Annotated in this window: 82 protein-coding genes and 1 other RNA gene; 22 read left to right on the top strand and 61 right to left on the bottom strand. The window is 53.3% G+C overall.

All coding sequences use genetic code 11. The features are described from left to right. Together OEW58_04780 and OEW58_04775 are read left to right on the top strand one after the other, a co-directional pair. Positions 1-1,279 (top strand): NAD-dependent succinate-semialdehyde dehydrogenase (locus tag OEW58_04780; GenBank protein ID MDH5300658.1); only part of this gene is annotated, 1,279 nt, incomplete at its 5' end. Continuing rightward, complete coding sequence (locus OEW58_04775; GenBank protein ID MDH5300657.1) at positions 1,267-1,836, top strand: molecular chaperone DnaJ; 570 nt, start codon at positions 1,267-1,269, stop codon at positions 1,834-1,836. The genes OEW58_04780 and OEW58_04775, both read left to right, overlap by 13 nt. Here OEW58_04775 and OEW58_04770 read toward each other — a convergent pair. The 7 genes from OEW58_04770 to OEW58_04740 form a co-directional block, all read right to left on the bottom strand. Further along, positions 1,833-3,011 carry an FAD-dependent oxidoreductase gene (locus OEW58_04770; GenBank protein MDH5300656.1) on the bottom strand — a complete coding sequence of 393 codons (1,179 nt, stop codon included), beginning with the start codon at positions 3,009-3,011 and terminating at the stop codon, positions 1,833-1,835. The two genes, OEW58_04775 and OEW58_04770, sit on opposite strands and share 4 nt — an antisense overlap. Position 3,012: 1 nt before the next feature. Continuing rightward, a complete protein-coding gene (locus tag OEW58_04765) occupies positions 3,013-3,744 on the bottom strand; it encodes a glycerophosphodiester phosphodiesterase family protein (protein ID MDH5300655.1) in 732 nt (243 codons plus the stop codon). 21 nt (positions 3,745-3,765) lie between these two features. Next, positions 3,766-4,575, bottom strand: a complete 810-nt coding sequence (locus OEW58_04760; GenBank protein ID MDH5300654.1) for a response regulator — start codon at positions 4,573-4,575, stop codon at positions 3,766-3,768. A gap of 24 nt (positions 4,576-4,599) precedes the next feature. After that, positions 4,600-6,573, bottom strand: a complete 1,974-nt coding sequence (locus tag OEW58_04755; protein ID MDH5300653.1) for a bifunctional aldolase/short-chain dehydrogenase — start codon at positions 6,571-6,573, stop codon at positions 4,600-4,602. A 160-nt stretch (positions 6,574-6,733) separates the two neighbouring features. After that, positions 6,734-7,099 (bottom strand): DUF3135 domain-containing protein, encoded by a 366-nt coding sequence (locus tag OEW58_04750; protein ID MDH5300652.1) that lies wholly within the window; start codon positions 7,097-7,099, stop codon positions 6,734-6,736. Between the two features lie 263 nt (positions 7,100-7,362). Beyond that, positions 7,363-8,517: an HD domain-containing protein gene (locus tag OEW58_04745; protein ID MDH5300651.1), complete on the bottom strand. Its 1,155-nt coding sequence runs from the start codon at positions 8,515-8,517 to the stop codon at positions 7,363-7,365. 157 nt (positions 8,518-8,674) lie between these two features. Continuing rightward, positions 8,675-9,163, bottom strand: coding sequence for a TlpA family protein disulfide reductase (locus tag OEW58_04740; protein ID MDH5300650.1), 489 nt, complete (start codon positions 9,161-9,163; stop codon positions 8,675-8,677). 84 nt (positions 9,164-9,247) lie between these two features. Between OEW58_04740 and OEW58_04735 the strand changes: the two genes are divergently transcribed. Next, positions 9,248-10,753: a fumarate hydratase gene (locus OEW58_04735; GenBank protein ID MDH5300649.1), complete on the top strand. Its 1,506-nt coding sequence runs from the start codon at positions 9,248-9,250 to the stop codon at positions 10,751-10,753. A gap of 11 nt (positions 10,754-10,764) precedes the next feature. Then, positions 10,765-11,355 carry an NAD(P)H:quinone oxidoreductase gene (gene wrbA / locus OEW58_04730; protein MDH5300648.1) on the top strand — a complete coding sequence of 197 codons (591 nt, stop codon included), beginning with the start codon at positions 10,765-10,767 and terminating at the stop codon, positions 11,353-11,355. Here the strand turns inward: wrbA and hda are convergent. Genes hda through OEW58_04710 form a run of 4 tightly spaced genes read right to left on the bottom strand, consistent with a single transcriptional unit; the run spans position 11,352 to position 14,805 of the window. Beyond that, the gene (hda, locus tag OEW58_04725; protein ID MDH5300647.1) at positions 11,352-12,080 is read right to left on the bottom strand and encodes a DnaA regulatory inactivator Hda; all 729 of its coding nucleotides are present in this window, start codon (positions 12,078-12,080) and stop codon (positions 11,352-11,354) included. The genes wrbA and hda overlap by 4 nt on opposite strands. 15 nt (positions 12,081-12,095) lie before the next feature. Beyond that, positions 12,096-13,154, bottom strand: coding sequence for an AI-2E family transporter (locus OEW58_04720; protein ID MDH5300646.1), 1,059 nt, complete (start codon positions 13,152-13,154; stop codon positions 12,096-12,098). Further along, positions 13,151-13,714: a CDP-diacylglycerol--glycerol-3-phosphate 3-phosphatidyltransferase gene (gene pgsA / locus OEW58_04715; GenBank protein MDH5300645.1), complete on the bottom strand. Its 564-nt coding sequence runs from the start codon at positions 13,712-13,714 to the stop codon at positions 13,151-13,153. Before pgsA ends, OEW58_04720 begins: the two co-directional genes overlap by 4 nt. After that, positions 13,711-14,805, bottom strand: coding sequence for a DUF2066 domain-containing protein (locus tag OEW58_04710; protein MDH5300644.1), 1,095 nt, complete (start codon positions 14,803-14,805; stop codon positions 13,711-13,713). The genes pgsA and OEW58_04710 overlap by 4 nt, the downstream gene beginning before the upstream one ends. A 154-nt stretch (positions 14,806-14,959) precedes the next feature. Here OEW58_04710 and purM point away from each other — a divergent pair, with 154 nt between their 5' ends. Next, entirely contained in the window at positions 14,960-15,997 is a 1,038-nt protein-coding gene (gene purM / locus OEW58_04705; GenBank protein MDH5300643.1) for a phosphoribosylformylglycinamidine cyclo-ligase, read from the top strand. A gap of 37 nt (positions 15,998-16,034) precedes the next feature. Beyond that, entirely contained in the window at positions 16,035-16,682 is a 648-nt protein-coding gene (purN, locus tag OEW58_04700) for a phosphoribosylglycinamide formyltransferase (protein MDH5300642.1), read from the top strand. Here the strand turns inward: purN and OEW58_04695 are convergent. Both OEW58_04695 and rep read right to left on the bottom strand, forming a co-directional pair. Further along, a complete protein-coding gene (locus OEW58_04695) occupies positions 16,679-16,981 on the bottom strand; it encodes a hypothetical protein (GenBank protein ID MDH5300641.1) in 303 nt (100 codons plus the stop codon). The genes purN and OEW58_04695 overlap by 4 nt on opposite strands. 4 nt (positions 16,982-16,985) lie before the next feature. Further along, positions 16,986-19,010 (bottom strand): DNA helicase Rep, encoded by a 2,025-nt coding sequence (gene rep, locus OEW58_04690; GenBank protein ID MDH5300640.1) that lies wholly within the window; start codon positions 19,008-19,010, stop codon positions 16,986-16,988. 262 nt (positions 19,011-19,272) lie between these two features. Between rep and OEW58_04685 the strand changes: the two genes are divergently transcribed. Then, on the top strand, positions 19,273-21,519 hold the full coding sequence (locus tag OEW58_04685) for an EAL domain-containing protein (protein ID MDH5300639.1): 2,247 nt from the start codon (positions 19,273-19,275) through the stop codon (positions 21,517-21,519). 3 nt (positions 21,520-21,522) lie between these two features. Here the strand turns inward: OEW58_04685 and OEW58_04680 are convergent, their stop codons facing one another. Then, positions 21,523-22,179 carry a CBS domain-containing protein gene (locus tag OEW58_04680; protein MDH5300638.1) on the bottom strand — a complete coding sequence of 219 codons (657 nt, stop codon included), beginning with the start codon at positions 22,177-22,179 and terminating at the stop codon, positions 21,523-21,525. Positions 22,180-22,245: 66 nt separating this feature from the next. Continuing rightward, positions 22,246-23,127 (bottom strand): SDR family oxidoreductase, encoded by an 882-nt coding sequence (locus OEW58_04675; protein ID MDH5300637.1) that lies wholly within the window; start codon positions 23,125-23,127, stop codon positions 22,246-22,248. 68 nt (positions 23,128-23,195) lie between these two features. Here OEW58_04675 and OEW58_04670 point away from each other — a divergent pair, with 68 nt between their 5' ends. Next, the gene (locus OEW58_04670; protein MDH5300636.1) at positions 23,196-24,206 is read left to right on the top strand and encodes a CDP-6-deoxy-delta-3,4-glucoseen reductase; all 1,011 of its coding nucleotides are present in this window, start codon (positions 23,196-23,198) and stop codon (positions 24,204-24,206) included. Positions 24,207-24,405: 199 nt separating this feature from the next. Continuing rightward, entirely contained in the window at positions 24,406-25,725 is a 1,320-nt protein-coding gene (locus OEW58_04665) for an FAD-dependent oxidoreductase (GenBank protein ID MDH5300635.1), read from the top strand. 76 nt (positions 25,726-25,801) lie between these two features. Here OEW58_04665 and OEW58_04660 read toward each other — a convergent pair whose 3' ends face one another. From OEW58_04660 to hemC, 4 genes are read right to left on the bottom strand one after another with little or no spacing between them, the layout of a single operon-like run. After that, positions 25,802-27,013, bottom strand: coding sequence for a hypothetical protein (locus OEW58_04660; GenBank protein ID MDH5300634.1), 1,212 nt, complete (start codon positions 27,011-27,013; stop codon positions 25,802-25,804). A 3-nt stretch (positions 27,014-27,016) separates the two neighbouring features. Next, positions 27,017-28,258: a uroporphyrinogen-III C-methyltransferase gene (locus OEW58_04655; GenBank protein MDH5300633.1), complete on the bottom strand. Its 1,242-nt coding sequence runs from the start codon at positions 28,256-28,258 to the stop codon at positions 27,017-27,019. Positions 28,259-28,291: 33 nt separating this feature from the next. After that, on the bottom strand, positions 28,292-29,080 hold the full coding sequence (locus OEW58_04650) for a uroporphyrinogen-III synthase (protein MDH5300632.1): 789 nt from the start codon (positions 29,078-29,080) through the stop codon (positions 28,292-28,294). Then, positions 29,070-29,996: a hydroxymethylbilane synthase gene (gene hemC, locus OEW58_04645; protein ID MDH5300631.1), complete on the bottom strand. Its 927-nt coding sequence runs from the start codon at positions 29,994-29,996 to the stop codon at positions 29,070-29,072. Before hemC ends, OEW58_04650 begins: the two co-directional genes overlap by 11 nt. A gap of 160 nt (positions 29,997-30,156) precedes the next feature. Between hemC and argH the strand changes: the two genes are divergently transcribed. After that, a complete protein-coding gene (argH, locus tag OEW58_04640; GenBank protein MDH5300630.1) occupies positions 30,157-31,554 on the top strand; it encodes an argininosuccinate lyase in 1,398 nt (465 codons plus the stop codon). Between the two features lie 19 nt (positions 31,555-31,573). Here the strand turns inward: argH and OEW58_04635 are convergent, their stop codons facing one another. Further along, positions 31,574-32,416 (bottom strand): sensor domain-containing diguanylate cyclase, encoded by an 843-nt coding sequence (locus OEW58_04635; GenBank protein MDH5300629.1) that lies wholly within the window; start codon positions 32,414-32,416, stop codon positions 31,574-31,576. Between the two features lie 236 nt (positions 32,417-32,652). On the opposite strand from OEW58_04635, the gene OEW58_04630 reads away from it, so the two are divergent. From OEW58_04630 to lysA, 3 genes are all read left to right on the top strand, one after another. Continuing rightward, positions 32,653-35,469 carry a class I adenylate cyclase gene (locus OEW58_04630; protein ID MDH5300628.1) on the top strand — a complete coding sequence of 939 codons (2,817 nt, stop codon included), beginning with the start codon at positions 32,653-32,655 and terminating at the stop codon, positions 35,467-35,469. 69 nt (positions 35,470-35,538) lie between these two features. After that, positions 35,539-35,667, top strand: a complete 129-nt coding sequence (locus OEW58_04625; protein ID MDH5300627.1) for a lipoprotein — start codon at positions 35,539-35,541, stop codon at positions 35,665-35,667. A 6-nt stretch (positions 35,668-35,673) separates the two neighbouring features. Next, entirely contained in the window at positions 35,674-36,921 is a 1,248-nt protein-coding gene (gene lysA, locus OEW58_04620; protein MDH5300626.1) for a diaminopimelate decarboxylase, read from the top strand. A gap of 34 nt (positions 36,922-36,955) precedes the next feature. Here lysA and OEW58_04615 read toward each other — a convergent pair whose 3' ends face one another. The 8 genes from OEW58_04615 to OEW58_04580 all read right to left on the bottom strand — a co-directional run bounded on the left by OEW58_04615 (position 36,956) and on the right by OEW58_04580 (position 40,732). Then, positions 36,956-37,831 (bottom strand): fructosamine kinase family protein, encoded by an 876-nt coding sequence (locus OEW58_04615; GenBank protein ID MDH5300625.1) that lies wholly within the window; start codon positions 37,829-37,831, stop codon positions 36,956-36,958. Beyond that, the gene (locus OEW58_04610; GenBank protein MDH5300624.1) at positions 37,828-38,166 is read right to left on the bottom strand and encodes a hypothetical protein; all 339 of its coding nucleotides are present in this window, start codon (positions 38,164-38,166) and stop codon (positions 37,828-37,830) included. The genes OEW58_04615 and OEW58_04610 overlap by 4 nt, the downstream gene beginning before the upstream one ends. A gap of 9 nt (positions 38,167-38,175) precedes the next feature. Then, positions 38,176-38,892, bottom strand: coding sequence for a glutathione S-transferase N-terminal domain-containing protein (locus tag OEW58_04605; GenBank protein MDH5300623.1), 717 nt, complete (start codon positions 38,890-38,892; stop codon positions 38,176-38,178). Beyond that, positions 38,865-39,323 carry an EVE domain-containing protein gene (locus OEW58_04600; protein ID MDH5300622.1) on the bottom strand — a complete coding sequence of 153 codons (459 nt, stop codon included), beginning with the start codon at positions 39,321-39,323 and terminating at the stop codon, positions 38,865-38,867. Before OEW58_04600 ends, OEW58_04605 begins: the two co-directional genes overlap by 28 nt. Before the next feature lie 5 nt (positions 39,324-39,328). Continuing rightward, positions 39,329-39,922 carry a 5-formyltetrahydrofolate cyclo-ligase gene (locus OEW58_04595; GenBank protein ID MDH5300621.1) on the bottom strand — a complete coding sequence of 198 codons (594 nt, stop codon included), beginning with the start codon at positions 39,920-39,922 and terminating at the stop codon, positions 39,329-39,331. A 14-nt stretch (positions 39,923-39,936) separates the two neighbouring features. After that, a non-coding RNA gene (ssrS, locus tag OEW58_04590) (6S RNA) lies at positions 39,937-40,115 on the bottom strand. 69 nt (positions 40,116-40,184) lie between these two features. After that, the gene (locus OEW58_04585) at positions 40,185-40,502 is read right to left on the bottom strand and encodes a cell division protein ZapA (protein ID MDH5300620.1); all 318 of its coding nucleotides are present in this window, start codon (positions 40,500-40,502) and stop codon (positions 40,185-40,187) included. Beyond that, positions 40,499-40,732, bottom strand: coding sequence for a TIGR02449 family protein (locus OEW58_04580; GenBank protein ID MDH5300619.1), 234 nt, complete (start codon positions 40,730-40,732; stop codon positions 40,499-40,501). Before OEW58_04580 ends, OEW58_04585 begins: the two co-directional genes overlap by 4 nt. Before the next feature lie 97 nt (positions 40,733-40,829). Between OEW58_04580 and OEW58_04575 the strand changes: the two genes are divergently transcribed. Genes OEW58_04575 through OEW58_04555 form a run of 5 tightly spaced genes read left to right on the top strand, consistent with a single transcriptional unit; the run spans position 40,830 to position 45,453 of the window. After that, complete coding sequence (locus OEW58_04575) at positions 40,830-41,114, top strand: hypothetical protein (GenBank protein ID MDH5300618.1); 285 nt, start codon at positions 40,830-40,832, stop codon at positions 41,112-41,114. A 2-nt stretch (positions 41,115-41,116) separates the two neighbouring features. After that, positions 41,117-41,689: a UPF0149 family protein gene (locus tag OEW58_04570; GenBank protein ID MDH5300617.1), complete on the top strand. Its 573-nt coding sequence runs from the start codon at positions 41,117-41,119 to the stop codon at positions 41,687-41,689. Continuing rightward, positions 41,689-43,002 carry a Xaa-Pro aminopeptidase gene (gene pepP / locus OEW58_04565; protein ID MDH5300616.1) on the top strand — a complete coding sequence of 438 codons (1,314 nt, stop codon included), beginning with the start codon at positions 41,689-41,691 and terminating at the stop codon, positions 43,000-43,002. Before OEW58_04570 ends, pepP begins: the two co-directional genes overlap by 1 nt. A 1-nt stretch (position 43,003) precedes the next feature. Next, positions 43,004-44,224 (top strand): 2-octaprenyl-6-methoxyphenyl hydroxylase, encoded by a 1,221-nt coding sequence (gene ubiH / locus OEW58_04560; GenBank protein MDH5300615.1) that lies wholly within the window; start codon positions 43,004-43,006, stop codon positions 44,222-44,224. After that, complete coding sequence (locus tag OEW58_04555) at positions 44,221-45,453, top strand: UbiH/UbiF/VisC/COQ6 family ubiquinone biosynthesis hydroxylase (protein MDH5300614.1); 1,233 nt, start codon at positions 44,221-44,223, stop codon at positions 45,451-45,453. The genes ubiH and OEW58_04555 overlap by 4 nt, the downstream gene beginning before the upstream one ends. A gap of 67 nt (positions 45,454-45,520) precedes the next feature. On the opposite strand, the gene OEW58_04550 is transcribed toward OEW58_04555, so the two are convergent. The 5 genes from OEW58_04550 to OEW58_04530 all read right to left on the bottom strand — a co-directional run bounded on the left by OEW58_04550 (position 45,521) and on the right by OEW58_04530 (position 52,234). After that, positions 45,521-46,357, bottom strand: coding sequence for a helix-turn-helix transcriptional regulator (locus OEW58_04550; protein MDH5300613.1), 837 nt, complete (start codon positions 46,355-46,357; stop codon positions 45,521-45,523). 831 nt (positions 46,358-47,188) lie between these two features. Beyond that, complete coding sequence (locus OEW58_04545) at positions 47,189-48,103, bottom strand: PhzF family phenazine biosynthesis protein (GenBank protein MDH5300612.1); 915 nt, start codon at positions 48,101-48,103, stop codon at positions 47,189-47,191. A gap of 66 nt (positions 48,104-48,169) precedes the next feature. Then, positions 48,170-49,705 (bottom strand): GGDEF domain-containing protein, encoded by a 1,536-nt coding sequence (locus OEW58_04540; GenBank protein MDH5300611.1) that lies wholly within the window; start codon positions 49,703-49,705, stop codon positions 48,170-48,172. A 57-nt stretch (positions 49,706-49,762) separates the two neighbouring features. After that, positions 49,763-50,578 (bottom strand): endonuclease/exonuclease/phosphatase family protein, encoded by an 816-nt coding sequence (locus OEW58_04535; protein ID MDH5300610.1) that lies wholly within the window; start codon positions 50,576-50,578, stop codon positions 49,763-49,765. Positions 50,579-50,602: 24 nt separating this feature from the next. Then, positions 50,603-52,234: an acetolactate synthase large subunit gene (locus OEW58_04530; GenBank protein ID MDH5300609.1), complete on the bottom strand. Its 1,632-nt coding sequence runs from the start codon at positions 52,232-52,234 to the stop codon at positions 50,603-50,605. Positions 52,235-52,368: 134 nt separating this feature from the next. On the opposite strand from OEW58_04530, the gene OEW58_04525 reads away from it, so the two are divergent. Continuing rightward, complete coding sequence (locus tag OEW58_04525; protein ID MDH5300608.1) at positions 52,369-53,166, top strand: undecaprenyl-diphosphate phosphatase; 798 nt, start codon at positions 52,369-52,371, stop codon at positions 53,164-53,166. Positions 53,167-53,346: 180 nt separating this feature from the next. Next, entirely contained in the window at positions 53,347-53,988 is a 642-nt protein-coding gene (locus tag OEW58_04520) for a hypothetical protein (GenBank protein ID MDH5300607.1), read from the top strand. Positions 53,989-54,010: 22 nt separating this feature from the next. On the opposite strand, the gene cheB is transcribed toward OEW58_04520, so the two are convergent. The 7 genes from cheB to OEW58_04485 all read right to left on the bottom strand — a co-directional run bounded on the left by cheB (position 54,011) and on the right by OEW58_04485 (position 62,566). Next, the gene (gene cheB / locus OEW58_04515) at positions 54,011-55,045 is read right to left on the bottom strand and encodes a chemotaxis-specific protein-glutamate methyltransferase CheB (GenBank protein ID MDH5300606.1); all 1,035 of its coding nucleotides are present in this window, start codon (positions 55,043-55,045) and stop codon (positions 54,011-54,013) included. Further along, complete coding sequence (locus OEW58_04510; GenBank protein MDH5300605.1) at positions 55,045-57,267, bottom strand: response regulator; 2,223 nt, start codon at positions 57,265-57,267, stop codon at positions 55,045-55,047. Before OEW58_04510 ends, cheB begins: the two co-directional genes overlap by 1 nt. 15 nt (positions 57,268-57,282) lie before the next feature. Then, positions 57,283-58,812 carry a globin-coupled sensor protein gene (locus tag OEW58_04505; protein MDH5300604.1) on the bottom strand — a complete coding sequence of 510 codons (1,530 nt, stop codon included), beginning with the start codon at positions 58,810-58,812 and terminating at the stop codon, positions 57,283-57,285. Positions 58,813-58,816: 4 nt separating this feature from the next. Then, on the bottom strand, positions 58,817-59,398 hold the full coding sequence (locus OEW58_04500; protein ID MDH5300603.1) for a chemotaxis protein CheW: 582 nt from the start codon (positions 59,396-59,398) through the stop codon (positions 58,817-58,819). Beyond that, a complete protein-coding gene (locus tag OEW58_04495; protein MDH5300602.1) occupies positions 59,358-60,770 on the bottom strand; it encodes a hypothetical protein in 1,413 nt (470 codons plus the stop codon). The genes OEW58_04500 and OEW58_04495 overlap by 41 nt, the downstream gene beginning before the upstream one ends. A 1-nt stretch (position 60,771) precedes the next feature. Continuing rightward, positions 60,772-61,239 carry a chemotaxis protein CheW gene (locus tag OEW58_04490; protein ID MDH5300601.1) on the bottom strand — a complete coding sequence of 156 codons (468 nt, stop codon included), beginning with the start codon at positions 61,237-61,239 and terminating at the stop codon, positions 60,772-60,774. Positions 61,240-61,312: 73 nt separating this feature from the next. Next, positions 61,313-62,566 carry a multifunctional CCA addition/repair protein gene (locus OEW58_04485; protein ID MDH5300600.1) on the bottom strand — a complete coding sequence of 418 codons (1,254 nt, stop codon included), beginning with the start codon at positions 62,564-62,566 and terminating at the stop codon, positions 61,313-61,315. Positions 62,567-62,635: 69 nt separating this feature from the next. On the opposite strand from OEW58_04485, the gene OEW58_04480 reads away from it, so the two are divergent. Continuing rightward, the gene (locus OEW58_04480) at positions 62,636-63,712 is read left to right on the top strand and encodes an aminopeptidase (protein MDH5300599.1); all 1,077 of its coding nucleotides are present in this window, start codon (positions 62,636-62,638) and stop codon (positions 63,710-63,712) included. On the opposite strand, the gene OEW58_04475 is transcribed toward OEW58_04480, so the two are convergent. From OEW58_04475 to OEW58_04430, 10 genes are all read right to left on the bottom strand, one after another. Beyond that, entirely contained in the window at positions 63,705-64,109 is a 405-nt protein-coding gene (locus OEW58_04475; protein ID MDH5300598.1) for a ClpXP protease specificity-enhancing factor, read from the bottom strand. The two genes, OEW58_04480 and OEW58_04475, sit on opposite strands and share 8 nt — an antisense overlap. Then, a complete protein-coding gene (locus OEW58_04470) occupies positions 64,109-64,735 on the bottom strand; it encodes a glutathione S-transferase N-terminal domain-containing protein (protein MDH5300597.1) in 627 nt (208 codons plus the stop codon). The genes OEW58_04475 and OEW58_04470 overlap by 1 nt, the downstream gene beginning before the upstream one ends. Before the next feature lie 153 nt (positions 64,736-64,888). Continuing rightward, positions 64,889-65,923 (bottom strand): hypothetical protein, encoded by a 1,035-nt coding sequence (locus tag OEW58_04465; GenBank protein ID MDH5300596.1) that lies wholly within the window; start codon positions 65,921-65,923, stop codon positions 64,889-64,891. Between the two features lie 26 nt (positions 65,924-65,949). Continuing rightward, the gene (locus tag OEW58_04460; protein ID MDH5300595.1) at positions 65,950-66,489 is read right to left on the bottom strand and encodes a cytochrome c; all 540 of its coding nucleotides are present in this window, start codon (positions 66,487-66,489) and stop codon (positions 65,950-65,952) included. Beyond that, positions 66,486-67,013: a DUF3341 domain-containing protein gene (locus OEW58_04455; GenBank protein ID MDH5300594.1), complete on the bottom strand. Its 528-nt coding sequence runs from the start codon at positions 67,011-67,013 to the stop codon at positions 66,486-66,488. The genes OEW58_04460 and OEW58_04455 overlap by 4 nt, the downstream gene beginning before the upstream one ends. Beyond that, positions 67,014-68,441, bottom strand: a complete 1,428-nt coding sequence (gene nrfD, locus OEW58_04450; GenBank protein MDH5300593.1) for a polysulfide reductase NrfD — start codon at positions 68,439-68,441, stop codon at positions 67,014-67,016. A 40-nt stretch (positions 68,442-68,481) separates the two neighbouring features. After that, positions 68,482-69,330, bottom strand: a complete 849-nt coding sequence (locus OEW58_04445) for a 4Fe-4S dicluster domain-containing protein (protein MDH5300592.1) — start codon at positions 69,328-69,330, stop codon at positions 68,482-68,484. A 2-nt stretch (positions 69,331-69,332) separates the two neighbouring features. Continuing rightward, a complete protein-coding gene (locus OEW58_04440; GenBank protein MDH5300591.1) occupies positions 69,333-71,534 on the bottom strand; it encodes a molybdopterin-dependent oxidoreductase in 2,202 nt (733 codons plus the stop codon). A 38-nt stretch (positions 71,535-71,572) separates the two neighbouring features. Beyond that, positions 71,573-72,223 carry a cytochrome c family protein gene (locus tag OEW58_04435; GenBank protein ID MDH5300590.1) on the bottom strand — a complete coding sequence of 217 codons (651 nt, stop codon included), beginning with the start codon at positions 72,221-72,223 and terminating at the stop codon, positions 71,573-71,575. Between the two features lie 439 nt (positions 72,224-72,662). Further along, the gene (locus tag OEW58_04430; protein MDH5300589.1) at positions 72,663-73,424 is read right to left on the bottom strand and encodes a Nif3-like dinuclear metal center hexameric protein; all 762 of its coding nucleotides are present in this window, start codon (positions 73,422-73,424) and stop codon (positions 72,663-72,665) included. A 62-nt stretch (positions 73,425-73,486) separates the two neighbouring features. Between OEW58_04430 and OEW58_04425 the strand changes: the two genes are divergently transcribed. After that, a complete protein-coding gene (locus OEW58_04425) occupies positions 73,487-74,686 on the top strand; it encodes a Do family serine endopeptidase (GenBank protein MDH5300588.1) in 1,200 nt (399 codons plus the stop codon). Here the strand turns inward: OEW58_04425 and tatC are convergent, their stop codons facing one another. From tatC to OEW58_04370, 11 genes are all read right to left on the bottom strand, one after another. Then, on the bottom strand, positions 74,687-75,472 hold the full coding sequence (gene tatC / locus OEW58_04420) for a twin-arginine translocase subunit TatC (GenBank protein ID MDH5300587.1): 786 nt from the start codon (positions 75,470-75,472) through the stop codon (positions 74,687-74,689). A 32-nt stretch (positions 75,473-75,504) separates the two neighbouring features. Next, positions 75,505-76,029: a Sec-independent protein translocase protein TatB gene (gene tatB / locus OEW58_04415; GenBank protein ID MDH5300586.1), complete on the bottom strand. Its 525-nt coding sequence runs from the start codon at positions 76,027-76,029 to the stop codon at positions 75,505-75,507. A 25-nt stretch (positions 76,030-76,054) separates the two neighbouring features. After that, on the bottom strand, positions 76,055-76,339 hold the full coding sequence (tatA, locus tag OEW58_04410; protein MDH5300585.1) for a Sec-independent protein translocase subunit TatA: 285 nt from the start codon (positions 76,337-76,339) through the stop codon (positions 76,055-76,057). Positions 76,340-76,408: 69 nt separating this feature from the next. Next, complete coding sequence (locus OEW58_04405; protein MDH5300584.1) at positions 76,409-76,729, bottom strand: phosphoribosyl-ATP diphosphatase; 321 nt, start codon at positions 76,727-76,729, stop codon at positions 76,409-76,411. Next, a complete protein-coding gene (gene hisI / locus OEW58_04400; GenBank protein MDH5300583.1) occupies positions 76,726-77,112 on the bottom strand; it encodes a phosphoribosyl-AMP cyclohydrolase in 387 nt (128 codons plus the stop codon). Before hisI ends, OEW58_04405 begins: the two co-directional genes overlap by 4 nt. Then, entirely contained in the window at positions 77,109-77,882 is a 774-nt protein-coding gene (gene hisF, locus OEW58_04395; GenBank protein ID MDH5300582.1) for an imidazole glycerol phosphate synthase subunit HisF, read from the bottom strand. Before hisF ends, hisI begins: the two co-directional genes overlap by 4 nt. A gap of 5 nt (positions 77,883-77,887) precedes the next feature. Continuing rightward, entirely contained in the window at positions 77,888-78,619 is a 732-nt protein-coding gene (gene hisA, locus OEW58_04390) for a 1-(5-phosphoribosyl)-5-[(5-phosphoribosylamino)methylideneamino]imidazole-4-carboxamide isomerase (GenBank protein ID MDH5300581.1), read from the bottom strand. A 17-nt stretch (positions 78,620-78,636) separates the two neighbouring features. Then, positions 78,637-79,275 (bottom strand): imidazole glycerol phosphate synthase subunit HisH, encoded by a 639-nt coding sequence (gene hisH / locus OEW58_04385; GenBank protein ID MDH5300580.1) that lies wholly within the window; start codon positions 79,273-79,275, stop codon positions 78,637-78,639. Between the two features lie 5 nt (positions 79,276-79,280). Next, positions 79,281-79,874, bottom strand: a complete 594-nt coding sequence (hisB, locus tag OEW58_04380) for an imidazoleglycerol-phosphate dehydratase HisB (GenBank protein MDH5300579.1) — start codon at positions 79,872-79,874, stop codon at positions 79,281-79,283. Between the two features lie 14 nt (positions 79,875-79,888). After that, a complete protein-coding gene (hisC, locus tag OEW58_04375) occupies positions 79,889-80,980 on the bottom strand; it encodes a histidinol-phosphate transaminase (protein ID MDH5300578.1) in 1,092 nt (363 codons plus the stop codon). A gap of 10 nt (positions 80,981-80,990) precedes the next feature. Continuing rightward, positions 80,991-81,163 (bottom strand): histidinol dehydrogenase (locus OEW58_04370; GenBank protein MDH5300577.1); only part of this gene is annotated, 173 nt, incomplete at its 5' end.

Raw genomic sequence — 81,163 nt, 5'->3', positions numbered from 1 at the left:
TGAGGATGTAGCAAAAGTCCCTCCGGTTTGGGCTGGCAGCCATTTTGCCCTAAGGCGGCGATTAATGCATCAGGCCGCCAGGGTTTTTCGTCAAAAAAATGACGATTTAGCCAGACTCATGACGCGCGAAATGGGAAAACTGTATAAGGAAGCCCTGGCTGAGGTGGAAAAATGCGCTTTGGGCTGCGAATACTACGCAGATCACGCCGAAGCCTTCCTCGCCGACCAGCTCATCGAATCCGATGCCAGCCGCAGTCTGGTCTGCTACCAGCCGCTGGGCACCATTCTGGCGATCATGCCGTGGAATTTCCCGCTGTGGCAGGTTGTCCGTTTTGCCGCACCGGCACTGATGGCCGGTAACACCGCCCTGCTCAAACACGCATCCAACGTCCCCGGCTGCGCGCTGGCGCTGGAGCAGATCTTTGCCGAAGCGGGTTTCCCAACCAATGCGTTTCGCAGCCTGATCATCCCCTCCAGCATGGTCAAGGCGGTGATTGAACATCCCAAAGTCCACGCCGTCGCCCTCACCGGCAGCACGCCGGCAGGCAAACAGGTCGCCGCCACCGCCGCCGCCTGCATCAAAAAGTCAGTTCTGGAACTGGGCGGCTCGGACGCATTCATCGTGCTGGAAGACGCGGATCTGGACCTGACCGTGCAGCAGGGCGTGGCCAGCCGCTACATGAACGCCGGCCAAAGCTGCATTGCCGCCAAGCGCTTCATCGTGGTCGATGCCATTGCCGATGCCTTCCTGTCGCGCTTCAAAACCGCCGTCGAGACACTGCGCCCCGGCGACCCCATGGATTCGGCCACCACCCTGGCCCCCCTGGCGCGGGTGGATTTGCGCGACGAATTGCACGACCAGGTACAGGCCAGCCTGGCCGCCGGCGCCGTCGCGCTGACCGGCTGTCAGCCCGTGCCCGGACCGGGCGCGTTTTATCAGGCGTCCATTCTGGATCGCGTTGAAAAAGGCAATCCCGCCTACAGCGAGGAGTTGTTTGGCCCGGTCGCCATCGTCATCCGCGCCCGCGATGAACAACACGCCATCCAGATCGCCAACGACACCGAATTTGGCCTGGGCGGCAGCGTCTGGACCCGCGATGTCGCCCGTGGCGAGCGGCTGGCCCGGCAACTGGAATGTGGCTGCGCGTTCGTCAACGGTATGGTCAAAAGTGATCCGCGCCTGCCGTTTGGTGGCATCAAGACCTCCGGCTATGGCCGCGAGCTGGCGATGCAGGGCATCCACGAATTCGTCAACATCAAGACGGTATGGATACGCTAGCCGCGCAAGCGGCATTGCTGGATTTGTTGCTACAGCATCCGCAGGGGTTGAGCGAATACCAGTTGCTCAAGCAGTTGCCGGAGGATGTCGCTAATCCCCCTACTGATTTCACTGATTCGTTGTCGCTGTTCCAGAGTCATTTTCTCCTGTTTCACCTGTTGTACCGATTGCGTGAGCAATTGCTTGGCGAGCAGCGCGGCGATCTTCAGATCAGTGTATTCAACATCCAGTGGCGGCCCTACAGCCCGCATCCTGCCGGTTTACAGCATGATGATCCGCTGCGTGACTACTATCTGGATTTGCGCCACCTGCACAACACGGATGAAAGGGACGTAGACGAGATGCTTAACCAGTTCTGGCTGCGCTTTGCCGCCGCCAACGACAAAACACTCGCACTGCAGTTATTCAGTTTGAAAGAACCCGTAGAGTTTCAGCAGATCAAATTCCGCTATCGCCAACTGGTCAGCCTGCATCACCCCGATCGGGGCGGTGACAAGGAAAAATTGCAGCAAATCAATGATGCCATGACCACGCTCAAGCGGTATTACCAGCGCTAGTCGGCGGGCACCAGACGCAGCCGTCGGGTATCACCCCGTGCGGCACGTTTTGGCAGGGCAGGTTGCAGGCGACGCATCACCTGCTCGGCCGTGGCGCGATACGCCGTCAGCTTGCCACCGTAAATGGACGCCCAACGCGGCGACACATCCTGATCCACGCTGATGATGGTTTCGCGCGGACGCGAGAATGCCGCGCCCGATGCCGCCGGCAGCACCCGCAGGCCAGCAAATGATTCGGCAACATCGCGCACGCTTAAATCACGATATGCCGGAAAGTAATGCTGCAGTACCGTGAACAAATAAGACTTTTCTTCGGCCATAGGCATAACCGCCGCCGGATCGCCCTGATAAATGCGCTCGGTGGTTCCCACCAGGGTGCGCTGATACCAAGGCATGACAAACACCGCCCGACCATCTTGCGGAGCTTCGACGTAATAAATACCGGATTTGAGCGGAGCATCCAGAATGATGTGCGTCCCCTGCACCAGATCAACATCGCAGGCACGATGCAACAAACCGGCTTTTTCATCCACCCGACGCGCCCAGGGGCCGGCAGCATTAACCACCGCCCTGGCATGGATTTCCCGCGACTTGCCGGCGTAATCGACCTGCAGGTTCCAGCCGGTAGAATGCGGCTCGGCACTCATAAACTTGGCCGGAATCCACAGTTCTGCGCCCATGGTTTGCGCCGATTGCATCACCGCCTGGGTCAGCAGATTGTCGTCGGTCTGTGCATCCCAGTATTGAAGCACCGTCTGCAAACCGGCAGCATCCAATCCGTCCAGCGTATCCCACTGGGAACGCGGCACGGTGCGAAACAGTGCCGAACTGCGCAGCCCGGTCAACATGGCGTACAGACTCAATCCTGCACGCAGTTTCCAGGGACGGCGGCGGGTTTGTGGGTAAACCGGAATAAAAAATGGCCGCAACGTTACCAGGTCTGGCGCGTTGGTCAGCAGTAATTCGCGTTCGTACAGGCATTCCCGTACCAGGCGGATTTGTCCGCTTTCCAGATAGCGCAATCCACCGTGAATCAATTTGCTGGAACGGCTGGACGTGCCCGAAGCCAATGCGTGCTGCTCAATCACCAGTACGGAATGTCCGGCAGCAGCAGCGGCTTGCGCCGCGCCCACGCCGTGAATCCCACCGCCAATCACCACCACATCGTAATCCACGTTACGCTCCGTTAAATGCGTCGTCGACCAGCAGTTGCGCCAGTTCCATGCCTTCGATGTAAATCACGCCACGCGCCAGCCATTGCCGTGCCAGCGCCGGATCAATAATTTCGTACAAAAACCACTGCCACGGCCCGGACCACAGCGGCAGTTCAATTTTTTTGTAATTGCAAATCAGGATGTGCGGCTGCAGTGCCTCAGCCAGCTTGCGCTGCTCTGGCGTCCAGCGGCCAATCACCCAGCCGATGCGGCAAGGCGTCTGTTCACGAACGAGGTACAACACCTGATCATCGAACGAAATGATGCTGCACTGCGCCAACACCGGCTGCAGCACAGCCACCACCTGATCGAGCATGTACTGCCGGCCAAAGCGATTGAGACTTTCTTCTTTGAGTTCAACGAAGGCATGTACCTGCGGATGCGCCTGTAAAATCTCGGTCAGGCGCTGCAAGGGCGGCAATGGTTCAGCGGCGAAGGCATTTCCCAGGCGCTCGACTTCACCCACGGTTTGAATCTGCAATGCCGACCAGGGTGTATCCAGCACCGAGCAATTGACGCCACCGGTACGCTGCAACGTGTCGTCATGGACGATCACCGGCACGCCATCGGCACTCAGTTGCACGTCCAATTCAACAAAACGAACACCGGCGGCAATGGCCTTTTCCAGACTAAGACTGGTGTTTTCCGGGTAGCGGCTGCTATAGCCACGGTGAGCAACAATATGCGCGGTCATGCGTTGTCTTCGTAAAAAGGGTTAGGACTGGCCTGTCACCAGCACGCGACGCAACAATTCCACCAAAAAACGGGGTTCAAAGGGTTTGTCACAAATAGCGGAGACGCCCACCTGTTCCACCTGCGCCAAACGGGCCTCGTCCTGCATGCTGGTTACCATCAGTATCGGCACGTTGGTCTGACTACTTTGCTGCCGCACGTAACAAACAAACTCTTTGCCATCCATTTCGGGCATGTTGTAGTCGGTCAAAATTAAATCGAACACATGCTGCTGCATAACCGCCATGCCTTCACGGCCATTTTCCGCTTCGACGATCTGATCCACGCCAATATTTTGCAGAATGCGACGGATGTGTCGGCGCGAGGTGAGGCTGTCATCGACAATCAGGACGCGTACACCGTCCAGATCAACATCAAAGTCCAGCATCATGCTGCCAAGATCCAGCATGTCGACTGCGCTGACCAAGGCCGAACGCAGGTTTTCCATGGTAAAAGGTTTGGGCAGAATCCCCACCACACCGGCCTGGCGAATGGGTTCGAGCAAGCGCACACTGGTTTCGCTGGAAACCAGCATGAACGGCACGTCCGCCAATCGCGGCTGCCCACGCATTTTGGTCACCAGATCAGCGCCCGTCATGTCACTCAAATGCATTGCACTAACCACCAGATCCGGCGGCGTCCCCATCATGGTGGTCAGTGCCTCCTCGCCGCTGGTGACAGCGTCGACATTACGCACCCCGATCTCAATCAGATAGTTTCTGATTACCCGCTGTTGCGTCGTCGATGGTTCCACGAGCAACACCAGCAGATCGCTAACGGATATCGACTCCATACTCCTATCTCTCCGCTCCGGGGCTTAGATAACGCGGTCATTCCCCCCATCAATGGGAAGCTGTGCTGCGGTGGTCTTGGCAAACAGCGGACCGCACATCTCGGCAGCCAATTCGGCCACATCGCGGCTGCTGATGGTTGTTTTCAACACATTCTTGGTCTTGTATTCATCGACACTTAAACCATAGTGTTTAGCCCGTGCAGCTAAAATATCTTCACTCCAGATGCCGGTATCGAACACTGCATCGGGATGCAGCATGTTAAGGCGAATGCCATCGCCGCCCCATTCCAGCGCGGTTACCCGCATCAATTGTGTCAACGCCGCCTTGGAGGCAGAGTACGCTGCCGCACCGGGACCGGGGGCAGGTACGTTCTTCGAGCCAATCACAACAACACGACCACGGTTGGGTGACAACTTGAGCAGCGGATAGCATTCACGCAGGAAAGTGACATTGGCATCCAGATTCACTGCCATCACTTTGTGCCACAATGCCAGATCCATTTTGTCCACACGACAACCGCCAGGGAACAAACCGGCATTCAGCACCAGCATGTCGATACCGCCAAAGCGACGCACGCCCAATTCGATAGCGTTTTTCACCTGATCTTCGTCGGAAACATCGCACACCACGCCGTAATAGTCTGCACGCTTGAACAAATCAGCCACGCCTGCACTGACATCCAGCGCAATCACCGCCGCGCCACGCGCCAGCATGGCCTCTACCGCTGCCTTGCCTATGCCCGATGCTGCACCGGTCACCAGCGCCACTTCACCGGTAAACATGGGCGCTTTGCCGCCACCTTTGAGCTTGGCCTGTTCCAGATCCCAGTATTCCATGTCGAAAATATCCTGGTCCGATAACGCCCGGTAACCGCCGAGTTTTTCTGCGCGCAGGATAATGTCCACGGTGTGCGAATAAATGTCTTTGATGATGGCCGCATCCTTGGCACTTCTTGCTGCGGCCAACATGCCCAATTCCTTGTCGAGAATCACCCGCGGCGCTTTATCCAAAATGGTTTTCTTGTCACGGGCACGTGGCGCATGGGTATCAAAATATTGCTGGTAGCGTTGCGCATAACCGGCAATATCGCGACCCAGCAATGGTTTTTGTTTGGTCCGAATAACGTGATCAGGTGTCGCCGGACCTTGCTGGGAAATGCTGGCGACTTGCGGATGATGCGCAAACGCATCGCAATTGGCGCGACGAGCGACGGACAAAATCATCGGCGCACCGACAACCTTTGACAATTGCTGGCGCATGCTGGCCAACACTTCGCGTTGTGGCTCAACAGAAACCACCGGCGGCTCGTGCTGCAAATCCCAGGCATTTTGTTTTTGCAGATAGGCTTCCGCCATACCCACCAGTTCGATCATGCGTTCGTAGGATTCACGCGCGGTGTCTGCAAACGAAAAAATACCGTGATTGAGCAGCACCATTCCCTTGGTCTGCGGACCAGCCTCTTTGGCAAAACGTTTGGCACAATCACGCGCCAGATCAAAGCCGGGCATGATGTAGGGAATGATCACCACACTGTCACCGTAAATCTGGCGAATGCGCGCTTCGCCATCCTTGGTGTTGGTGATGGTCACGATCGCATCGGCGTGGGTGTGATCAACGAATTTGTACGGCAAGGTCGCGTGCAAAATGGCTTCAACCGAGGGAGTGGGTGCACCGGGGTTAGTCATGTTGGCCTTGAGCTGTGTCACCATGTCCGGGTCACTCAGGCTGGGCAATTCAGCCAGTCGAATCAGATGCTGCAGTTTGACCGGCGCAAAACCAGGACGATCGATGGTTTCCAGATCCCAGCCACTGCCTTTGACGTAGAGAATTTCTTCATCTTCACCAAAAATATTTTTCTCAGTGATTTTGACCGAGGTATTTCCACCACCATGAAGCACCAGCGTATGATCTCGCCCTAACAAACGGGAGGTATAAACCCGCAAGCCCAAATCATCGCCGTAACTGGCCGCTTCCGCATCATTCCACAAGCTTTTCATGCACAACTCCAAGACAAATAATTGCCAACATTGTGCGGTAAATTCAGCGAAATGAACAGTTTAAAAACAATGCGAGGAATCTGCGTTGCTCACTTTTCAAGCGACCAACAAAAAGGGAAGCACTTGGCTTCCCTCAAGTAACAACCGCACCAACAATCGGTTAGTTTTCGGTGCCGGTCGATGCGACAAACGGCAGCACTTTGGCCTTGGGCGGGGTCGGCACAATACGGGCAAATTCGGATTCAGGGTCTACCATCGCTACTAGATTGCACAACTCATCGTGCGTCTGGGACAGAGAACCCCACATCATGTCGTAAATACGAACGGTGGATTCCATCGGGTTTTTGCAGCGCTTGCGCTCCATGTCCACCCGCCACTGCACGCGCTGCAAACGCTGCTTGGCTCTCTCAGGTAACCCGTCGATAAATTTTTGCAGAAATTCTACACGCTGTTGTTCAAACGCCTCAGGGTCCTGCTTAGCCAACGCCATCCAGCGGTCAAAATCAAATTCAGTTGCTGTTTTCATGTCAATTGTCCTTTGCTGTACTCCAACTGCGGCCCACAAACCGGCCTAGAGTCCCATCACCTACTCGGACCACTCTAACAAAAAGCAGCAAAACCCGCAAAACAACAGGCAAGCACTTACTTTCGTAAAATTTACGACAAAATCAGACAATACACATTTAAAACAAGAGGGTAGAAAATTATTTAGATTAAAAACAGGAGGTGTTCGCAATAAAAAATATCAAAATTTACCGGCAGGATACGCTTGAAAATCTAGATTAAATCTTAATATCCCCACCAGCTCTGGTATTGGGGGTCACGCTTGACCACATTAGGCTGGATAATTTCTTTGACCGCAAATGGCGCGGTATTGGTGTTGCGCACCACTTTGGTTTTGACCCGATTGCCTTTGGGGTCAACAATGATTCGCACCACCGGCGCATCCACCCGATTGCCGCGGCGAATCACCACGCCTACTTCGCCATTGGCCAATTGCACCTGACAACCCGGTGGATACAAGCCGAGAATTTTCACCACGATTTCGATCGTGGAACCTTTGGCGCGGCGATCCTTACCCAGGAAAATGTCACGCGCTGCCACTGTGGGGAATTGCGGTTTGCGATAGGTTCGAGCAGAAGACACTTTGGCGCAATATACGTCCGCCAAATGCAACAGCGACGCGCCCAGAGGGACTTCCTCGCCCATCAAACCCTGCGGATATCCAGTGCCGTCCACGCTTTCATGATGTTTGAAAACATAATCCAGCCAACGATGATCATCCACCCCCATCTGCTTGAGAATTTGCACACTGGCCTCTGGATGACTGGCAATGGTTTTGCGTTGTTCATCGCTCAATGGTGTCGCCTGACTTTGGGCACGATCCTGAAAGTCCGCGACCGAAATATTCATCGTCAATGCTGCCGCCACCAAAGCACGGCGAGAATCGTCATCCCACTGCAGATAGGCTGCGGTCAATTCGCACAGCACCGCCACATGCACCGAGTGCTGGGCGGTGTAATATTCGTATTCGTCAATAATGATGGTTGCCAGCGCTGCATCCGGCGCCTCGCTGCAAACCGTATTAATGCGCGACACCAAGGTGCGAACGTGTTCGGCATTCCCCTCCAACGTGGGACTGGCATAAATCGCCACCAACTCATTACGAATTTCAATCAGCCGGTCAAATGGCGAACGCCACTGGTAAACTGCACCACCGTCATCCTTCGCCAAGCGGCCCTTGTTATCACCGTACAGCGATGCCAGCTCCTTGCCCAAGGTCAGCAGTTGCTCATGCTCATCCAGTTTAGCGACCTGTTCATCCGTGAGCACAATACCCTTCTGCGCCAGCAGCGTGCCGTCGGTTTTATACACCGGAACCAGCAGTGGCTGATGTGCCTTGATCAGGTTGCGCGTCAAATTCACCAGTTTTTTTGCGGACATGGTGAGACTTTTACTCCAACGGTTTTTGGGCAATAACGTCGTTTTTTATAACGGATTTCGCATTCGTTCTCTGAAGTGCAGCCTCAGCCAACACATTTCGGGAAGTCCGTCTGTTACTTCAACGGCAGCAAAACCAAATAATTAAGCCTGTCAGTGTTCAATCTGCGGCAGGCGCACCACTGCGCCGGGTCAGTTTCACCAGCATTGCCTCGGTCACCTTTCCCTGATGACGCGCAACCACTTCGCCGCTGGGCGCCACAATAAAGGTCGTTGGCAAGCCACGCACCTCGCCCAGCGGACTGGGTTCATCAGGTGACGCCAGCCACACAGGAAAGCCCAGCCGGTGCTGTTTGACGAACGCCTGCACTTTTTCCTGTGGTGTGTCCTCGTAATTTACCCCGATCACCATCACCCCACGGTGCCGGTATTTCGTATAAAACGCCTGTAACTCCGGCAGCTCGGTTCGGCAAGGCACGCACCATGTCGCCCAGTAGTTCACCACCACCCACTGGCCACGATAATCCTGCAAGCGATGCTCGCGGCCGTGCATATCGGCCAGCTCCAACGATACCGGCGCGGCCAGCGCGGTGCCGCCGCCAAACAGCCCCCCCATGACCAACCAGATCCCCAGTGTGCGTTTAACCATTTGAAATTTAACCCCTCTCACGCCCATAATTGGCCCACGCGCCACCCGCTAGTATATGCTCGCCGGCCAAAGGAATTCGCATTCATGACCCTGATTAAACAACAAGACCTGATCCAGAGCGTCGCTGACGCACTGCAGTTTATTTCGTACTACCATCCAACCGATTTTGTGCAAGCCCTGGGCCGCGCCTACGAACACGAGGAATCCCCGGCTGCCCGCGACGCCATCGGCCAGATACTGGTGAACTCGCGCATGTGCGCCGAAGGCCACCGCCCCATCTGCCAGGACACCGGCATCGTGGTCGCCTTCGTCGAGGTCGGCATGAACGTGCAATGGCAGGCCGACATGAGCCTGGAAGAAATGATCAACGAAGGCGTGCGTCGCGCCTACGCCCATCCCGACAACCCGCTGCGAGCCTCCATCGTCTCGGATCCCGCCGGTAAACGGCAGAACACCCGCGACAACACCCCGGCAGTCATTCACACCCGCCTGGTGCCCGGCAACAAAGTGGACATCGCGCTGGCCGCCAAGGGCGGTGGCTCGGAAAACAAATCACGCATGGCCATGCTCAATCCGTCTGACGACATCGTTGACTGGGTGGTCAAAACTGTTCCCACCCTGGGCGCGGGCTGGTGCCCGCCAGGCATTCTGGGCATAGGCATTGGCGGCACCGCCGAAAAAGCCGTACTGATGGCCAAGGAATCGCTGATGGAACCGGTGGACATGCACGAACTGCTGGCGCGCGGCCCCAAAACCGACCTGGAAAAACTGCGGGTGGAAATCTACAACCGCGTCAACGAACTGGGCATCGGTGCCCAGGGTCTGGGCGGACTCACCACGGTGGTGGATGTCAAAATTCACGACTATCCCACCCACGCGGCCTCCAAACCCGTCGCCCTGATTCCCAACTGCGCCGCCACCCGCCACGTGCATTTCACTCTGGATGGCAGCGGCGTTGCGCAACTGACACCACCCAAAATGGCTGACTGGCCAAGCGTTACCTGGGAAGTAAGTGCTCAAACGCGTCGAGTCAATCTGGATACCCTGACCGCAGAAGATGTGAAAAGCTGGCAGCCGGGCGACACGCTGTTACTGTCTGGCAAATTACTCACCGGCCGCGATGCCGCTCACAAACGTATGGTCGACATGCTGGCCAAGGGCGAAAAACTGCCGGTCGATCTGCGGGGCCGGTTCATCTACTACGTCGGCCCGGTGGACGCAGTGCGCGATGAGGTGATCGGCCCGGCCGGCCCCACCACCGCCACCCGCATGGACAAATTCACCGATACCATTTTGGAAAAAACCGGCCTGCTGGGCATGATCGGCAAGGGCGAACGCGGCCCGGTCGCGATCGAGTCCATCAAAAAACACCAGTCGGTCTATCTGATCGCCACTGGCGGTGCCGCCTACCTGGTAGCCAAGGCCATTCGTGCCGCCAAGGTGCTGGCCTTCGCCGAACTGGGCATGGAAGCGATTTACGAATTTGAAGTCGACGAAATGCCGGTCACCGTCGCGGTGGACACCGCCGGCAATTCGGTACACAACTCTGGCCCGGCCCAATGGCGGGAAATCATTCGCCAAAAAGGGTAATGCGCAATCCCATGATCAATATTCTCATCGTCTACTACAGCCGCCAGGGTTCAACCCAAAAACTGGCCAACCTGATTGCCCGTGGCGTGCAGGAAGTCAGCGGCTGCGAGGCCACCCTGCGCACCGTGCCGGCGGTATCCACCGTCTGCGAAGCCGTCGCCGACAGCGTTCCCAGCCGCGGTGATCCGTTTGCGTCCCTGGACGACCTCAAACACTGCGATGGCCTGGCACTGGGCAGCCCCACCCGTTTTGGCAACATGGCTGCGCCGCTGAAATATTTTCTCGATGGCACGTCGGAGCTTTGGCTGTCAGGCGAACTGGCCGGCAAACCTGCTGCGGTGTTCACCTCGTCGTCCAGCCTGCATGGCGGCCAGGAAAGCACCCTGTTGTCGATGATGATTCCGCTGCTGCACCACGGCATGCTGATCACCGGCATTCCGTACACCGAAAAAGGTCTGCACGACACCCGCAACGGCGGCAGCCCGTATGGTGCCAGCCATTTTGCAATCGAAGGGGACAACAGCATCAGCGAGGTGGAAAAACAGCTCTGTCTGGCGTTGGGACGCCGGCTGGCACAGACTGCGAAAAAATTGAAAGGCTAGAACAAATCGCCCTGATCGTCGCGCAAGTCGCTGGCTTCCAGCCATTCGCGCACAAAGGGCAGGGTCAGACGACGCTTGGCCGCCAGCGTGGCTTTGTCCAGTGCATCCAGCGTCGCAAACAGCGCATGCATGTCCCGCGGACAACGACGCAGCAAATACACGCCGACTTTTTCCGGCAAATCAAACCCGCGCAACTGCGCACGCAGCCGCAGCGCCGCGAGTTTTTGTTCGTCATTGAGCAGTTTGAGCTGAAACACCACGCCCCACGCCAGACGGGAACTCAAATCCGCCAGCTCCAGTTGCAGCTCGGCAATATTGCGGTCGGCGGCAAACACCAGCTGACAACCGGTCTCCAGGCAGCGATTGTAGAGATGGAACAGCGCTTCCTGCCAATCACGATCACCGCGCAAATGCTGTAGGTCATCCACGCACACCACCTGCATTTGCTCCAAGCCTTCGAGCATTTCCGGCGCAAGCTCGTGCTTCTGCGCCAGACTCAGGTACACCGAAGGCAAATCCTGACTGCCGGCCTGCTGACAGGTCCCCTGCAGCAAATGGGTTTTGCCCGTGCCGTTCGCGCCCCACACATAAATCGAACCATCACGTGACGACGGATCAATACAACCTTGCAGCCGCTGCAACACCTCGGCGTTGGGGCCGGCAACAAAATTTTGCAGTGACGCGTGGTCACGCAGCTGGATGGTCAGGGGAATTTGCAAACTCATGGGCAGGAAATAACGTTACGGAATATCGCGGCGTTGGTACAGATGACTGTCGAGATAGTGCTGACGGGCGTGGCGTAACAGCACCATCACCACCGCCGCCACCGGCAGCGCCAGCAGGATACCAAAAAAACCAAACAACTGCCCGCCCGCCATCACCGCAAAAATCACCGCGACCGGATGCAGGCCAATCCGATCGCCCACCAGCAGGGGCGTCAGCACAAAGCTCTCCAGCAGTTGCCCGGTGGCAAACACTGCCAGCACCGGCAACAACACCATGGCATCCTGGAACTGCAGCAGCGCCACCGTGCTCGCCACCCCCAGGCCAACCACCATCCCCAGGTACGGCACAAAGCTCACCAGCCCGGCCAGCATGCCGATCAACAACGAGAAGTCCAAGCCCACCAGCCACAGACCAAGGCTGTACACCATGCCCAGTCCCAGCATCACCTGAATCTGGCCTCGCAAAAACGCCGACAGCACTTCATCGGAGGCTCGCGCCAGGGAAACCGTGGCTTGCTCAATATGACGAGGCAACAAATGATGAATGCGCTCCAGTAAAATATCCCAGTCACGCAGCAGGTAAAACGTCAGTACAGGAATCAGCAACACATTGGCCACGGTCGTCAGCAACGCCACGCCCGAGTTGGCAACCGTCTGCCACACGCCCGACACTGCGCCGCCACCCTGCAGACGTTCGGCCAGCAACTGTTTCAGTTCGCCGAGTTGCAGGTCCGGCTTATCAACACCCAGCAATCCGCTCACCCACGGTAGGAACTCCGCCTGAATACGATCAATGTATTGCGGCAGGCGATCATAAAAACTCGCCAACTGCTGTTGCAGCAGGGGCACCAGCAGCATCAGCGCAGCGACAATAGCGCCCATGATCAGCACAAACACCAGCGCCACCGCAACACCGCGCGGCATGCGTTTTTCCAGTCGATCAACCCAGGGATCGCCGATATAGGCGAGTATCGCCGCCACCAGAAACGGCGTAAGCACCGGTGCCAGCAGATAGATTAACAGCAGCGCAATCGCTGCCACCGACAACCAAAACCAGCGCTGTGACAAGGTCAAGACGACGCCCCCATATGCCGGTCGTGATGCGCAGCGCGGCAACCCCACACCCAGACGTAATTGATACCGCTGAGCACCGTGGTCAGCGCTGCGACGTAGAACAGGCCCTGAATCAGCGTATCAGGCATACCCCACAATGGCGCAACCATCAGCACGCTGACCAGCAGCATCTGCACTGTCGTATTGATTTTGCTGATCAGGCTGGGCGCCATGGAATACTTGCCCACCAGCATGTGGTAGGCAATGCCGCCGACAATAATCACCACATCGCGCACCAGCACCAGCAGCACAAACCAGAAAGGCACCACCAACAACCAGCCCAGGGTGATGAAAATCGACACCATCAATAACTTGTCAGCCAGCGGGTCCAGAATCGACCCCAGCCGCGTCCGCCAACCATAACGCCGGGCCAGATAGCCATCCACGCCATCCGATATCGCCGCGAACAGGAAAAGCGACAACGCCAGCCAGGCCTGACCATAGACAATCTGCCAAACCACCACCGGCACCAGCAGGATGCGCAGCAAAGTAATCAGATTGGGGATGTGTTTGGCGTTCATGGCTGCAGCGAGTACACCAGCACTCGGTCAGAAAAGCGTTCTTTTTGGGTCGCTTTGAGCGTACTTCCCAGCGAAATCGCCTGCTCCAGACTGGCGATACCGCCGCGCACATTGACGCGAAAACTCAACTGATCCTCGATGACTGATTGCAGCTCCAAACCGTCTACCGCCGCCAGGGATTTCAGATAGCGTCCCACCCGGGCATAGTCCTGCAGGCTTTTCACGTCGGTGATCTCCAGCCAATAAGCCCCCGATTCGCCTTCGCCCACATGAGCGTAACGTTGCGCCAGATTGTCGGCCACACCATCAATGCCAATCGCCGCCACCTGGGTCAGATTGGTGATGTCCGCGACACTCCAGTGATACGGAACGCCCTGCTGATACAAACTCCAGCGCACCTTCCAGCCACCAAAACCATCATTACTGATCCGCCCCACCAGCACAGCTTCTGGCGCATAGCGTTTGGAAGCTTTCATGATCTGATCATCCGTCCCTTCCCAGGCCGTGGCATAATTCATGTTCAGCTGATCTTCCAGGTCCATCATCGGCATCACCAGCGGCACGCCGCGGCGTTCACTGTTGCTGCGCAGCGACTGTACCAGCTCATTGCTGGGGTCATTAGGGTCCATCATAAACCGGCGATCATCGCTCTGCACCGCCAGCCAAACCAGTACCGATGGCCTGACCTTGCCCCACACCGGCAATTTGTTTTTCCACAGGGCTTCATTCACCGGTTCTTCGTCAAATTTCGCCCGAAGCTGCAAATAGGGCTTGGGCGGGGCCACTTTGCTGCCATCGGCAGACGGTGGTGGCGCAGGTGGCGTCACCCGCTCGTAGCTGAACTGGCGCACCCATTGGGCGGCAGAGGCTCGCAACTTGGCCAGTTCGGGGCGCAGTACCACGCCGGCATCTCCGGTCACGCGCACCAATAATTCATCAAACGCCTGGCTAATCGCCAGCTGGCGTGTTTCATTGGTCTGGTCGGGAACCGTAGTGATCACTTCATACAGATTGGGCAGGGTAGTCGCCTGCAGCGCACCAGAAAACCCCAGTGACAGGAAGGTCAAGAGCAAGAAAACTCGTTTCATCATACCTATGTTCAATCCCAAGCTGATATAATGGGCGCCGCTGACTATCTCCGGGCACCCCCCAAACGGCACCCTCGGCTCACAGTCTAGCATGTTTTGGTTTTGTACCGTATTTTGTCCATTTTCCTGAGCAATCATTACATTAGAGACCGCCCCCATCGTGAAAACGCCTTCGCTGAATTACCGTGACGCTGGTGTCGATATCGACGCCGGTAACGCTCTGGTTGACCGTATCAAGCCCATCGCCAAAGCCACTCGCCGTCCAGGCGTGGTTTCCGGCCTGGGAGGATTCGGTGGCCTGTTCGAACTACCCGCCGGCTACAAAAAGCCCGTCCTGGTCTCCGGAACTGATGGCGTGGGCACCAAATTAATGCTGGCGCAAAAATTAAACAAGCATGACACCATCGGCATCGACCTGGTGGCCATGTGCGTGAACGACATTGTCGTCACGGGCGCCGAACCACTGTACTTCCTCGACTACTACGCCACGGGCAAGCTCGACGTTGACGCGGCTTCCCAGGTCATCAGCGGCATTGGCGAAGGCTGCCTGCAGTCTGGCTGCGCCCTGATCGGCGGCGAAACCGCAGAAATGCCCGGTATGTACAGCCCTGGCGACTACGACTTGGCCGGTTTTGCGGTCGGCATTGTCGAGAAAGACGACATCATCGACGGCAGCCAGGTCAAACCCGGCCAGGCACTGATCGGCCTGTCTTCCTCCGGTCTGCACTCCAACGGTTACTCTCTGGCCCGCAAGGTCGTTGACCATGCCGGCGCCAAGTTGACCGATGCGTTTGGCGACACCACCCTGGGTGACGCCCTGCTGGCACCGACCCGCATTTACGTCAAACCGCTGCTCAAGCTGATGAAGGCCGGCAAGATCCGCGCCGCCGCCCACATCACTGGCGGTGGCCTGCTGGAAAACCTGCCTCGCGTCATGGCCGAGCATACCCATGCCGCCATCGATGGCAAGAGCTGGACACGTCCAGCGATTTTTGACTGGCTGCAGGAGAAGGGCAACATCCAGGACCAGGAAATGTACCGCACCTTCAACGCCGGTATCGGCATGGTGCTGTGCGTAGAGCAGGCCGATGTCGCGGCAGTACTGGCCTCGCTCAAGGCCGACGGCGAACAGGCGCAGGTCATTGGTCAGTTGGAAGCCTGCGACCAGGCCGAACCCTACGTCAGCGTCAGATAATCACATGACGCGCAACACCCAGGGCATGACTTCTGTCATGCCCGTTGTCGTTTTGATCTCCGGCAGCGGCAGCAATCTGCAGGCCCTGATCGACGGTCAAAACGACGGCTCTCTGCCCATCGCCATCCGCGCCGTGTTCAGCAATCGCGCCGATGCCTTTGGCCTGGAGCGCGCCCGTCAGGCAGGCATTGCCACCGAAGTCATTTCTCACAAAGATTTTCCCAGCCGCGAAGACTATGACGCGGCGATGATGCAGGCGATTGATCGCCACGCACCGCAACTGGTGGTACTGGCCGGTTTCATGCGCATCCTCACCGACGATTTTGTGCGCCGCTACAGCGGCCGCATGCTCAACATCCATCCATCATTGCTGCCCAAGTTTCGCGGCCTCAACACTCATCAGCGCGCAATCGATGCAGGCGAAACACAGCATGGCGTCAGTGTGCATTTTGTCAGTGAAGAATTGGATGCGGGCGCGGCAATACTGCAAGCCGCAGTCGATATAACCAGCGACGACAACGCACAAACGCTGGCTGCCAAAGTGCAGCAGCAAGAACACGTCATTTATCCACGCGTGGTGAAATGGTTTGCGCAAGGCCGTTTAAAAATGGCTTCGCCAGGATTTGAACTGGATGGCCGCAACTATCTGCAGCCGTTTTTGCTGGGACAGGACTGCCCAACCTAATTCCTGTTTTTCTGGTTTTCCCCGGAACCGCACTTCACTCTTTCCTCGCCTATCTGATACACGTTGTTTATGGCAACGTATGTCCCCGAAACAACCGCGCTGATTGGCAACAAAATTGGCGTGGACGTGAGTCCCTCAATCGAATAATACGTATTCGTTTCCTTGGCCACATCGATAATTTTCAGCGTTTTCCGGTCCGACGAAATTTCGCACTTCGCCTCGTAACTATAGTCGGTCACCGGAATGGCAACGCAGGCAACCGTCGATAAACCCAACAACATCCCTATCAGCTTTTTCATTTCTCTATTCCCTTTTCAACATCCCACGTAAATTCGCCAAATGTGCCTGACCGCGCTGCTGGCGCTCTTCCGGGTCCACCTGCTCGGCCTTGCCGCCTTCCCAGATCAAATCATCTTCCGGCAGCTCGTTGAGAAAACGACTGGGCTCACAACTGGCGGTCTCGCCATAGCGCCGGCGAATCGAGGCAAAACTAAACGTCAAATTACGTTGCGCGCGGGTAATGCCCACGTAGGCCAGGCGACGTTCTTCTTCGATATTGTCTTCTTCCAGACTGGTGCGGTGCGGCAGAATTTCTTCTTCCATGCCAATGATGAACACGTAGGGAAATTCCAAACCCTTGGACGCATGCAGCGTCATCAGCGACACCGCGTCACCGGACTCTTCGTCCTCCTGGCGATCAAGAATATTCATCAGCGTCAGGTACGATACCACCTCGGCCAGGGTTTTGTCTTTGCCGCCATCTTCGGCCTCCTGCACGCGCTGTATCCATGCAAGCAATTCGTACACATTGGCCATGCGTTTTTCGGCAGCGGTTTCGTCCTTGCTCTGATCATTGAGCCAGACTTCGTAATCCATTTCGCGCACCATGTCGCGCAGCGCTTCCATGAAGTCACCGCGCTCGGCACGATCACGAATGCGCGAAATCCATTCGACAAACCGCTGCAAATTTACCACTGCTCGCTCAGGCAGCACGGTGGCCAAGCCCATCTCCCAACAGGCGTCGTACAACGAGACGTTGCGCTGCTGCGCATAGGCGCCCAGTTTTTCCATGGTGGAAGCACCGATTTCGCGACGCGGCACATTGATGATGCGCAAAAACGCGGAGTCATCATCTGGGTTGGCGAGCAAACGAAGATAGGACATGATGTCCTTAACTTCACTCTTCTCAAAAAACGAACTGCCGCCAGTTAAAAAATACGGAATACGATGCTCGCGCAGAGATTTTTCCAGCAGCCGGCTCTGGTGATTGCTGCGGTACAGCACCGCATAGTCGCGATAGTCGGTGCGATGTTTGAAACGATGCGCCAGAATTTCACTGACCACTCGCTGCGCTTCGTGCTCGTCATCCTTGCAGCGAATAACGCGCAACGGATCACCGAAGCCTTTGTCGCTCCACAAGGTTTTCTCAAACACGTGGGGATTATTGGCGATCAAGGTGTTTGCCGCTTTGAGGATGCGCCCCATGGAACGGTAATTCTGTTCCAGCTTGACCACTTTCAGATTCGGAAAATCATTTTTTAGTGTCGCCATGTTTTCCGGCCGCGCACCACGCCAGGCGTAAATGGACTGATCGTCATCACCCACCACCGTCAACGCGCCGCGACTGCCTACCAGCAACCTCACCAGCTCGTACTGACAGCCGTTGGTGTCCTGGCACTCGTCCACCAGCAAATAGCGAATCCGGTTGCGCCACTCCTGCAGCACCTCGGGAAAATCGCGGAATAGCTCCACCGGGCGATAAATCAGGTCATCAAAATCCAACGCATTGTACGCCTGCAAATGACGGGCATAGGCTTCGTAGACCACCGCTGCGACACGATCAGTTTCATCTTCAACCCGCGACATCGCCGCAGAGGGAGAAACCAGGTCATTTTTCCAGCCGGAAATTTTCCACTGCACCAACTGCACAATGTCCTGATCACCGCCAATGTCACGATTCATGATTTCGCGAATCAGGCCATGCGAATCCGAGGCATCAAAAATGGAAAAGCCGGCCTTCAGCCGCAGATGCTTATACTCGCGGCGAATAATATTCAGGCCCAGGGTGTGAAAGGTGGATACTTTTAAGCCATGCCCCTGCTTGCCCTCCAGCAGTGCCGAGGCACGCTCTTTCATCTCGCGAGCGGCTTTGTTGGTAAAGGTCACGGCAGCGATATTGCGCGCCTGCATGCCACATTGCTGGATCAGATAGGCGATTTTCTGGGTGATAACGCGGGTTTTGCCCGAGCCAGCACCGGCCAGCACCAACAATGGACCGTCAATATATTTGACCGCTTCTAACTGACGGGGATTGAGCTGGGCGGACACCGGACATCTACTCTGGAATTTCGTGGGGCGCCTATTTTAATCAATGGTGCCGGGGGGCGCACGCCATTTTTATCCCGGCATTTTCTTCCGGTTTCCATATGTCAATAGATTGAAAACATTACGGAAACTTACTCTGGTTCTTGATTTCATCAATTAGATTGAGTAAATACTAACTGTTAGACATTGTATGCCGTGCGCCAGACGCCACGGACCACTGCCACGGATGGCCCGCGAAAGCTGTGCTACAACAATGAATAAAATTATGAGCACCCAACACAGCGTGGGTTCCGGATTCTTGCTGATTGTCATCCTGATGGCACTCGTCAGCTTTACGGGACAACGCTACGTCCATAACACTCGCGACGCCAATTTCACCATTGCCAGCATTCACGACCAACAAACCCAAGCTGCGCATTCGCTGCTGCAACTACTGCGCTACAACAACCTGGCGATTTATCAAATCCAGACCAACAGCAACGCACTGGCGCTGGAAAACTACCAACGACTCAGCGTTCCACTGCAACAAATCAAACACACCATCGACGAACTGGCCAAACACCCTCAGGGTGCGTCACTGACGCCTGCCAGCCAACTACTCACCAAGGTAGTGCAACTGCATGCGAACCATACCCAAGACCTGCAAACAGAAATGGAAACCGGGCAACAGCTCGCCGAAAACCTGGAATCGCTCATCAAACACCTTGATCGCACCACACAGGAACGACTCCTGAGCGCAAAAAATGAGCATCAGCAAATCGCACGCTTCATCGGCCTGTTTGATATCGCCACCATTGCGTTGGCCATTATCGTCGCCGCACTGGTCATGCGCCGCACCAGCCGCATGGAAACTGATCTGCGGCGAGAAAAACACCAGGCGCAGACCACCCTGAAAGCCCTGGGCGAAGCGGTCATTTCCGTAGACAACGAAAAACGCATCACTTTCCTCAATCCTGTCGCCGAATCGCTGTGCGGCTGGACAAATGATGAAGCCCAAGGCCAGCCATTTAGCGGTGTCATTTGTGTCTCTGATGAGCGCACTGACCGGCCACTGGATTTGCTGACCAGCGAATACAACACCACAGTAGATCTTCCCGGCGAGTTGCAACTGAAAAATCGCCACCATGAAATTTATGCCGTCGAAGGTAGCATTTCGCCACTGCGTTGCGAGCAAAATATCTGCAGCGGCCATGTGATTGTATTCCGCGATGTCACTCATTCACGGATGATCAGCAGCCAGCTTCACTGGCACGCACAACATGACGTGCTCACCAGCCTGCTCAATCGTCGCGAATTTGAGCGTCGCCTTGGTCAGGCCATTGAACTGGCTCGCTTGCGCAACGAGCAACACGCGTTGCTGTACATTGACCTGGATCAGTTCAAAATCGTCAACGACACCTGTGGCCATGACGCTGGCGATAAATTACTGCAGGACCTGTCAGAGCTGCTGCAGCATGACATTCGTTACAACGACACCTTGGCGCGACTGGGTGGCGATGAATTTGGTTTGCTGTTGGAAAACTGCGAAGCCGAACAGGCGCTCAGCATAGCCAACCAGTTGCTGCTGCGCGTACAAAATTTCCGCTTTTCCTGGCAGGACAACATTTTCAAAGTCGGCGCCAGCATCGGCATCGTGCTGATCGATCAATTCTCCGAGGGCGCTATCGATGCGTTGCGTCAGGCCGATGCCGCTTGTTATGTCGCCAAAGATCAAGGCCGCAATCGCGCCTGGATTCATAGTCTGGATGACAATGAAATCAATCAGCATCACGGCGACATGCTGCAAACCTCCAATATCACCCGCGCGCTGGAAGAAGACCGCTTTTTGATTCACCGCCAACTGATTCGCCCCACCCGCAACACCGTTGGCGGTCAGCATTTTGAGTTATTGCTGCGAATGATAGACACCAATGGCCAGCTCATTTCGCCATTGGCATTTATTCCTGCTGCCGAGCGCTTTGGCCTGATGACCAACATTGACCGCTGGGTCATACGTCATGCACTGCACACGTTGGCCTCTGGACAACACGATGACCTCAATGCCGAATTGTGGACCATCAACATTTCCGCCCAATCGTTCACTGACGACAGTTTTCTCGGCTATGTGCTGAACGAATTTCAGCACAGTGGCATTAATCCACACAAAATCTGTTTTGAAATTACCGAAACTGCGGCGATTGCCAACTGGCTCAACGCGACCCAATTTATTCGCGAATTAAAATCACTCGGCTGCCGGTTTGCGCTGGATGATTTTGGCAGCGGCATGTCATCGTTCAGTTACCTGAAACGCCTGAACATTGATTACCTGAAGATTGATGGTTCCTTCGTGCGCAATATCACGCAGAGCAAAGTTGATCTGGCAATGGTGGAAGCCTTTCACCAGATCGGCCATGTGCTGGGCATCCAGACCATTGCCGAGTTTGTTGAAAACGACGACATTCTGTACGCCCTGGAAGAGATCGGAATTGATTTTGTGCAAGGCCACGGCATTGCCGAGCCGGTAGAGATGTAACAACTAGATCCACAACTCCAGCGGCGCGTTGTTCACCAGCGTCCGCAAGATGTCGCTGCGGGTAATGATACCCACCAGACTGCCGGAAAAATCGACGATGGGCATAGCGCCGATGCGTCGTTCGAACATCAGGCGCGCAATCTGGCGAATTTCCGTGTCCGGCGTCGCCGTTACCACGCGCGCGCTCATCAGCGGTCGAATGATCAGCCGCGACTGCTCGGAATCATCCGCATACGGCGGCACATTTCCGCTGGTCGCCGCGTAACGCAGCAACGCCCTGTCCGACATGATGCCAACCACCTTACCCAGCCCATCAACCACCGGCACATAGCGGAAGCGGCTTTCGCGAAACAGTCGCCACGCCTGCACAATCGTGGCTTGCTCGTGCAGGGTCACCACCGGCGAACTCATCAACTGATGAGCACGGATCGCCAGTTCGCGCTCCTGGCGAATGTTGCGCGTGGACTCATAGGCCTTACCCGCATGCGATTGCACCAGCCGCTGACGCGGCGTCGGCTGCTGTTGCGACTGCTGCTGCGTCTGATCATCCACACCGCGAGCAGCACGGATAGCGGCAGTTTCTTCCAGTTGCGGTTCGCGAAACAGGTTATCGAGTTTCACCTCGTCGCGAATGCCTGGGCCATAGATCGTAAATGCCATCTGGTTTCCCTAAGGTTCCCCTTGTCGACGTTATCGGCGGCATACGCCGTCGACTGTAGCCATCGGCTAATAATCCCCTTCAGCCAACCGACAGGCATGCAGACCCGATTTCAGATCCGGATACATCAGCGTAAATCCGGGCAGAGCCAGCAGGCGCTGATTGTCGATTCGCTTGGACTCGCGCAGATACGACAGCATCTCCGCCGACATTTGCTGCTGTGCCTGCGCCCAGTCCACCTCCGCCGGAGCCGCCAAACCATACTCACGCGCCACCTGACGAAAATAGTCGCCCATGCTTGATGGATGTCCATCGGTGGCATTGATGACTTGCCGATTATCACCGCCATACATTGCCGCCACGCACGCCGCCGCCAGATCATCGGCGTGAATGCGGTTGCTGTAGCCGCTGTCCGCCTCGGCCAGAATCGTCATTCCCTGCCGTAACCGCTCCAGCGGCAAACGCCACGGGCCATAAATACCCGCCACGCGTAAAATCAGCCACTCCACCCCCAGCGGATCGGCCCATTGCTGCAATTGTTGCTCGGCATCCACCCGCCGCCGCGCACGGTCGGTTTGGGGATTCAGCGGCTGCCGCTCGTCAATCCATTCCCCCTCGCAATCGCCATACACACCGGTGGTGCTGATCAGCACAATCTTCAGTGGCAATCCGGTCAGCGGAATCCCGCGCAACCACGCGGCCATGCGTGGATCGCTATCACCGGTGGTCGGAGGTGGTGCCAGATAGTACACCGCCTTGCCAGTGTAATCCGCCGCCCCCACCTCTGCCGCATCCAAATCCATCTGCCGCGCCACCACATGAGTGTAGTCCGCCGCCTTTTCTGGCCGACGACACAAGCCCAGCGCCGCCTGTCCGGTCTGCAGTTTTATCCGATAAGCGATGCGCAAACCGATATCGCCCAAGCCCACAATAACTGATTTGATCTCCACGTCTTTTCCTGTCTGCCTAAATTAGCGAGAATACCCGACTACCCGTATCCTAAACGCAAAGAAGAACGATGAGCTATAAAATTGAAATTCAACCCAGCGGCCACCACTTCGATGCAGAAGACGGCGAAACCCTGCTCGAGGCAGGCTTGCGACACGGCTTCAACCTGCCCTACAGTTGCCGGGGCGGCGCCTGCGGTGCCTGCAAGGGCAAAATCGTTTCCGGCGAAGTCAGCTACGAGGACGACCCCATTGCCCTGAGCGCCACCGAACGCACCGCCGGCATGGCGCTGTTCTGTCAGGCCATTCCCAGCAGCGACATCGTGCTTGAAGTCAAAGAAATCGGCGCCACCAAGGATCAGGAAATCAAAATTCTGCCAACCCGCGTGGCCGTACTGCAAAAACTCGCTGACGATGTCATGCAGATGAAACTGAAATTGCCCATGACCGAGCGCCTGGAATTTCTCGCCGGCCAGTACATCGATATTTTGCTCAAGGATGGTCGCCGTCGCAGCTTCTCCCTGGCCAATGCGCCGCACGACGACGCACTGCTGGAACTGCACATTCGCCAGATTCCCGATGGTTATTTCACCAATATGGTATTCAACGAAATGCAGGAAAAAGCCATCCTGCGTATCGAAGGCCCGCTGGGCAGTTTCTTTGTTCGCGACGAGTCCACCAATCCCATCATTTTCATGGCCGGCGGCACAGGCTTTGCGCCGATCAAGAGCATTATCGAGCATTTAATCGCCCAGGGCTGCCAGCGTTCCATGCATTTATACTGGGGTGTTCGCGAAGAAAAAGACCTGTACATGGACGCGCTGGCCAAGGAATGGGCCGCCAACTACGCCAATATCCGCTACAAGCCGGTGCTGTCCAACATCGCTGCAGACCATCCCTGGCAGGGTCGTCGTGGCTTGGTGCATCAAGCCATCGCCAATGACTTCCACAGCATGCGCAATTACGAAGTGTATGCCTGCGGACCACCCGCGATGATAGACGCCGGACGCCAGGCGTTTGCCGAAAAAGGTCTGGAAAGCGATAACTTCTACGCCGACGCCTTCACGTACGCGGCCAATTAGGCCGCGTCATCATGGCCCCGCAGGCTATTCGCTTGCGGGGTCATCCAGCCAAATATTTATTCGTTCCCACGGAACCGGTATACTGCGGCGCAACTGCGCATTCTGCCGACACGAATCAGCCAACTGATTTCGATCAACTTTTGTCCATTCCTGTCGATAATGTGGTACCAACAAGACTGACTATCCGAGTTTTGCATCCATGACCGAGAGTTCACCAAAAGACGTAGTGATTATCGGTGGCGGAGTTTCCGGCACCGCGCTGCTACACACCCTCGCCAGATACACTGATCTGAAAAACATCACCCTGACTGAGAAATATGCCAGCCTGGCCTCGCTCAATTCTCATGGCCGCAACAACAGTCAGACCCTGCATTGTGGCGACATCGAAACCAATTACTCGCTGGAAAAAGCCATTCAGGTAAAGTCTGCCGCCGCCATGCTGGAGCGCTATGCCAGCGCCCACAGTGCACGCGACCGCCTGATGCGCCGCTATCCAAAAATGGTACTGGGTGTAGGCCGTGACGAATGCGACTCGCTGCGCGCACGTTTTGAAAAATTCAGCCCGCACTTTCCGACCATGGAATTGTTCGAATCAAGCGACATCGCCAAGATCGAACCCAAGGTCGTCGGAGGCCGCAAAGAAGAAATTGTCGGTGTCGGTGCTCGCAACGACTACAGCGCAGTCAACTTCCAGCAATTGTCCGAAGCGATGGCCAGCGATGCCAAGCAAGCCAGCGGCAAAAACATCGAAGTACGACTCAACACCAAAGTGCTGCGCATTGAGCCTCGCGATAACGGCTACGACGTCATCACCAACGAAGGCACCATCAACACCCGCTTTGTGGTGGTTTCTGCCGGCGGTCACAGTTTGCTGTTCGCCCAGCGCATGGGCTTTGGTCTGGAGTTCGCGTGTTTGCCGGTTGCGGGCAGTTTTTACTACACGCCTTCAGTGCTCAACGGCAAAGTCTACACCGTACAAAATGACAAACTGCCTTTCGCAGCGATCCATGGTGATCCCGACGTACTGGTCGATGGCAAAACCCGCTTTGGACCCACAGCATTGATGCTGCCCATGCTGGAGCGCTACAACTTCGGCACCATGCATGAGTTTTTCCAGGTGTTCGGCCTGGATGCGCGCGCCATGGCGGTACTGTTCGACCTGTTCAAGGTCAAAGACATTCGCCAGTATCTGCTGAAAAATTTCCTGTTCGAAATTCCGCTGATCCGCCGCCGACTGTTCCTCAAGGACGCGCGCAAAGTGGTACCAACGCTGCAATTGTCAGATCTGGAATTCGCCAAAAATGTCGGCGGCATTCGCCCGGTAATGATCGACAAGATCAACCGCAAACTGCATTTGGGCGAAGCGAAAATCAATCCTGGCAACGGCATTATTTTCAACATGACGCCCTCCCCCGGCGCCACCAGCTGCCTGTTTAACGCCGAACGCGACATGCGCATCATCAGCGAACACCTGGGCTGCAACATTAACGAGTCGTTACTGAAGCAAGAACTGAAGTAATCTCGGCAAAAGTATCAGCCAACAAAAAAGGCGATGAGGATTCATCGCCTTTTTCATTTGTCGGCTGCAAAAAGCTCTACGACTTCAACACCAACTTTTCCCGCTGTTGCGATGCAGCAGCCAATCCTTTGCGATAACACTCGCGTGCGGCGTCGGTGTTATCGAGTTTTTCCAGTACGGTTGCCAGATTAAAATAAATTTCCGGCTCGGCTCCTTGTCGCGTCGCCGCTTCAAGATAAGTGCGCGCCTTGCCCCACAGGCGGGCCTGCATTGCGACCCGGCCAAGCGCCTGCAACAACACCGTGTCGCCCTGATGGCCGGGCAACAAGGTTTTTTCCATCCAGCCTAGCGCCTGTGGTGCATTGGGCAAGTGCAGCAAACCAAACAGATAAACCAGTTGCTCGTTCCACTGCTGCGCCAGCGATGCGCGCAACAATGATTCGGCCTGCTCCATGTCACCGCGCACGATGACGTAGCGCAGATAGCGACCAAGCACCGCCGCATCTTCGCGCCAGCGCTTGGGGATAGCTTCCCAGACATTGGTCAGTTCGGTTGTATCCTCGGCGTTGCTCGCCGCTATCAGTTTGCCCTGATAAGCCAAACGCTCCAGCTCCTGCAAACGCGTTTCGGGCAATACCTTGCGACGATACAGTTCGGGCAACAATACCAGCATCGCTTCCCAGTTCGACAACTGCTCGTAGACACTGATCAGCAACAGCAGCACATGCGAATTTTTTGGATAACGTTGACGCAGCCGTTCCAGCAAAGTCTGCGCTTCATTCCACTCGCCGGAGTCAATTTGCAGTTCGGCGCGAATCATGTCGACCGCGGCATCATCACCGCCAGCAAACTGGTGCGCCAATTTCAGGTATTCGTCGCGTCGCTCGGCCGCGCCCTGGGCCTGGGCTGCCTTGGCCGCCGCCAGATAGGCCGTGCGTGGATTGTTGCTGTCCTTGACGTAGGCCAGCAGATTTTTTTCGGCTTTTTTCCATTCACCTTCGGCAGAGGCCAGCAGACCTTTGTTCAAGGTGTCATAGGCCCGTTGCTGATTGCGCTGCGCTCGCCATTTGCGGTAACGCTCTGGCCCAAGACGAATATTATTGACCACGGTCACCACCACATACAGCAGCAACACGGTCAACACGGTCAGAATCACAAACAGCACCAGCGACATTTCAACCGTGTATTTTTGGTAGCTGATCAGCACGTGCCCCGGGTCTTGTCTGAGAAACACTGCCAGCGCACTGCCTCCCACCAACACCGCCAACGTCAACACAAGCACTTTCATCGATTACTTTCCTCCAGCCGCAGCGACAGGTGGAAAAGCATTGCCACCACCGATACGACTGCCATCTGCTTTGATACGCGGAAGCACAGTGTGCAGCGTACGCAGAGACGCGCTGATGTCCGGCAGGGCTGGATTTAACTCGGTGACATCCAGCTCGTTGAGTTTGGCCAGCATAGCGCGCACTGGTGGCGCATCCATGTTGAAGTGACCTTTGATCCAGCGCTGGGTGTCATGCAAATTGCTGCGGTAAAGCGTGGTGTCATGCTGCATCAACGCCAGGCGAGCCTGTTCCAGCTTGAGCTGCAGATTTTGATAAAGGAACGCAGATTTTTCCGGTGGCAACGTCGGCTCCACTGGCCGGTCGTTAACCCGCACCACAATCAGTTGCTTCAAGGATTCCCAAATCATGCTGGGCAGTTCGTCAAAACGATGCGACTGCTCGGCACTGCTGGCTTGACGCTGCGCCTCTGGCTGCCATTTGCCGCGCAACGGCAGTTCGACAATTTGCGTCGACAAGGCCGCCAGCGTACTGGAAATGGCTACACGATCAGGCGCGGAATATCGTTCCAGCGAGCCAATTTCAGCGGCGATGGTTTCGCGCACATTCAGCAGCGCCGGATCGCCAACTGATTTCAAGCGCAAATCGGCCAGGCGCAACGCCTCAATTGCGGTTGGCAAATCGCGTTCAAGCTTCAGCCGATGATTGGCAACCTGCAGCAGGTAGTCTGCCTCGCGCAGCATCCAGCCGCGATTGGTGTTGCCGATGCGGGCATACACACCCTCCAGACTGATGCGCAGCGCTTCCTGTTCCTGTTCGATTCGCTGCTGCCGGCTGGTTGCTTCCACCAGCCTTTCCACCGCCTGCGTCACCGATTGGCTGGCCTGATTCTCCAGGGTTTGCTGACTGGCAATAATGTCGGTTCGTAACTGCGCCATGTCGTTGCGCACGGATGACACCACACCCTCGGCGCGCTGCGCTTCGTCCTGCTGCAGACGCTGCATTTGCATCCACATCCAGTACATGCCGCCGCCCGAGGCACCCGCCGCCAGGATGGCCAACACCGCCAGCGTAACTGCGGTTTTGCTGCCACCGGAATGCGTGCGATGCGCACCACTCGCTCGCGGGTGCGACGTCTTGTGCTTGCCATCATCGGCCTTGGCGGTGGTCGCTGTCGTGTCAACCGCGGGCTCGGCCACCTTTGCGGTTGCCGCTTCTATAACGCTATCGTGTTTGTCGTCTGCCATTTTCAACCTTCACCTCAATCGCACACATCAGCTTCACGTCGGCGTCTGCGCCGATGCTCGCCAGCGTTCCACTGCCATCAACACCGCCTGATCACTGGCCTGATCTGCCAACAATATGCGGGAAAATCCCAATTGCTGCGCCGCCTGCACGCCTCGCTCGCTGACCACCACCAGTGGCGTCGCCAATAACCAGCGCCGCCCCAGTTGCCCAACCATGTCGTACAGATTACTCAAACCTTCGTTACTGGTCACCGTGACCAAGTCGATATCTCCGCGAGCCCAGGCACGCATCAACTGCGACACATCGGCTCCAGGCTTCACCCGTCGATAGACCTCGGCATATTCCACCTGGGCGCCACGCTGCTTCAGCGTTTCGGCCAGCACTTCGCGACCACCTTCGCCACGGAAAATCAAAATGCGCTTGTTGACCACCTGTTGCAATTGTGGCATTTCCAGCAAGGCTTCGCTGTCAAAGCGAGTGGCGGGAAAAATATCGGTTTCCAGCCCCATCTTGGCCAATGCCTTGGCACTGGCGCGGCCCACCGCCGCGATCTGCAACGATGCGGGAAATTCACGCTGTGCGCGCACCAGATTGACGGCGCGCTGCACGGCGTTGGGACTGATGAAAATGGCAATGTCGAACTGGTCAAGGCGATCAATCTGCGCCTGCACTGACGCCAGATCCTGCGGATCGGCAATTTCCAGCACCGGAAACCGCACCGCCCGGCCGCCTGCGGCCTCAATCAGTTCGCACAGCGGACCGGCCTGGTGCTCGGGGCGCGTCACCAGCACCGAGACACCGGCCAAAGGGCTATTTGCCATAAACCTCTTTCAGAATTTGATCTGCGCCACGAGAAAGCAGGTCTTCCGCCAGAATGCGGCCCAACTCCTCAGCGTCTTCCAGGCGACCGGTAATATCACCACGCAGCGTCTTGGTGCCATCGGGACGACCAACCAGACCACGCATAAACAGATTGCCATCGACAATTTCCGCATAGCCACCGATCGGCACCTGACAACCGCCTTCCAGACGATTGTTCATGGCACGCTCGGCCTTGACGCGAATGGCGGTAGCTTCGTGATTCAGTGGCGCAATCAGCGCATTGACGCGCGGATCATTGCTGCGGCACTCGATACCTACCGCGCCCTGGCCCATGGCGGGCAGGCTGAAAGATGGATCAAGGAAATCGGCAATGCGGTCATGGAAGCCCAGACGAATCAGACCGGCAGCAGCCAGAATGATGGCGTCGTATTCACCGGCATCCAGCTTGGCCAGACGGGTGTTGACGTTGCCGCGCAAGGAAATGATTTCCAGATCAGGACGACGCTCGGCAATCTGCAGCGCACGGCGCATGCTGGAAGTACCGACCTTGGCGCCCTGGGGCAGCTCGTCGAAATTTTTGTAGGTGTTGGAGACAAACGCGTCGCGCGGATCTTCGCGCTCGCAGATGACCGCCAGATGCAGACCTTCGGGGAATTCCACCGGCACATCTTTCATGGAGTGCACGGCGATATCGGCCTCGCCTTCGAGCATGCCGACTTCCAGCTCTTTAACGAACAGGCCCTTGCCGCCCACCTTGGCCAGCGGCACATCGAGGATCTTGTCACCCTGGGTGACCATTTTCACCAGCTCGACCTGCAGGCCGGGGTGCAATTCTTCCAGACGGGCTTTCACCCACTCCGCCTGCCACAGAGCCAATGGACTGCGACGCGTGGCAATTTTCAGTGTTTCTGACATCGGTAAAACCTATCCCTCAGGGGCGCTTATCGGACCGGGCCTCGTAAGCACCTGTTGTTGTGCAAAATGGCCCCTAGCATATCACCGATGGCGGCTGTCTGGCAGTCGGAAATAGTCTATAATCCCACCCCATTTTGATCCCGAACAAGCAGAGAAGCGCATGTCCGATTTACACAATACCGCTGGCTACAAACCCTGGGGTGGCCGTTTTTCCGAGCCGACCAACGTTTTCGTTGAAGCCTTCACCGCCTCCGTTACCTTTGACCAGCGCATGTACGCTCAGGACATCGCCGGCTCCATCGCCCACGCCACCATGCTGGCCAAGGTCGGCGTGCTGACCAACGACGAGCGCGACGCCATCATTGCGGGCCTGACCGAAATCAAGGCTGAAATCGAACGCGGCGAGTTCACCTGGTCGGTATCACTGGAAGACGTGCACATGAACATCGAAGCACGCCTGACCGACAAAATTGGCATCGCTGGCAAGAAACTGCACACCGGCCGTTCGCGCAACGACCAGGTGGCCACCGACATGCGCCTGTACCTGCGCGACGAGATCGACGAAATTCAAGGCCAGATGCGCCGTTTGCAGACCGCATTACTGGATTTGGCAGAAAAAGAGGCCGACACCATCATGCCCGGCTTCACCCACCTGCAGGTGGCCCAGCCCGTGACCTTCGGCCACCACATGATGGCCTGGTTTGAGAATCTGGTACGTGATGCCGAGCGCCTGAGCGACTGCCGCAAGCGGGTAAACATCCTGCCGCTGGGCGCAGCCGCCCTGGCCGGCACCACCTACCCCATCGACCGCGCCTACACCGCGCAGTTGCTGGGTTTTGAGCGTCCGACCGAAAACTCGCTGGACAGCGTCAGCGACCGCGACTTCATCATGGAGTTCTGCTTCGTCGCCTCGGTGACCATGACCCACCTGTCCCGCGCCTCTGAGGAGCTGATCATCTGGTTGTCGCAACAGTATGATTTTATTGAGATGGGCGATGCTTTCTGCACCGGCTCATCGATCATGCCGCAGAAGAAGAACCCCGATGTACCCGAGCTGATCCGTGGCAAAACCGGCCGCGTCAACGGCAACCTGATCGCACTGCTGACCCTGATGAAAGGCCAACCACTGGCCTACAACAAGGACAATCAGGAAGACAAGGAACCGCTGTTTGACTCCATCGACACCCTGAAGGCATCGCTGCGGGTATTCGCTGACATGATCCCCAGTATCAAGGTGAAGCGCGACAACATGCGCGCCGCCACGCTGAAGGGTTTCTCCACCGCCACTGACCTGGCCGACTATCTGGTGCGCAAGGGCGTGGCCTTCCGCGATGCCCACGAAGTGGTGGGCAAAGCCGTGGCCCACGGGGTCAAGACAGGGCTGGACCTGGCTGCGATGGAATTGAGCATATTGAAGGGATTTTCCTCGGTGATCGAGGATGATGTCTACAAGGTACTGACGCCGGAAGGTTCAGCCGCTGCGCGCAACCACATCGGTGGCACCGCCCCGGCCCAGGTACGCGCCGCGATCAAGCGTGCCCGTAGCAAATTGGCATAAACGCGACAAAGTGACCGTCCTACAGGACGGTCACTGCTTCGGCGGTATCCGCCCGTGCATTTTCCAGCGCGGAGTGTACCCGCCGCATCAGCAAGGCAGTATCGTCGCCCTTCTGCCAACCGCTGATACCGAACGCCACATCCAGCTCCAGCTTCACCTTGGGATCCGCCGCCAGAATCAAACCGGTCATGCGCTCTTTGAGCTTTTTCGCCAGAATCTGCGCGTCAACGGTCGAAGTTTCGGGCAGAATCATCAAAAACTGCTTGTCATCAATCCGCCCAATCAAGTCGACCCAGCGCAACTGGTCGCGCAGGAAATATGACAACGACACCAGCGCCTGATCCGTCAGTGCCTCTGGTTCAGGCACATTGGCGTTAATGCCGCGCAATTCCATCACCATTACCGCCAGGGGATTGTCATAACGACGGCTACGCGAAACCTGGGGTTCCAGTGAGGTAAATATCGCCCGGCGATTGAGCAAACCGGTCAAATTGTCGGTGGTTTTCAGGTTATCTACCTGGTAATTCAGCTGATCGTTCTCATTGCGCAAGCGCATGATTTCCGAGGCATCAGCCCAATAGCTGGCCTGCTGGCCGCCCTCCAGGGCCTGGGAAATGCGAATAAACCAACGCACCACGCCTTTTTCCACCGAGGTCTGGCGAAACAGCTGGGCGTTCTCCACGCTGGGCTTGAAGTGCGCCGCCATCATGGCGTCTTCCGTCTTTCCCGCCAGTTGCTGCAGCTTCACGCCCAGTTGCTTGCACATGGCATCGTTGGCCCAATTCAGCTTTCCGTTGGCGTCAGTGATCCAAATGCCCATCGGCACATGGTTCAGCGCTTCTTTTGCTATGGATGCATCCATCCTGATCCGCTCCTCAACTATCGCTAAGCCTGTCAAAAACTCACTATTGTCACATTATGCACAAACAGCGCCAGTGCCTCCCTCAACAGGACGCAGAAACACGCCGGCGGCCCGCGAAACAGCCTAAAGTCGATAGCGCCAATGCGCGATAACCCATTATCGACGCCGACTCATTTTCGCCTTTTCTCCGCCGTACGGCCTTGAAAGGGCGCATAGGGATATACACTGTCAGAAACATGAGCATTGAACAAATACAAACAATCCGACAAAACTTTGTCACGCTCAACCAGCAGCGCCTGCAGCGTACGCTGGAACTTATGCGCGCCAAGCAGGCCGACATCATTGGCGTGCTCGCGCACCTGTTTCATGTCAATCAACAAAAACTGCCGGGTTTTGCCGGCAATGAAACCCCCAGCGGCATCGCCAACTACAACAGCTCCGAAGAAACCCTAAAACTGGTCCAGAAAACCTTTGGCCGGATTGAGCACGATCGCCGCGTCCAGGTCAAAAACGACATCGAAGCACTGTACATCATGGGAAGCTGCGGCTCACTGGCGTTTTCCAAGGACAGTGACTTTGACATTTGGCTGTGTCATTCACCCGAACTGAACGCTACCCAACTTCAGAAGCTACAGCAAAAAGCCACCGGTATCGAGCAATGGGCCGCCGAAAAGGGTCTGGAAGTCCATTTCTTTTTGATGAACGCGGACAATTTTCGCAATGGCAACGTCGCCGAACTGTCCAGCGAAAGCAGCGGCAGCACGCAACACCAACTATTGCTGGATGAGTTTTATCGCACCAGCGTTTGGTTGGCCGGCAAATATCCGCGCTGGTGGTTTGTGCCCGTGGAGCAGGAAGCCAACTACGACAGCTATAGCCAGCAACTGATCGATAACGGTTTTTTGCACAGTGATGAAGTTATCGACTTTGGTGGCGTCCCCGCCATCCCTGAAAAAGAATTCTTTGGCGCGTCTGTCTGGCAGATTTACAAAAGCATAGATTCGCCCTACAAATCCATTCTCAAAATCACCCTGATGGAAGCCTACGCCAATGCGGGCAAGGCGCTGATCTCCCATCAACTGAAACACGCTGTTCACGAAGGCAATAACGATGCGGAGCAACTTGACCCTTACGCCATGCTGCTCAACTACCTGGAAAATTATCTGCAAAAACGCGACGAGCCTCTGCGACTTGAACTGATTCGCCGCAGCTTTTATCTCAAACTGCATTTGCCACTAAGCGGCGATACACACAAAGAGAACTGGCGCCACACCCAAACGCGCAGCCTCACCGATCGCTGGGGCTGGAACGACACTCAAATCAGCCTGCTTGATCATCGCGAAGACTGGAGCGTGTTCGAGGTCATGGACGAACGCAAGCTGCTGGTCGAACACTTGACAAAAAGTTACCTGTTTCTTTCTGATCGAGCGAGACAAAACAACAGCGACAACCTGATCAACTCCCGCGACCTCACCATTCTTGGTCGAAAACTGTATGCCGCACTGGAAAAACGTCCCGGCAAACTGGAAATTTTCAGTCGCGGCATCAGCAAGAGCATCAGCGAAGAATGCGTCACCATTATTCTTGGTTACAACAAATCCGGCGAAGCCCGCTGGCTGTTGTATCGCGGCAAAATGTCACCCAGCGAAGTTCAGCACTACGTGCCTGTCAAACAATGCAGCAGCTTGGTAGAGCTGCTCAGCTGGTGCCACGTCAACCAAATCATCACCAACAGCAGTCAAATTTTAGCCTATGCGCAAGCCACCGGTTTGACCTCCAGCGATTTAAAACAAACCCTGGATCATTTGCGCCAAGTGATTCCCAGCCCGGACAAACTCAACACTGAAAGCAAAGACTTTCTTCGTCCCGCTCATATCACCCAGGGTATTTTATTCATCAACGCCAACATCCCGCCCAGTGCAATTTTCTCCGGCAACATCAAAGGCGTCATCAACGGTACGACCGACGTATTGCATTATGGCCATGACGACGAAACACTAATCACGTCACTCGACTTCGTCCACACCAATAGCTGGGGTGAAGTTCACGTCAACAGTTACTCCGGCACAGAAGGTCTGGCACTGTGGATTTGCGATTATCTCAACTGGGCCAAACTCAATCAGCAGCAACAGCAAACAATGTTTGACGTCCCACTGTTTTGCCAAACACCACATATCGGTCAGCGCATCCAGGGCTCGATTCAGGAATTGTTTGATTTTATCAACAAGGCATTTTTGCCCAACCGCGTCCTGGACACCAACAATCGACTGATTTTTGAAGCCGCCAAACGCTATTATCTGATCGATTTTGAAAACGACAAGGCCCAACACCAAACGCTGCGTGGCTCACCAGAAATCATCGCGGCTCTGTATCACGAGAAAGATCAGCCACAAAAAATCTGGCTGGAAAAAAATTCACTGCGCCCCACGCTGCTGCGCCCGATGTTCGACAACTTTGAAGCACAGCGCATTGAGGTTTTTTATTACGTCAGCGGCGACCAGGGGATCATCTACACGCTGGATGACACAGGCTGTTTGCATGCCCACCGCCTGAAAGCAAATCTGCTTAAAACCCAACTGCTGCACTACTACGCCTTTTTGCGCAGCTACCTGATTCAAACACGCTTTTCCGGCAGAGATCAACCCGAGGCGCTCAACCAGTTCCGCACCACCCAGCACGAATTGCTGGCCTTTTTTCACCTGAAAAAAGAACCCATCGGCTACGTGGCAAAACAGCAGGACAATTTGGCCCTGGCGGGCCTGGGACGCGAAACACTGCTCAAAGCACTCGGCAGCATGCGCAATGGACGGAAAGTGTTCTCCTTCGAGTGCAACGGCAAGCTGTTCAGCTCCGCCGAGCACGGCAATAATTTATTCCTCCACGTAGCCCAATACTGTGCCCAGCAAAACGTCCTGCCGATCATTTCCTGCCTTGAGCTGGACCACGCCCTGGTCGGCCTCAATGCTGACAAACGTATCCCCCTGCACCACTTCATCAAGTATCGTCGCGTACTGGAAGACAAGCTGCGCCTGGCCGTACAGAAAATTGCCTGATACGCCGCGTGACGCCCCCGCCCGGCAGTTGCTAGAATAGCGCCTGTTTTTGTCCCATTGGATATCGTCATGGCCCGCGCAACCACAATACTGCTCATTCTGCTGCTGGTCGGCTGTGGTCAAAAAGGCGCACTCTACCTGCCTGATGACGACACCCGCACCCAATCAACCAGTCAACAGACCAAACCGAAGCCGTAAAAACTCATGGATTTTTTTGAATACAAACAAGGCACTTTGCACGCCGAACAGGTTCCCGTCAGTCGCATTGTTGAACAGGTGGGTTCGCCCTGTTACATCTATTCCCGCGCCACCCTGGAACGCCACTGGCACGCCTTCAACAACAGCTTTGGCAACCACGAGCACCTGGTCTGCTACGCAGTCAAGGCCAACTCCAACCTGGGGCTGCTCAACGTTCTGGCTCGCCTGGGATCAGGTTTTGACATTGTTTCCGGCGGCGAACTGTTCCGCGTACTGCAGGCAGGCGGCGACGCCGGCAAGGTGGTTTTCTCCGGCGTGGGCAAAACCCGCGAAGAAATGCGCTACGCACTTGAGCAAGGCATTCACTGCTTCAACGTCGAATCCATTCCTGAACTGGACCGCCTGAACGAAGTCGCCGCCGAGATGCGCAAAACCGCGCCGATCGCCCTGCGCGTCAATCCAGACGTCGACGCTGGCACCCACCCGTACATTTCCACCGGCCTGAAAGAAAACAAATTCGGCATCGACATCAACCAGGCTGCCGACATCTATGCCCGTGCGGCAAAGATGCAGCACATTCGCATCAAGGGCGTCGCCTGCCACATTGGCTCGCAGCTGACCTCATTGTCCCCCTTCCTCGATGCGCTTGATCGCGTACTAGCGCTGGTGGACACGCTCGAAGCTCAAGGCATTCAGTTGGAACATCTGGATTTAGGTGGCGGCCTGGGCGTCACCTACAACGCGGAAACGCCACCACAGCCAGCGGAATACACCAAGGCAGTCATTGAGCGTCTGGGCAAGCGCAAACTGCCACTGCATATCGAGCCTGGTCGCGCCATCGTCGCCAACGCCGGCATACTGGTAACTCGGGTGGAATACATCAAACACACCGAGCACAAGGATTTCGCCGTGGTTGATGCCGCAATGAACGATTTGCTGCGACCATCGCTGTACAGCGCCTGGCAAAAAATCATTCCAGTCAAGGAACACAGTAAAACCAAAGCCAGCCACTACGACATCGTCGGTCCGGTTTGCGAAACAGGTGACTTCCTCGGCAAGGATCGCGAGCTGCGCATCGAGCAAGGCGACTTGCTGGCGGTGCGTTCATCAGGTGCCTACGGATTCAGCATGAGCTCCAACTACAACACCCGCCCGCGCGTGGCCGAAGTCATGGTGGATGACACCGTCTTCCACGTAATTCGCGAACGGGAAAAACTCGACGACCTGATTCGCGGCGAAAAGCTGCTGCCGTAACATCAAAAAAGGCCGGTTTTCACCGGCCTTTTTTTCAGTGCAATTCTGCCAATAATTTGCGCATCATGCTTTCCGCCTGTGATGCATAACCGCCGCCAAACAAATTGGCGTGATTGAGAATGTGGTACAGATTGTAGAGCGTCTTGCGAGTGACATACCCCGCATCCAGCGGCCATGCTTCGTTATACGCCGCATAAAATTCGCTATCAAACCCTCCAAACAATTCGGTCATCGCCATGTCTGCTTCACGATCACCAAAATACAAGGCTGGATCAAACAACACCGGCGTGCCAGTTTCATCAAAGGCGTAATTGCCGCCCCACAAATCACCGTGCAACATGGAAGGTACTGGCTGGTAAGCCGTGAAAAACAGCGGCAATTTTTCAATCAATGTCTGCCCCAGGATTTGCAGCGAACCAGACACGCCGTTGTCACGCAATAATTTCAGCTGCCACGCCAAACGCTGCTGACCATAAAATGCAATCCAATCGGCGTTTTCTTCATTTTTCTGAGGCGTCGCACCTATCGTATTGTCGCGCCACCAACCAAAACGCGACTGAGTCACCCGGTGCATCGCTGCCAACTGCTCACCCAATTGCTGCGGCGAACCACGGCCAGACAACTCCAGGTACTCCATCAACACGAATGCCTTGTCATCCAGAATGCCAGTGCAATAGACCTGCGGCACACGAATAGTATCGGTGGCCAACATCGCTTTGAGCGCTTCAAATTCGGCCTCGAACATATCCAGCAAGGCGGCATCGTTGAGCTTGACGAAATAACTTTGCTCCTTGCCCTGTAACACCCAGGCATCATTGATATCACCACCGCCCACACGTCGGGCAGCTACAAAGTCGAACTGTTCCAGCGTCACTTCGGGAATAACGTCGACCAGCTCGGCCCAGTTCATTCTTTTGCTCGCTTGGCCGCCAACGCTTCCGCATTGAACGCATCATCTATCGCCACCACAGTGTGCTCCAGCATGCGAAATCCGTCCACAGGCGCATCATCGGCCATGTACTTCAGCCGCAGCGGCCCCAGCGATTTGACCGTCACTTCGCGCACCACTTCGCCAGCGGCGCTCTCGCAGTGATTGGCTGCCGCAATCGCAACAACCATTTCTGCCGCCAGTTGATGCTGATGACTGCCACTACGCGCCGCATCCAGCGTCTGCTGCGCATCGCCCTGCATAAACTCAAATTTGGTGTGGTGCTGAAAATAGTCCAACAGTTGTGCCAAAGTCATAATTTCCTCTCATAAAGGACGCAGCAACGCCTGCTGCATATTCACGCCAGATTCCTGCTCAATACGCTGCAAATAATAAAGCAGGTCTATCGGCAAGTTTATGCCATCCATCAGTTGCAGCGGAAAAAAATCCGCCGCCAGCAAACAATCGGCAATACTCAACGACGGCATGTAATATTTTTGCTGGCCGAGCAGGCGAGCCAATGCTTTCAGACTGGATAGGGCTTCCAATTGCGCATACAGGGCATAACGATCACTGGCCAACGCCTCAACAGACACACCCAACTGGCGCTGCACCCGCTGCGTGTAATCTCGCGCACTGCGCTCATTTCCACCCACGTCAACATAGGCCAACATCAATGGCGCGTACAGACGCTGAAAATAGCGGTCAGCCTGACTGCGCCAGTTCAGCAACGCCTGCCACGCATCAGCATCAATACAATCATTCACCAACGCGGGAGATTGAGGGAATAACTCATCGATTTGCCAAAGGATTTGTTCTGAGTCCTGCAGCAAGCGTCCATCGGCCAATTGCAGCAATGGCACTTTGCGTTGCACACCAAGATCAAAGAAGGTTTGATCGTCAAAATAATCCAGCGCATGAACTTCTACATTTGCGCGTTTAAAGGCCAGTGCCAATTGCACTCGCTTCGCCGCAACCGACGATTCAAAATAAAAGAATCTGCCGGCTTTCGCCACTACTCCAAACCCAGAATATGAAACCATTGATCCGGCGTAACCGGCATAATGGACAGACGCATGCCTTTTTTGACCAGAGGCATCTCTTGTAGCGCAGGATCTTCCTTAATTTCTTTCAGCGAAATGGTTCGCTTGAACTTTCGCACCAATTTAACATCCACCATAAACCAACGAGGATTGTCTGCGGTGCTTTTGGGATCAAAATATTTTGATTCGGGATTCCACGAGGTGAAGTCAGGGTAGGCTTCGCGCACAACTTCAGCAATTCCCACCACACCCGGAACATCCGCATTGGAGTGATAAAAAAACACCTGATCACCCACACGCATTTCATCGCGCATCATGTTGCGCGCCTGATAATTACGCACTCCGTCCCAATGCTCGGTTTGATCTGCACGCGATGCAAGGTGATCGATTCCAAAAACATCCGGCTCGGATTTCATTAACCAATACTTCACGTCATTCACCTATTTTTAAACCAGATCAACCGGGTTTCGGTCACAATACCATCCAGCGGCACATCCCACGACTCTATCGGCAGAGAATCCATCTGCTGAAAATCATACGCCACGCCCAGCAAAATCGGCTTGCACCAATGGCGGCGATGGCGCAAATATGCAAATGTGCGATCATAAAATCCACCACCCATCCCTAGACGATTGCCCTGCGCATCAAATGCCACCAGCGGCATCAACACCAGATCAATTCTCCGACCATCGCGCATATTCGCCATCCGCGTTTTCGGCTCAGGAATGCCAAAGCGATTTTTTTGCATCACACTGGTTTTATCAAACGGCGCAAATCGCATTCGCGCAAATGCGCGCCCCTGTACAACCGGCAAATAAATTTTACGCCGTTGTCGCCAACAGGCTTCAACAAAAAAATGCGGTGATAACTCACCGTCATTGGTCAAATAGCAGGCGATATTTTGAAACGAGGCAAAACGGAAATGCCTGGCGAGCTGTGTGAGCAAACATCGCGCGGCGTGTTCACGCTGCACGAGCGACAAAGCCCGTCGTTTGACGCGCATCTGGCGCCGAATTTCGTTTCTGGTCATGGGGAATTTAGGAGGCGTACTCCACCTGCGCCGCAACGCTCACTCTTCTCGAACCCAACGGTTCAAGTGGGAACAGCAATTAGTGCATTAGGCTTTCCGTCGTGCGGACATGCACACAGCACCAAGGTTAGTTCCCTAAAGAAGATTATCGGCTCAAGAAATATAAGAGCATCCACGAACGCCGTAGAGCACGCCAAAACTGGAACTTACTGCTATTTTATACCCGGAAGGAACACGAACGCCAAGAATTTATTGGGATATTTTACATTTCAAGCTGTGAGCACTCATCCAGCACGGTGTCAACCCGATGCTTGAGACCTGCCAAACGCTGCCCCAACGCCTTGGCGCTGTTTTTTTCTGCATCCTGTTGATCCAGCAGCTCATGCGCCAGATTCAACGCAGCCATCACCACAATTTTTTCACCGCCAACAACGCGTCCGCCATTTTTGATCTGATTCACTTTTTCGTTCAAATGTTGCGCGGCGCGTAATAGCGCATCTTTTTCCTGGTTACTACAGGCAATACGATACTCCTTCCCCAGAATATCAATCACTACCGTAATCTGGTTGTGGGAACTCATGCTTTTTCTTCCATCTCTTTCAAACGAGTGATGATGGACTCAACGCGATGACGCGCTATGTCATTGCGATCGATCAACTCCGCACGCTCCGCCAGCAATCGCGACACCTGCGCTTTTAATTCGTGATTGTCTTGCTGCAGCTCTTCCACCAAACGAATCAAGGACTCCACCGCCTGCTCAAGCGAGTCCACGCCCAGGGTCTGCAGCTGCTGTTCAATATTTTTATTCATTTTTGCCACCCCAATCCGCCCACCAAAGAGCTCAACCCCACGACAATTTTCCGTTAGAATGCTAGCATTTTCCGCGATTAAGCTAAAGCGAAATGGCATGACCCATACTCCACCACCGTCGGCGCACGCCACCATTGTCGATGGTCAAACACCGAATGGCCGCCCTTGCCGGGTGGTCGACAATACCGGCGAAATCCCTCGCCTCGAACTGGAACAGTTCCTAAACCTGCTGATCGAGCAAAAGCAGTTTGGCATCAAAGGGTTGTCCGGCAGCGATGGCAGCATTAAACTTGATCAACCGCGCGCGACCCACATCCAGTTCGGTGAAACATTGTACCGTCTGTTATTATTTCCCTACGAAGCACGCATAGAGGCATTCTAAAAATGGAGCAATCTCGTCAACAGGTTGATTTTTTCCGACTCAATCAATCCCTGTCATCCGCTCGTGCCGAAGCCGATGCCGCCGAAGCCCATGGCATTTTGTGCGGCCTGTTTTGTGCCACCGGCCAAAGCGCCAAGCAGCTCTGGATTGAGCAGATCATGGGCGATTACGACCCGCAAAACCTGCTGCTCAAAGAAGCACTGAACCTGCTGTCCGAGATGCATGACATCACCATTGAACAATTTCAGCAAGGCCAGTTTGCCCTGCAACTAATGCTGCGCGCAGACGTTGAGCCACTGGAAGAGCGCGTTCAGGATCTGGGCGAGTGGTGCCAGGGATTTTTGTATGGCCTGACCATTGCTGGCATCAAGGATCTGGACAATCTGCCCAAGGACGCCCGCGAAGTGCTGCAGGACATACTGCACATTTCCAAGGCCGACTTTGACGATAACGAAGACGAGGACGCCGGCGAATCCGCCTATGCCGAGGTTGTCGAATACGTGCGCATCGGCGCATTGGTCGTCTACGGCGAACTCAATCACCCTAACCAAGCCGAAAGCAAAACCATTCATTAATGCTCAAACTCAGCCGCAACGAATTCAAACAACGCCGTAAAAAGCTGCTCGCTCAACTGGGCAGCAACGGCATGGCCATTATTCCCACCGCGCATGAAGTCAAACGCAATCGCGACACCGAGTTTCGCTTCCGCCCCCACAGCGACTTCCACTATCTGACCGGCTTTGCCGAACCGGAAGCCGTCGCGGTGTTTCTGCCGGGACGCAAGGAAGGCGAATATGTGCTGTTCTGCCGCGAACGCGATCCACTGATGGAAACCTGGCATGGCCGCCGGGCTGGACTGGAAGGCGCAGAGCGCGATTTTGACGCCCAACAGGTGTTTGCCATTGATCAACTGGACGAGATCATGCCCGAGCTGATGGCCAATCGCGACAGCGTCCACTACCCCTTGGGCGACGACAGCGAATTCGACGCCATGGTCATTGGCTGGCTGGGTGAGGTCAAACAAAAAGCCCGTCAAGGCATAGGCGCCCCCAAGGCACTGCTCAGCTCGGACGACCTGATTCACGAAATGCGGCTGTTCAAATCCAGCGAAGAAATCAAACTCATGCGCCATGCGGCCAATATCAGCGCCCAGGCACATACCCTGGCTATGCAGCGCTGCCAACCGGGCATGCTGGAGTTTGAAGTCGAAGCAGAAATCCTTGGCCATTTCCGTCGTCATGGCTGCGAAGTGGCCTACAACTCCATCGTCGGCTGCGGCCACAACAGCTGCATCCTGCATTACATCGAAAACAACATGGCGCTGAATGACGGCGACCTGCTGCTCATCGATGCCGGCGCCGAGTATCAATACTACGCTGCAGACATCACCCGCACCTTCCCGGTCAACGGCACGTTCAGCAAGGAACAGGCAGCGCTGTACCAGGTCGTCCTGAATGCACAAAAGGCTGCCATCAAGGCCGTCAAACCCGGCAATCCCTGGAACAAACCGCACGACGTGGCAGTACAGATCCTGACTCAAGGTTTAGTCGATCTGGGCCTGCTCAAGGGCGAGGTCAAACAACTGATCAAAGACGAAGCCTATCGTCGTTTCTACATGCACCGCACCGGCCATTGGCTGGGCATGGACGTGCACGACGTCGGTGCCTACAAACAAAATGGCAAGTGGCGCGAACTGCAGCCCGGCATGGTACTGACCGTCGAGCCCGGCCTGTACATCGAGCCCGGCGCCAAAGGCGTTGCCAAAAAATGGCATGGCATCGGTATCCGGATTGAAGATGACGTGTTGGTCACCGCTGACGGTAACGAAGTACTTACTGCCGGCGTTATCAAGGAAATTAAAGACATCGAAGCACTCATGGCAGGGTGATATGAACCACGACTACGATATCCTGATCGTCGGTGGCGGCATGGTGGGCGCCAGCATGGCCTGTGCGCTCGCACCGCTGCCGCTGCGCATTGGCCTGATCGAAGCCTTTCCGTTCCGCTCCGAACAGCAGCCCAGCTACGACGTCCGTGCCATTGCCCTGGCCCAGGGCAGTCAACGCATCATCGACAGCATGGGGCTGTGGCCAGACATGCAGCCCGGTGCCACGCCGATTCTGGATATTCATATTTCCGATCGCGGCCACTTTGGCGTCACCCGTCTCAATCATCGCGAAGAAGGTGTGGCAGCGCTGGGTTACGTGGTAGAAAGCCGCTTCGTCGGCCAGGCGCTCAAGCGCGCCCTGGATCAGCAACCGCAGATTGAGCAAATCATTCCCGCCCGCCTGACCCAACTGCAAACGGACTCACAAGGTGCGCAACTGACCATCGAACAAAACGGCGAGCAGCGTCAGCTAAGCGCTCGCCTGGTGATCGCTGCTGACGGCGGTGATTCGGTTGTCCGCCAGCAATTACAGATCGACACACACAAGCGCGACTATCAGCAAACGGCAGTGATCTGTACCGTCTCCAGCGAGAAAAAACACCAGCATGTCGCCTACGAACGCTTCACCGACAGTGGCCCGCTGGCGCTGCTGCCGCTCAGCGAAAACCGCCTGTCGCTGGTATACACCGTCAAAAATGATCAACTCGACACCCTGATGGCACTGGACGATGAAGCCTTCCTGGCGCAACTGCAACAACGTTTTGGTTTTCGCCTGGGACGCTTTACCCGCTGCTCGGCACGCACCGCCTATCCATTAGCCTTGATGCGCATTGAGCGCGACATCGCCCCCAGCACGGTGTTCATTGGCAATGCCGCCCATACTGTTCACCCGGTAGCCGGCCAGGGATTTAATCTGGGCATCCGTGATGTTGCCACTCTGGCGGAATTGATCGCTGATGCAGTACGCAATCAACAAGACATCGGCAGCGACGCACTGCTGCGCGCGTACTCGCAGTGGCGTGATCGCGACCAGCGCGACGTTGCCCGCTTCACCGACAGCCTGATTCGAATTTTCACCAATCCCCTCGGGCCGGTAGAAATGGCGCGCAGCAAGGCACTGGGACTCACCAATCTGATTCCGCCCATCAAACACGCCCTGGCGCGTCAGGCCATGGGCCTGCGTGGTCGACTGCCGCGACTGTCACGAGGATTACCGCTATGAATTCACCGCTGCAATATGATGTCGTCATCGTTGGTGGCGGCATGGTGGGCGCTGCGATTGCCTGCGCGCTCGCGCCTCAGGAATTGCGCATCGCCGTGCTGGATGCCCATGAGGCCCGCACCGACTGGCAACCCGACCAGCCCTTCGATTTGCGCGTCAGCGCCATTACTCGCGCTTCGCAACGCTTTTTGACTGCCGTTGGTGCCTGGCCCAACATGGTCGCCCGCCGGGTTCATCCCTATCACGACATGCGGGTGTGGGACGCCACCGGCCAGGGACAGATTCATTTTGACAGCGCCGAACTGGCCGAGCCGGATCTAGGCCACATCATCGAAAACTCCGTCATCCAGGCAGCCCTGGTCGAGCGCATGCGCGATTTTGCCAACATCCACTACTTTGCGCCCAGCAAGCCCGTGGCCCTGCACACCGACGCCACACACGCCCGACTGCAACTGCAGGACGGTCGCGAACTGCACAGCAAACTGCTGATCGGCACCGATGGCGCGCGCTCCTGGGTACGCGAAACGCTGGGCATTCAAACCACCGGCTGGCCGTATGGCCAAAAGGCAGTCGTGTGCGTGGTCACCACCGAACACAGCCACCAGGACACTTGCTGGCAGCGCTTTCTGCCCACTGGCCCGCTGGCGTTTTTGCCCATGGCCGGCAATCACAGCGCCATTGTTTGGTCGACCAGTCATGAACAGGCCGAAGAATTACTCGCACTGGATGAAACCGACTTTTTGCAACGCATGACCGATGCCCTGGGCGACACGCCACTGGGACGAGTCGCCAGCACTGGCAAGCGCGCTGCGTTTCCGCTGCGCCTGCAGCACAGTCACGAATACGTGCGCGAACGCGTTGCCCTGGCTGGCGATGCCGCTCACGCCATTCACCCGCTGGCTGGACAGGGCGTGAACCTGGGACTGCTGGACGCGGCGGCACTGGTGGAAATGATTAGTGATCGTCTGCAACAGGGGCGGGATTTTGGTCGCCGGCACAACCTGCGTAAATACGAGCGTGCGCGCAAAAGCGACAACCTGCTGATGATGGCCTCCATGGATGGTTTCAAGCGGCTGTTCAGCAACGATATCCGCACACTGAGCCTGGGACGCAATCTGGGACTGGATGCCATGGACCGGCTGGCACCGCTGAAACACGAAGTTATCCAGCATGCCATGGGACTGAAGGGCGAGCTGCCGCCGCTATCGCGCAATCCCAACCAGGCCTAGAAAAAAACAATGCCCGTGAATGCGGGCATTGTCACCTCGATAGCCGTCAGAGGGGAGGGAAGCCTGACTAGCCGTATTGAGACTGTAGCGCCATTTTCAGATATTGGTTGGGCCGCAAACCCACCAGCTGGCGGAAGGTGTTGCTAAACGCGCTGATGCTCTCGTAACCCACGGCATAGCACACACTGGAAACATTCATCCCCGGGCGACTAAACAAATCCAACGCCTTGATGACGCGCGCAACGCGCAGGTAAGTGGAAAACCCCATACCCAATTCGTTCTGGAACAAGCGCATCACCGTCCGCGATGACGCACCAAAGCGACTCGCCAAATCCTCAACCTGAATATCCTTCTCCAGGTGTGCGATCACGTGTTCCAGCATTGGCCGCAACCGAACATGATCGGTCGTCGGCAAGGTCAATGGCATTGTTGCTGCTGCCCACTGAGGCAATAAAATCCGCAAGGTATGGAAAAAGCTGCGCTCAACTTCATCAGGATTGGTAGTCTGGCTGTTCCAGATTTTGGTGTAATACACCATTTCCCGCGCCAATGAACTGATAGGAAATACATTCAAATCGCGCAACACCACCTCTTCGGGGCAGGGTTCATCAAAATAAACCGTCCGCAGGTATAATTCCGGTGAGGCTGAATTCATGCGGTGCTCCATGTTCGCCGGAATCCATGCACCGTGGTGTGCGGGCAATAACAAACTGCGGCGCTTGTTCTGCAAATGCACTACTCCGCCCTCGGCATACAGCAACTGCGCCTTGTTGTGCCTGTGCCAATCGGAGGTAAACGGCCCGGTCTTCACGTGCTGGGAATACCACGACCGGTTTATTCCATCCACATCAACGCGGTTGATATCCTGTCTCGCCGGCGTCAAGCGCGAAGCCAACTCGATCATCCTCTTTCTCCAGTTCTGCCATTAAACGAAGCTGCAAATTTCCAGCTATAGGAATGTTAAGCATACTGTGCATTTTTACGCCGCAACAAACAATAATCCCATAGTACTATTGCTGGTTCTTATTTGCCTATGTTAAACATTCGATCGGTGGGATATCGGAGCATTCGCATGGTCGTGAGAATTCTTCTGCCCGACAAATCGCTCGTCGTAGTTTCCCGTTGGTGACCAACGTCAATAGTAGTCGCACTTTCCTTATTTTTCCGCAACGACGCACCATATACTTCAGCAATAACAGCGAACACCTTTGCACCAAAATGTGGAAACGTAAAATTCTGCCGTATCCGAACAAACATATTTTGCCGTTTAACGACAACGCAGCAGAACATCTCATCCGTCAACACCACTTCCAGTTGCATCTGCACGACAAACGCTCTGTACACCCAAAATATTCATCCGCCGAACAACGGCATCGGCCAAACAAATTAGATCGCCAACATGATTGCTCGCAACAAATCGCATCAGGTGATTGATAACTGCGTCTGTTTATTTTGACTGGTTAGGGTTAGGAATAAACGAGGGAAGATACGCGCTTCTTCCCCGGCCAAGAAACCATCCGAGTTCCTCGACCAGGGTCAAACTCCGTCCATAGAAGATATTCCGCGTCCTGCGCAACTGCGCGGTTTGCAGTTCCAACAACATCATTCAATCCGTGGAACGACCCAGTCTCCTGACCGCAATCGGCATGCACTGCAAACGCCCGCATAATACACGCACACGATATAAGTTTCTTGCTCGAAAGCGACAATTTCTCGGCAAAATGCGCAATAACGGCTATTCCGGCACAGTCATCAGTCCCTCGGCGACAATCACCGAGCTTCCGCCCACCTTTACCGTCATTACATTGCCATTGCGTTTTACTGCCTGGACCTCCAGAAAGCTGGGACGCTTTAGTTCAAAGCCCTGCTCCACAATCCAGCGGAATTCCGCATCGGACTTGCTCGAACGCATCGCCAACGCCCCGGCCAAGGCACTCGCCGCGCTGCCGGTGGCAGCATCTTCAAAAATACCCAAGCCTGGCGCAAAGCACCGTGCATGGAGGTGCGAACTGGGTAATATGGCCTCGCGTGCATACAAATAAATTGCCGCCGCTTCGGTTTGCTGCAGATATTGCTTCCACACCAGATAGTTCAGCTTTGCCCGCGCAACATCTGCCAGCGAATTTAACTCCACCAGCAGATAGGGTACACCGCATGATGCCGTCTGGATGGCGTGCTCATCGCTGACAATATCTCCCACCGCCAAGCTCAACATTGAGGCCACGATCTCGCGACCGGGGACATCATTACCCAACTGTGGCCGCACAGCCGTTGTCAACTGGGTGTATCCGGGCTGACCATTACGCGAACGAATCTCTACCGGCACCTGCCCCACGCCTTCTTCAAACACCACACGTGTGTCGCCAGATTCCAGATAGATGGCGCCTATTTTTGCCAATAAAAACGCCGCGCCCACCGTCGGATGTCCCGCGAAAGGCAATTCACAGCGAGGAGTAAAAATTCGCAATCGATTTATGCATTCAGGATTTTTTGATTCGGTGACAAACACCGTTTCGGAAAGATTGAGTTCACCGGCAATTAACTGCATTTGCCTATCGGTCAGCACCCCGGCCTCGGGAAACACCGCCAACTGATTACCACCAAAGATCTGATCCGTAAAAACATCCAGCGTGTAGTACCGAAGTTTCATCGCCAATCTCAATCATGAAAACATTCACGGTACCATAAACACCGGTGACCGCCAAACCCAACCGTTTCAGCCTGATATGACGCGATTTCGTCCTTGTTCTTTTGCCCTGTACAACGCCTGGTCTGCACGTTCAAACAAGGTGTGCGGCGTATCGCCTTCGCGCAACTGGGTTACACCGGCAGAAATCGTGATTTGTACCGGTTCGCCACGAAACCGGAAATTGGCTTCCTGAACCGCCAAACGCAGCTTGTCAGCTACATTCATCGCTGCAGCCAAATCTGCGCCAGGCATAAACAGCGCAAATTCTTCGCCGCCATACCTGGCAAGAAAATCAGTTTCACGAATTTTTCCTGCAACAATTTTTGCTATGCTACGCAGCGCATTATCGCCGGCAGCATGTCCATACGAATCGTTGATACGTTTGAAAAAATCAACGTCCCACACCACCAACGCAGAGTCTTGATGAAACCTGCGCCAGCGCGCCAATTCATGCGCAATGCGTTCATCATAGGCCAGACGATTACCCAAGCCTGTCAAACTGTCCGTCACCGCCTGCTTGCGCTCAAACACAATACGCTCGCGCAATTTCTTCGCTTCGCCTTCAACCTTGCTTAAACGCTCCTTGAGCTTTTTGACTTCGAGTACAGCCTCGCTATGTTGTTGACTCTGATTGGAGCGAAACACACTCAAGTGGCCAGTAATATTTTTGAGTTGTAAACTGATATCGCGCCGAAGGTTATCAATATCTTTACTCGCCGTAATAGTCGCATGCAGACCCTGCATTTCTTTGCTGACCGCATCGTTGAGCTGCTGACCCTCTTGTTGCGATCGCAACAAGTTTTTTTCTGAGCCCGACAAAAATCCATCCATGTCATCCAGCCGCTCGGTAACGCCCTTCAAGAACTGTTCTGTCTCAAGACGTTCGGCGTGAATTTTTCCGCGAATATCAGCCGCCATGTCGGCAATTTCTTCCAGCACCCCAGACCAGGCTCCCTGCTCTACGCCTTGTTCCAGACTTTTTCTGAGCGTCTGCAGACGCTGACTAACTTCTGATGGCAGACTCAACCGTTCTAATAGCTGAACCATGATTTCTGACACCATCAGCGAACACACTTGCGCACTGGCGTTCTGCTCGCCAACACTGATCAGCGGCTGTAACAACGCTACGGAAGCATCCAGAATTTCAATAAACTCCTCGGGCTGGTGCGCTTTTTCAATACGCCCAACCAATTCTTGTAGCGTTATCTGGCGGCTATCAGGCAGGCTCAGTTTGCTGAAAAAATATTGCAGATGGTGCAGGTCGGTGACCGAAGAATTTTCTTTTTTGGCAGATGACGGCTGCAAGCTGCGATGCGCCAATTGCTCACTCGCGGCTTTAAGTGCGGCCAAATCGACCGAGCCTTTCACCGCATCACGAATAACCCGGATCAGGTCATTCGCGCCCTCCGTGTGATCCAGCTGGTGTGTAAGGCGACTGATCGCCGTACACAGCGTTGCCTGGTCCTCCGACCAACGCTGCTGAGCCTGTTGATGCTCACGTTCAGCGTCCTCCAACATCAAACGCCAACGATCAACATCACTCCCTTTTGTTCCTTCTGCCATGGCTGTACTATTCCTGTCCGATTGAGAATAACTTCATATCACCCGACAGTTGTGCACTCAGGCGACAAGTTTGATCGCTTCGGGAATCACTACTTCCATACTGATCGGCAAATGGTCTGAGATATCAACCTCACTGAGGACGTGCATATTCTCAACTTTCAATGTCGGCGAAACCAAAATGTGGTCCAACATGCGGTTGGGACTCCAGCTCGGGAAAGTGTGCATGTCCAGCAAGGGTTGCTGCAAACCAGTTTTATCCAGTAACCAGCGCATTTCCTCACTGCCCGGCTGGCAGTTCATGTCACCCATCAGCACAATATGGCGGTAGCCACGCACCATTTCCGCCACATATTCAAACTGCTGCATACGCGCGCGCCGGCTCAACGCCAGGTGCATCTGCACCACCACCAACGGATCGGTTGGATCACCAAAACGCGCCATCATCGCCCCACGCCCCGGCATGGTTCCCGGCAGCTTGTGGTTTTCGACATCCAGCGCCGGATAACGCGTCAACAGACCATTGCTGTGACAGGCAATGTGACCAAGATTACGGTTGCGCTGTTGATACCAGTGCTCAAAGCCCGCCCGCTCGGCCAAATAGTGCACCTGGTTGACGAAACTGCTGCGCAGACTGCCCGAATCCACCTCCTGCAGGCCGACCACGTCATAATCACGAATCACCGCCGCAATGGCATCCAGATTGTGAAAATGCGAACCGTGCGGCAGGACATGCTTCCAGCTGCGCGTTAGATAATGGTGTGGACGGTTGGAGGCTATCCCCACCTGAATGTTGTAACTCAACAGTCGCAGTCGCCGCTCGCCCACTGGCGACTCACGCCAATGCCTTGTTAGATTTTTATTAGAATCAGGCATTTAGTCTCCCATAACAAGATAAAATCACAATGGCATCACCATTTCGCCCAGTTGTTCAGTCAACTTTAGGTTCTCGCCGTAATCCACGGGACAGTCAATGATACTAACCGTGTTATCGGCCAAGGCCCTACGCAAAGTAGGTAACAAGTCCTCAGTTTTGCTAATCCGGTAGCCCTTGGCACCAAAGGCCTGTGCATACATCACAAAATCCGGATTGGTAAAATGCACATTGGACGGACGCCCAAACGCGCGCATTTGTTTCCACTCGATCAGGCCATAACCGTTGTCGTTCCATATTAGGATGACAAACGGAGTTTTCAAGCGCATGGCAGTTTCAATTTCCTGTGAATTCATCAAGAAACCGGCATCGCCGGTTACCGCCACCACCTTGCGGTCGGGATAGACAAGTTTAGCGGCCAGGGCACCAGGCACCGCAATTCCCATACTGGCAAATCCATTAGAAATAATGCAGGTGTTGGGCCGATCACAGCGGAACATCCGCGCCATCCACATTTTGTGTGCGCCGACATCGCAAATAACCACGTCATCACTGTCCATCGCCGTGCGCAAATCCCAGATCAGTTTTTGCGGCTTAACCGGGAAATCGGTGTCATGGGCATGGTGCTTCATTTCACTGATCAGCGCGTCGCGCAGCGGACTCATCAGACGTCCCTCATGGGGCAGTGCCTGTGCAGCAATACGCTCCAAACTCTTGGCAATATCACCGACAATGCCGACACTTACCTCATAGTGAGCATCCACTTCCGCACTGGTTGTATCAATATGAATCAGTATCCGATCCCGGGTAGGATGCCAAAACTTGGGGTGGTACTCCGCTAAGTCATAGCCTACGCAAATGATCACATCGGCCCGCGAAAATCCCACGTTGGCGTAGTCATTTGCCTGCAGGCCGACACTGCCCAGCGCCATGGGATGCCGAAACGGAATTACGCCCTTGGCCATGAAGGTGTTGGCGACCGGAATGTTGAGTTTTTCGGCAAAATCCGCCAGAGCCTCCCAGGCACGAGTGCGAATTACGCCGTTACCCGCCAGGATAATCGGCGCCTTGGCCTGTGAAATCAGTTCCACCGCAGCAGCCACCCGACCCGTTTCTGGCTCCGGCAGCACCGAATTTTTCACCTTCATGGGCCGGCCTTCGACCTGCATTTTGGCGATATTTTCCGGGAACTCGATAAAACTGGCGCCGAACTTCTCACTCATCGCCACTTTGAACGACTTGCGCACCACTTCGGCAATGATATTGGGCGTCAAAATACTGGAACTGTACTTGGTGACATGGCTAAACATTTCATCCAGGTTCAGTACTTGATGTGATTCCTTGTGCAAGCGCTCGGTGTCAGCCTGACCAGCAATCGCCACCAGCGGCGCGTGATCCATATTGGCATCGGCAACCCCGGTCACCAGATTGGTCGCGCCCGGCCCAAGCGTCGCCAGACACACACCTGCCTTGCCGGTTAAGCGCCCATAGACATCCGCCATGAACGCAGCCCCTTGCTCATGACGCGTGGTCACAAACTGAATAGGCGATTCCAGCAGCGCATCCATGACATCCAAATTTTCTTCGCCGGGAATACCAAAGATGTATTCCACGCCTTCATTTTCCAAACAACGCACGAACAACTCTGCGGCTTTCACTTAAACCATCCTCACACCGTCACATTGGGCCAATCATGCCCTGAACGCATCAACAACAGCAAATTGAACACATACATTTTCCAGATAACTACGGTATCATTATCAACCTTTCACCAGCATGAATAATTTACTCCATGGATTTTATACAGATTGTGGTACTTGCCCTGGTACAGGGTCTCACTGAATTTCTTCCCATTTCCAGCTCTGCCCACCTGATTCTTGTCCCTGAAATTCTCCACTGGCCCGATCAAGGTTTGGCCTTCGATATTTCCGTACACGTCGGCACCTTGGCTGCCATTGTGTTCTATCTGCGCCAGGAAATTTTGCGCACCACGGTCGACTGGGGTAAATCGCTGGTGGCGCGCCAGCGCGTTGGCGACAGCGGCCTTGCCTGGGCCATCATCATCACCACCATTCCTGTCATTGTCATTGGTTTTGTAACCAAGGATTTTGTTGAGGAAAGCCTGCGCAGCCCATTAATTCTGGCCACCACCTCAATTTTGTTCGGTTTGCTGCTGTGGTGGGCTGACATCAAAGGCACTCGCGACCGTGACGAGCACAGCCTGACCCTGCGCGACATGCTGATCATCGGCTTTGCCCAAGCCATTGCGCTAATCCCTGGAACCTCGCGCTCCGGCATCACCATTACCGCCGCGCTGATGCTGGGCCTGAATCGCCAGGCTGCCGCCCGCTTCTCATTTTTGCTGTCCATTCCCACCATCCTCGGTGCTGGCGTTCTGGCCACCAAGGATTTGATCGAACAAAGTGCCCCGGTCGACTGGGGCACCTTGACGCTTGGCGTGCTGTTCTCCGCCGTCAGTGCCTACACCTGTATTTTCCTGTTCATGAAGTGGCTGGACCGGATGGGCATGGGGCCATACGTCATCTACCGAATACTGTTGGGCATCGCGCTGTTCGTCATCTTCTGGTAAAAAACTCAACGAATCAATGCGATACAACATTCGCGCGGTCCAGCAACTTGTCTTGGACCGCGCAAATTGATCGATCCGAAAATATAATTCCTTCCGCTCTAATGCCTGACCGCCACAGGCCGAAATAATAAAAAGAATGGGGTAAATCCCACCGGCCAGTCCTGTTTTCTGGAAGCTCCTATGAAACTACGTCATGCACTGTCTGCTATCGGCCTGCTGCTCGTCAGCCACTCGGCTTCTGCTGTACTGATTGAAGCCAATGACCCGGATTACGGCACGGGCAACAATATCACCTGGGATACGCAAACTGGCCTGGAGTGGCTGGATCTGACTGTCACCCAAGGATGTGACATCTACAAGATTAGCGCAAAAAAATGCAATGGCTTTGACTTCGCCGACTGGACACTCGCCAGCAAACTCCAGGTCAGTGAATTTTGGGGCAATGCCGGCATCAGCAGCTTGGGCAGTTTCAGCACCGCCGACTACGCTGCTGTCACTGCATTGCTAGACAACATCGGTTACACCTACAGCAATAACCAAGGCAGAGGTGCCAACGGCATCATCGCCGAGACCACCTTCACCAACCCGGTACTTGGCCAACTGTCACTAAACAACGCGGGACAGTCACAAGAACAATTTTTCAAATTCCCCAACAACCTGATTCTCACCACTGTCAGCAACAATCGGGCTGCGTACTTTATTCGTCAATCACAGCGCGAATATGTTGCTGACGTGCCCAACCCCTCCAGTGGACTACTGATGATGATTGGCGTTTTGGGTCTGTTGGCCTTGAGCCGTGCGCAACAACGGCGCGCGCGGTAACTTTGTGCAGATCGGGAGAAAATTATCGGTCGGCCAACACTGCCGCGATACCTTCCAGTGACAATACCTGCATTGCCGCCCCTATTTGTACTGCAACAGCCGGCATGCCGTACACAACACTGCTTTGCTCGTCTTGCGCCAAAGTGAGTGCACCGCTGGATTTTAGCGCCAACAAACCTCTCGCACCGTCGCCCCCCATGCCGGTCAATACAGCGGCGACGACACCACGCGCCAACCCAGGCTCAATCGAACCAAATAAACGATCAATCGACGGTCTGAACCCATTCACTGGCGCAGCATCACTGTATCGAGCAACTATCTGATCCCCGACAGCGTCTAACTCCAAGTGAACATTATCCGGCGCAAAATACACCGAGCCAGCCTGCAAAACCTCGCCATTACTCGCCACCTTGATTTTCAGCGCACACTTGCTACGCAACCAGGCAATCAATCCATCCAGGAAACCAGATGTAATGTGCTGCACAATAACAACGGGGCAGGGATAATTGGCCGGCAATCCTTGCAAAATTTCTCGTACAGCATGCGGCCCACCAGTGGAGGCACCAAGCAGCACCAATTTTCGCGTCACCAATGCGCTTGACATTTTATTTAGCGGTGCAGTAACCCGCGGCATACTTTCGCGCTTTCTGCGCACTACTTTTATTTCAGCCATCGCACGAACTGTATTCACCAGCAATGCGCAATACTCGACAAATGCCGCTGAATCAATCGATGGCGGCTTGGGCAACAAGGCCAATGCGCCACTTTCTATTGCTTCAAAACTGTCATATTGCTGCGCAGCATTTACCGTTGCACTAACCACAACAATTGGCACCGGACACTCTGCCATAATTTGGCGGATTGCGTCCAAGCCGTTAAGCACCGGCATATGAATATCCATGGTGACAATATCTGGCTGACAGGTTCGAACCAACTCAACGGCCTGCGCACCATTCTCGGCAATGCCAACAATCTCGATATCGCCTACCTGCTCAAGCACGTAGCGAATCACTTGTGCAACGACCTGGGTATCTTCAGCGATCAACACCTTCAGCATTAATGCAACCCTTTCTTCAGCAATGTCTGCGACATTTGCGTTAAAGCGGTCGCCTCTAAATCTTTCTTGCCGACGTAGGCATTTGCCCCACAGTCCATGCCTTTTTGATAGCTCTCTGCATCCACACAAGAACTCACGATGATAATCGGCAGCGTTGTAAAGCGAGAGTCAGAACGAAGATTCTGTGTCAATTGAAAACCATCCATGTTTGGCATCTGCACATCAGTCACCAATAAATCGACAACCAATCCGTTGCTTAACATTTTCCAGGCATCTGCACCATCAACGGCAGAAGTCACTTTAAAACCAACCGCCTCCAGGATGTAACGAATCAATGTTCGCGAAGTTATCAAATCATCAACCACCAAGACATGGCCATCCCCTCTCGCTGGCATGGCAACACCAGACTCTGCAAATTTATTCTCCCGAGAGACATAATCAACAAGTTCTCGATGATCCAGAATAAATATCACTTCGCCAGCACTGGTCATTGCTCCAGAACTAATGATTTTTGAACCGACTTGGGGAAAATTCAATTTCTTTGCCATCAACTCCCGATCACCAACAACGTCATCAACAACAAAGGCAATACGTGACAACGAATCTTTTACAACCACGGCAAACATTGCTTTATCATTAATAGCATCCACAGGAGATAACGCGAACAAATCTGAGAGATTTACCAACGGAACCCAATCACCATCAATGACCACCCCCACCTTATTTTGCCTGGCTTCAGTTTTCAATGTAGCAATATCAACGACCGAATCCACCCAAATGGTTTGAAAAGCATAGAGCTGACCAGCAACGCTTACCACAACACCGTGCTCAGCCAGCATGGAAATTGGCAACGACAAATCAAATCTCGTCCCCTTGCCTACATTTGTCGTGTAACGCAACCATCCACCCAATGAGACCACTGTATTATAAACAGCATCAAGCCCAACGCCTCGGCCAGAGATATCTGACACCACCTCAGCAGTACTAAATCCAGGAAGAAAAATTAGAGAATCTTTATCTTCATCTGTCATAACCGCCGATTCTTCAATTATATTTTTTTGAACTGCGCGCTTATAAATCATATCTCGGTCTATGCCACGACCATCGTCGCTAATTGATATTTCAAATCGATCATTGTTCTTTCTAGCCTCTATGAATAGCGTTGCTTCCATAGATTTTCCACAACCATTCCGCTCATCCACCCCTTCAATACCGTGATCCATCGCATTTCTTACCAAATGGACAATGGCATTCCCCAGCTCTTTGATTATCCGTTTGTCTACCGAGAAATTTCCATGCTCCATCACCAACTTCACCTGCTTCCCTAGCTGATGATTAAGATCTCTAACAAGTCTTGGTAGCGGCAAAAACAAAAGATCAACCGGCATCAACCTGAAGTTTTTAATTTGCTCATTCAAAACGACAGTTGCCGACTTCAAATGATCTGATGCCATGGAACCCAAATAATTCACATGATCAAATCCACCGCCCACTCTACCAAGCAACCTACCAAGGGAAATTGAAACTCGTTCAATTGCCACTCTCCGTGACCTATCTTTCTCCCTTGCCATAATTTCATTGCACTGATCAATCAACTCACTGAGCCCTAACAGTTGCTCATGAATTTCCGCGACTGATAACAAAAGATCAGCAACCCCCGATGACCCCAATACCAATTGCTCTGCGGATTCTTCCAATTGGCGAACGACCGCTAATGACGCATCATCAGTATCTTTTTTTTGCAAATAATCAGGAGAAATCCCGGGAGAGATAGTCGACAACATCGACTCACTTAGCAATAACGCATCACCACTACCCGCCTTTATCGCCACAAGTAAGTTCTGCAAATCACTGATAATCTTGCTTGCTTTCTGAGAAGAACCTTTCTCCTCCCGGGCAAGCTCAGGAAGGAAATCACAAATATCCAGCAATAGGTTTGCCGCAACTGCAGGAAGCGCCAGGGTTGAGTCGCGTAAAAATGAAAACAACTCCTCAAGCTCTTTAGCCAACTGACTTACCGTATCAAGACCAATACTGGCAGAAGTCCCTTTGATATTGTGCGCCGCACGAAAAATCTCCGACATAGCATGTGCGCGCTCATCTTCGGCCAAATTTTGCTTCTCTAGAGTTAGAACGCCCCCCTGCAGCGTTTTCACTTGCTTCGCCAAATCCAGCTGGAACATCGCTTTTAGGCGAATTTTCAGCTCTTCACTTAACTCCATTGATCGCCATACCTTTTAAAGAGTGTATACACCGACACTATCATCCAGAGTTTTAGCGATGTTCCCCAAATCCGCAGCAGCTTCTGTCGTCTGTTTCGTTGCGCTAACAAACTGCCTGGTTACAAAATTAATTTCCTCCATAGCTGCTGCAATCTGATCAATCCCTGCTTTCCCCTGCCTAATCGCCGCCACAATTTGTTGACTAGCGATATTTCCTTCGTGAATAACACCCATTAGCTCCCGAATGGATTCGCCAACGTCAACCACAATAGTTGCACCCGCAGTTGCACCCTTGCTCCCTTCCTCAGTAGCCATCACCGCCTTGCCGGCGGAGTCCCTAATGGTTGTCAATATGCTTTGCACCTGCAATGTTGCCTGCTGAGAGTGTTCCGCAAGACTCTTAACTTCCGCAGCAACCACCCCAAACCCTTTACCAAACTCTCCCGCCTTAACCGCTTCAATGGATGCATTCAGCGCAAGGATTTTTAACTGCTGCGATAACCCGCTTACCATCGCAACAATTTCACCTGCTCGCTGAATCTGCATGCTTAGAGCCAATATGTTTGTCGCAATACCATCGACGCGAAATTTTAACTCATCCATCGAGGCAATCATTCTCTCCACTGCTCTTAAGCCATCCTCACCTTTCTTGCGCGTCTTTTCAGAGGCGGCTCCAAGCGTCGTCGCCTTCTCTAGGGTTTGATTGGCACTGACACGGACTTCTTCAAGGGTTGTGGTTGTTTCATTAATGGAGACAGCCTGCTGTGATGCCGCTGCTGATTGCATGCTTGCCGCGGACTGCAACTCGCTTAAGGTTACCATTAACGAGCTTGATGCGGACTTGATCGAAGAACTCATCGAACTCAAACTGCTGACCATGTGATTGATATGACCGCCAAGAGCGGACATATCATCACCCTTGGTATCTTCGACATCCAGTTTTATACGCAAATTTCCATGGGACACTTGCTCTATTGCGGCCCGGTATGAAGCAACTGTCGACTCTATCTCCCCCTTGGAAAAAGTCACGCTCTCAATATATTTTGTCATCGAGTAGATATAAGATTCTATTGCCAACTGGGAATCCAGCGACAAAATCCTGGTCAACGCCTGCTCAGCCTTTTGTCTTTTCTTCGGGAAAAATCGATATTTTTTTTGAATAAGAGGGTTTATCAGCTGAAAATATACGCTATATGCACCAAGATACCACTTTGGCGTCAGTCCAATTTTGTTATGAATAAACCCAATTCTCAACCTCCGATTACAATACAACTCACCATAATCTCCCTCAAATAGTTCTATCAGATATTTTTTTTGGACAATTTTCAATCTAGATACTGACGAATTAGATTTCTCAATTATGGAAAGCAAATCTGGATGGCGCTCAATATTTCCGTAGAAGTAATCTACTATTCCATCTGCATTTTTTTCTACCAATGAATGAAGCGATTTCAGAATACGGATATCGACCTCATCAAATCCGATATATTTTTTCCTAGACTCCCACTCAACCGAGTCTATTTTCCACACGTCATTTTCAAACAATTCGCTACTCCTTTATTAGCCCTTCTAGCGCACCATCTTCAAAAAGAAGATCCGCATTCACATGAACAACCTTGTCTTTTCCAAAAAAAATGCTCGTATCGACAAAAATATCACCTTTTTTTTCTCCAACTTCCTTATTGAAGCCTGCAACATAGACTTTTCCGTTTACCACTTTGTCAGCGCAAAACGCCAGCATTCGCTCACCGGACTTTAGGACTATAACGAGATTTGGCTCCATTACACCCTTCTCATGTCGCCATAACTCAACTAAATCAAGTACTGTAACCAACTCTCCATGATAATTAATAACGCCAGCGACAAAGTCAGGCGAAAATGGCACCTTAAAAATATGCTTAAACTCTACAATCTTCTCTACCAGCTTACAATGTAATGCAAATAGTCCTTCGTCCAAATAAAAGAATATATGATCCTCATCCTGAATTTCCGGGAAAATATCTGTCTTTACCACTGATTCCACACGTTCCAGCCTTGAGCGCAACTCAATAACATCAGATTCCTCAGATGGCATATAGCTGTAAGCACGACTACAAATCATTTCCATCACTTTTTTTCGCTGCCCGCCCATATCGATCAATGTCAGACCTGGCCATATCCAGCAATTCTGGAATCGTCAATTCGCCAGCCTTTACAATCCGCATTGTCTCTGCATTTTCTTCGTATTTCTTTAGCATTGTTAGCAGGTACTCAGTACCGACCTGATATTTTTTTTGTCGGAATGCCAGCTTCGCTGCACAATAGTAAACATCCATAAACCTATCGCTAACCAGGAGAATTTCATTAATGATCCTCTCTGCGACTTCATATTTCCCCAATTCAATTTGAATCAGTGCCTGCGTAAACTTAACACTATAATCAAAGGGATTTTGTACCAGATACAGCTCCGCAGATTCGATCGCTTCCTCAAGCATTCCATGATTTGCCAGCCTATCTATATTTAAATCTTCTGCATCACGAAGTTCAGGAATAGCTTTCTTAACTTTCTCAGTCTCTGACTGTAAAACTACAGCATCTTCACCATCCGCATCGGGCAATCTAAACTTCACATGAGTAGCTTTTTCAGTGAAATTTTCGTCTTTATCCGGATGGAATCTCGTCCAATATGTCAATCCGCCATAGCCACCACGTTGAGCCAGCGAATAATCCTCATTAACTGTATCAATAGTTCCCGGAATATAAACGCCTCCCAGATTCAATTGGCCTATCAATTTTTCACTGATCTTTGACGCCAAATCTGAATCCATGTAAACCAACACATTTCTGCACAAGATTAGATCATATTTTCCACACTCGCCATCAATGCATTCATCAACATCCACTAAGTTTTGCATTTTGAATTCACACTTTTCCTGATATATTTTTTTTACTACATACCCCCCATTGGTATTTTTTTCAAAAAATTGGTCCACTTCCACAGGATCGATATTTCGAAATGACCATGCGCCATATTCAGACTTCTTCGCCTTCGCAATACTTTCCTCACAAATATCACTTCCGACTGCCGTGATATTCCAAACTTCATTTTTTGGCAGCAACTCATCCAAGATAAATACGACAGAATACAATTCCTGCCCTGCCGAACAGCCCGCACTCCATATTTTTAGACTATGATCTCCAATATTTCGCTTTTTATTTATTAGCTGAGGGAAGTACTTCTGAGTTAAAAACTGTCTTAAATTGTTATCTCTAAAAAAATAACTTTCGCCTACCGCAATTTTGGTTATCAATTTTTGCCATGGCGGACTAAGGTGAGACGCCAACCTTAGAAATTCGTACAATTCTAGACATGACTGCATTGCGCAATCATTAATCAGTTCAGCAACAATCTTTTCTAAACTCTCTGACTGATAGGACTGGACCGTGATATATGTTCTCTCCCTGAGCAATGCGGCTATTTTTTGCCCACACTCGCTAGGCTGTCGTTCATACACCCGAGTCATTTCATTCATTCCCCAGGTTAATTACTAGATCGGTTTCCATTCCACATTGAGCATAGTCCACGACCACCTCCAAGTCACTGATCATGAGGACTTGACCATATTTTTCCAATACAACAGGGTGAACCACATCTGTTTTTGATGAGCAGGATATACTGACAACATCCTCTATAGAATCCACAACAAATGCCTTTTTTGCCCCTGAATTATTTAGAAGTAACAAAGATGCATCCATGGCATATCCATACTTCCGACGCTTCCCCAGTCTCTCGGTCAAATCAAAGACTTCGATGGGTTCTGCATTAATTATGGTTTTGCCAACGACAAAATTGGCTGAATTCCTTATCGGTTCAATATGTACCAGTGGAATTATGCGATTTACAAAATGTGCTGACAGGCAAAGTAGGCGCCCATCGACACGAAAAATCAGCACGTCAATTCGATCTTCAGATGCCAACTTTTCCACCCGCACATTCCACTCCTTATTAGACAGCAATAATGATCGTAGTTGCAGTTTCTGAATCCAACCTTAGGAAAAATTCGAATCAACTATTATCAAACGGCTTATTATTTGGGGTAAAATCGTGTTTTATCTCCGCAATCCGCTCCAGTCTACGCTGCAAGAGCGCTGCACCAACCGCTTTACCCGTTAACCCCTGAGTCAAGAATTCTGTCGTTGAGACGCTCCTGCATGCATTTGCCAGCTCGCGTAGATAGTCTGCCTGCAGGTACTGCTCATTTTCATATCCAGGCCGGCCGCGACAATCCGCCAAGCAGGCCATCAAAAACTGCTCTACTCGCTCTGGCCTGCGCATGACATCCAGCTTTTCCAACAATTTCCAGGCAGTCACAGGCTTAAGTTCCAATGCTCGATGCGCATGGGTATGATATTCGCCCACAAGCATTGCCAATTCTTTCATTTGGGTAGGGACACGAACTCGGTCGCATAGTTTTCTGATAAGTGGCACACCGGCAACTTCATGCCCATGATGTGATGGCAATATTTCTGCGGGCGTTTTCGCCTTGCCAAGATCATGCAACAGCGCAGCCAGTCTGACCCCAACATCGGATGATATCTTTGCTGCGGCATCAACCACCAACATCGTGTGTATTCCGGTATCGACTTCAGGGTGATAATCTTTTCGTTGTGGCACGCCCCACAATGCAGCCAGCTCAGGGAACAGCTGTTGCAGCGCACCACATTGCCGCAGCACTTCAAAATATACCGAAGGCGTTTCTTCCTGCAGCGTTTTTTGTGTTTCAACCCAAATTCGCTCTGGTGCGATAGTCGCCAGCTCTCCGCCAGCACTTATTTGTCGCATCAGATCCATGGTCTGTTCGGCAACGCAAAAACCCAAGGTCGCATATCGTGCCGCAAAACGCGCAACTCGCAACACCCGCAATGGATCTTCAACAAACGCCTCTGACACGTGTCGCAGTATTCGTGCGTTTAAGTCCTGCATGCCGCCATAGGGATCAGTAATATTTCCCGCTTCATCCTCAGCCATCGCATTAATGGTTAGATCGCGGCGGCGCAAATCTTCTTCCAAACTCACCTGCGGTGTCGCATCAACAGCAAATCCTGTATAGCCTGGTCCGATTTTTCTTTCCGCCCTGGCCAAAGCATATTCTTCGGACGTCTCAGGATGCAAAAACACCGGAAAGTCCTTACCGACTTGTCGATAATTCAGTGCTAACATTTGTTCAGGTGTTGCTCCGATGACAACCCAATCACGCTCGCTCACCTGTCGGCTCAGCAGGCGATCGCGAACGGCTCCACCTACCAAATAAATTTTCATGATTGACCTATCCTTACCAATGCGTTCGAATAGGATTAGCTTAATCAATTATCATCATAGGTACGAGCCTTGTTTACACTTCGCTTGACAGCAACGCTATTAATCACCGCACTGCTATCCGGTTGCGCCTCAGTCCAATATTACTCTCAGGGAGTAAAAGGTCATTTAGAAGTTTGGTGGCCTAAAAAACCGATTGATGATGTGATTCATGACCAATCTCAACCCGAGGATTTTAGACAGCGCCTGGCGTTAATGCTCAAAGCTCGTAAATTCGCCAGTAACGAACTTGCGCTTCCAGACAACAAAAGCTACACAACCTATACCGACCTTGGTCGCCCCTATGTGGTCTGGAATGTATTCGCGGCAGGCGAGTTTTCGCTGGAACCCAAATCCTGGTGTTATTTGATGGTAGGCTGCCTGAATTATCGTGGCTATTTCGACGCCACCGAAGCGAAACTCACGGCTGACAGCTTGGCGCAGCAAGGTTATGACGTTAGCGTAGAAGGCGTAAGCGCCTATTCCACTTTGGGCTGGTTTAATGACCCACTACTGAACACGATGTTGCAGTGGTCTGACAATCGTCGCATTGAATTGATTTTTCATGAACTGGCGCATCAGGTCGTCTACTTGTCCAGCGAAACTGACTTTAATGAAAGCATGGCCACCGCCGTGGCTCGCCTTGGAATGGTGCGCTGGTATCAAACCCAGCATCCCGACAAACTTAATGAGTACTTTGACTTAACCCGGCAACACGCCGAATTCCGTCAACTGTTACTGGAAACATCGCAACAGCTTCGCCAGATCTACTCGTCCAATCAAACGACCGAGACAAAGCGCCATGACAAGGCACAAGTATTTGCCGACCTGCAGCAGAAATATAGCCAAACGAAACAACACTGGCCCAGGCCAAATGCCTTCGACAGTTGGTTTGCGCGCCCACTAAATAACGCCCACATAACCGCGAGCATGACGTATTTGCAGCAGACACCCGCGTTTTATGCCTTGTATCTTGATTCACAGAAAGACTGGCCAACATTCCTGAATAGCATAAAAAAGCTAGGAAAGTTGCCGCGTCAGCAGCGTGAGGAAACGGTCAAACAATTGCTGCAACGCAACATCACCTTGCAGCAAGCTTCGACTACTTGACTAGTTTTAACTGAGGCCGGTTGGGCTTGGACTCTTGGTCCGGGGAGGGGGAAGTAGGCGGGCTGCCTGGGTCTTCATCTACAAAGACCATGCCTTGACCATTTTCCCGTGCATAAATCGCCATCACCCCCATCACCGGCACCAGCACATTCATTGCCGTCCCCGAAAAACGGGCACCAAACGAGATCCAGTCGTTGCTGATGGTCAGATCCCGCACCGCTGACGGGCTGATATTGAGCACAATTTTGCCGTTTTCAACGAACTGCATCGGCAATACCGCACCTTCGGCACTGGCATCACAAACAAGATGAGGTGTCATCTGATTATCGACAATCCAGTCATTCAGCCCACGCAACAAATAAGGCCGACTCGATGTCATTCCAGGCTTATCAACCATTATCTGTTGAACTCTTTTTCCGCCGCAGTCAGACTCTCGTGGAACGCAGGACGATCAAACAAACGTCGCATATATTCTTTTACCGAAGCCGCCTGGGCAGGCAATTCAATACCATAACTGTTGAGTCGCCACAAAATCGGTGCCACGCTGCAATCCACCAGCGAAAACTCTTCACTCATGAAGAATGGCTTGGCCTCAAAGACCGGAGCAACAGACACAATCGAATCACGCAACTCTTTCCGTCCGGCTTCCCGCTTCTTCTCGTCAGAGCTTTCGATGGCCTTTACCTGTCCATACCAATCCGCATCAATTCGATGCAGCATCAGACGCGTACGCGCCCGGGCAACGGGATCGACCGGCATTAATGGCGGATGAGGAAATCTTTCATCCAGGTATTCCATTACCACACGAGAGTTGTATAGCACCAAATCCCGGTCAAGCAAGGTAGGGACGGAATTATAGGGATTGAGATCAATCAAATCCTCAGGCAACTGGCCAGGCTCCACCAATACTACATCGTAGGTCACATTCTTTTCTGCCAGAACAATACGCGACCGATGACTGTATGGATCAGAATGCCCGGAAAACAAAGTCATTACCGAGCGTTTGTTAGCCACTGCACCCATTGTTTAATCCCCTATAACCCTTTGTATATAAAGCTAGAATATCGACATCAACGGCATCGTCCTTTAACTCTGGACAACAATCAAAATCAACCGTTCGCAAAAAAGGCGGCTATGGAACCACAGCCGCCTCAGAATACCACAAATTGCTCTCGTTTAGGACTGCTTCACCAGACCGAAACGCGTATAGCTCCAGCGCAATGCAACAAACGCTGCACCAAACACGGCCACGGTATAAACCAGATCCATGAAAGATGTCATCGGCAGGCGATGGAACTCACCAGGAACGGAACCTGAAATCCAGGTGTAACGCTCCAGCCAGCTACCCAGCATAATGCTGCAAGCCACGCCAACGATCAGGGCTGGCGTATGACGCACGCGAGCGAAGATCAGCGAGCAGAAGGGGATCACAAATTTCAGTGCCAGGAAGGTCCACCAGACCGGACTCAGTTCGTGAGTCATCATCGACACGAAGCGTGACATTTCTTCAGGCAAACGACCGTACCAAATGATCAGATACTGAGTGAAGTACAGGTATGTCCACAGAATCGTCATCGCCAGCATGAACTGCGCCAGGAAATTCAACACATACGGAGGAATTTCTTTAGCAGCCTTGCCTGAGCGCATCAGGAAGTACAGCACGGTCGCAAAGAATGCCAGGAACAAATGGAAATTACTCACGAAATGGTACGCACCGTAGCTGGCGCTGTGCCAATTCGGGATCTGTGTCATTTCAAAGTCCCAAGCAACCATGGTCGCGTACAGCACGTATGCCACCGGAATCAACATCGCCACGTTGCGGAAGCGACGCTGCGCCTCATAGCTGCTATCAATCACAGATTCATGCTGATATTTGATGAACAAGCCATACAAGCCGGCAATTGCAAAGAAACCCAACACCTCACGCACCACCAGGAACGTGTAGTTGTGCCATCCCGGCATATGATGTTCACCGTCATGCGCATGCGCCAACCACTGGAAAGTAGACTCTCCGTTGATCAACAAAATGCACAACAATACAAACGCTACTGGAAACAAACCGGCTGTTGCGACCGCAAAATAACGCACCTTATAACGCCATTGGGCATTTGCCAAATGCAGCAACGCTGCCAATGTCACGCCATTAAGAGCCAAATACAGCACAATCAGAAAGTTTGTCGTCAGTACGGACCAGCTACCAAAGCCTTCCATATCAAACCCTACCCTTTTTCTTCGTTTTAGTGCGCGCCCGCTGCCTTGACAGCGCCGTCTTTAATCAACTGGTGACGCATGTAGTTCACTACGTGCCAACGTTCTTCCGGAGACAAGTCGTTTGAACCACCACCTTCGCCAGGTTTGCCATAAGCTGGCATCACATAGCTGCCGAACGTGATCGTTCCCCACATCCACCCTTCGGTCAACGATTGTGCATATTCCTCATGCAAAGGAATTGCGCCAATCTTTGGCGTCACTGGTGAATCTGCTCTTCCAGTCAAACCATGACAGGCCGCGCAATAAATCTTGAACAGATTGCGCCCGGTCTTGATGGACTCCGCAGTTGGTGGGAACGGATTTTTTAAATCCCTTGTCTCTTCCCGATTCTTGTAGGTTGTTGGTATGCCGCTGACCGGCACCGAACGCTTCGCAAAAGGCGCAGGTGCGCCTTCCTGAGGTTTGATGCTCGGCTGATTCATCATATCCGTCGACCAAGGCCATGCCATGACCGTGGTTGGTAACAGGGCCACCGCGCCGATGATTGCTAGTTTTTTAAGCTTCATGACACCTTCTCTTCCCGGATTTCCAACGCTTTATTGCCGTTAAAAAATGCCCGGGCGTTATTCAACTGATGTTCGTCAACTTCGACAACAATGCCTACTTGATCAACGGTCAGCTTTTCACTGTACAAATTTCCACGCTTGCGGAACAAGCCAGACATCCACAAGAACGCGAATACCGTCGTCCACACACCAAAGAAAATCAGCATTTCATACATCAGTACAAAATTACTGGGGAAGGCAATAACCGCTTTACCACCTTGTGGCTGCACCAGGAAACTGGCTTGCGCTGCCGAAAGGAAGAAAAAGCCAAACGTTACGCCAAACACTGCCCCCAAGAAGGTAAACACCTGAATGTTTACCGGGCGCTTCCCCAAAATTTCGTCGATATTCGGGTGTTCAATGGGCGACATCACAGTGATGTCGTCCACAGCCACGCCTGCTAGTTTTTTGCTTTTAATGTCTTCAATGGTTTTTACCGCATCATCGAAGCCACTAAACATTGCCAACAAACGAGTTTTACTCATTTATGCGCCCTCCAATCCTGGTCTGCCGGTCACCGTTTTCGCGCCATGAGCATGTCCAGCCTCACTTGACGTATGCGCGTCGTGCTCATGTTCATGCTTGAGGTGGAAGCATAATTCTTTAACCTCATAAGCAGACATTGCAGGGAACACCTTCACGAAAACCAGGAATAGCAATGCAAACCATCCAAAGCTACCAAACACGATACCCCATTGGATAACGCCAGCCCACATGATGTCCCACTGATGCGGTGAATGTGCATATGCCAGAGTCGGCGCAACAATCATCCAGCGTTCAGTGTACATACCCAACTGCAGAACCAGCGACAACACGAACATCGTCGGCATGTGGCGTCTTAGCTTCTGGAAACAGAGTGCAAACGGTGCAATCGTGGCACAGAACAGCATCGTCCAGAATACCGGTGCATACGGCCCGACAAACTTGGCAATCAGCAGTTCCTTGTCGTACACGCTGTGGCCGTACCAAACAGAAGCGAACTCAACGAACAACAGGTAGTTCCATACCATCGCAATGGCGAAAGTCAGCTTGGCGGTTTTTTCCATGATGTTCAGCGTCATGTACTCTTCCCAATGGAAGAAGTAACGCAAGCACACGAACAGAGTCATGATCGCCGCACAGCCCGAGTACAACGCACCCGCTACGAAGTAGGGCGGGAAGGTCGTTACGTGCCAGCCAGGCATGATGGACATCGCAAAGTCAGACGATACGATAGAGTGAACCGAGATCGCCAACGGGATCAGGAAGCACGCCATCAACATGTATGTCTTGCGGAAGTTACGCCACTGACGGTCGTCACCTCTCCAACCCAGCGCCAGCAGACCATAAGCCTTTTTGCGCCAGCCCTTGGTGTGGTCACGCAGAACCGCCATATCGGGAATCATACCGATAACCAGGAACAGCGCCGATGCAGACAGGTAAGTGGAGATCGCAAACGCATCCCACACCAGTGGTGAGCGGAAGTTCGGCCAAATACCACGATCTGACACATACGGCAGTACCCAGTACAGGTTCCACACGCGCCCCAAGTGGATCATGGGGAAGAAACCGGCAGTCATCAGCGAGAACGTTGTCATCGCCTCAGCAAAGCGGTAAATCGGCTTACGCCACTGGGCATGAATGATATGCAGAATCGCGGACAATAACGTACCCGCGTGCGACATACCGATCCAGAATACGAAAGTAGCAATGTACATATCCCACATGTGAGGATTGTTCAAGCCACCTGCACCCATACCCATTTTGTACTGGTAAATTTCTGCAGCTACTGCACACAAAATCATCGCCACACACACTGCGAAGGCAACCCAGTATGCCTTGCGCGGTGCCTGCATGGTGCGAATCAAATCATGGTTGATTTGCGACCAATTCAGGTTCTCGTCGATGATCTTGTCTTGAATAACTTGAGCCATGACTTTTCCTTTAAATTTTATTCAAGCACCCAAAGAAGCCTTAAACTTCCGTCTCACGTACACGCTCGAGATACATGATTGAAGGATCAACGTTCAATTCTTCAAACACACGGTATCCACGAAGTTCACCGTTGGACTTTGGTTTCTTCTGCGTATAAGGACCACGCGCCACTTCATGCTTCGCCCACAACTTGCTGACCTTGCTGTTTGGATCTTGAGTATCACCAAACACGATCGCACCTGTTGGACATGTCTGTGCGCACGCGGTAACAAAGTCACCGTCCTGTACTGGACGACTCTCGCGTTGAGCCTGATCTTTGGCGCCACGAATACGCTGAATACAGAATGTACACTTCTCCATTACGCCTTTATCGCGAACGGTCAAATCTGGGTTCAGCTGTTGATTCAACGGTTCTGGCCATGAAGACTCATAGTACGACCAGAAGTTGAAGTAACGAACACGGAACGGACAGTTGTTGCTGCAGTAACGAGAACCGATACAACGGTTGTAAACCTGCGCATTCAAACCATCCGGCGTGTGATACGTTGCCGCTACAGGACAGACTGGTTCACACGTTGCAGCGTTACACTGTTGACACAGCATCGGCAAGAATTGCGCGCCATTTTCTGGATGATCACGATCTGCATCCTTGTCTTCCCAGTAGCGCTCAATGCGCATCCAGTGCATGGCCTGGCCTTTTTCGAAACGCTCCTTACCAACAACCGCCAGGTTGTTTTCTGCATAACAAGCAGTGGAACAAGCGTTACAGCCAGTACACAGATTCAGGTCAATCGCCATCGCCCAGCGATGTTCATACTTGTGATGACCACCATCTTCCGCCGCCTTACGGTAGGCGGAAAAATTCTCCATGATGTTCTTAAAGGACATGATTAAGCCTCCCCTTCAGTACGACGCAGCACATCAGCAGAAACGGTACGAACTAATGAGCGTCCCAATTGCGTTTCAGATGATCCCATCTTGACCAGCACTTGATGCTCATGCGCTTTAGCCACTTTTACGCGCGTCGCATGGGTCGCCAACTCACCCGTGGTTGCATCCACCAGAGGATTCAGGATGCTCAACGGATTCACGCCACGACCTTTCGCGTAGCGACCATAGGCAGAGTGCCCCTGGCCCATTGGCACAGCGATCGCCTCTGGATGCACGCCTTTATGCACATAAACTTGCGTCTTAACTGCACCGCTAGCAGAGGTGATATTCACAAAATCACCATTCTTAACGCCAAGCTTCGCTGCGGTTTTGGGATGCATTTCTGCCCAAGAGTCCCACACAACCTTGGCAATTTGATCTGGAGCTTCTTGCAACCAAGGCAGATTCGCATGACGACCGTCCCACAATCCCAGACGCGCAGATGGCACCAAGTGCATTGGATAGTCTTTGGATTCTTCAACTTTGCCCGCTTTAACCGACGCAATGCGAGGTGACAGTGAACCGGCAGAGCCAGCGGCTTCAATTACACCCTTCTGGAACAGCGCATTCCAAGCAGCTTCATTGCTGATAGAAGTCACGCCCGCTGGCATGTTCTTCAGTGAAGCCTGCAAGAATGCGTAGTAGTCTGCAAACTGTGCGTACTTCTCGCCACGCGCCTTGAGCATACCCAGCAGAATATCGCCAAACCCGCGAGTATCTTTGTGCAGCGGTTCCATCAATGGCTGTTGAACGCTCATCAATGCCTTGTCTGCGCCTTGGTAAGCAGACACATGCGTACCCCAGTCTTCCAGTGAAGAAGAAAGTGGCAGTACCAGATCTGCTTCCATACTGGTTTCATCAGGGAACATGGTGATGGCAACTTTAAAGCCAACGCCCGCCAAACCTTCTCTGAGCTTCAGTGCCGCCGGCGCGGTAAAGGCTGGATTGGTGTTGGCAAACACCACCACATCGTACGCCTTGTTTTGCAAGCCGTTAGCGAATTTAACCAGGCTTGAAGTGTTACCCGCATTGGCTCGCATGCCTTTTTCTGGGAACGCTGTGCTACCCACAACAGTCGTCCCAACGCTACCCAAAATAATATTGAGCAACATCGCAGACGCAGCAGTGTCGTAACCGTGCTCATAGCCTGTGGCAGACTCGCCAGCCAGCACCAGACTTGGCGCCCGCTCGGACAGCAAACTGGCAATGCGCTTGATCTTGGCAGGTTCAACGCCCGTAATTTCTTGCACGCGAGGCAGTGTGTATGTCGCCAACGAAGCGCGAACAGCGGCAGGCACTTCCGCCTTATTCCAGCCACGATCAACGATAAAGTTAGCAATACCCAGCGCCAGCACACCTTCAGTACCAGGTTTGGCAGCAACCCACAGATCAGCGTTACCGCCGGTCAGGGTCATTTTTGGCTCCACCTGAATCAACGTACCACGCTGACCTGAACGGAACTTGGCATATTCACCGGCCATGTGCACAGGTGACATCCAGGTACCCAGGAAATCTGCACCAAACGACAACACGCACTGCGCCTTGTCCATACGCAAACGCGCATGCGCGTCACCGAGCATGTCCTGACAAACCTGCTGCCACACTGCAGTATTAATTGTTTCGTGCGCAAAATGGTTGGACGAACCCATTTCACTCATCAGCGCCGCGGTCAAAACAGATTGATGACCACTCACCGTGCCAGTCACCAGCGCAAAACGATCACCGGTAACCGACTTCAAACGATTACCCAGCTCCGCCATGGCCTCGTTCCAGGACACTGCCTGCAAACTACCACCTTTGCGCAGCATGGGCGAAGTTACGCGATCAGGATTGTAGTGAGCCTGCAAACCTGCTTGGCCCATCATACATGCGCGACCCTGATTTACACTGGATTCAGGATTTCCTTCCAGTTTCAGCACGCGCCCTTCACGCACGCGACCATGCAAACCACACGCAGCTTCACATTGCGTACAGGTTGTCGCATACCACACACCAATACCGGGGATCGCATATTCCTCCGGCATAAAATAGGAAACAACTTCTTCCTTGCCTTCCTCCAAAGTCACGGTTGTAGGCAGGTCACAGCCGGTCAACGCAGTACCAGCACCACCCCAACCGAGCATCTTGAGAAAGTTACGACGATTTACCGTTACACTTTTCATTCAATTACCCTTTAGTATTTAGGCCCAGTTCGAGTTAACTACTTGTGACATTTCCAGCAGTCACCCGGCCCACCGTTCGCCTCGTGACAACGACGGCAGAAGCCCATGGTCAAAGGTTTCTTTTTCTCAGCAACTGTCATTGCGCGAACTTCTCCATGACAGATGCCACAAACTTGTTGCACATCTTCCACAGGGAAATTGGCATCAAATACAAACTTGCGAATATGTTTCTCGTGCGTGAAATGTACGTAATCAGGTACATCGTGCACTTTCAGCCACTTGGGTGACTCACCCTTCTGCCAATATTCCGTCAGCTTCTGAATGCGAGGTTTATCGGTTGCTACCACTTTATGGCAGCCCATACACTTACTAGTAGGTGGAATACCTGCAACTTTACTGCGACGCGCATAGGTATGGCAGTACATACAGTTGATTCCCATGTCCTTCACATGCCGATCGTGCGGAAAATCGATAGGCTGTGGCACATGCTCACCTTTATGCTCACCTGGCGGCGGAGTGATATGCGCCGGCACAGGCAACTCCGCGTTAGCTGCAAACGACAACATCATCGCCACAACCAAACCCAGTGAGGCAAACACCTTCCTCAACAAGAAGAGATTCATTCGACGCACCCCTCTTACGCCCTTATCAACGTGGAAATCCGGATTAAACCCGCTTACAAATTGCATTTCCCATCCTCAAAATTGCTATGTGTTTTTATGGCTACTAACCAAACGCAAGAAAAAAATCCTCACCACACCTAATAGATACGGTAAACATTTTTTTCAAACACTGATTAAGAACCCGGGGAGAAACGCACGAAAGTATCGGCGCAAAGAAACAGGCATTACCTGCCCACGTCGCACTGAGTATTGAGCCCCCCCGTTTGCAAAATGCAAATCCTCAATATCAGAAATCGCTGATTAACTATTGAAAAAACTTTGTGCAGTTATCAACAGAATCAATATGGCTCACGATCGTAGACCATTCGTCGCAGAATTGTCAACGAATTCTGTCAATTATATCGACTGCGTAAAGCACCCTTTTTTGCCGTAAAAAACGCCTAAAAAACAAGCCGCGCCGCGATCAGTTAAACATATTGTTCACTCAGCCGACCTCAATCCGAACTCAAACCGGATTATCGAGGTCGACAAACTCAAAATGTAGATCAAACTGTTCAGCAAGATGCGCTCCCAACGCTTTCACGCCATAGCGCTCAGTTGCGTGATGTCCCGCTGAAAAAAAATCGACGCCATATTCTTTGGCCAAATGGTAACTTTGCTCTGACACTTCGCCGGTGAAAAAAGCATCAACACCCAAATGAATGGCCTGCTCAAAATAATTCTGTGCCGCACCACTGCACCAGGCAATTCGACTCAGTGGCCTGTCATGCCCTTTGATATGTAGCGGCTTCCTGCCCAATACTGATTCCAGTCTGGCCGCAAACATTTCGGCAGTTTGCGGCAGTTCCAATGAACCATACAAACCAACTGACACCTCACCAGATCGACCACCAAACGCACCGCTAACCTGAAGACCCAAGAGTGATGCTAGTTGTGCGTTATTGCCATACAGCGGATGCGCATCCAACGGCAAGTGATACGCCAATAAACTGACATCATGTTTGATCAATGATGTAATTCGCGCGCCTTTGATACCGACAATAGGCTCAGGTTCACCTCGCCAAAAATAGCCATGATGCACCAGTAGCACATCTGCTTTTTTCTTCACCGCCTGATCGACTATCGCCTTGGATGCAGTAACGCCACCCACAATGCGACGCACCTCCGCCCCCGCCTCAATCTGTAATCCATTGGGACAATAATCCTTAAACTGCTTCACCTGTAACAAGTCATCGCAGTACGCCGCCAACACAGACAGGGCGATCATCAACTTTCTCCACAACTCGTGTAATATAGACAGGATAACTGACTGTTTTCAGGATCTCCAGCATGTCGATCGTCTCTTCGCTTCGCTCTTTCAGCGGCACGTTAAAATACGTGCTGGTAGGCATGGGTTCGGCGTTTGTCGTTTTCTTTCTTGTCGACTTTATCAAACACCAAGACCTTCACTTACCCAACAGCTCCGTTGAGATCAATCAAATCAGCAAAGAAGATGCGCTGGCACTCACCGCCACCTACGGCGACAAAACCCATAATGCCGCGAGCTATGCAACGGCTGTGGATTTAGCTGCACCTGCGGTAGTAAACATTTACACCACAAAAAAGATTAAGCGCGATCGCGGCCCAATGGACGATCCATTGCTGCAACGTTTTTTTGGTGATCGTCCACCCGTCCCCATGGACAAGCTCGAATCCAGTCTCGGCTCAGGCGTTATTGTCAATAAAGATGGCTACATCCTCACCAACAATCATGTCATCGAAGATGCCGATATCATACTGGTGGCAATGCGTGATGGCCGCAATGCCGAAGCCAAAGTCATAGGCACTGACCCGGAATCGGATGTCGCGGTACTCAAAATCAATCTCGATAACTTACCTGCCATCACCTTTGGTCATGCCGACATTCTACGCATCGGCGATGTGGTTCTGGCTATCGGCAATCCTTTCGGTGTTGGCCAAACGGTAACGATGGGCATCGTCAGCGCCACTGGCCGCGAACAGCTCGGCCTTTCCACATTTGAAGATTTCATTCAGACCGATGCTGCGATTAACCCCGGCAATTCCGGCGGCGCATTGATTAACGCCTACGGTCACCTGGTCGGCGTTAACACCGCGATTTATTCACAGTCTGGCGGATCTCAAGGGATTGGATTTGCCATCCCGATTGACGTGGTTGTAGATATCAGCAGCCAAATCATTGAGCATGGCTTCGTTGCCCGTGGCTGGATAGGTATTGAAATCCAGGATCTCACGCCAGTCCTGGCAGAATCTTTTAATTTGAAAAATACCAGCGGCGTCATCATTGCTGGCGTATTGCAGGGCGGGCCGGCCCACAAAGCTGGTCTGACCCCCGGTGACGTGCTGATACGGGTGAACGACAATGCCGTCAACAACACTTCTGCAGCACTTAAGTCCATCGCCAAGATTCGCCCCGGCAACAAGGCGAATCTAACCATCGTTCGTAACGGCAAGGAAATGGAAGTCAGCGCCCTGACTGAACAGCGACCAACGCCGCCAGCCAAGGACTAATTATTTCTCGTCTTTTTTGGCGTTCAATTCGCGCTCGGTCTCTTCGGCGCGATCCATTTGTTCCGCTTCATCCTCGACGGATTCATTGTCCCGCTCAAAAAAGCGGGAGAAGAACAGGCCGATTTCAAACAACATGATCATCGGCACCGCCAACAACGTTTGTGAAAACACATCTGGCGGCGTCAACAACATACCGATCACAAACGCACCCACGATGATGTAGGCGCGTTTTTCAGCCAGACTTTGCCGCGATACCAAGCCCATCCACACCAAACCGATTGTTATGACTGGAACTTCAAAGGCAAAGCCAAACGCAAAAAACATTACCAGCACAAAATCCAGATAACGGGAAATGTCCGTCATCACCGTGACGCCGTTGGGCGCTGCACCAGTAAAAAAGGCAAAGATAATCGGAAACACCACGTAGTAGGCGAATAATGCTCCGCAGAAAAACAGCACAATACTCGACGCCAGCAAGGGCATCATCAAGCGTTTTTCTTTTTTATACAGTCCTGGCGCAATGAATGACCACGCCTGATAGAAAAACACCGGCATGGATAAAAAGATCGCCACCACCATAGTCAATTTAAATGGCGTCAAAAATGGCGATGTAACTTCGGTGGCAATCATCGACGCATTCGCCGGCAAATGCGCCATCAGCGGCTGAGCGACGAACAAATAAATTTCGTTGGAAAACGGCACCAGGCAAACAAACATCACCAGCACCGCCAACAAAACGCGAATTAATCGATCGCGCAATTCCACAAGATGCGCAACCAGTGGCATTGCCGCGTAGGGATCACCGGGTTTTTGTTCGTTCACGATTTGGTTTCGTCTTTGGCGGCCTGAGCCACCGGACTAGTCGCCGGCGCTGAGGCGTGAATATCAAGGGGACGAGGAGCCGTCAGTGACGCAGGCACTGGCCGAGGTCTCACTATCGGTTGCGCGTCATTTTCTGCAGAAATCTCCACTGCGGGCGCAGCAGTCGCATTTTGTGGCGCCGCCTCCGTTGGCTTGACCACCTCAGGCGAGGACAACGCCGCCTGCTTTTCGGCCAATGCCTTGGCTTCCGCTTCCTGCTTTAAAATATTGGCGTTCCAGGTTTCGCGAAATTGCTGCTCGTTTTTTCGCAGCAACTCGTTCTGCTCATCGATCAGACGTTTGAGCTGTTCGGCTTTCTCCAGCTCCACGGAAATTTCCGACTTCACATCGGTAATCGCTTGTCTGACTCGACCAATCCAGTACGCGGCACTGCGGACCATGCCCGGGAAACGCTGCGGCCCGACGACCAGCAGCGCCACCACAAAGATCAGCACCAGTTCCCAAAAGCCAATATCAAACATAAGGTCAGACTGCTCGCGGCATTAATCAAGAACGCTGCGTGTCTTTTTTCACTTCTTCCCGCTGAGCGGCCACGTCGATTACGGGATTGCCTTTTTGATCCAACTGCTGTGGTTGTGCGGTTGAAGAAGCAGAAGAAGACGCCGCCTGCTGATCCTTGCGACCATCATCTTCGCCGCTCTTCATTGCGTCACGAAATCCCTTGACCGCCTGACCCAAATCGCCACCCACATTGCGCAAACGCTTGGCACCAAAAAGCACCAGAACAATCACCAGAATAATAAGCAATTGCCAAATACTGATACCGCCCATGACTACTCTCCTAAATTTATGATTGTGCCGCTGTGGCACAGCTCGTTAATCGCGCCCAACTTGTGGACTTTATTTTTCTGTTCTGGAGGATTTTTCCTCCAGCCCTGACAACCCAAACCGGCGCTGCAACTCAGCCAGCACCTGTTCCGGCCCCAATCCCTGCTGGGCCAACATCACCAGCGTGTGAAACCACAGGTCTGCAGTTTCATAGATAATCTCATCCGCATTACCGCCTTTGGCGGCAATGATGGTCTCGGCGGCTTCCTCGCCGATTTTCTTCAAAATGGAATCCAGGCCCTTATGGTATAACTTGGCCACATAAGACGAATCAGGATCAGCCCCTTTGCGCTGTTCCAGCACATGGGCCAGCTGTTGTAGCACATCGCTCATCGGGAATAAATCTCTTTGGGGTCTTTTAGTACCGGGTCAACGCTCTTCCAGCCGCCCTGCTCCAGCACTTTGTAAAAGCAGCTTTCACGTCCGGTATGGCAGGCAATGCCGCCTATTTGCTCGATTTGCATCACAATAACATCATTGTCGCAGTCCAGGCGCAACTCGCGCACCTTTTGGGTGTGGCCCGAATGCTCGCCTTTATGCCACAGGGATTGGCGCGAACGCGACCAGTATACCGCTTCGCCTTTGTCTGCGGTTTGCTGCAGGGATTCGCGATTCATCCAGGCCATCATCAGAATACGCCCGGTGTTTGCGTCCTGGGCAATGGCGGGCACCAGACCATCGGCATCCCACTTCACCTCATCCAGCCATTGGCTCACAACCGCACCTCAATGCCCGCAGCCTGCATCCGCTCTTTGGCCTGACCAACCGTGTATTCGCCAAAGTGGAAAATACTCGCTGCCAATACCGCGTCGGCCTTGCCTTTGGTCACGCCATCCACCAGGTGATCAAGATTACCCACGCCACCGGAAGCAATAATCGGCACATGCACCGCATCGGAAACGGCCCGCACCAGATCCAGATCAAAACCAGCCTTGGTGCCATCGCGGTCCATGCTGGTCAGCAGGATTTCACCCGCGCCCAGCGCGACCATTTTCTTGGCCCATTCCACTGCATCCAGCCCCGTCGGCTTGCGACCACCGTGGGTAAAAATTTCCCAGCGTTTTGGCTCGCCTTCGCCGCTGACTTTTTTGGCATCAATGGCGACCACGATGCATTGCGAACCAAATTTCTCTGCCGCTTCGCGCACAAATTCAGGATTGAACACCGCTGCGGTATTGATCGCGACCTTGTCGGCACCAGCATTGAGCATGCGGCGCACATCATCCACCTTGCGAATGCCACCACCCACAGTCAGTGGAATAAACACCTGCGAAGCCACTTGCTCAACCACGTGGACAATCGTCTCGCGATTGTCTGAACTGGCCGTAATATCGAGAAACGTGATTTCGTCTGCGCCCTGCTGATCATAACGACGTGCAATTTCCACCGGATCGCCAGCGTCACGAATATCAAGAAACTGCACGCCTTTTACAACGCGACCGTTGTCGACATCCAGGCAGGGAATAATGCGTTTGGCCAATCCCATGAAGTTTATTCGCCCAACGCCAATTTCTGTGCTTCGGCAAAATCCAGCGTGCCTTCATAAATCGCACGACCAGTAATCGCGCCCATGATACCTTCGCCTTCCACTGCCTTGAGCGCACGAATATCATCCAGATTGGTGATTCCGCCAGAGGCAATCACTGGAATGCGAATGGATTGCGCCAGTTTGACCGTCGCTTCAATGTTGACGCCATTCATCATGCCGTCGCGACTGATGTCAGTGTAGATAATGGAGTTCACGCCAATGTGTTCAAACCGCTGCGCCATGTCGATCACGTCGTGATTGGACAGTTTGGACCAGCCATCAATGGCCACTTTGCCATCTTTGGCATCCAGGCCAACGATAATGTGACTGGGAAATTCCAGGCAGAGATCTTCCACAAAATGCGGTGCATTCACAGCCTTGGTGCCGATGATGACGTACTGCACGCCCGAGTCCAAATACGCCTGCACAGTGTCTTCGTCGCGAATGCCGCCACCGACTTGCACCGGAACATCCGGGAATGCCTGACAAATACGTCTAATGACCTCGCCGTTAACGGGTTTACCAGCGAACGCACCATTCAGGTCCACCAGATGCAAACGTTTGGCACCGGCTTCAACCCAACGGGCAGCCACTTGCACCGGGTCATCACTGTACACCGTCGAGTCGTCCATCACACCCTGGCGCAAGCGAACACATTTCCCGTCTTTGAGATCAATCGCTGGAATGATCAGCATGACATTTCCTCTATTTCCTATGGTTTCCAATTGGCAAAATTTTCTAACAGCTTTAACCCGGCACTGGCGCTTTTCTCCGGGTGAAACTGCACAGCAAATACGTTATTACGAGTCGCCGCCGCCGCAAATTTCACACTGTAATCCGTTTGACCCGCGACCAAAGCGGCCTCGTCCAGCTGGACGTAATAACTGTGTACAAAATAAAAACGCGCATCCTGCTCTATGCCGGCCCACATCGGATGCTTGCCAGTTTGGTGAACCTGATTCCATCCCATGTGCGGCACCTTCAGGTGCTCACCATTCACATGCAAATCGTCACCAAAAAACTTCACATCCCCCGGCAGCAATCCCAGACAATCAATACCGCCATTTTCCTCGCTGTGACGCATCAATGCCTGCATGCCTACGCAAATTCCCAGCACCGGCTTGCCGCTGGCTACGGCATCACGTACTGCCTGATCGGCACCTTGGGCACGCATCGCCGCCATACAATCACGAATAGCACCAACACCGGGAAAGATCACCCGGTCTGCCTTGGCAATTTTGGCCACATCGTCGGTCACTATCACTTTGGTCTTGCCGGCCACCCGCTCGACTGCCTTGGCCGCGGAATGCAGATTGCCCATTCCATAGTCAATAATAGCAATGCTAGTCATGAGAATTACAGGCTGCCTTTGGTTGACGGAATAACGCCGGCCATGCGCTCGTCACGCTCGGTAGCCATGCGCACTGCGCGGCCAAATGCCTTGAAAATAGTTTCGGCAATATGGTGCGCATTGCGGCCACGAATTGCATCAATGTGCAGCGTCGCGCCGGCATGATTCACAAATCCCTGGAAAAATTCGTAAAACAGCTCGGTGTCAAACGAGCCAATGCTGGAACGGGTAAACTGGGCGTGAAATTCCAGGCCGGGACGACCAGAAAAATCAATCACCACCCGGCTCAGTGCCTCGTCCAACGGAACGTAGGCGTGACCGTAACGACGAATGCCTTTTTTGTCACCCAGCGCTTTGGCCACCGCCTGACCCAGGGTAATACCGATATCTTCCACCGTGTGATGGGCATCGATGTGCAAATCACCCTTGGCGACAATGTCCAGATCCATCATGCCGTGGCGAGCGATTTGATCCAGCATGTGCTCCAAAAACGGTACACCGGTTTTAAAATTGGCCTTGCCGGTGCCATCCAGATTCACACTGACACTGATCTGGGTTTCCAGCGTATCGCGTTTTACCGATGCGGTACGGTCTGCCATGTTCAACCTCGTCATTATGCGCGGCGCAATTGCGCCAGCGTCTCGTTCAATGCGTTCAAAAACTGAGCGTTCTCGTCACTCGTTCCCACGGTAACGCGCAGACAGCCGGATAGCAAGCCACCCTGCCCACTAAGATTCTTGATCAATACTTTGCGCTGCTTCAAGCCTTCAAACACCGCGGTTGCATCCACATCCTGCACGCGGAACAAAATAAAATTCGCCTGGGTGGGAAACACCTGCAGTCCGGCAGTAGCGCTGAGTGCTGCCACCAACTGGGCGCGGTCGGCGCAAATTTGCTGGGTTTGCAGATCAAACATGGTGCGATGGCGCAGGGCAAAATCTGCCGTAATCTGCGTCAACACATTGATGTTGTACGGCATGCGGACCTTGTCGAATTCACGAATCCAGTCCGGACTCGCAGCCATATAGCCCAGGCGCAGTCCCGCCAGACCCATTTTGGACACCGTACGCATCACCACCAGCTGCGGATAATTCGCCAGCTCATTCATGAAACTGTCGCCGGCGAACGCATGATAGGCTTCATCCAGCACCACCAAACCTGGTGCAGCCTCGATGATGCGTTTCACATCGTCGCGCTTAAACAAGTTACCGGTAGGATTGTTGGGGTAGGCAATAAACACGATCGCAGGCTGGTGGGTTTCAATCGCTTCCAGCATCGCCGGCATGTCCAGATTAAAATCCGCCTGCAAGGGCACGCCCACATAGCGCAAGCCGGTGAAACGGGAAATCATGTCATACATGACAAAGCCCGGCGCTGGCGCAAGCAAGGTACGACCCGGCGCAGTCACTGCCATCGCCATGATCTGGATCAGTTCATCCGAACCGTTGCCCAGCATAATTTCGGCACAGGCAGGAATGTTCATGCTGTGGCGCAGGCGCTGGCGCAAGGTGTTGGCGGCGGGATCGGGATAGCGGTTCAGCGGCGCGTTGCTCAGTTCGAACTGCCACTGGCTTTGCAGGTGATCCGACCAGCCATAGGGATTTTCCATGGCATCAAGTTTGACCATGCCATGTGCCGACGGCACATGGTAGGCAGAAATGGCGCGAACCTCGTCACGAACCCAGCGTTGAATCAAATCATTCATGACGTAATTTTTATCGGTGTATGCGGTACTCGGCGGAACGGGCGTGGGCCGTCAGGCTTTCTCCGCGCGCCAGTTTCGAGGCAATCTTACCCAGCTCGGAGGCGCCCTTGGCAGAGCACATGATCAAGCTGGACCGTTTTTGGAAATCGTACACGCCCAGCGGCGAGCTGAAACGCGCAGTGC

Source organism: Gammaproteobacteria bacterium (assembly GCA_029884425.1).
Lineage (GTDB): Bacteria > Pseudomonadota > Gammaproteobacteria > S012-40 > S012-40 > JAOUHV01.
This window is presented reverse-complemented; position numbering and strand designations above follow the sequence as displayed.

Excerpts from the sequence above, each read along its gene's own strand:
- OEW58_04745 (MDH5300651.1), bottom strand. The coding sequence starts at position 8,517 with ATGTCCGCAAAAAAACTGGTGAATTTGACGCGCAACCTGATCAAGGCA.
- OEW58_04650 (MDH5300632.1), bottom strand. The coding sequence starts at position 29,080 with ATGGCAAATAGCCCTTTGGCCGGTGTCTCGGTGCTGGTGACGCGCCCC.
- OEW58_04735 (MDH5300649.1), top strand. The coding sequence starts at position 9,248 with ATGACCCTGATTAAACAACAAGACCTGATCCAGAGCGTCGCTGACGCA.
- OEW58_04670 (MDH5300636.1), top strand. The coding sequence starts at position 23,196 with ATGAGCTATAAAATTGAAATTCAACCCAGCGGCCACCACTTCGATGCA.
- OEW58_04555 (MDH5300614.1), top strand. The coding sequence starts at position 44,221 with ATGAATTCACCGCTGCAATATGATGTCGTCATCGTTGGTGGCGGCATG.
- OEW58_04435 (MDH5300590.1), bottom strand. The coding sequence starts at position 72,223 with ATGCAATTTGTAAGCGGGTTTAATCCGGATTTCCACGTTGATAAGGGC.
- OEW58_04520 (MDH5300607.1), top strand. The coding sequence starts at position 53,347 with ATGAAACTACGTCATGCACTGTCTGCTATCGGCCTGCTGCTCGTCAGC.
- OEW58_04740 (MDH5300650.1), bottom strand. The coding sequence starts at position 9,163 with ATGGTTAAACGCACACTGGGGATCTGGTTGGTCATGGGGGGGCTGTTT.
- OEW58_04755 (MDH5300653.1), bottom strand. The coding sequence starts at position 6,573 with ATGAAAAGCTTGTGGAATGATGCGGAAGCGGCCAGTTACGGCGATGAT.
- OEW58_04615 (MDH5300625.1), bottom strand. The coding sequence starts at position 37,831 with ATGAACTGGGCCGAGCTGGTCGACGTTATTCCCGAAGTGACGCTGGAA.
- OEW58_04750 (MDH5300652.1), bottom strand. The coding sequence starts at position 7,099 with ATGAAAACAGCAACTGAATTTGATTTTGACCGCTGGATGGCGTTGGCT.
- OEW58_04525 (MDH5300608.1), top strand. The coding sequence starts at position 52,369 with ATGGATTTTATACAGATTGTGGTACTTGCCCTGGTACAGGGTCTCACT.
- OEW58_04470 (MDH5300597.1), bottom strand. The coding sequence starts at position 64,735 with ATGGGTGCAGTGGCTAACAAACGCTCGGTAATGACTTTGTTTTCCGGG.
- OEW58_04605 (MDH5300623.1), bottom strand. The coding sequence starts at position 38,892 with ATGGTTTCATATTCTGGGTTTGGAGTAGTGGCGAAAGCCGGCAGATTC.
- OEW58_04580 (MDH5300619.1), bottom strand. The coding sequence starts at position 40,732 with ATGAATAAAAATATTGAACAGCAGCTGCAGACCCTGGGCGTGGACTCG.
- hisB (MDH5300579.1), bottom strand. The coding sequence starts at position 79,874 with ATGGCAGACCGTACCGCATCGGTAAAACGCGATACGCTGGAAACCCAG.
- hda (MDH5300647.1), bottom strand. The coding sequence starts at position 12,080 with ATGAGTTTGCAAATTCCCCTGACCATCCAGCTGCGTGACCACGCGTCA.
- OEW58_04540 (MDH5300611.1), bottom strand. The coding sequence starts at position 49,705 with ATGGCAGAAGGAACAAAAGGGAGTGATGTTGATCGTTGGCGTTTGATG.
- OEW58_04665 (MDH5300635.1), top strand. The coding sequence starts at position 24,406 with ATGACCGAGAGTTCACCAAAAGACGTAGTGATTATCGGTGGCGGAGTT.
- OEW58_04445 (MDH5300592.1), bottom strand. The coding sequence starts at position 69,330 with ATGTCCTTTAAGAACATCATGGAGAATTTTTCCGCCTACCGTAAGGCG.
- nrfD (MDH5300593.1), bottom strand. The coding sequence starts at position 68,441 with ATGGCTCAAGTTATTCAAGACAAGATCATCGACGAGAACCTGAATTGG.
- OEW58_04765 (MDH5300655.1), bottom strand. The coding sequence starts at position 3,744 with ATGACCGCGCATATTGTTGCTCACCGTGGCTATAGCAGCCGCTACCCG.
- ubiH (MDH5300615.1), top strand. The coding sequence starts at position 43,004 with ATGAACCACGACTACGATATCCTGATCGTCGGTGGCGGCATGGTGGGC.
- hisC (MDH5300578.1), bottom strand. The coding sequence starts at position 80,980 with ATGAATGATTTGATTCAACGCTGGGTTCGTGACGAGGTTCGCGCCATT.
- OEW58_04545 (MDH5300612.1), bottom strand. The coding sequence starts at position 48,103 with ATGAAACTTCGGTACTACACGCTGGATGTTTTTACGGATCAGATCTTT.
- OEW58_04405 (MDH5300584.1), bottom strand. The coding sequence starts at position 76,729 with ATGAGCGATGTGCTACAACAGCTGGCCCATGTGCTGGAACAGCGCAAA.
- tatA (MDH5300585.1), bottom strand. The coding sequence starts at position 76,339 with ATGGGCGGTATCAGTATTTGGCAATTGCTTATTATTCTGGTGATTGTT.
- OEW58_04630 (MDH5300628.1), top strand. The coding sequence starts at position 32,653 with ATGAGCATTGAACAAATACAAACAATCCGACAAAACTTTGTCACGCTC.
- hisF (MDH5300582.1), bottom strand. The coding sequence starts at position 77,882 with ATGGGATTGGCCAAACGCATTATTCCCTGCCTGGATGTCGACAACGGT.
- tatB (MDH5300586.1), bottom strand. The coding sequence starts at position 76,029 with ATGTTTGATATTGGCTTTTGGGAACTGGTGCTGATCTTTGTGGTGGCG.
- argH (MDH5300630.1), top strand. The coding sequence starts at position 30,157 with ATGTCCGATTTACACAATACCGCTGGCTACAAACCCTGGGGTGGCCGT.
- OEW58_04660 (MDH5300634.1), bottom strand. The coding sequence starts at position 27,013 with ATGAAAGTGCTTGTGTTGACGTTGGCGGTGTTGGTGGGAGGCAGTGCG.
- OEW58_04655 (MDH5300633.1), bottom strand. The coding sequence starts at position 28,258 with ATGGCAGACGACAAACACGATAGCGTTATAGAAGCGGCAACCGCAAAG.
- hisH (MDH5300580.1), bottom strand. The coding sequence starts at position 79,275 with ATGACTAGCATTGCTATTATTGACTATGGAATGGGCAATCTGCATTCC.
- hisA (MDH5300581.1), bottom strand. The coding sequence starts at position 78,619 with ATGCTGATCATTCCAGCGATTGATCTCAAAGACGGGAAATGTGTTCGC.
- OEW58_04485 (MDH5300600.1), bottom strand. The coding sequence starts at position 62,566 with ATGAAAATTTATTTGGTAGGTGGAGCCGTTCGCGATCGCCTGCTGAGC.
- OEW58_04500 (MDH5300603.1), bottom strand. The coding sequence starts at position 59,398 with ATGGGCGGGCAGCGAAAAAAAGTGATGGAAATGATTTGTAGTCGTGCT.
- OEW58_04535 (MDH5300610.1), bottom strand. The coding sequence starts at position 50,578 with ATGCCTGATTCTAATAAAAATCTAACAAGGCATTGGCGTGAGTCGCCA.
- pepP (MDH5300616.1), top strand. The coding sequence starts at position 41,689 with ATGCTCAAACTCAGCCGCAACGAATTCAAACAACGCCGTAAAAAGCTG.
- cheB (MDH5300606.1), bottom strand. The coding sequence starts at position 55,045 with ATGCTGAAGGTGTTGATCGCTGAAGATACCCAGGTCGTTGCACAAGTG.
- OEW58_04495 (MDH5300602.1), bottom strand. The coding sequence starts at position 60,770 with ATGACTCGGGTGTATGAACGACAGCCTAGCGAGTGTGGGCAAAAAATA.
- OEW58_04440 (MDH5300591.1), bottom strand. The coding sequence starts at position 71,534 with ATGAAAAGTGTAACGGTAAATCGTCGTAACTTTCTCAAGATGCTCGGT.
- OEW58_04680 (MDH5300638.1), bottom strand. The coding sequence starts at position 22,179 with ATGGCATTTACGATCTATGGCCCAGGCATTCGCGACGAGGTGAAACTC.
- purN (MDH5300642.1), top strand. The coding sequence starts at position 16,035 with ATGCCCGTTGTCGTTTTGATCTCCGGCAGCGGCAGCAATCTGCAGGCC.
- OEW58_04635 (MDH5300629.1), bottom strand. The coding sequence starts at position 32,416 with ATGGATGCATCCATAGCAAAAGAAGCGCTGAACCATGTGCCGATGGGC.
- tatC (MDH5300587.1), bottom strand. The coding sequence starts at position 75,472 with ATGCCACTGGTTGCGCATCTTGTGGAATTGCGCGATCGATTAATTCGC.
- OEW58_04550 (MDH5300613.1), bottom strand. The coding sequence starts at position 46,357 with ATGATCGAGTTGGCTTCGCGCTTGACGCCGGCGAGACAGGATATCAAC.
- OEW58_04710 (MDH5300644.1), bottom strand. The coding sequence starts at position 14,805 with ATGATGAAACGAGTTTTCTTGCTCTTGACCTTCCTGTCACTGGGGTTT.
- OEW58_04685 (MDH5300639.1), top strand. The coding sequence starts at position 19,273 with ATGAGCACCCAACACAGCGTGGGTTCCGGATTCTTGCTGATTGTCATC.
- OEW58_04475 (MDH5300598.1), bottom strand. The coding sequence starts at position 64,109 with ATGGTTGATAAGCCTGGAATGACATCGAGTCGGCCTTATTTGTTGCGT.
- OEW58_04425 (MDH5300588.1), top strand. The coding sequence starts at position 73,487 with ATGTCGATCGTCTCTTCGCTTCGCTCTTTCAGCGGCACGTTAAAATAC.
- lysA (MDH5300626.1), top strand. The coding sequence starts at position 35,674 with ATGGATTTTTTTGAATACAAACAAGGCACTTTGCACGCCGAACAGGTT.
- OEW58_04775 (MDH5300657.1), top strand. The coding sequence starts at position 1,267 with ATGGATACGCTAGCCGCGCAAGCGGCATTGCTGGATTTGTTGCTACAG.
- wrbA (MDH5300648.1), top strand. The coding sequence starts at position 10,765 with ATGATCAATATTCTCATCGTCTACTACAGCCGCCAGGGTTCAACCCAA.
- hemC (MDH5300631.1), bottom strand. The coding sequence starts at position 29,996 with ATGTCAGAAACACTGAAAATTGCCACGCGTCGCAGTCCATTGGCTCTG.
- OEW58_04610 (MDH5300624.1), bottom strand. The coding sequence starts at position 38,166 with ATGACTTTGGCACAACTGTTGGACTATTTTCAGCACCACACCAAATTT.
- OEW58_04625 (MDH5300627.1), top strand. The coding sequence starts at position 35,539 with ATGGCCCGCGCAACCACAATACTGCTCATTCTGCTGCTGGTCGGCTGT.
- pgsA (MDH5300645.1), bottom strand. The coding sequence starts at position 13,714 with ATGAACGCCAAACACATCCCCAATCTGATTACTTTGCTGCGCATCCTG.
- OEW58_04575 (MDH5300618.1), top strand. The coding sequence starts at position 40,830 with ATGACCCATACTCCACCACCGTCGGCGCACGCCACCATTGTCGATGGT.
- OEW58_04430 (MDH5300589.1), bottom strand. The coding sequence starts at position 73,424 with ATGATCGCCCTGTCTGTGTTGGCGGCGTACTGCGATGACTTGTTACAG.
- OEW58_04595 (MDH5300621.1), bottom strand. The coding sequence starts at position 39,922 with ATGACCAGAAACGAAATTCGGCGCCAGATGCGCGTCAAACGACGGGCT.
- OEW58_04510 (MDH5300605.1), bottom strand. The coding sequence starts at position 57,267 with ATGGAGTTAAGTGAAGAGCTGAAAATTCGCCTAAAAGCGATGTTCCAG.
- OEW58_04760 (MDH5300654.1), bottom strand. The coding sequence starts at position 4,575 with ATGGAGTCGATATCCGTTAGCGATCTGCTGGTGTTGCTCGTGGAACCA.
- OEW58_04460 (MDH5300595.1), bottom strand. The coding sequence starts at position 66,489 with ATGAAGCTTAAAAAACTAGCAATCATCGGCGCGGTGGCCCTGTTACCA.
- OEW58_04695 (MDH5300641.1), bottom strand. The coding sequence starts at position 16,981 with ATGAAAAAGCTGATAGGGATGTTGTTGGGTTTATCGACGGTTGCCTGC.
- OEW58_04570 (MDH5300617.1), top strand. The coding sequence starts at position 41,117 with ATGGAGCAATCTCGTCAACAGGTTGATTTTTTCCGACTCAATCAATCC.
- OEW58_04585 (MDH5300620.1), bottom strand. The coding sequence starts at position 40,502 with ATGAGTTCCCACAACCAGATTACGGTAGTGATTGATATTCTGGGGAAG.
- OEW58_04465 (MDH5300596.1), bottom strand. The coding sequence starts at position 65,923 with ATGGAAGGCTTTGGTAGCTGGTCCGTACTGACGACAAACTTTCTGATT.
- OEW58_04455 (MDH5300594.1), bottom strand. The coding sequence starts at position 67,013 with ATGAGTAAAACTCGTTTGTTGGCAATGTTTAGTGGCTTCGATGATGCG.